Annotated in this window: 90 protein-coding genes and 1 pseudogene; 63 read left to right on the forward strand and 28 right to left on the reverse strand. The window is 67.6% G+C overall.

Annotation, left to right across the window (positions count from 1 at the left end; genetic code table 11):
* Positions 1-387: 387 nt before the first annotated feature.
* From AC1Q6V_RS26170 to AC1Q6V_RS26205, 8 genes are all read left to right on the forward strand, one after another.
* The gene (locus tag AC1Q6V_RS26170; protein ID WP_010810275.1) at positions 388-1,323 is read left to right on the forward strand and encodes a dioxygenase family protein; all 936 of its coding nucleotides are present in this window, start codon (positions 388-390) and stop codon (positions 1,321-1,323) included.
* 42 nt (positions 1,324-1,365) lie between these two features.
* Positions 1,366-2,115: an SDR family NAD(P)-dependent oxidoreductase gene (locus AC1Q6V_RS26175; protein ID WP_439671967.1), complete on the forward strand. Its 750-nt coding sequence runs from the start codon at positions 1,366-1,368 to the stop codon at positions 2,113-2,115.
* Between the two features lie 51 nt (positions 2,116-2,166).
* Positions 2,167-3,051 carry a beta-keto acid cleavage family enzyme gene (locus AC1Q6V_RS26180; RefSeq protein ID WP_454750943.1) on the forward strand — a complete coding sequence of 295 codons (885 nt, stop codon included), beginning with the start codon at positions 2,167-2,169 and terminating at the stop codon, positions 3,049-3,051.
* 41 nt (positions 3,052-3,092) lie between these two features.
* Positions 3,093-4,070, forward strand: coding sequence for a quinone oxidoreductase family protein (locus AC1Q6V_RS26185; protein WP_011617479.1), 978 nt, complete (start codon positions 3,093-3,095; stop codon positions 4,068-4,070).
* The gene (locus AC1Q6V_RS26190) at positions 4,067-4,408 is read left to right on the forward strand and encodes a cupin domain-containing protein (protein ID WP_010810271.1); all 342 of its coding nucleotides are present in this window, start codon (positions 4,067-4,069) and stop codon (positions 4,406-4,408) included. The genes AC1Q6V_RS26185 and AC1Q6V_RS26190 overlap by 4 nt, the downstream gene beginning before the upstream one ends.
* Positions 4,409-4,493: 85 nt before the next feature.
* Positions 4,494-5,597, forward strand: a complete 1,104-nt coding sequence (locus tag AC1Q6V_RS26195) for a porin (protein WP_454750942.1) — start codon at positions 4,494-4,496, stop codon at positions 5,595-5,597.
* A gap of 87 nt (positions 5,598-5,684) precedes the next feature.
* Positions 5,685-6,668 (forward strand): tripartite tricarboxylate transporter substrate binding protein, encoded by a 984-nt coding sequence (locus AC1Q6V_RS26200; protein ID WP_010810269.1) that lies wholly within the window; start codon positions 5,685-5,687, stop codon positions 6,666-6,668.
* 92 nt (positions 6,669-6,760) lie between these two features.
* Positions 6,761-7,795 carry a LacI family DNA-binding transcriptional regulator gene (locus AC1Q6V_RS26205; protein WP_010810268.1) on the forward strand — a complete coding sequence of 345 codons (1,035 nt, stop codon included), beginning with the start codon at positions 6,761-6,763 and terminating at the stop codon, positions 7,793-7,795.
* A 21-nt stretch (positions 7,796-7,816) separates the two neighbouring features.
* On the opposite strand, the gene AC1Q6V_RS26210 is transcribed toward AC1Q6V_RS26205, so the two are convergent.
* Together AC1Q6V_RS26210 and AC1Q6V_RS26215 are read right to left on the reverse strand one after the other, a co-directional pair.
* Complete coding sequence (locus AC1Q6V_RS26210; protein WP_454750941.1) at positions 7,817-8,128, reverse strand: hydroxyquinol 1,2-dioxygenase; 312 nt, start codon at positions 8,126-8,128, stop codon at positions 7,817-7,819.
* A 303-nt stretch (positions 8,129-8,431) separates the two neighbouring features.
* Positions 8,432-9,235, reverse strand: a complete 804-nt coding sequence (locus AC1Q6V_RS26215) for an SDR family NAD(P)-dependent oxidoreductase (RefSeq protein WP_010810266.1) — start codon at positions 9,233-9,235, stop codon at positions 8,432-8,434.
* A gap of 169 nt (positions 9,236-9,404) precedes the next feature.
* Here AC1Q6V_RS26215 and AC1Q6V_RS26220 point away from each other — a divergent pair, with 169 nt between their 5' ends.
* Positions 9,405-10,355 carry a GlxA family transcriptional regulator gene (locus AC1Q6V_RS26220; RefSeq protein ID WP_010810265.1) on the forward strand — a complete coding sequence of 317 codons (951 nt, stop codon included), beginning with the start codon at positions 9,405-9,407 and terminating at the stop codon, positions 10,353-10,355.
* 149 nt (positions 10,356-10,504) lie between these two features.
* On the forward strand, positions 10,505-10,969 hold the full coding sequence (locus AC1Q6V_RS26225) for a RidA family protein (protein WP_010810264.1): 465 nt from the start codon (positions 10,505-10,507) through the stop codon (positions 10,967-10,969).
* Between the two features lie 15 nt (positions 10,970-10,984).
* Here the strand turns inward: AC1Q6V_RS26225 and AC1Q6V_RS26230 are convergent, their stop codons facing one another.
* Positions 10,985-11,896: a LysR family transcriptional regulator gene (locus tag AC1Q6V_RS26230; RefSeq protein WP_010810263.1), complete on the reverse strand. Its 912-nt coding sequence runs from the start codon at positions 11,894-11,896 to the stop codon at positions 10,985-10,987.
* A gap of 290 nt (positions 11,897-12,186) precedes the next feature.
* Here AC1Q6V_RS26230 and AC1Q6V_RS26235 point away from each other — a divergent pair, with 290 nt between their 5' ends.
* The 3 genes from AC1Q6V_RS26235 (at position 12,187) to AC1Q6V_RS26245 (ending at position 15,089) form a co-directional block, all read left to right on the forward strand.
* The gene (locus AC1Q6V_RS26235) at positions 12,187-12,897 is read left to right on the forward strand and encodes an SDR family NAD(P)-dependent oxidoreductase (protein ID WP_010810262.1); all 711 of its coding nucleotides are present in this window, start codon (positions 12,187-12,189) and stop codon (positions 12,895-12,897) included.
* 147 nt (positions 12,898-13,044) lie between these two features.
* The gene (locus AC1Q6V_RS26240) at positions 13,045-13,788 is read left to right on the forward strand and encodes a response regulator (protein ID WP_011617473.1); all 744 of its coding nucleotides are present in this window, start codon (positions 13,045-13,047) and stop codon (positions 13,786-13,788) included.
* The gene (locus tag AC1Q6V_RS26245) at positions 13,785-15,089 is read left to right on the forward strand and encodes a sensor histidine kinase (RefSeq protein WP_011617472.1); all 1,305 of its coding nucleotides are present in this window, start codon (positions 13,785-13,787) and stop codon (positions 15,087-15,089) included. Before AC1Q6V_RS26240 ends, AC1Q6V_RS26245 begins: the two co-directional genes overlap by 4 nt.
* Positions 15,090-15,105: 16 nt before the next feature.
* Here AC1Q6V_RS26245 and AC1Q6V_RS26250 read toward each other — a convergent pair whose 3' ends face one another.
* Positions 15,106-16,584 carry an efflux transporter outer membrane subunit gene (locus AC1Q6V_RS26250; protein ID WP_454750940.1) on the reverse strand — a complete coding sequence of 493 codons (1,479 nt, stop codon included), beginning with the start codon at positions 16,582-16,584 and terminating at the stop codon, positions 15,106-15,108.
* A gap of 122 nt (positions 16,585-16,706) precedes the next feature.
* Here AC1Q6V_RS26250 and AC1Q6V_RS26255 point away from each other — a divergent pair, with 122 nt between their 5' ends.
* From AC1Q6V_RS26255 to AC1Q6V_RS26270, 4 genes are all read left to right on the forward strand, one after another.
* A complete protein-coding gene (locus AC1Q6V_RS26255; protein WP_454750939.1) occupies positions 16,707-17,195 on the forward strand; it encodes a winged helix-turn-helix transcriptional regulator in 489 nt (162 codons plus the stop codon).
* Positions 17,196-17,279: 84 nt separating this feature from the next.
* Entirely contained in the window at positions 17,280-18,386 is a 1,107-nt protein-coding gene (locus tag AC1Q6V_RS26260) for an HlyD family secretion protein (RefSeq protein ID WP_010810257.1), read from the forward strand.
* Positions 18,386-19,984 carry a DHA2 family efflux MFS transporter permease subunit gene (locus tag AC1Q6V_RS26265; RefSeq protein WP_010810256.1) on the forward strand — a complete coding sequence of 533 codons (1,599 nt, stop codon included), beginning with the start codon at positions 18,386-18,388 and terminating at the stop codon, positions 19,982-19,984. Before AC1Q6V_RS26260 ends, AC1Q6V_RS26265 begins: the two co-directional genes overlap by 1 nt.
* A gap of 363 nt (positions 19,985-20,347) precedes the next feature.
* Positions 20,348-21,400 (forward strand): alpha/beta fold hydrolase, encoded by a 1,053-nt coding sequence (locus tag AC1Q6V_RS26270; RefSeq protein ID WP_454750938.1) that lies wholly within the window; start codon positions 20,348-20,350, stop codon positions 21,398-21,400.
* Between the two features lie 209 nt (positions 21,401-21,609).
* Here AC1Q6V_RS26270 and AC1Q6V_RS26275 read toward each other — a convergent pair whose 3' ends face one another.
* The 3 genes from AC1Q6V_RS26275 to AC1Q6V_RS26285 form a co-directional block, all read right to left on the reverse strand.
* Positions 21,610-22,929 carry an epoxide hydrolase family protein gene (locus tag AC1Q6V_RS26275; RefSeq protein WP_454750937.1) on the reverse strand — a complete coding sequence of 440 codons (1,320 nt, stop codon included), beginning with the start codon at positions 22,927-22,929 and terminating at the stop codon, positions 21,610-21,612.
* A gap of 33 nt (positions 22,930-22,962) precedes the next feature.
* Positions 22,963-23,784 carry an alpha/beta fold hydrolase gene (locus AC1Q6V_RS26280; protein ID WP_011617467.1) on the reverse strand — a complete coding sequence of 274 codons (822 nt, stop codon included), beginning with the start codon at positions 23,782-23,784 and terminating at the stop codon, positions 22,963-22,965.
* Between the two features lie 71 nt (positions 23,785-23,855).
* Positions 23,856-24,245, reverse strand: a complete 390-nt coding sequence (locus AC1Q6V_RS26285; protein ID WP_011617466.1) for an MAPEG family protein — start codon at positions 24,243-24,245, stop codon at positions 23,856-23,858.
* A gap of 123 nt (positions 24,246-24,368) precedes the next feature.
* On the opposite strand from AC1Q6V_RS26285, the gene AC1Q6V_RS26290 reads away from it, so the two are divergent.
* Positions 24,369-25,328: a GlxA family transcriptional regulator gene (locus AC1Q6V_RS26290; RefSeq protein WP_010810251.1), complete on the forward strand. Its 960-nt coding sequence runs from the start codon at positions 24,369-24,371 to the stop codon at positions 25,326-25,328.
* 96 nt (positions 25,329-25,424) lie between these two features.
* Complete coding sequence (locus AC1Q6V_RS26295) at positions 25,425-25,859, forward strand: MarR family winged helix-turn-helix transcriptional regulator (RefSeq protein WP_010810250.1); 435 nt, start codon at positions 25,425-25,427, stop codon at positions 25,857-25,859.
* Between the two features lie 32 nt (positions 25,860-25,891).
* Here AC1Q6V_RS26295 and AC1Q6V_RS26300 read toward each other — a convergent pair whose 3' ends face one another.
* Positions 25,892-26,668 (reverse strand): enoyl-CoA hydratase, encoded by a 777-nt coding sequence (locus AC1Q6V_RS26300; RefSeq protein WP_010810249.1) that lies wholly within the window; start codon positions 26,666-26,668, stop codon positions 25,892-25,894.
* Between the two features lie 293 nt (positions 26,669-26,961).
* Here AC1Q6V_RS26300 and AC1Q6V_RS26305 point away from each other — a divergent pair, with 293 nt between their 5' ends.
* From AC1Q6V_RS26305 to AC1Q6V_RS26320, 4 genes are all read left to right on the forward strand, one after another.
* The gene (locus AC1Q6V_RS26305; protein ID WP_010810248.1) at positions 26,962-27,450 is read left to right on the forward strand and encodes a winged helix-turn-helix transcriptional regulator; all 489 of its coding nucleotides are present in this window, start codon (positions 26,962-26,964) and stop codon (positions 27,448-27,450) included.
* Between the two features lie 116 nt (positions 27,451-27,566).
* Positions 27,567-28,754, forward strand: coding sequence for a thiolase family protein (locus tag AC1Q6V_RS26310; protein ID WP_011615250.1), 1,188 nt, complete (start codon positions 27,567-27,569; stop codon positions 28,752-28,754).
* A gap of 65 nt (positions 28,755-28,819) precedes the next feature.
* Positions 28,820-29,293, forward strand: coding sequence for a MaoC family dehydratase (locus AC1Q6V_RS26315; protein ID WP_010810246.1), 474 nt, complete (start codon positions 28,820-28,822; stop codon positions 29,291-29,293).
* Positions 29,290-30,228 (forward strand): 2-dehydropantoate 2-reductase, encoded by a 939-nt coding sequence (locus AC1Q6V_RS26320; RefSeq protein WP_454750936.1) that lies wholly within the window; start codon positions 29,290-29,292, stop codon positions 30,226-30,228. The genes AC1Q6V_RS26315 and AC1Q6V_RS26320 overlap by 4 nt, the downstream gene beginning before the upstream one ends.
* Before the next feature lie 103 nt (positions 30,229-30,331).
* Here the strand turns inward: AC1Q6V_RS26320 and AC1Q6V_RS26325 are convergent, their stop codons facing one another.
* Positions 30,332-30,673 (reverse strand): putative quinol monooxygenase, encoded by a 342-nt coding sequence (locus AC1Q6V_RS26325; protein ID WP_454750935.1) that lies wholly within the window; start codon positions 30,671-30,673, stop codon positions 30,332-30,334.
* A gap of 73 nt (positions 30,674-30,746) precedes the next feature.
* Positions 30,747-31,496, reverse strand: coding sequence for an SDR family oxidoreductase (locus AC1Q6V_RS26330; protein ID WP_010810243.1), 750 nt, complete (start codon positions 31,494-31,496; stop codon positions 30,747-30,749).
* A gap of 113 nt (positions 31,497-31,609) precedes the next feature.
* Between AC1Q6V_RS26330 and AC1Q6V_RS26335 the strand changes: the two genes are divergently transcribed.
* On the forward strand, positions 31,610-32,527 hold the full coding sequence (locus AC1Q6V_RS26335) for a LysR family transcriptional regulator (RefSeq protein ID WP_010810242.1): 918 nt from the start codon (positions 31,610-31,612) through the stop codon (positions 32,525-32,527).
* Positions 32,528-32,595: 68 nt separating this feature from the next.
* Positions 32,596-33,975 carry an FAD-containing oxidoreductase gene (locus tag AC1Q6V_RS26340; RefSeq protein WP_454750934.1) on the forward strand — a complete coding sequence of 460 codons (1,380 nt, stop codon included), beginning with the start codon at positions 32,596-32,598 and terminating at the stop codon, positions 33,973-33,975.
* A gap of 29 nt (positions 33,976-34,004) precedes the next feature.
* Here the strand turns inward: AC1Q6V_RS26340 and AC1Q6V_RS26345 are convergent, their stop codons facing one another.
* Together AC1Q6V_RS26345 and AC1Q6V_RS26350 are read right to left on the reverse strand one after the other, a co-directional pair.
* Positions 34,005-34,601: a DJ-1/PfpI family protein gene (locus AC1Q6V_RS26345; protein ID WP_010810240.1), complete on the reverse strand. Its 597-nt coding sequence runs from the start codon at positions 34,599-34,601 to the stop codon at positions 34,005-34,007.
* Between the two features lie 83 nt (positions 34,602-34,684).
* Positions 34,685-35,809, reverse strand: coding sequence for an NAD(P)H-dependent flavin oxidoreductase (locus AC1Q6V_RS26350; RefSeq protein ID WP_454750933.1), 1,125 nt, complete (start codon positions 35,807-35,809; stop codon positions 34,685-34,687).
* A 264-nt stretch (positions 35,810-36,073) separates the two neighbouring features.
* Here AC1Q6V_RS26350 and AC1Q6V_RS26355 point away from each other — a divergent pair, with 264 nt between their 5' ends.
* Complete coding sequence (locus tag AC1Q6V_RS26355) at positions 36,074-36,973, forward strand: GntR family transcriptional regulator (protein WP_454750932.1); 900 nt, start codon at positions 36,074-36,076, stop codon at positions 36,971-36,973.
* Positions 36,974-37,081: 108 nt separating this feature from the next.
* Here AC1Q6V_RS26355 and AC1Q6V_RS26360 read toward each other — a convergent pair whose 3' ends face one another.
* Entirely contained in the window at positions 37,082-37,750 is a 669-nt protein-coding gene (locus tag AC1Q6V_RS26360; RefSeq protein ID WP_010810237.1) for a GntR family transcriptional regulator, read from the reverse strand.
* 335 nt (positions 37,751-38,085) lie between these two features.
* On the opposite strand from AC1Q6V_RS26360, the gene AC1Q6V_RS26365 reads away from it, so the two are divergent.
* Genes AC1Q6V_RS26365 through AC1Q6V_RS26380 form a run of 4 tightly spaced genes read left to right on the forward strand, consistent with a single transcriptional unit; the run spans position 38,086 to position 43,609 of the window.
* On the forward strand, positions 38,086-39,339 hold the full coding sequence (locus AC1Q6V_RS26365; RefSeq protein ID WP_010810236.1) for an MFS transporter: 1,254 nt from the start codon (positions 38,086-38,088) through the stop codon (positions 39,337-39,339).
* Positions 39,340-39,367: 28 nt separating this feature from the next.
* Complete coding sequence (locus AC1Q6V_RS26370) at positions 39,368-40,180, forward strand: putative hydro-lyase (RefSeq protein WP_010810235.1); 813 nt, start codon at positions 39,368-39,370, stop codon at positions 40,178-40,180.
* Between the two features lie 27 nt (positions 40,181-40,207).
* Positions 40,208-41,851 carry a 5-oxoprolinase subunit PxpB gene (pxpB, locus tag AC1Q6V_RS26375; protein ID WP_454750931.1) on the forward strand — a complete coding sequence of 548 codons (1,644 nt, stop codon included), beginning with the start codon at positions 40,208-40,210 and terminating at the stop codon, positions 41,849-41,851.
* A gap of 27 nt (positions 41,852-41,878) precedes the next feature.
* Positions 41,879-43,609 (forward strand): acetyl/propionyl/methylcrotonyl-CoA carboxylase subunit alpha, encoded by a 1,731-nt coding sequence (locus tag AC1Q6V_RS26380; RefSeq protein WP_011617458.1) that lies wholly within the window; start codon positions 41,879-41,881, stop codon positions 43,607-43,609.
* Positions 43,610-43,648: 39 nt separating this feature from the next.
* Here the strand turns inward: AC1Q6V_RS26380 and AC1Q6V_RS26385 are convergent, their stop codons facing one another.
* Positions 43,649-44,452 carry a BPL-N domain-containing protein gene (locus tag AC1Q6V_RS26385; RefSeq protein WP_454750930.1) on the reverse strand — a complete coding sequence of 268 codons (804 nt, stop codon included), beginning with the start codon at positions 44,450-44,452 and terminating at the stop codon, positions 43,649-43,651.
* A gap of 172 nt (positions 44,453-44,624) precedes the next feature.
* Positions 44,625-45,536, reverse strand: coding sequence for a LysR family transcriptional regulator (locus tag AC1Q6V_RS26390; RefSeq protein ID WP_010810231.1), 912 nt, complete (start codon positions 45,534-45,536; stop codon positions 44,625-44,627).
* A gap of 114 nt (positions 45,537-45,650) precedes the next feature.
* Between AC1Q6V_RS26390 and AC1Q6V_RS26395 the strand changes: the two genes are divergently transcribed.
* The 4 genes from AC1Q6V_RS26395 (at position 45,651) to AC1Q6V_RS26410 (ending at position 49,251) form a co-directional block, all read left to right on the forward strand.
* Positions 45,651-46,649 carry a Bug family tripartite tricarboxylate transporter substrate binding protein gene (locus tag AC1Q6V_RS26395; protein ID WP_010810230.1) on the forward strand — a complete coding sequence of 333 codons (999 nt, stop codon included), beginning with the start codon at positions 45,651-45,653 and terminating at the stop codon, positions 46,647-46,649.
* 7 nt (positions 46,650-46,656) lie between these two features.
* Positions 46,657-47,832: a M20 aminoacylase family protein gene (locus AC1Q6V_RS26400; RefSeq protein ID WP_010810229.1), complete on the forward strand. Its 1,176-nt coding sequence runs from the start codon at positions 46,657-46,659 to the stop codon at positions 47,830-47,832.
* A gap of 141 nt (positions 47,833-47,973) precedes the next feature.
* On the forward strand, positions 47,974-48,159 hold the full coding sequence (locus AC1Q6V_RS26405; RefSeq protein ID WP_010810228.1) for a hypothetical protein: 186 nt from the start codon (positions 47,974-47,976) through the stop codon (positions 48,157-48,159).
* A 216-nt stretch (positions 48,160-48,375) separates the two neighbouring features.
* Positions 48,376-49,251 carry an EamA family transporter gene (locus tag AC1Q6V_RS26410; protein ID WP_454750929.1) on the forward strand — a complete coding sequence of 292 codons (876 nt, stop codon included), beginning with the start codon at positions 48,376-48,378 and terminating at the stop codon, positions 49,249-49,251.
* A 24-nt stretch (positions 49,252-49,275) separates the two neighbouring features.
* On the opposite strand, the gene AC1Q6V_RS26415 is transcribed toward AC1Q6V_RS26410, so the two are convergent.
* From AC1Q6V_RS26415 to AC1Q6V_RS26425, 3 genes are all read right to left on the reverse strand, one after another.
* Positions 49,276-49,968: a GntR family transcriptional regulator gene (locus AC1Q6V_RS26415; RefSeq protein ID WP_010810226.1), complete on the reverse strand. Its 693-nt coding sequence runs from the start codon at positions 49,966-49,968 to the stop codon at positions 49,276-49,278.
* 117 nt (positions 49,969-50,085) lie between these two features.
* Entirely contained in the window at positions 50,086-51,699 is a 1,614-nt protein-coding gene (locus AC1Q6V_RS26420) for an OpgD/OpgG family glucan biosynthesis protein (protein WP_439669191.1), read from the reverse strand.
* Positions 51,700-51,832: 133 nt separating this feature from the next.
* Positions 51,833-52,585 carry a TerC family protein gene (locus AC1Q6V_RS26425; protein ID WP_439669190.1) on the reverse strand — a complete coding sequence of 251 codons (753 nt, stop codon included), beginning with the start codon at positions 52,583-52,585 and terminating at the stop codon, positions 51,833-51,835.
* Between the two features lie 207 nt (positions 52,586-52,792).
* On the opposite strand from AC1Q6V_RS26425, the gene AC1Q6V_RS26430 reads away from it, so the two are divergent.
* The 11 genes from AC1Q6V_RS26430 (at position 52,793) to AC1Q6V_RS26480 (ending at position 68,047) form a co-directional block, all read left to right on the forward strand.
* Entirely contained in the window at positions 52,793-53,770 is a 978-nt protein-coding gene (locus tag AC1Q6V_RS26430; protein WP_011617428.1) for a 2-dehydropantoate 2-reductase, read from the forward strand.
* 276 nt (positions 53,771-54,046) lie between these two features.
* Entirely contained in the window at positions 54,047-54,766 is a 720-nt protein-coding gene (locus AC1Q6V_RS26435) for a GntR family transcriptional regulator (RefSeq protein WP_010810222.1), read from the forward strand.
* A 357-nt stretch (positions 54,767-55,123) separates the two neighbouring features.
* Positions 55,124-56,356, forward strand: a complete 1,233-nt coding sequence (gene frc, locus AC1Q6V_RS26440; protein ID WP_010810221.1) for a formyl-CoA transferase — start codon at positions 55,124-55,126, stop codon at positions 56,354-56,356.
* A gap of 138 nt (positions 56,357-56,494) precedes the next feature.
* On the forward strand, positions 56,495-57,277 hold the full coding sequence (locus AC1Q6V_RS26445) for a fumarylacetoacetate hydrolase family protein (RefSeq protein ID WP_010810220.1): 783 nt from the start codon (positions 56,495-56,497) through the stop codon (positions 57,275-57,277).
* A 37-nt stretch (positions 57,278-57,314) separates the two neighbouring features.
* Positions 57,315-58,877, forward strand: coding sequence for a Re/Si-specific NAD(P)(+) transhydrogenase subunit alpha (locus tag AC1Q6V_RS26450; RefSeq protein WP_037023416.1), 1,563 nt, complete (start codon positions 57,315-57,317; stop codon positions 58,875-58,877).
* Between the two features lie 16 nt (positions 58,878-58,893).
* A complete protein-coding gene (gene pntB, locus AC1Q6V_RS26455) occupies positions 58,894-60,291 on the forward strand; it encodes a Re/Si-specific NAD(P)(+) transhydrogenase subunit beta (RefSeq protein WP_010810218.1) in 1,398 nt (465 codons plus the stop codon).
* Between the two features lie 344 nt (positions 60,292-60,635).
* Positions 60,636-61,979 carry an oxalate/formate MFS antiporter gene (gene oxlT, locus AC1Q6V_RS26460; protein WP_454750927.1) on the forward strand — a complete coding sequence of 448 codons (1,344 nt, stop codon included), beginning with the start codon at positions 60,636-60,638 and terminating at the stop codon, positions 61,977-61,979.
* Between the two features lie 585 nt (positions 61,980-62,564).
* On the forward strand, positions 62,565-64,304 hold the full coding sequence (gene oxc, locus AC1Q6V_RS26465) for an oxalyl-CoA decarboxylase (protein ID WP_010810216.1): 1,740 nt from the start codon (positions 62,565-62,567) through the stop codon (positions 64,302-64,304).
* Positions 64,305-64,346: 42 nt separating this feature from the next.
* Positions 64,347-65,597 (forward strand): formyl-CoA transferase, encoded by a 1,251-nt coding sequence (gene frc / locus AC1Q6V_RS26470; protein ID WP_010810215.1) that lies wholly within the window; start codon positions 64,347-64,349, stop codon positions 65,595-65,597.
* 155 nt (positions 65,598-65,752) lie between these two features.
* Positions 65,753-66,190, forward strand: a complete 438-nt coding sequence (locus AC1Q6V_RS26475; RefSeq protein WP_011617422.1) for a PAS domain-containing protein — start codon at positions 65,753-65,755, stop codon at positions 66,188-66,190.
* A gap of 279 nt (positions 66,191-66,469) precedes the next feature.
* Complete coding sequence (locus tag AC1Q6V_RS26480) at positions 66,470-68,047, forward strand: AMP-binding protein (RefSeq protein ID WP_492344503.1); 1,578 nt, start codon at positions 66,470-66,472, stop codon at positions 68,045-68,047.
* Between the two features lie 6 nt (positions 68,048-68,053).
* On the opposite strand, the gene AC1Q6V_RS26485 is transcribed toward AC1Q6V_RS26480, so the two are convergent.
* Positions 68,054-68,659, reverse strand: a complete 606-nt coding sequence (locus AC1Q6V_RS26485; protein ID WP_010810212.1) for a TetR/AcrR family transcriptional regulator — start codon at positions 68,657-68,659, stop codon at positions 68,054-68,056.
* 253 nt (positions 68,660-68,912) lie between these two features.
* Between AC1Q6V_RS26485 and AC1Q6V_RS26490 the strand changes: the two are divergent.
* Together AC1Q6V_RS26490 and AC1Q6V_RS26495 are read left to right on the forward strand one after the other, a co-directional pair.
* Positions 68,913-69,190: pseudogene (locus tag AC1Q6V_RS26490) on the forward strand (type II toxin-antitoxin system RelE/ParE family toxin).
* Positions 69,191-69,201: 11 nt separating this feature from the next.
* Positions 69,202-69,519: a HigA family addiction module antitoxin gene (locus AC1Q6V_RS26495; protein WP_454750925.1), complete on the forward strand. Its 318-nt coding sequence runs from the start codon at positions 69,202-69,204 to the stop codon at positions 69,517-69,519.
* A gap of 65 nt (positions 69,520-69,584) precedes the next feature.
* Here the strand turns inward: AC1Q6V_RS26495 and AC1Q6V_RS26500 are convergent, their stop codons facing one another.
* Complete coding sequence (locus AC1Q6V_RS26500; RefSeq protein WP_010810209.1) at positions 69,585-69,890, reverse strand: HAD family hydrolase; 306 nt, start codon at positions 69,888-69,890, stop codon at positions 69,585-69,587.
* Positions 69,891-69,994: 104 nt separating this feature from the next.
* Positions 69,995-70,936 (reverse strand): LysR family transcriptional regulator, encoded by a 942-nt coding sequence (locus AC1Q6V_RS26505; protein ID WP_010810208.1) that lies wholly within the window; start codon positions 70,934-70,936, stop codon positions 69,995-69,997.
* A gap of 318 nt (positions 70,937-71,254) precedes the next feature.
* Between AC1Q6V_RS26505 and AC1Q6V_RS26510 the strand changes: the two genes are divergently transcribed.
* The 6 genes from AC1Q6V_RS26510 to AC1Q6V_RS26535 all read left to right on the forward strand — a co-directional run bounded on the left by AC1Q6V_RS26510 (position 71,255) and on the right by AC1Q6V_RS26535 (position 80,445).
* Positions 71,255-72,178 carry a LysR family transcriptional regulator gene (locus AC1Q6V_RS26510; RefSeq protein WP_010810207.1) on the forward strand — a complete coding sequence of 308 codons (924 nt, stop codon included), beginning with the start codon at positions 71,255-71,257 and terminating at the stop codon, positions 72,176-72,178.
* A gap of 147 nt (positions 72,179-72,325) precedes the next feature.
* A complete protein-coding gene (locus AC1Q6V_RS26515) occupies positions 72,326-72,544 on the forward strand; it encodes a hypothetical protein (protein WP_010810206.1) in 219 nt (72 codons plus the stop codon).
* Positions 72,545-73,223: 679 nt separating this feature from the next.
* Positions 73,224-74,543 carry an oxalate/formate MFS antiporter gene (gene oxlT / locus AC1Q6V_RS26520; protein ID WP_010810205.1) on the forward strand — a complete coding sequence of 440 codons (1,320 nt, stop codon included), beginning with the start codon at positions 73,224-73,226 and terminating at the stop codon, positions 74,541-74,543.
* A gap of 180 nt (positions 74,544-74,723) precedes the next feature.
* A complete protein-coding gene (locus AC1Q6V_RS26525; protein WP_011617418.1) occupies positions 74,724-76,433 on the forward strand; it encodes an NADH-ubiquinone oxidoreductase-F iron-sulfur binding region domain-containing protein in 1,710 nt (569 codons plus the stop codon).
* 9 nt (positions 76,434-76,442) lie between these two features.
* Positions 76,443-79,259 carry a formate dehydrogenase subunit alpha gene (gene fdhF, locus AC1Q6V_RS26530; RefSeq protein ID WP_454750924.1) on the forward strand — a complete coding sequence of 939 codons (2,817 nt, stop codon included), beginning with the start codon at positions 76,443-76,445 and terminating at the stop codon, positions 79,257-79,259.
* Between the two features lie 169 nt (positions 79,260-79,428).
* A complete protein-coding gene (locus tag AC1Q6V_RS26535) occupies positions 79,429-80,445 on the forward strand; it encodes a zinc-binding alcohol dehydrogenase family protein (RefSeq protein ID WP_010810202.1) in 1,017 nt (338 codons plus the stop codon).
* Positions 80,446-80,522: 77 nt separating this feature from the next.
* Here the strand turns inward: AC1Q6V_RS26535 and AC1Q6V_RS26540 are convergent, their stop codons facing one another.
* Together AC1Q6V_RS26540 and AC1Q6V_RS26545 are read right to left on the reverse strand one after the other, a co-directional pair.
* Positions 80,523-80,816, reverse strand: coding sequence for a GYD domain-containing protein (locus AC1Q6V_RS26540; RefSeq protein WP_010810201.1), 294 nt, complete (start codon positions 80,814-80,816; stop codon positions 80,523-80,525).
* Between the two features lie 274 nt (positions 80,817-81,090).
* The gene (locus AC1Q6V_RS26545) at positions 81,091-81,612 is read right to left on the reverse strand and encodes a MarR family winged helix-turn-helix transcriptional regulator (protein ID WP_041688483.1); all 522 of its coding nucleotides are present in this window, start codon (positions 81,610-81,612) and stop codon (positions 81,091-81,093) included.
* Between the two features lie 139 nt (positions 81,613-81,751).
* Between AC1Q6V_RS26545 and badH the strand changes: the two genes are divergently transcribed.
* From badH to aliA, 4 genes are read left to right on the forward strand one after another with little or no spacing between them, the layout of a single operon-like run.
* The gene (gene badH / locus AC1Q6V_RS26550; protein WP_439671939.1) at positions 81,752-82,519 is read left to right on the forward strand and encodes a 2-hydroxycyclohexanecarboxyl-CoA dehydrogenase; all 768 of its coding nucleotides are present in this window, start codon (positions 81,752-81,754) and stop codon (positions 82,517-82,519) included.
* Between the two features lie 30 nt (positions 82,520-82,549).
* On the forward strand, positions 82,550-83,332 hold the full coding sequence (gene badI / locus AC1Q6V_RS26555; protein ID WP_010810198.1) for a 2-ketocyclohexanecarboxyl-CoA hydrolase: 783 nt from the start codon (positions 82,550-82,552) through the stop codon (positions 83,330-83,332).
* Between the two features lie 30 nt (positions 83,333-83,362).
* Positions 83,363-84,514 carry a cyclohexanecarboxyl-CoA dehydrogenase gene (aliB, locus tag AC1Q6V_RS26560; protein ID WP_454750923.1) on the forward strand — a complete coding sequence of 384 codons (1,152 nt, stop codon included), beginning with the start codon at positions 83,363-83,365 and terminating at the stop codon, positions 84,512-84,514.
* 45 nt (positions 84,515-84,559) lie between these two features.
* Entirely contained in the window at positions 84,560-86,203 is a 1,644-nt protein-coding gene (gene aliA, locus AC1Q6V_RS26565; RefSeq protein WP_011617413.1) for a cyclohexanecarboxylate-CoA ligase, read from the forward strand.
* A 48-nt stretch (positions 86,204-86,251) separates the two neighbouring features.
* On the opposite strand, the gene AC1Q6V_RS26570 is transcribed toward aliA, so the two are convergent.
* Genes AC1Q6V_RS26570 through AC1Q6V_RS26585 form a run of 4 tightly spaced genes read right to left on the reverse strand, consistent with a single transcriptional unit; the run spans position 86,252 to position 89,514 of the window.
* Positions 86,252-87,676: a diaminobutyrate--2-oxoglutarate transaminase gene (locus AC1Q6V_RS26570; protein WP_454750922.1), complete on the reverse strand. Its 1,425-nt coding sequence runs from the start codon at positions 87,674-87,676 to the stop codon at positions 86,252-86,254.
* Positions 87,673-88,506, reverse strand: a complete 834-nt coding sequence (locus AC1Q6V_RS26575) for a 4'-phosphopantetheinyl transferase family protein (protein ID WP_454750921.1) — start codon at positions 88,504-88,506, stop codon at positions 87,673-87,675. Before AC1Q6V_RS26575 ends, AC1Q6V_RS26570 begins: the two co-directional genes overlap by 4 nt.
* Positions 88,493-89,311 carry a thioesterase II family protein gene (locus tag AC1Q6V_RS26580; protein ID WP_454750920.1) on the reverse strand — a complete coding sequence of 273 codons (819 nt, stop codon included), beginning with the start codon at positions 89,309-89,311 and terminating at the stop codon, positions 88,493-88,495. Before AC1Q6V_RS26580 ends, AC1Q6V_RS26575 begins: the two co-directional genes overlap by 14 nt.
* Positions 89,308-89,514 carry an MbtH family protein gene (locus AC1Q6V_RS26585; RefSeq protein ID WP_010810192.1) on the reverse strand — a complete coding sequence of 69 codons (207 nt, stop codon included), beginning with the start codon at positions 89,512-89,514 and terminating at the stop codon, positions 89,308-89,310. Before AC1Q6V_RS26585 ends, AC1Q6V_RS26580 begins: the two co-directional genes overlap by 4 nt.
* A gap of 381 nt (positions 89,515-89,895) precedes the next feature.
* On the opposite strand from AC1Q6V_RS26585, the gene AC1Q6V_RS26590 reads away from it, so the two are divergent.
* From AC1Q6V_RS26590 to AC1Q6V_RS26605, 4 genes are all read left to right on the forward strand, one after another.
* The gene (locus AC1Q6V_RS26590) at positions 89,896-90,843 is read left to right on the forward strand and encodes a TauD/TfdA family dioxygenase (protein WP_454750944.1); all 948 of its coding nucleotides are present in this window, start codon (positions 89,896-89,898) and stop codon (positions 90,841-90,843) included.
* Positions 90,844-90,958: 115 nt separating this feature from the next.
* Positions 90,959-100,243 (forward strand): non-ribosomal peptide synthetase, encoded by a 9,285-nt coding sequence (locus tag AC1Q6V_RS26595; RefSeq protein ID WP_454750919.1) that lies wholly within the window; start codon positions 90,959-90,961, stop codon positions 100,241-100,243.
* Positions 100,236-103,331 carry a non-ribosomal peptide synthetase gene (locus AC1Q6V_RS26600; protein ID WP_454750918.1) on the forward strand — a complete coding sequence of 1,032 codons (3,096 nt, stop codon included), beginning with the start codon at positions 100,236-100,238 and terminating at the stop codon, positions 103,329-103,331. Before AC1Q6V_RS26595 ends, AC1Q6V_RS26600 begins: the two co-directional genes overlap by 8 nt.
* A gap of 37 nt (positions 103,332-103,368) precedes the next feature.
* Complete coding sequence (locus AC1Q6V_RS26605; protein ID WP_454750917.1) at positions 103,369-109,401, forward strand: non-ribosomal peptide synthetase; 6,033 nt, start codon at positions 103,369-103,371, stop codon at positions 109,399-109,401.
* A gap of 12 nt (positions 109,402-109,413) precedes the next feature.
* On the opposite strand, the gene fhuF is transcribed toward AC1Q6V_RS26605, so the two are convergent.
* Positions 109,414-110,169, reverse strand: a complete 756-nt coding sequence (gene fhuF, locus AC1Q6V_RS26610) for a siderophore-iron reductase FhuF (protein WP_454750916.1) — start codon at positions 110,167-110,169, stop codon at positions 109,414-109,416.
* Positions 110,170-110,419: 250 nt separating this feature from the next.
* Between fhuF and AC1Q6V_RS26615 the strand changes: the two genes are divergently transcribed.
* Positions 110,420-113,647, forward strand: coding sequence for a non-ribosomal peptide synthetase (locus AC1Q6V_RS26615; protein ID WP_454750915.1), 3,228 nt, complete (start codon positions 110,420-110,422; stop codon positions 113,645-113,647).
* Entirely contained in the window at positions 113,644-115,326 is a 1,683-nt protein-coding gene (locus AC1Q6V_RS26620; RefSeq protein ID WP_011617403.1) for a cyclic peptide export ABC transporter, read from the forward strand. The genes AC1Q6V_RS26615 and AC1Q6V_RS26620 overlap by 4 nt, the downstream gene beginning before the upstream one ends.
* The last annotated feature ends 17 nt before the right edge of the window (positions 115,327-115,343 follow it).

Raw genomic sequence — 115,343 nt, forward strand, 5'->3', positions numbered from 1 at the left:
GGTATTGCGCGGCAGGGACTGGCTTTGTTGAGGTTCGCCGCCGGGCCACGGAATGCATTTAAGGCGATCGATGTATCTGGCCCGTAGCGCGTGAGGGGTGTCTCTGTCGAAACACGTATCGTTGCAGCTGCGTGATACAGACGGGTACAAATTCATGCGCGAACGGGCTGGGGAGCCGCATCGGCAGGGGACTCGGACAGGCTTATGCGCCACATTCTGCGCCTCTGCATGCACCTAGGGTTTCTCCCGAAAATCCTCCGTACGCCCTTGTTTTGATTGTGATTCTGGTTGAACGGCAGCCGTTGCTAGTCGTGGCGGTGACCAACTTCGACCTTGACCATCCGTCGAAACCGTCGATAATGCAAACGTTTGCAAAGGAGGCAAAACATGGAAACTTCCAGCGAGCGGCAGGCGCCACAAGGCGAGCGTCTGGCGCTGATCGAGGACGAACACTCGGTGACAGGCGTGGTCCAGGCGGCCATGGCCAATACCGCCAATCCCCGCCTGCGCTTCATCATGGATTCCCTGGTGCGGCACCTTCACGGGTTCCTGTCCGAGGTGCGGCTGTCCGACGAGGAATTCGAGCTTGCCCTGGGGTATATCGCCAGCCTGGGCCATGCGACCAATGCCAAACACAACGAGGTTGTGCTGGCTGCCGACGTGCTGGGGCTGTCGACGCTGGTGACCGTCATGAATAACAGCACCAGGGACGGGCGCACGCCCGGCGCGCTGCTGGGCCCGTTCTATCGCGCCAACGCGCCGCGCTATGACTGCGGTGACTGCGTGGTGCAGGACGACGCGCCTGGCTTGCCGCTGCTGGTCAGCGGCACCGTGCGGGCGACCGATGGCACGCCGCTGCCAGGCGCCCTGGTCGAGATCTGGCAGGCGTCGCCGGTGGGACTGTATGACAACCAGGATCCGGCCCAGCCCGACCGCAACCTGCGCGGCTGCTTCCATACCGATGAAAGCGGCGGCTACCACTTTCGCACGGTACGGCCTGCCGGCTATCCCGTGCCGACCCACGGCCCGGTAGGCACGCTACTGGCCGAGCAGCAGCGCCATCCGTACCGGCCGGCGCATATCCATTTCATCGTCGCGGCGCCGGGTTACCGGACGCTCGTCACCCAGGTGTTTGCCGACGCGCCGGACAAGCTGGAATCCGATGTCACGTTCGGCGTGCATCGGCAGCTGGTTGGCGATCTCCGGCTGCACCACCAAGGCCCCAGCCCGTGGGGCGATGTGCCGGCGCCGTTCTACACACTGGCGTTCGATTTCACGCTCGAGCCCGGCGAGCAGACCTTCCCGAAGCCGCCGATCGACTGATCGCCGGATCGGCTTCCCCTGACCCATTCCCACATTGAAACCATGAGTGCTACTTTTCTTTCCGGCAAGGTGGCCGTGATCCTCGGCGGCACCGGCGCGATCGGCTTTGCCGCCGGTGAAACGCTGGCGCGCCTTGGCGCAAGCGTCGTGCTGACCGGGCGCGACGCCGACGAGGCGGCCAGTGCCGCGGCGGCCTTGCCGGCCGGCAACCATCTTGCCGCTGTGGCCGAGGTTGCCGACAGCGCCTCGCTGCGCGCGCTGGCCGACGAGGTCAGCCATCACTACGGCCGCGTCGATATCCTGGTGAACACCGCAGGCTTTACGCGGGCGATCCCGCACGCCGACCTGGACGCCCTGGACGATGCGCTGATCGATGAACTGTTTGCCATCAACTGGCGCGGGCAGTTTGCTGCGATCCGTGCGTTCGCGCCGCACCTGCGCGCCAATGGCGACGGGCTGGTGGTCAATGTCGGGTCCATCGCCGGCCGTACGGGGCAGGGCAGCAACGTTGCGTACTGCGCTGCCAAGGCCGGGCTCGATGTCATGGCGATGTCGCTCGGGCGCGCGCTGGCGCCGCATATCCGCGTGCTGAACGTATCACCGGGCGTGGTCGATACCGCCTTCGTGCCGGGACGCGACAGCGGCTTCAACGAGCGCGCCGCCAAGTCGACGCCGCTCAAGCGCGTCGGCCAGGCACAGGACGTGGCCGATGCCATCGCGGCCTGCGCGACGTCGCTGCGCTTTGCCACCGGCACCACCATCGTCGTGGACGGCGGCCGCCAGCTTGGATAGGCCGGGCCCCGCTTGTTTACCCAACCGAATTTCCATCACTGACCTTCGCTCATGCACGCACGCAAGACCATCATCACCTGCGCGGTGACCGGTAATATCGTCACCCCGGAGCAGCACCCCGGCTTGCCGGTCACGCCGGCCCAGATTGCCGACGCCGCGCTGGAAGCCGCCGAGGCCGGCGCAGCCGCCGCCCACATCCACGTGCGCGACCCCGAAACGGGGCGCCCGTCGATGTCGCTCGACTACTACGCCGATGTCATCGACCGCATCCGCAAACGCAACCGCTCGCTGATCATCAACCTCACCACCGGGCCCGGTGGCCGCTTCGTGCCGAGCGAGGACGAGCCGCGCGTGGCCGCGCCGGGCACCACGCTGCTGCATCCCGCCAAGCGCGTCGAACACATCGCGGCGCTGCGCCCGGACGTCTGCTCGCTCGACCTGAACACCATGAACTCCGGCGGCGACGTGGTCATCAACACGCCCACCAACGTGCGCAAGATGGCCGGCGTGATCCGCGCGGCCGGTGTCATGCCCGAGCTGGAGATCTTCGATTCCGGCGACCTCAATATGGCGCTCGACTTCATCCGTGGAGGCGTGCTGGACGGCCCCGGCCTGTGGACCCTGGTGCTGGGCGTGAAGTACGGCTTTGCGGCCACCCCGGAAACCATTTTCTACGCGCGCAACATGCTGCCCGCCGGCGCCCACTGGTCGGCCTTCGGCATCGGCCGCGCGGAGTTCCCGATCGTGGCCCAGGCATGGCTTGCAGGCGGACACGTGCGTGTCGGCATGGAAGACAACATCTATCTGGAGAAGGGCGTGCTGGCGCCAAGCAACGCGGCGCTGGTCGCCAAGGCGCGCGACATCGTCAGGTCGCTCGGCGGCGAGATTGCGTCGTCGGCCGAGGCCCGGCGCACGCTTGGCCTGCGCGAGGCCTGATCCCGGCCATACCGAACCAAACATTTCAGGAAGGAAGCACCATGAACACCATTCGAGTCAGCGAGAAAGCCGCCAATATCGACGCCCTGCAGCTGGAGCTGCTCGGCGTGCCGCGCCCGGAAGCGGCGCAGGGTCAGGTCATCATCGAAGTGGCCAGTGCCGGGGTCAATCCGAGCGACGTGAAGGCAACGCTCGGCCTGATGCCGCATGCGGTCTGGCCGCGCACGCCAGGCCGCGACTACGCAGGCCTGGTGGTCGACGGACCCTCCGAGCTGCTGGGCCAGCCGGTCTGGGGCAGCGGCGGCGAGCTCGGCATCCGCCGCGACGGCACGCATGGCAAGTATCTGCGCATCCAGGCCAGCGCCGTGCGCGCCAAACCGGCGTCGGTGTCGCTGCTGGAAGCCGGCGCCGTGGGGGTGCCGTTCATTACCGCCTATGAAGGGCTGCGCCGCGCGGGCATGCCGCAGGCTGGCAGCACCGTGCTGGTGTGTGGCGGCAATGGCAAGGTGGGGCAGGCTACGATCCAGATCGCCACCGCGCTCGGCGCGCGTGTTTTTGCGGTGGAGCGCACCGCGGAAGCCTATCGCGGCCATGCCAGCGGCGACGTGCGCATGATCGATGCCAGCAGCGAATCCATTGCCGCGGTGGTGCGCGAAGAGACCGACGGACACGGTGCGGACATCGTCTACAACACGGTGGGAAGCCCCTACTTCGAACAGGCCAACCAGGCCATGGCGATCGGCGCGGCGCAGATCTTCATCTCGACCATCGAGAAGCCGGTGCCGTTCGATATCTTCGCCTTCTATCGTGGCCAGCACACCTATGTGGGCGTCGACACCCTTGCGCTGGACAGCAACGCCTGCGCGGGCATCCTTGACCAGCTCGCACCGATGTTCGCCTCGGGTGCGCTGCGGCCGTTCCCGGTCTTCTCCGACTACACCTATTCGCTCTCCGACGCCAAGGAGGCCTACCGGGCGGTCCTGCAAGGCGCGACCGAACGCGTGGTGCTGAAGCCGTGAACACGACCCGGTTCGCGCAGGCGCCGGCCTACTTTCCGGCCAATCATGAAGGCATGCACTGCCTGCGCCTGCAAGGGCATGAAGCGGGACCGTCCGAAGCCTTGTGGATGGGGGTCTCGGTGCTGTTGCCGGGCGGCCATACGTCGATGGATGCCGCGCCCGTGGAAAAGCACTACGTCGTGCTGGAAGGCGAAGTCTGCATCGCCACGCCCGACGAGCGCGTGACGCTGGCCCAGTTCGATTCCGTGCGCGTGGCGCCGGGTGAGGCGCGGCAGGTGTTCAACCCGGGCAATCGGCCGGCGATGCTGTTGCTGGCGATGCCGTATCCCAAGAGCTGATGTTTTTGGGCCGGATTGCAAACGATTGCAAAAGAGCGGGGCAGACGGCCCGCCCACAACAACCACGACAAACCAGGGGAGACAAATGAAGTCCATCAGAAAGCCCAGCCATCTGCTCATGCTGGCCATGGCCGCAGCCTGTGGCGGCGAGGCCAGCGCGCAGTCGGCCGTGACGCTGTACGGGCGCATCAATACGGCACTGGAGTATTCCTATGCCAACACCGCGACCGACGGCACCCGCCTTGGCGGCGTGGGGCGCCTGACCAACAACCGCTCAGTCTTCGGCATGCGCGGCGAAGAAGGCCTGGGCGGCAGCCTGAAAGCCATCTGGCAGATCGAAAGCAATTTCTCGCTCGATACCGGCCAAGGCCAGGTGGCCGGGCGCAATACGCGGGTGGGGCTGCAGGGCGATGCCGGCACGCTGTTCCTGGGGCATTGGCAGACCCCATACACCGAATCGACAGCGGCCTACGACCCGTACTATCCGACCACCGCCGGCTATATGGCGCTGATCGGCAACGGCTCCACGTCCAGCTCCGACAACGTCCAGGACACCAGCTCGTTCGACCGCCGGCAGAAGAACATCATCGTCTACAAGTCGCCGTCGTTCGCCGGCTTCAGCGGCGCCGCGGCGTGGGGCGTGAATGAGGAGAAGACCACCGTACCGCGCAATCCCGGGTTGTATTCGTTCTCGGCGGCCTACGACAACGGCCCGCTCAACGTGGTGCTGGCCTATGAAGTCCACCAGCACTACCAGACCGCCGGCCGCAACGATGATGCGATGAAGGCGGGCGTCTCGTACAAGTTCCCCACCACCACCGTGGCGCTGCTCTATGAACGGCTCCACTACCGCACCGCGACCGGCGACCTGACCCGCAACGGGTACTACGCGTCGCTGGTGCAGAAGCTCGGGCCGGGCAGCGTGCGCGTCGGTTTTGGCCTTGCCAGCAATGGCGCGGGCAATGCGACCGAGACCGTGGGCTTCTTCCGCAGTGGCGCGGAAACGGGTGCCACGCAGGTCACGGTCGGCTACGACTATCCGCTGTCCAAGCGCACCGCGCTGTATGCGTACTACAGCCGCATCAACAACAAGCGCAATGCGATCTACGACTTTGCCATCAATGAACTGGGCGTGAGCGCGGGTTCAGACCCGCAGACGGTCGCGCTCGGCATGCGGCACTTCTTCTGAAGCAGGGCGGCACGCCCGGCATGGGCATGCCGCATTCATCGGCGACGCGCGGTGTTCGCGCTCGCTTCTGGAGTGAGGAGACACAGAATGATTCGATCCATCCAAGGCACCGTGCTGGCGCTGGCGTCATCGCTCATGCTGGCGGCCGCACCCGCCGCCCACGCGCAACCGCAATATCCCAGCAAGCCGATCCGGCTGGTGGTGCCGTTCTCGGCCGGCAGCGCCACCGACATCCTGGCGCGCATCATCGGCAGCAAGATGGGCGAGGGCGGCACTTACCAGGTGATCGTGGACAACCGCCCCGGCGCCGGCGGCACCCTGGGTGCCACCGGCGTGGCCAAGGCGGCGCCGGATGGCTACACGCTGATCCTGGTTTCGGTCGGGCACGCCATCAACGCCACGCTGTATCCCAAGCTCTCGTATGACACGGTGAAGGACTTCGCGCCGGTCTCGCTGGTGGCCACGGTCCCCAATGTGCTGGTGGTCAATGCCGCCAGCAAGTACAAGTCGGTGCGGGACGTCGTCAACGCCGCCAAGGCGACGCCGGGCGGGCTGAATTTCGACTCGGCGGGTTCGGGCAGCTCCACCCACCTGAGCGGCGAGATGTTCAAGATGCAGGCCGGCATTGACATCGTCCATATCCCGTACAAGGGCACGGGCGAAGCGCTGACCGACGTCATGGCTGGCCGGGGCGACATGATGTTTGCGCCCAGCGTATCGGCCATGCCGTTCGTCAGGCAGGGCAAGCTGCGGGCGCTGGCGGTCACCACGGCCAGGCGCGCCAGCGCGCTGCCGGAGATTCCCACGGTGGCGGAGTCCGGCTTCCCCGGCTACGCGTTCGACTCCTGGTTCGGCGTGCTGGCGCCCGCCGGCACCCCGAAGGAAATCGTCGATGCGCTCAATGCCGAGATCGGCAAGGCCTTGGCCGCGCCGGATGTGCGCGAGCGCCTGGCCGCCCAGGGCGCGGAGCCAAAGCGCTCGTCGCCGCAGGAGTTCGCTGCCTATATCCAGGCGGAGATCGGCAAGCTGGCGCCGGTGGTCAGGCAATCCGGCGTGAAAGCGGGGCAGTAGCGGCACCCGGCAGGCGTGCGGCGACGGCGCGGGGCTGGCTTAGAATGGTGGTTTCCAACCCTCCCCGGGCTGCCGCCCCGCCAACTGCCGTCATGCCTGAGCGCAAGCGCCTCACCCTGAAAGACCTGGCTGCCGAGATCGACGTGCATTACTCGACCATCTCGCGAGTGATGAACCCGGCCACGCGGCACCTGGTGGCTGAGGACGTGGCGGCCCGCATCCTGGAGGTTGCCGAGGCGCGCGGCTTTCGCCCCAACCGCATCGCGGCGGGGCTGCGCACCCAGCGTTCCGGACTGGTGGGCGTGGTGCTGCCCGATATTTCCAACCCGGTGTTTCCGCCCATCCTGGCCGGGATCGAATCCGTGCTGGCGCAGCAGGGCTACGTGCCGATCGTGGTCAATGCCGGTACCGACAAGAGCCGGCAGCGCTTTGTCATCGACCAGATGATCGGCCGGCAAGTCGAAGGACTGGTGCTTGCCACCGCGGAACGGGACGATCCGATCCTCGCCTACTGCCTTAAGCAGCATATCCCCGTGGTCACGGTCAACCGGGGCGATGACACGGGCCGGGTGTCCTGCGTGGTGAGCGACAACCTGCTGGCCATGCGGCAGACGGTCGACCACCTGGTCGGCCTGGGCCACCGCCGCATCGGGCATATTGCCGGGCCAGCCACGCTGTCGACCGGCTTCCTGCGTCGCGAGGGCTTTCTTCAGGCGGTCAAGCGCCACCGCCTGCGCCGCGGGGAATGGCAAGTCATGGAGGCCGCCAGCTATTCGCGCGAGGCCGGCCGGCTCGCATGCGAGCAGCTCTTCGCGGCATTTCCGCAGGTGACCGCTATCGCCGCCGGCAATGACCTGGTGGCGATGGGCTGCTACGACTACCTGCGCGAGCACGGCATGCGTTGCCCCGAGGATGTCTCGGTGGTGGGCCACAACGACATGCCTTTCGCCGACGCCCTGACGCCGCCGCTGACCACCGTGCGCATTGCCGTCCACGAAATGGGCGAGGAGGCTGCCCGCCTCCTGCTCAGGAAGATCGACAAGCCAGCCTCCGATGCCGTCACCGTGCAACTGACGCCGCAGCTGATCGTGCGGGGTTCCACGGCTGCGCCGCGCGCAGCGGAATAGCCGAGGGTCAATGCCCTGCTATCAGGCGTGGGCGCCGTCCTGGTAGGGATCGAAGCTGCGCGCCGGATCAGCGGACGGACCCGTGCGGTCCCACCCGGCCAGGATGCGTCCACCCTTGTCGTACGGATCGACATTGCGCGCGCCCTCGGTGTACGGGTCGCGTGCGTCCTGCACGGCGCGGGCGCCGTCGGTGAATGCGTTGCGTGCGTCCTGCACGGAACGTGCGCCTTCGCTGAACGGATCGCGCGCACCGGGACCGGCGGCCTGGGCGCCGGCGGCGGCAGCTGCCAGGGCGAGGGCGAGAACAATGCGCTTGGTGAGATCGGTAATCATGGTCGGTTTCCTTGAGATCTGGGTTGAACTGCGCGGCCGGGGGATCGTCTTGTCGACGCATGCCGTCGGTCCACGAGATGCATTAAAGGAAACCGGTGTATCTGCGCTATAGCGTGGAGACCCTGTTTCTGTCAGGGCACGTATCGTCCCCTGTGCTTGATACATAGCGGTACAAAAGGACCATGGGAGGCGCCTGCTGGCGTAGGTGGCAGGGAGGAGGCGCGCGGCGGCCGGAGCGCTTGCCGGATACCGCGCGCCCCGGGGAAGGTGGTGTAAAGGCCGCGCGCGTCCGCGAGCCGTCAGTTACCGGGCAACGCCGTACCGGGTAGCGGGCTGGTCACGCGAAAGATTGGGGCCGAGCGCGGCGCGTGCCGCCTCGAACGTGTTCCAGTCGGCCACGTCGGGCAACGACGGCACGGTAATCACCTCGCCCTGGTCCAGCCCTGCCAGGGCCGCGTCGACCAGGTCGTCGCCGCTCATGACTATCGATTGCGGCAGGTTCTCGACCGGCTGGCCGGCGGTGTCCCAGAACTCGGTGCGGGTGGCCCCCGGCAGGACCGCCTGGATGCGCACGCCCTTGCCCGCAAGCTCATGTTGCAGCGACTGGGTAAAGGCCAGCACAAACGCCTTGGTGGCGCCGTAGACACCGTTCAGGACCTCGGGCGCGACCGCCACGATCGAGGCGATATTGATGATGGTGCCCTCGCCGCGCGCAACGAACGCCGGGGCGGCGGCGTAGGTGAGCCGGGTCAGCGCCGTGACGTTGAGCTCGATCATTGCCTGCATGGTGTCGACATCCGATTGCAGCAGCGGTGCAGCGCCGCCGAAGCCGGCGTTGTTGACCAGCGTGGTGATGCTTGCATCCGTGCGCAGGATCTCTTCGATGCGTCGTACATCGGCTGCCTGGCCAAGGTCCGCGGTCACGATCTCGACCGAGCGGCCGGTATCGTCGGTAATCCGGCGGGCCAGTGCTTCCAGCCGCGCGCGGTTACGCGCCACCAGGATCAGGTCGTGGCCCCTGCGCGCCAGGCGCTCCGCATAGATGGCGCCGATGCCGGAAGAAGCACCGGTGATGAGGGCGGTGCCGGAATGGTTGTGCGTGGTCATGTCAAAGCTCCAGATTCAGTGAGGGGGGATGTTGGTGGCGGTCGGCGCTGGATCGGCCGGCTGCGTGAAGCCAAGATTAGGCGCACAATGGCGTTGGCACCAATGTCATAGATGCCACCTTTTCTGCCATCCGGGAAGGACACCTTCCTGCTGCCCTCGGGAGATCGACATGCATCACGTGGCCCTTGCCCTCTATCCCGGCTTCCAGGCGCTGAACCTCGCGGTCTCGACGGTGCTGGAGTTCGCCAACCGCTCGCTCGGAGAGCCGCTGTACAAGGTCCACCTGCTGTCCGAGCATGGCGGCCCCGTGTTGAGTTCCGGTGGCTTTTCCGTCGGCACCGAGCCGTTCGGCAAGCGTCGCTTCGACACCGTGCTGGTGGTGGGAGACAACGACGTGCTGCCCACGCCGCCCGCCCTGGTGAAGTTCCTGCAGCGTGCGGCGCGGACTTCGCGGCGCATCGGCGCCACCTGCACCGGTGCCTTCAACCTGGCCGAGGCCGGGGTGCTGGACGGCCGCCGCGCCACCACGCACTGGTACTACGCGGAGCAGTTGCGGCGGCGCTTTCCGAACGTCGGCGTGGAAGAGGACCGCATCTTCATCATCGATGGCCCGGTCTGGACCTCGGCCGGGATGTCGGCCTGCATCGACCTGGCGCTGGCGCTGGTGGAGAAGGACGCGGGCGCCGCGGTTGCGCGCGATGTGGCGAAGTTGCTGGTCGTGTATCACCGGCGCGCCGGCGGCCAGTCACAGTTCTCGGCACTGCTGGACCTGGAACCGCGCTCGGACCGCATTCGTGCCGCGCTGGATTTCGCGCGGCAGAACCTGCAACAGGAACTTTCGGTGGAACAACTGGCGGATGCGGCGCACCTGAGCCCGCGGCAGTTCGCGCGCGCATTTCGTGACGAGACCGGGCAGACCCCCGCCAAGGCCGTGGAGCACCTGCGCGTGGAGGCGGCCAGGCTGATGATGGAAGGCGGCCGCCATGCCATCGATGTGGTGGCGCGGGATACCGGCTTCGGCGACCGCGAGCGCATGCGGCGTGCGTTCCTGCGGGCGTTCGGCCAACCGCCGCAGGCGATCCGGCGCATGGCGCGCGGCGACGAACTGCAGACTGCGTAGGGGCGGCCGTGCCGGTACAGGGGCATGCAAGGAAGTCGGGTATCCGACTTGTTACCCCAGGTACCAATTCCTGTTCCGCGCCATGCCTTTATCCCAGGCTGGCGCGCACATAGAGTTGGTCGCGTGACCCTCACCTGATTGGAGCCAGCATGTCTGTGCAAGAACGTCTCGCAGCGCGCGGCCTGGTGCTGCCGCAGCCACCGCAGCCCCTGGGCAGCTATACCGCGGTCAGCCAGGCCGGCGACCTCCTGTTCATTTCCGGGCAGTTGCCCTTGCAGGATGGCAAGGTGGTCTGGCAAGGCCAGGTCGGCAAGGACCTGGATGTCGGGCAGGGCAAGCGTGCCGCCGAGCTGGCGGCGCTCAACGTGCTGGCGCAGATCCATGCCTACCTGGGTGGCTTCGAGCGCCTGGACCACATCGTCCGCGTCGACGGGCACATTTCCAGCGCGCCCGGCTGGTTCGGGCAGCCGGCGGTGCTCGACGGTGCCTCGGACCTGTTTGGCGAGGTGCTGGCAGAGAAGGCCGGCCACGCGCGCACCATTTCCTCGCACTTCCAGCAGCCGGCGAATGCGGCCGTGATCCTCGTGGTCATTGCCCAGATCCGGCCTGAATAAGCGCGGCGTGAGCCGCTACGCCGAGAACTTCTCGACCAGGAAGTCGACGAACGCCCGTACCCGGCGCGAGACGTGGCGCGCGGACGGGTACAGCAGCACAAAGGGGCGCGTACTGCCGCCGTAGTCCTTCAGCACCTCCACCAGCGTGCCGTCGCGCAGGTCCTGTTCCACGACGAAGCGGTAGGTCTGGAACAGGCCCGCGCCGGCGCGCACCAGCGTGGCCCCGCCCAGGATGTCTTCTGACGCCGCATACGAGCCGGCGGTCACGATATCCGTGTCCTCGCCGTTGACCCGGAACGTCCATGGGATCCGCCGGCCGCTGCTCGGGCGCTCGAACTGGATGCACTCATGCCTGAGCAGGTCCTCCAATGACTGCGGTGTGCCGGCACGCCGCAGATAGCCAGGCGTTGCCACCACCACCAGCTCCGCGTCTTCCAGCTTGCGCGCGATCAGGTTCGAGTCATCCGGCGCACGCCCGCGCACCGACAGGTCATAGGTGTCATCGGCGAAATCCACGTTGCGGTTGCTGATGTGCACGTCGATCTCGACTTCGGGGTAGCGCTCGCGGAATGCCGGCAGCACCGGCAGCACGCGATAGTGCGCGTAAGGGGTCGGCAGGCTGATCCGCAAGCGCCCCGCGGGGGCAGCCTGCTGGCCGCTGATCTGCCGCTCCGCGTCCACCAGCTGCGCCAGTGCGCCGCGGCTCTGCTCGAAATACACCCGGCCTTCGTCGGTCAGGCGGATCTGCCGCGTGGTCCGCACGAACAGCCGCACCCCCAGGCGCTCTTCCAGCCTTTGCACAGTGCGGCTGACTGCGGGCGGTGTCACGCCCGCGGCCACTGCCGCCGCGGTAAAGCTGCCCAGCTCCGCGGCCAGGCAGAACAGCTCGATGCTGCCAAGCTGAAGGTCATCGAATTGCCGTTTCATGTCTTTGGCTTGCGACCGCAGGCCGCACCGGATCAAGCGATGTATCCATCATATGTGCGCCACTGGCAGAAGTCGATGTCCGGGCCGTGGCCTGCGCCGAAGTGACTACGAGGCTGCGCACGCCAGGCGCGCCGGAGGATTCGTCCCGCTCCATTTGTGCTTGTGGCGCAAGACTGTTTGTGCCGCCAGGGTCTTCGAATACGGAAGCGAATTGCCTAGATTGGAACCCATCGGAGCCGCCGGCCCGATCGGCAAACAAGCCGATTCAATCTACATCGAGGTTCAAGAAAATGAGTGCAGCACAGAAAGTCGTAGTCGTCACGGGCGCATCGCAAGGCATTGGCGCCGAACTGGTCAAGGCGTTCCGGGAGCGCGGCCATCGCGTTGTCGCCACGGCGCGCACCATCAAGCCGTCGGACGACCAGGACATCCTGGCAGTCGCCGGCGATATCGCCGATCCGTCCACGGCGCGCCGCGTCGTCGCCGAGGCCGTGGCAAGGTTCGGCCGCATCGACACCCTGGTCAACAACGCCGGCATCTTCGTCGCCAAGCCGTTCACCAGCTATACCGACGAGGACTACGCGGCCGTCACCGGCATCAACCTGACGGGCTTCTTCCATATCACGCAGCTGGCCATCGCCGAAATGGAGAAGCACCGCAGCGGCCACGTGGTCAGCATCACAACCAGCCTGGTCGACCATGCGATCAGCGGGGTGCCGTCGGTGCTGGCCTCGCTGACCAAGGGTGGCCTGAACGCCGCGACCAAGTCGCTTGCCATCGAGTACGCCAGGACCGGCATCCGCGCCAACGCGGTCGCGCCCGGCATCATCAAGTCGCCGATGCATGCGCCGGAAACCCATGAGGCGCTGGGCGCCCTGCACCCGGTGGGGCATATGGGCGAGATGCGCGATATTGTCGATGCGGTCCTGTATCTCGACAACGCGCCGTTCGTCACGGGCGAGATCCTGCATGTAGACGGCGGCCAGAGCGCAGGGCATTGAGCGGACACCCCCGCGGCGCGCGCCGGCGCACCGCGGGTGTTACCCGACGGCGCGATGGGGGAATACCCGTCGCGCCGTATTGCGTTAATCTTTCGGTGCCCGGCGCCGCGCCTGGCGGTTTTCAATCAATCTGCCAAGGTGACGCCGATGGAAGCACACACCGACCACATCCTGATCGTGGATGACGACCGCGAAATCCGTGAACTGGTCTCAACCTACCTCACCAAGAACGGCTTGCGCGTTACCGTGGTGCCTGACGGGCGGCACATGCGGTCGTTCCTGGACGTCAACAGCGTCGACCTGATCGTGCTGGATGTGATGATGCCGGGCGACGATGGCCTGGTGCTGTGCCGTGAACTGCGGGCGGGCAAGCACAAGGCCACCCCGGTGCTGATGCTGACCGCGCGCAGCGACGAGACCGACCGCATCATCGGCCTGGAAATGGGCGCCGACGACTATCTTGCCAAGCCTTTCGCCGCACGCGAGCTGCTGGCCCGCATCAAGGCGGTGCTGCGGCGGACCCGGATGCTTCCGCCCAACCTGCAGATCACCGAGGCCGGGCAGCTGCTTGCATTTGGCGACTGGCAGCTCGACACCACCGCGCGCCACCTGATTGACCAGGATGGCGTCATCGTCGCGCTGAGCGGCGCGGAATACCGGCTGCTGCGCGTCTTTGTCGACCATCCGCAGCGCGTGCTCAACCGCGACCAGCTGCTCAGCCTCACGCAGGGCCGCGAAGCGGAAATGTTCGAGCGCTCGATCGACCTGCTGGTCAGCCGCTTGCGCCAGCACCTCAGGGACGACGCGCGCGAGCCCCGCTACATCAAGACCGTGCGCAGCGAGGGCTATGTCTTCTCGACGCCCGTGGAGATCCGGGAGGCACGCCAGTGAATCTCCGTGCCTTGCCCTGGCCCCGTACGATGGGCGCGCGGCTGTTCCTGATCCTGCTGGCCGGCCTCATCGTCGCTCATGGCCTGTCGTTCGGCGTACTGTTTGCCGAGCGCTACATCACCGCGCGCAAGGTCATGCTCGGCACCCTGGAGACCGACGTCTCCACCTCGATCGCCATCCTCGACCGCCTGCCCGCGGCGGAGCGCCCGCAGTGGCTGCGCCACGTGAATCGCGGCGCCTACCAATACATCCTGGGGCCGGGGCTGCCAGGCGTGCCGGAGATGTCCGCGCAGGCCACGGAAGTTGCCGACCGGATCATGGAAGCGAGCGGCGGCCGCTTCCCGGTCAGGGTCGAGTCCATCCCCGGCCAGGGCAAGCGCATGCAGGCCCACCTGACCCTCAGCGATGGCAGCCCGCTGACCATCGACGTGCATCCGAAGCCGACGCCGGTCGCGCAATGGCTGCCTTATGTGCTGCTTATCCAGTTGCTGCTGCTGATCCTGTGCTGCTGGCTTGGCGTGCGCCTGGCGATCCGCCCGCTGGTGGCGCTGGCCAATGCCGCCGACGCGCTCGACCCGAATGCCAGGACCCAGCCGCTGGGCGAGACCGGGCCCACCGAACTGGTGCGCGCCGCGCGCGCATTCAATGCCATGCGCGAACGCATTGCCCGCTTTGTCGAGGAGCGCGTGCAGATTCTGGCCGCGATTTCCCACGACCTGCAGACGCCGATCACGCGGATGAAGCTGCGCGCAGAAATGACGGAAGACTCTGAGGAAAAGCGCAAGCTGGTGCAAGACCTCACCGAGATCGAAACGCTGGTGAAGGAGGGGCTGGCCTACGCGCGCGCCATGCATGGCGATGGCGAGACGCCGTCGCGGATCGACATCGGCTCGTTCGTCGAGAGCCTGGTCTACGACTACCAGGACACCGGCAAGGCCGTCACCATCCTGCAGCGTGCCGGCGGCACCCTCGACACGCGCCCGCACGCCTTGCGCCGCATCCTGACCAACCTGACCGACAACGCTCTCAAGTTCGGCGGGGCGGCGGAGCTGAGCGTGCACCGCGAGGACGGCGGCGCGGTGACCATCAGCGTGCTCGACCGCGGGCCCGGCATCCCGGCTGAGCAGCTGGAGTCCGTGCTGCAGCCGTTTGTCCGGCTTGAGGCATCGCGCAACCGGGAGACCGGCGGCACCGGCCTGGGCCTGGCGATTGCGCACCAGCTTGCGCTGGCCATCGGCGGCTCACTGACGCTGCGCAATCGCGAGGGCGGTGGCCTGGAGGCGCGGCTCAGGGTGGGCTGAGCCGCCGCCCGCTACGTTACCAGCCACCCCCCAGCGCACGGAACGTTGCCACCGCCGCGCGGGCATTGTCGGCGCCCACACGTGCCTGCTGGTCGCGCGCGGCCAGCAGCAGGCGGTCTTCCTCCAGCACTTCGAACAGGCTGACCGCGCCGCCCTTGTAGGCGTCCTCGGCGGCGCCGCGCGAGCGCGCGTGGGCAGCCACTTCCACGGTCAGCTCCTTGCCCTGCAACTCCAGCTGGGTCAGCGTGATGATCGCGTTTTCCACGTCCTCGGTGGCGCGCAGCATGGCCTTGCGGTAGGTGGCCAGGGCTTCGGCGTTGGCGCCTTTGGCCTGCGCCACTTCGGCATCGACCCGGCCGAAGTCGAACAGCCGCCAGCGCAGTCCCGCGATCGCGGCGGGCTGGAAGGCGGACCCGGTGAACAGCTTGCCGGCGGAGAGGCTCTCGAAGCCGAGCAGCGCTGACAGCGACAGCTTCGGGTAGTACTCGGCAGTGGCCACGCCGATGCGGGCACTGGATGCCGCCAGCCGGCGCTCCGCGGCAATCACGTCCGGGCGGCGTTGCAGCAGGTTGGCCGGACCTTGCGCCACGGCGATCTGCGGCACGGCGGTGCGCTCGGTCGGCGTCAGGAGTTCAGCGGCATAGGTGCCCGGATGCGCGCCCATCAATACATCGAGCCGGTTCAGCTGTGTCTCCAGTTCGATCTGCAGCGGCGGGATGGTCACGCGGGTCTGTGCCAGCTGTGCTTCCGCCTGCGCGCGTTCCCGCTCGGCGCCGATGCCATCGGCCAGCCGCAGCTGCACCAGCTCGAGCAGCTTTGCATTGGTCCGCACCTGCTGTTGCGCGATGGCGATGCGCTGCTGCGCGCCGCGCACGCGGAAGTAGGCATCGGCCGCTTCGGCGGCTACCAGCACGCGCACGCCCATGTGCTCGGCTTCCGCGGCCTGGGCCTCCGCGCTGGCGGCCTCGGCGCCGCGCCGCAGGCCGCCGGCCACGTCGATCTCCCAGCTTGCTCCCACACCAGCGCTGTACACCGTCTTGTTGCGCTCAAAGCCCGGCGCGTTCTTGCCGAGGCTGCCCAAAGGCCCTTCCAGCGACTGGCGCTGCCTGGCCACGCTGCCGGACAACGATGCCTGCGGCAGCAGTTCGGCGCCGGCGTGGCTGGCCGCGGCGCGGGCCTGGTCGACCCGCGCAATCGCCGCCGCCAGGTCGAGGTTCTGCTCCAGCGCGCGCTGGATCACGCGCGTCAGCGCGGGATCGTCAAAGCCCAGCCACCAGCTGTCCAGTGACGGCGCGGGCTGCGTGGCCTCGCGGGCGTCCAGCGCCGCTGCGTGCGGGTAGGCCACGGGCATGTCCGAGGCCGGCATGTGGTAATCGGGGCCGGCCGCGCAGGCCACCAGGGCGGCCGCGGCGCTGACCGCAAGCAGGGTGGGCAGGAGGCGGGCGATACCGGCGCGGGTGCGCCGGAGCGGGGGACGGAATGGACTTTGGGGCATGACGGACACCTTTCAACAGCGACGAATAAAGCACAAGCCAAAAACTAACTTGCATGATGATAGTTACTACTCTAGACTAACTTTCAAATTGATAGCAACCCCAATTTCGGAGGAAGCCACTCATGCGGAGAAAGCCGCTTGCTGACACGCCTTGCCCCATCGCTCGCACGCTGGCCTGCGTTGCCGACAGCTGGAGCGTCCTGATCCTGCGCGAAGCCTTCTATGGCGTGACGCGCTTTGATGAGTTCCAGCAGAACCTGCGCATCGCCCCCAACATGCTGACCCGCCGCCTGAACTCGCTGGTCGAGGACGGCTTGCTGGAGCGCCGCCCGTACTGCGACCGCCCGCCCCGTTCCGAGTACATCCTGACCGAGCGCGGCCATGACTTCCGCCCGGTCCTGCTGGCCATGCTGGCCTGGGCCAACAAGCATCTCGCGCCCGAGGGCCAAAGCGTGCAGCTCGTCAACCGACTCACTGGCGAGCGTGTCGAGCCGGTACTGGTCGATGCCGCCAGCGGCCGCCCCGTCACCGACCCCGATTTCCACATCGTCCCCGGGCCGGCGGCTACCGACGGCCTGCGGCGCCGGCTGGACCGCTCGGCCGAAGCCTGACCCGAACTATCCCGAACCCTACCGAACCCTCCACCCATGCCGCCTCGCAGGCGGGATAAGTCCTGAAAGCAGAAAGGAAGTGCCATGAGCAGTAATACGCTGACTGAACGGGCGGGTACCGAACCCGTTCCCGCTTCGAAATCCAAGGCCAGCCCCAGGCGGCTGCTGGCGACCGGCGCGCTGGTTGTGGCCGGATTGGCCGCAATCGGATACGGCTACCACTGGTGGACATCGGCTCGCCACCTGCAGCGTACCGACGACGCCTACGTCGGCGGCGATGTCACGGTGATCGGCGCCAAGGTCGGGGGCTACATCGCGGAAGTCGCGGTGACGGACAACCAGACGGTCCACGCGGGCGATGTGCTGGTGCGTATCGACGACCGCGACTACCGCGCCGCACTGGCCAAGGCCGAAGGCGCCGTGGCGGCGCAACAGGCACTGCTGGCAAACCTGGATGCCACCGCGCGCCTGCAGGAGGCGGTCATCGCCCAGGCCAAGGCCGGCATCGCGGCCACCAATGCCGACACCGTACGGGCGCGCGACGACCAGGTGCGCTACGCCAGCCTGGTGGCGAAGGCGGCTGTCTCCATCCAGAGCTCGCAGAAGGCTGACTCGGACTACAAGCAGGCCCAGGCCAATGGCGAGAAGGCGCGTGCGGCGCTGCTGGCCGCGCAGCGCCAGCTGGACGTGATCGGCACGCAGAAGCAGCAGGCGCAGGCGTCGCTGGCGCAGGCGACCGCCGAGCGCGACATCGCGAAGCTGAACCTTGGCTATACGGAACTGCGCGCGCCCGTGGACGGCACCGTGGGCAACCGGCGCGCCCGCGTCGGCGCCTTTGCCGGTGCCGGCAGCCAGTTGCTGTCCATCGTGCCGGCCAGCGGGCTGTGGGTGGACGCCAACTTCAAGGAAGGGCAACTGGCGCACATGCGCCCCGGCATGCCGGTCGAAATTGAAGCCGATGTGCTGCCGGGGCGGGTCTTCCATGGCCACGTCGCCAGCCTGGCGCCGGCCACCGGTGCGCAGTTCAGCGTGTTGCCGCCGGAGAATGCCACCGGCAACTTCACCAAGATCGTCCAGCGCGTGCCGGTGCGGATCCGCCTGGACGAGCAGGATGCCCGGCTTGGGGTCCTGCGCCCGGGGCTGTCGGTGATCGCCCAGGTCAACACGCAGCCAGGCAAGCAGGTGCAGTGATGACCACGGCTACCCTGACCACCCCTGCGTCCGCCGTGGCGATGCCGGACGAGATGTCCACTGCCGCCAAGGTGTTCGCCTTCAGCACGATGTGCGTGGGCATGTTCATCGCCTTGCTCGATATCCAGATCGTCTCCGCCTCGTTGCGCGATATCGGCGGCGCGCTCTCGGCCGGCGCCGATGAAACCGTGTGGGTGCAGACCAGCTACCTGATCGCCGAGATCATCGTCATTCCCTTGTCCGGCTGGCTGTCGCGCGTGATGTCGACGCGCTGGCTGTTCGCCGCCTCCGCGGCGGGCTTCACGGTGGCCAGCCTGCTGTGCGGGGTGGCGTGGGACATCAACAGCATGATCGTGTTCCGGGCGCTGCAAGGTTTCCTGGGCGGTTCGATGATCCCGATGGTGTTCACCACGGCCTTTGCCTTCTTCGTCGGCCCCCAGCGTGTCATCGCCGCCGCCACGGTCGGCGGGCTGGCCTCGCTGGCGCCGACGCTGGGGCCCACCATCGGCGGCTGGATCACCGATCACTATTCCTGGCACTGGCTGTTCTTCATCAACCTGGTGCCGGGTATCTTCGTCACCATCGCCGTGCCGCTGCTGGTCAAGATCGACCGGCCCGACTGGTCGCTGGTGCGCGGTGCCGATTACCTGGGCATGGTGCTGATGGCGCTGTTCCTGGGTTGCCTCGAATACACGCTGGAGGAAGGGCCGCGCTGGGACTGGTTCGGCGACGACGTGATCCTGGCCACCGCCTGGATCTCCGGCCTGTCGGGCGTGGGCTTCATCTGGCGCACGCTGACCTATGCCAACCCCGTGGTGGACCTGCGCGCGCTCAAGGACCGGAACTTCGCGCTCGGCTGCTTCTTCTCCTTTGTCACCGGCATCGGCATCTTTGCCACCATCTACCTGACGCCGCTGTTCCTGGGGCGCGTGCGCGGCTTCAGCGCGCTCGATATCGGGCTGGCGGTGTTTTCCACGGGCGTGTTCCAGATGGCATCGATCCCGCTCTATGCCTTCCTGGCCAACCGGGTCGACCTGCGCTGGTTGATGATGATCGGCCTGGGGCTGTTCGCGGTGTCGATGTGGTACTTCGCGCCCATCACGCACGACTGGGGCGCGGCGCAACTGCTGCTGCCGCAGGCGCTGCGCGGCATGGCCCAGCAGTTCGCGGTGGCGCCCACGGTGACACTGACCCTGGGCAGCCTGCCGCCGGAGCGGCTCAAGCTTGCGTCCGGGCTGTTCAACCTGATGCGCAACCTGGGCGGGGCCATCGGCATCGCCGCCTGCGCGACCGCGCTCAACAACCGCGGCAACCTGCACTTCCTGCGCGAGGCAGAGCACCTGAACATCCGTAATGAAGCCATGGGCAACCTGTTGCAAGGGATCAGCGACCAGTTCGTCGCGGTCGGGCACGATGCCCTCGATGCGCAGACCGCCGCCCTCAGGCAATTGTGGGGACTGGCCTGGCGCGAGGCGCAGACCCAGACCTTTGGCGACATCTTCCTGCTGATCCTGGTCTGCTTCGCGATCGCCACCGCCATGGTGCCGCTGATGCGCAAGGTTGCAGCGCCGAAGGGTCCGTCGGCAGACGCGCATTGATTGTGGAACGACCATGAAAGTCAGTCTGTGCAATCGGCTCCTGCCTGTCGCGCTGATCGTGGCGAGCGCCACGGTGGCATATGCGGGGGAGCGCCCGCGCGAAAACGGTGTGGCGTGCGCTCGTGCAGCTAATGCCTATTGCAATCTTCCAGATCAGGGCAACAGGCCAATGCCGCAAGGCGTGCCGCAGGGAGAGTCCGCTTGACTGACGTGCCAGTCCTTCAGCCGGGCTGCTTTGTATCCAAGTATGTCGCCATCGCGGATACATACACAGCGATACAAATCCCCTGAAATCCGACACATTCCGCTTGCCATGGCCTCCTAGACTCGTGCTCACATTGATCACGCAAACGGGAGAAGCAAATGTCGAAGACAGTCGATCTACCTCGTCGAGGCTTTCTGGGTGCAGCGGCAGTGACGCTGGCCACCGCGCCGTTCGGGCTGCCGCAGGCCGCCCGCGCGCAAACCGGTGTGTCGAAGGCGCCGGCGCTGCCCTTGACCACGCCGGGCACCCATGCCAGCTTCGCGCCGGTCAGGCAAGTCAACGCCGGCGTGCTCAATATCGGCTACGCCGAGGCCGGCCCTGCCACAGGGCCGGTCGCGCTGCTGCTGCACGGCTGGCCCTACGACATCCACAGCTTTGTCGACGTGGCGCCGCTGCTGGCGGCCCGCGGCTATCGCGTGATCATTCCCCACCTGCGTGGTTTTGGCTCGACGTCCTTCCTGTCTGCCGACACCATGCGCAACGGCCAGCCCGTAGCGATAGCCGCCGACATGATCGCGCTGATGGACGCGCTGAATATCCGCAATGCTGTAGTGGCCGGCTTTGACTGGGGCGCGCGCACCGCCGACATCATGGCGGCGATCTGGCCGGACCGCTGCAGGGGGCTGGTCGCGGTCAGCGGCTACCTGATCGGCAGCCAGGCAGCCGGCAAGCAGCCGCTACCGCCCGAGGCCGAGCTCCAGTGGTGGTACCAGTTCTATTTCTCCACCGACCGGGGCCGCGCCGGCTACCAGAAGTACACCCACCAGTTCGCCAGGCTGATCTGGAAACTGGCATCGCCGCAATGGCAGTTCGATGATCCGACCTTCAACCGCAGCGCCGCCGCCTTCGACAATCCCGACCACGTCGAAATCACCATTCACAACTACCGCTGGCGGCAGGGGTTGGCCAGCGGGGAAGCCAGGTTCGACGATCTCGAGAAGCGGCTCGCCACGGCCCCCACCATCGGCGTGCCCACCATCACCATCGAGGGCGATGCCAACGGCGCGCCGCACCCCGAGCCCAGCGCCTATGCCAGCAAGTTCACGGGCCGCTACGAGCACCGGGAACTGACAGGCGGGATCGGCCACAACCCGCCGCAGGAAGCGCCCACGGCGTTTGCGCAGGCGGTGCTCGATGTAGACAGGCGCTGACGCATGAGGGGCGCAATGCGCAGATTGCTGATACTGGCTGCCATGACGCTGTCAGCGCTGGCATCGGAGCTGGGCGGCGCTGGCCATCGGTGCGCATGGTCGGGCATGCCCCGGACCATGCGCCCGGATAAGCGGGCACGAAACAAGGGCGGCTCGGGCGCTGAAGGCATTGCCATGCTTCAGCGCCCGCCGCCGCCCGCCTGCCGCGCTCAGCGCAGCGACCTGAACGCTGCGCGCAACTCTTGAGCGAACAGCTGCGGCTCTTCCCATGCCGCGAAGTGTCCCCCCTTGTCGACCTTGTTGAAGTAGGTCAGCCGGGGGTAGGCGCGCTCGGCCCAGCTGCGCGGGGCTTGATAGAGCTCGCCGGGAAATACCGTCACGCCTACAGGCACCTTGATCTGTGCGGTCATCTGCTCGGCGGCGTTGAAGTTGTTGGTGTTGTTTTCCCAATATAGCTGTGCTGACGACGTGGCGCTGTTGGTGAGCCAGTAGAGCGTGATGTCGTCGAGCATCTCGTCCCTGGTCAGCGAGCGCTCGGGGTTGCCACCGCTGAAGGTCCAGGCGGCAAACTTGTCATAGATCCATGCCGCCTGCCCTGCGGGGGAATCCGCCAGGCCATAGCCCACGGTCTGCGGGCGGGTCACCATCATCGCGGCATAGCCGCCGCCCAGCGTATACAACTTGTTCATCGACTCGAAGGCTGACTTTTCAGCGGCGGACAGGCCGGCCGGCGCTGCTTCGCCGTTCTTCAGCGCCCGGGCGACGTCCGCTGGCACGGTGGCGGGCATATTGACGTGAATGCCGAGCAAGCCCTGTGGTGCCTGGCGGCCCTGCGCATGCGCCACGACCGAGCCCCAGTCGCCGCCCTGTGACACATAACGTGTGTAGCCCAGCCGCTTCATCAACACATCCCACGCACCTGCAATGCGGTCGGGACCCCAGCCGGTCCCGACGGGTTTGCCGGAGAAGCCGTAGCCGGGCATCGACGGAATCACCACATCGAAGGCGTCCTCGGCACGGCCGCCGTAGGCGGTGGGATCGGTGAGCGGGCCAATCACCTTCAGCAGTTCAAAGACCGAGCCCGGCCAGCCGTGGGTGATGACGAGCGGCAGCGCATTGGGATGGCGCGATCGCACATGCAGGAAGTGGATGTCGAGCCCGTCGATCCTGGTGACGAACTGGGGGTAGGCGTTCAGCTTTTGCTCTGCCTTGAACCAGTCGTAGTCGTTGCCCCAATAGCGCACCAGTTCCTGGATCTTCGCCAGCTGCACGCCCTGCGATTGATCGGATACCGTCTCGCGGTCTGGCCAGCGCGTGGCGGCGATGCGCTGGCGCAGGTCGGCCAGTGCCGCTTGCGGGAAGCTGGCGTGGAAGGGGCGAATGGATGCGTCCTCGGTCGCCGCGCGTTGCGGGATTGCGCCGCCTTCGGCGGCCGGCGATGCCTGGGCGTGGCTTGGCAAGGCCAATTGAGCCAGGCATAAAGCGATCGTGGCGATGGCAGGTGCCGTGCGTGTTGCGTGGAGTTTCATGTCGATACCAGGTAGAGGGAAAGTGGAATCCGGTCAGCGGCGTGTCGTTGGCGGGTGCACGTCGGGTTTCGGTTGATACACCGCGGCGGCGTAGATGGCATCCGCAACCTGCTTCGGCCTTGACAGCTGCGGTACGTGGCTCGTCGGCAGTGTCACGATGCGGGCGGAGATCTTCTGTGCCATCGCTTTCTGCAAGGCGGGCTGGATCATGTGATCCTGCTCGCTGAGGATGTACCAGGACGGCCTGGTCCGCCATGCGGCAACCGTGACCTTGTCCTCGAAGCTCTTGCCGCTGACGGGTCCCTGTGTCGCCGCCATGATCCGGGTCTGGGCCGCTGGCACGTCCTGGGCGAAGTGTTTGGACATCCCCTCGGGCGTCAGCGTCAGGAAACCGTCCTTGTCAGCGACAATGAAGCTGGATCCCTCGGGCTTTGGGTAATCCTTGGCCAGGTCCGCCACCGACTGGTTTTCCGAAGGTGCAAACGCCGCGACATAGACCAGGGCCTTGACGCGCTCATGCTGTCCGATTTCAGAGATCACCACACCGCCCCAGGAATGCCCCACCAGCACGACCGGTCCGGCCTGCTTGTCGAGCGCGCGGCGCGTGGCGGCCACGTCGTCGGCCAGGGAAGACAGCGGGTTCTGGACCGATACAACATGAAGCCCCTTGGACTGGAGCAGGGCAATGACCTTGTCCCAGGCCGATCCGTCGGCAAAGGCGCCGTGCACAAACACCACCGTGGTAGCGCGGGTGTCAGCAGCCGGTGCGGCGGCGGCTGTGCTCGCAGCGGCTGCAAGGCTGCTGACGGTGGCAACAAGCGCCGCAGTCCTGATGAACGTATTCAATGTCTTCATGCGATTCCCCTTAAGGGTCAGGTACTAATGGGATTGGAGAGTGGCCGCTCTGCCGGCATCGGCAGCCCGGGTCAGACGGTGAGGGCGGCCACGCAAAGGGCTGTCCCGAAGGCATACGTTCCCAGGGCACCAACGGCGCGGGCCGGATTGGGCCTGGACATGGAGGGCCAGGCAAGCAGTGCAACCACCAGGAGCACGCGACAGGCAGTTGCACCTGCCATGCACCAGACCGCCCAGCCAGGCGGATGCTGAGTTCCGAGGTACAGGAAGAGCACCGCAAGGAACGGCGCGTACTCGGTGGTGTTGCCATGAGCGCGGATCAGCCGTGCCAGCAGTTGATCGGGCTCGGATGGGTAGCCGCTCAGCACGCCGATCCTGGACCGCTGCACCGAGGTGGCGAGTCCGAGCGAGAACAGAAGCAGACCGAGGACAGTGGTGCAGGCCAGCGCAATGATGTTCATTCGATACCTCGTGGATGGTCGATAGCGCGCATTGGGAGAAGCCCATCGGGAGTTGATTGACAGTTTCAGGATAGGGTCCTAGCCTTTGTCCTGAATGACGAACTTCCCTCGTTTCAGGACAACATGAACCAAATCGGCCTCGTGCTCTTCCCCGGCTTTCAGATGCTCGATTTGGCGGCGGTGTCGGTCTTCGAGATGGCTAACCTCGAAGTGCGGGTCCCGGCCTACGAAATCCATGTCGTCTCGGAACGCGGCGGGGCCGTGAAGAGTTCGATGGGCACGGCGATCCAGACCACCGCGATGGATCCGCTGGCTTTTGACACGCTGATGGTTGGGGGCGCTACCTCGGTGCCGGCGCCATCGCCCAGGCTGCTGCGCCTGCTAGGCCATGCACTCGAGCCGACCAGGCGCATGGCCAGCATCTGCACAGGGGCGTTCATCCTCGCCGAGGCCGGCATCCTGGACGGCCGGCGGGCTACTACGCATTGGCACCATGCCAGTACGCTGCGGCAGCGCTTTCCTGCGGTGCGCGTCGAAGACGACCGCATCTTTGTCCGGGACGGAACGGTGTGGACATCGGCCGGCATGACGGCATGCATCGACCTTGCGCTGGCACTGGTAGAGCAAGACCTGGGGACCGACGTGTCGCGCGCAGTCGCGAAGAAGCTCGTGGTTCATCACCGCCGTGCCGGGGGGCAGTCCCAGTTCTCGATGCTGTCGGAACTGGAATCGAGGTCAGAGCGCATACAAGCGGCATTGACCTACGCCAGGAATCATCTGCACCAGGATCTGTCGGTGGAGCTGCTCGCCAGCGCCGCCAACATGAGCCCGCGGCATTTCAGCCGCGAGTTCCGGCAGAGCACGGGCCAGTCCCCGGCACGTGCCGTCGAGCGCTTGCGCGCCGACACGGCCCGCCTGCTCGTGGAAGCCGGCACGCTGACGATCGAGCGCATCGCCAGCAAGACCGGCTTCTCCGACCCGGAGCGCATGCGCCGGGCGTTCTTGCGGATTTTCGGCGAGCCGCCGCAATCCCTCAAGCGTGCCGCCCGTGCGCGGCGCAGCGAAGAGCCGGCCGCCGTGTGACGGACGGCCAGGCGCTGTGCGTCACGCTATTCGGGACACCGGCGCATGATAATATTCGCATGCGAACGAAATCTCACCCTTTATGACGCACCAGACATGGAACATCGCCTCGTCTACCTGTTGAACGTGGGTCAGCGGCGCCTGCAGCGGTGGTCACAAGCGCGCACTGCCGCGGGTGGCGTGACATCAGCCCAGGCCGGACTGCTTTTCTTCCTGGGCAGCAACGATGGCGCGCTGACGAGCGAGGCTGCCGCGGCGCTGGACCTGGGCGCGCCCGGGATGAGCGGCCTGGCCGACCGGACCGAAAGGGCCGGCCTGATCGAGCGCCGGCCGGACGAGAACGATGGCCGTGCCTCGCGCCTGTGGCTGACGGAGGCAGGGCGCCTGGCGCGCCAGCGTTCCAAGGCGAGCATGAAGGCATTGAATACCAGGCTCACCGAAGGTTTCACCGCCGCCGAGATCGACGTGGTGGCGCGCTGGCTGACCAGCCTCCAGACAAAGTTTCCGGCCGCGGACGAGGGCGAGGTGTAGCCTCGCAGCGGCCGGAGAGCGAGGCAGTCGACTCACTGCGCGGCAACCCTGGTGAAGTCTGGTTTGCGCTTTTCGGCGAAGGCCGAGAATGCTTCCCGGGCTTCCGCACTGGCCAGCCGCTCCTCGAACCTGGCGCTTTCGCTGTTCATCTGCGAAACCAGTTTTTCCGCATTGCGCATGAGCTGTTTCATTGCGCTCAGGGAGCCGGCCGGCCTGGCGGCAATCTTCTCGGCCATCCGGCGCGCATCCGTGCGCAGCTGGTCATTGGCGCAAACCTTGTTCGCGATGCCCCATGCCAAGGCCGTTTGCGCGTCAAGCGGCTCGCCCAGCGCGAACATCTCGAAAGCCCTGACGTGCCCGATCCGCAGCGGCAGCAGGTAACTCGAAGCCGCTTCGGGAACCAAGGCGAGATTGACGAAAGGCGTGATCAGTTGCGCGTCCTGGCCGAGCACCACGTAATCACAATGCAGCAGCATGGTGGTCCCGACGCCGACGGCCTTGCCATTGACCGCGGCGACAATCGGTACGGTCGAATTGGCAAGGGCGCGCAGGAAGCGATGCACGTGACGTTCGCTGGGGCCATTTCCCGACGCGATCGCCGCGAATTCGCCGAGATCATTGCCGGCCGTAAAGCTGTCCCCGTCCCCCTGCAGCAGCAATACCCGGATAGCCCGGTCCTGCTGTGCCTGCTCGATGGTGTCGGCAAGTGCGCCGTACATCTCGTTCGTCAAGGCGTTCATCTTGTCCGGCCGCGCAAGCGTCATGGTCAGCACGCCGCCGGTGAGGTCAATGCGGATTTCGGGGGTCATTGGTCGGTCTCCAGGTGAGAGTTGCACGCTGCCGTGCAGGCATCGCGATTAAGTTCGCATGCGAAGTATATAGATAGTTCGTGTGCGAAGTAAATGGTTGAGGCCGGGCAGTGTGCAGAATCGGCGTCTGGGCGGCGGTGCCCTCCACATAGACGGTGTGGGCAGGGGCGTGCTTCCGGTGCCTCGCGGGCGCGGAATACAGCACAAGCGAAAAACGAACTTGCATGATGATAGTGACTACCCTAGACTGACTTTCAAATCGATAGCAAGCAGGTCTCTCGAGGAAGCCAATCATGCAGAAGAAGCCACTTGGCGAAACGCCGTGTCCGATCGCTCGCACCGCGGCCCGCGTCGCCGACAGCTGGAGCGTATTGATCCTGCGCGAAGCCTTTTACGGCGTGACCCGGTTCGACGAGTTCCAGCAAAACCTGGATATCGCGCCCAATATGCTCACGCGTCGCCTGAACTCGCTTGTCGAAGAAGGCATGCTTGAGCGTCGCCAGTACTGCGACCGCCCGCCCCGCTCCGAGTACATCCTGACCGAGCGCGGGCGCGATTTCCGCCAGGTGCTGCTGGCGATGCTGGCCTGGGGCAACAAGCATCTCGCGCCTGAAGGCGAAAGCGTGCAGTTGACGAACCGGCGCACCGGCGTGCGCGTGGAACCTGTGCTGGTCGACGCCGCCAACGGGCGCCCGGTCACCGATGCCGACTATCACCTTGCACCCGGCCCCGCCGCCAGCGACCGCGTGCGCCAGCGGCTGTCGCGCTCGACAGACGCCTGAGCCGGATTTCCCGCGCAGCCAATTCTTGTTGCAACCTTCAAGACCCGGCTACCGGGCGCATACCGCATGGAGTGCGTGCGGCCGATTGAAACTGATTGTTTGGTAGGGAGAATGCGATGCATGCAAGAGATGTCGTGCTGTGCCAGCCGGTGCGCACCGCCATTGGCGCCTACAACGGCTCACTGAAGGCCGTTCCGGCGGTTGATCTCGGCGCCGCAGCGATACGGGCAACCGTGGCACGGGCGGGAATCGATCCAGGCGAGGTCGGCAGCGTGGTGTTCGGAAATGTGATCCAGGCCGGCAACCGCATGAACCCGGCCCGGCAGGCTGCCATTGGGGCAGGGCTGCCGGTTTCGGTTCCGGCGATGACCGTCAACCGCGTTTGCGGCTCGGGGGCCCAGGCCATCGCCACGGCAGCGGACGAGGTACGGCTCGGCTATGTAGATATCGCCATCGCCGGCGGCATGGAAAACATGGATCGCGCGCCATACCTGATGCCGTCCGGCCGCTGGGGTCAACGCATGGGCGATTCCGTCCTGTACGACAGCATGCTGCACGACGGCCTGTTTGACGCCTTCTCCGGTGAGCACTCCGGATGGCATACCGAGGACCTTGTCGCCCGCTACGCGCTGACCCGCGAGGCCCAGGACCGCTGGGCCGAGCGTTCGCAGCGGAATTTCGCGCTGGCGCAGGCGAACGGGCGATTCACCGGCCAGATTGCCGGGGTGGCGACCAAAGGGAAGGGCGGTACGGCCATGTTCGAAGTGGACGAAGCCAACCGCCCTGATACCAGCCTCGATACGCTCGGCCGGCTCAAGCCGGCGTTTCGCCCGGACGGCACAATTACCGCCGGCAATGCGCCCGGGCTCAACAGCGGCGCAGCGGCCATGATCATTGCCGAACGTGCGCTGGCTGAAGCCAGGGGGCTGCAGCCGTTGGGACGATTGGCCGCTTACGGTGTCGGGGCCGTGGAGCCCGGCATGTTCGGGCTGGGCCCGGTCCCGGCGGTGCGGCAGGCGCTGCAACGCGCCGGCTGGGAGCTGGGCGACATTGAACGCATCGAGATCAATGAAGCATTTGCCGCGGTGCCGCTGGCTGTCGCGGTGGAGCTCGGATTGCCGCACGACATCATCAACGTCGACGGTGGCGCCATTGCCCACGGCCATCCGATCGGTGCGACCGGCGCGGTGCTGACGACGCGGCTGCTGCATGCCATGCGCGCCGACGGCATACGGCGCGGCATCGTCACGCTGTGCATCGGCGGCGGACAAGGGATTGCGCTGGCGCTCGAGACGCTGGCCTGATCCGTCTGTTCTCGTAGCGGGCATGCATTGATGCAAAGTTCAGCACAAACCATCTGGAGGAGAAAATGAACATTCAATACATCGAGGATCTCGCGGCGGGCCAACGATACGGTTCGGGGCGGCTGACCGTCGCGCCTGAACGGATCAAGGCCTTTGCTGCCGAGTTCGACCCGCAGCCCTTCCATCTCGATGAAGCCGCCGCCCGCGACACACTATTTCGTGGACTGGCTGCGAGCGGTTGGCATACCGCTGCGCTGACGATGCGCCTGCTGGTCGACGGCGAATTCCGGCCCGCGGGCGGCATCGTCGGCGCGGGCTTCGAGGAGCTGCGCTGGCCAAGGCCGGTTCGCCCTGGCGATGAACTGCATATCGAGAGCGAGATACTTGAAGTGCGGATTTCGAAATCGCGCCCCGACCAGGGCGTGGTGAAGGTGCGTACCACAACCTTCAACCAGGCCGACGAGCCAGTGCAGGTTTTCACCGGCAACCTGATCGTCCAGTGCCGCCCCGCAGCCGCCGCGCAGGCAGAGGCGTCATGAAGATTCTTGTACTCGGTGCCGGGGGCATGGGCGGCTACTATGGCGCGCGCCTGATCGAGGCAGGCGCGGATGTCACCTTCATGTTGCGGCCCGGCCGCGCGCGGGCGCTGGAACGGGTTGGCCTGGCCGTGCGTAGCGAACTTGGCGACTTCCATCGCCCGGTAAAGATGGTCCTGGCCGGTCAGGTCGGCGCGCAGTTCGACGTGGTACTGCTGGCATGCAAGGCCTACGACCTTGCCGACGCGATCCGGGCCATCAGCCCGGCCGTTGGCCGGGACACTGCGGTATTGCCTCTGCTCAACGGCCTTGACGCCTATGACCGGCTCGACCAGTGCTTTGGTAGGCAACGCGTGCTGGGTGGAGTCGCATACATAGCGACAACGCTGGCGGCGGATGGAACCGTCGTGCACGCCGGCCGCATGGACCGGCTGGTAGTCGGCCCGCGCGCCGCGCAGGGGTCGGCATTGGCCGCGGATTTCCATGCGCTGGTGTCCAGGGCGGCCGGTACGCGTGAGCTATCGGGCGCCATCGGGCAGGAGCTGTGGAACAAGTGGGCCATGATTGCCGCCGGCGCAGTGATGACATGCCTGATGCGCGGGACCGTGGCGGACATCATGAAGACCCAGGATGGCCGTCGCCTGATGCTTGACGCGATTGCGGAGTGCCGCACGGTGGCGCAACTGTACGGCCATGCCATCCCTGAACCCGTTGTCGCTGCCATGCAGGCCCGACTGCTGGACGAAGCATCGACCTGGGCTGCCTCGATGATGCGGGATATAGCGCGGGGCGCCCCACGCATAGAAGCCGACGCCATCGTCGGCGATCTCATCAAGCGCGCAGCCGGGTACGGGCATGAGCTTCCGTTGACCCGTGCGGCATATTGCCACCTGCAGGTCTATGAGCGCCAGCGCGCTGCGCACCAGACGGCTGGTTGAGCAGCCTTCGCCCATTCATGGAAATCACCAATCACGACATGACTATGCCGTCAGACTGTGCTGCGCGCGACCGAGGATGTCGAAAATGCCTTCTCGGCGCTGATCAAGCGTGAAGATCCGGCCGGCACGCTGGCACAAGGCGAGACATCGCCGGCGTTAGAAACTCCGGCGTACGTGGTGCCTTCAGCAGATCGGCCAGCACCGCCTCGTATTCGCGCCGGTAGGACGCTTTCAGGTGGTGGTCCCTGAAATGCTGCTCGCTGCAGGCCCAGTTCTCATAGAGAACCAGGGTGTCAGGATCTTCGAGCGAGCGGTGCAGATACGTGTTGATAAACTCCGGCTCCTTCGACATCTGCTCGAGGACATCAAGCAGTCTCGACTCTAGCTCAGCGCGCCGCTCGGGCTTGCCCGGCAGATGGACGATAAAGGCAATGGATTGGTTCATGAAGCTGCTCCAGGCAGGATGGGCCACCTCATGCGCAGACCGCGCCCACGCCGCGGCCCGCAGAGGCATTGACTTACAGTTGGCTCATGCCGCCGTCGGCGATGATTTCCGTACCGACGATGAAGGCCGATTCGGGCGCCGACAGATGCAGCACCGTCGACGCAATCTCCGCCGGCAGGCCGAAGCGGCCCAGCGGAATCTGGCTCTGGATCTGCGCGGCAGTGGCCGACAGGGTGTCGGCTTCCAGGCCCAGCTTGCCGTACAGCGGCGTCGTCACCGGCCCGGGGCTGACCACATTTACCCGGATGCCCGAGCTGACCAGCTCACCCGACAGGGTCCTGGCCAGCGAGATCAGTGCTGCCTTGCTGGCGGCATACACGGAAGACATCGGCATGCCGATGCGCGCATTGATCGAGCCGTTCAGCACGATCGACGTGCCCGGGTTCAGCAGCGGCAGCAGCGCCTGGATCTGGAAGTACGCGCCCTTCACGTTGGCGTTGAAGGTGGCGTCCCACAGTGCCTCGTCCACATCGGCAACGGCGGCAAACTTGGCAATGCCGGCGTTGATGAAGACGGCGTCCAGGCGGATGCCTGCGTCGGTCAGCTGGCGAGCCAGGTCACGCGCGGCCTGCACGGTGCCGGTTTCGTTGCGGATGGCGATGGCCTCGTTGCCGAGCGTGGCGCGGGCGCCCTCCAGTGCCGCTGCGTCGCGGCCCGTGATGACCACGCGGGCGCCTTCCTGGGCGAATGCCTGGGCAGCCGCCAGGCCGATGCCGCTGTTGCCGCCAGTGATCAGAACGGTCTTGCCTTCGAAGCGATTCATGATGTCCTCCAATCGGGAAAGGTGAATTTGAACAATTGCGTGACTGGAGTATGGGCGCTGGCCTCCGGTTTGCCATACGATCAATCCGACGAACACGTTCGAAGGAGTTGCACATGTTGTCGGAAGACGAATTGGCCCTGCTGGAGGCCATCCGGGAGGCCGGCAGCCTGTCGCGCGCGGCGGCCAGGCTGGGCAAGGCGCCGTCCACGGTGTCGCACGCCGCGCGGCAGCTGGAGCAGCGCTTTGATGCACTCTTGTTCGACCGCCGCGGCTACCGCCTGCAGCTGACGCGCGCCGGCGAATTGCTCACCGAAGAAGCCGCCCGGCTTGCGCAGGATGTCGCGCGCGTCACACAGCGCGTGCGGCAGGTCGCCAACGGCTGGGAAGACCGGTTGTGGATCGTGACCGACGAGCTGATGGAATTCGAGACGCTGATGCCCGTCATGCATGCGTTCGACGCGCAGGAATCCGGCGTGGCGCTGCGCGTCACACACGAAGTGCTGGCCGGCACCTGGGAAGCGCTGCGGGATGGCCGCGCCGATCTGGTCATCGGTGCCACCAACGAGCCGCCCGCCATCCCCAACCTGGGGTGGTTCGAGCTGGGCGTGATCGAATGGGTGTTTGCGGTCTCGCCCCGGCATCCGCTGGCGGCCGCGCGCGAACCATTGACACGTGAGGAGATCGCCCGCCATCGTGCCGTGGTGGTGGCAGATTCATCACGCCTCACGGGCGGCCGCGCTTACGGCATGGTGGGCGGTCAGCGCTTGCTGGCCGTGCCGAGCGTGCGAGCCAAGACCCTGGCGCAGCGCGATGGCCTGGGGATCGGCTGGCTGCCCAGGCACCGGGTCGGCTCGCTGCTGCAGCGCGGCGAACTGATAGAGAAGCGCACCGCCGACCCGCGCGAGCCCAACCTGCTCTACGTGGGCTGGCGCGGCGATCACGAAGGCCGCGCGCTGCAATGGTGGCTGGAGCAGTTGCGACGGCCTCGGCTGGCCAGGCTGCTGGTGCGGGGCGTCGACGCCTACGCGTAGCTGGCAGGGCAGCGTCGCACCATCTAAAGTACCTTGTGGCTTTGCGGTACCAGGCAAGGAGAATCGTGATGGCTCAAGGATTCGACGCGATCATCATCGGCACCGGACAAGCCGGCCCCGCACTCGCTGCGCGGCTGGCCGGCGCGGGCATGAAATCGGCCGTCATCGAGCGCGCGCGTTTTGGCGGCACCTGCGTGAACACCGGCTGCATTCCCACCAAAACCCTCATCGCAAGCGCGTACGCAGCGCAACTGGCGCGGCGGGCTGCCGAGTACGGTGTCACCATCGGCGGGCCGGTCGCGGTCGACATGAAGCAGGTGAAGGCACGCAAGGACGAGATCTCCGGCCGTTCCAGCAACGGTGTGGAACAGTGGATGCGCGGGCAGGAGAACGTCACGGTGTATCAAGGTCATGCCCGCTTTGAAAGCGCGCATAGCGTGCGGGTCAACGGCGAACTGCTGGAAGCTGACCGGATTTTCGTGAACGTCGGCGGCCGGGCCCTGGTTCCGCCCATGCCCGGGCTGGACCAGGTGCCGTACCTGACCAACTCGAGCATGATGGAGGTGGATTTCCTGCCGGAGCACCTGGTCATCGTTGGCGGCAGCTACATTGGCCTTGAGTTTGGCCAGATGTACCGGCGTTTTGGGGCCAGGGTGACCGTTGTCGAAAAAGGCCCGCGCCTGATCCAGCGCGAAGACGAGGATGTGTCGCAGGCGGTGCTGGAGATCCTGGAGCGCGAGGGGATCGAAATCCGGCTCAATGCCAACTGCCTGAGCGCGCGCAGGGAAGGCGACCACATTGCGGTCGGGCTGGATTGTTCGGACGGGGCGCGCGACGTCCACGGCTCGCACCTGCTGCTGGCGGTCGGGCGCGTGCCCAACACGGAGGACCTGGGGCTGGACCAGGCGGGGGTGGAGACCGACGCCCGCGGCTATATCCAGGTAGACGAACAGTTGCGCACCAATGTCCCCGGCATCTGGGCGCTTGGCGACTGCAATGGCCGCGGAGCGTTCACGCATACGTCGTACAACGACTATGAGATCGTCGCTGCCAACCTTCTCGACAACGATCCCCGCAAGGTGACGGACCGCATCGCAGCCTATGCCATGTTCATCGACCCTCCGCTCGGCCGCGCCGGCATGACGGAAGCAGAAGCCCGGCAATCCGGACGCAGGCTGCTGGTCGGCTCTCGCCCCATGAGCCGCGTCGGGCGAGCCGTGGAGAAGGGCGAGAGCCAGGGCTTCATGAAGGTCGTGGTCGACGCCGATACCCGCATGATCCTGGGCGCCGCGATCCTCGGCGTGACCGGCGACGAGGTGATTCACTCACTGCTCGACATCATGTATGCCAGGGCACCCTATACCACCATCAGCCGCGCGATGCACATCCATCCGACGGTGTCGGAGCTGGTGCCGACGCTGCTGCAGGAATTGCGGCTACAGGCTTAGCTGGTGCGCCGGCTCGACCGGGGCGCACATCAGAGGAACGGCGCAATGTTCGCCATCGCGCGCGTCACGTAGGCCACCTTCTCGCCCACTGGCGCCACATAGTCAATCGCGTTGCGTGCAGCCTCGACGCCTTCCAGACGGGCGATGAACCAGGCGGCCAGGTACTGCGACGCCAGGCATCCGCCGGCGGTTGCAACGTTTCCCTTGGCGACAAACGGCTGATCGAGCACAGCCACGCCGGCCTCCACTACCCATGGCTTGGAGATCAGGTCCGTACAGGCCGGAACGTCGTTCACCAAGCCCAGTTTGGCTAGTATGAGCGTGCCCGAGCATTGCGCGCCCAACAACTGGCGCGTCGGGTCGAAGCGGAGTTGCGACATCAGCGCGGTATCGGCGACGACTTCCCGGGTTCGTATCCCACTACCCACCAGCACAGCGTCCGCGTTGCATGCGTCCTCCAACGATGCTTGCGCCTCCATCACCACACCGTTCAGCGAACGCACCTTGGCCGCCGGACTGGCGATCGAAACCCGCCAGCCGGGCCGCTTGACCCGGTTGAGGATGGAGAGCGCGATCAGCGAGTCGATTTCGTTAAAGCCTTCGAAGGTCAGGATGGCGATATGCATGGGGCCTCGTGGGAGTGGCGACGTTGGGTTGCGCCATCGTAGAGCCGGCAGTCAGTACATTCAAATAATTGTTATAGATACGCTCAGGCTGCGTCCTGCGGGTCCGCAAACGTCGCCATGCGCAGGATCGCTTGCCTCAGCTCCGACCTGAGTTGCGCCACCAGCTCCGCGGCCGGCAGGGACCTGGCCAGCGGCGCTGCCTGCCCGGCCCACTGCGCCGCGTACTCAGCGCTCCCCGCGGCCTTGGCAGCGGCGTGAAGCGCCTTTCCCGCGTCATAGGCGATCGGGTAGTCCGGCACCGGAGGTGCGTCGGCGGCGGCGCCGAGTGCCGTGAGCCGGTTGGTGAAGCCCCTGGCCGCGCGGCCCGATATGGCGCGGGTGAGCGTGGTCGCGCGCGGCTGGGGCGCGGTCAGCGCCGCGCGATAGGCGGCATCGGCAGATGACTCCGGGCAGGCGACGAATGCGGTGCCAAGCTGGGCGGCTTCTGCCCCGAGAGCCAGTACCGCGGCAATGCCTGCCCCGTCCATGATGCCGCCCGAGGCAATCACCGGAAGTTTCGTGCCCAGCACCAGAAGACGCACCAGAGCCAGCGTGCCGAGGCCTTCGTCGTAGCCATCGGTGTCGAAGGCGCCGCGGTGTCCGCCAGCTTCAATGCCTTGCGCGACGATGGCGTCCACGCCGGCGGCCTCTATCTGGCGGGCCTCATGCAGGGACGTTGCACTGGCCAGCAGCACAATGCCGGCCGCGCGTAGCGCGTCAATTTTCTGCTGGGCGGGAAGGCCAAAATGGAAGCTCACAACCGCTGGCTTTTCTTCCAGCAGCATCTGGAACATGGCGTCGTCGGCCACGAAACTCCTGTAGATCTCGCGCAAGCTGGCGGGTGTGGTCGCGCCGTGCTCGGCAAACTGGGCGGCAAGGTAGCTGAGCCAGGCCTGCTCGCGCACCTCATCGGCCTTGGCGGGGGCGTGGCAGAACAGGTTGACGTTGAATGGCTTGCCGGTCAGCGCTCGTGTCTCGCGGATTGTCTTTCGCGCCGCTTCGGCATCCATTGCCCCGACGCCGAGCGAGCCCAGCCCGCCGGCCTCTGACACGGCTGCAGCCATGGCCGCTGTGCTGACACCGGCCATGGGCGCCTGGATGATGGGCGTGGAAATGCCCAGGATCGAACAAAGGTTGCGGCGCTGGCTGGAAGGCCTGGAAGTGTCCATGAGAGTCTCTTTCGCTTTGATGTGCATAATTCCGCTCGGGAAATTTTCGAAGGCGAGGCTGTGTCGGAGGGTATCGAGAATGCCATGAAATCTCGCGGCGTGAGAAGTTGCTGCGGCTTCGCAATGCATTGTTCATCGCGCGACGCATCCGGACCTGTCGGTGCCGGGCAAGGTGGCTTACCGCGCGCGCCCCGCATTGCGTGCCTGGAATACCCGGCAACTATCGACTAGCTTGAAAGCCTTGGGCCGCTTTGATGGGGCATCATGATGAAGAGGATCACAGGGCGCCTGGCCACCATTGTCTCCGTGGGTGTAGCAGCGGGCCTTACTGCCGCAAGCGGCGCGTGGGCCTCTGACATCGTCTGCAAGCCAATTGCGCGCGAATCCCCCGTACGCTGCAACAATCCGGATGGCTCCGGGGTGAGATGCAGCCTTGCGACGGACGAGGCCGGTCCGCAGGCGCGCCCGCGGCATCCGATCTGCGATTCCCCCAGGCTGTCAGAGCGCTACGAGCGCATTTACGCCGAGCAGCAGAGGATGCTGCGCAAGGGCAGGATCCTGGACTCGGACATCGCGGCGTGGCGCGGCCGGCGCGATGCCTGCGGCTCGGTACGCTGCCTGGAAAGCATGTTCGCGAAATTCTGGCGGGAGCGGGATTCGATGCGAATCGCACCGGGCCGGTCCGACTCCGCGAATCAAGCAGCAACGGCGGTGTCGCCACCCGCCAGCCAGGAGGCGGCACCGCCGCCTGCGGTGTCTTCCGCGCAGGGCTCGCAGACCTCAACGCAGATCCCTGCGCCGACGCAGCGTGTGCAAGAAGAGCCGCCGCCGGCAGAGCCGCTTGCCGCGGCGGCTGGACCGGAACCCGTCGAACCAACACGGCCGACGGCTCCGGCTGTTGAAACGCTGCCTGTCTGGCAAGCCACAGCGCCTCCCGTTGCCGAGAACAAGAACAGCCGCCCGGACAAGTCCCATCCGGCAGCCCTTGCCGTGGAGAGCCTGCTTTCAGGACTGGTCGTGATGGGTGCGGGTTTCCTGTGGACGCGCCGCGCCGCGCGCGCACAGGATCGGACGCGTTTCGCCATCCCGGCGGCGGCGGTGGTCGTCTATGGCTTGCTGCTTGTGAATGCGCTGCTGCTGCCGTTTACGCTTGCCGTGAAGTGAGGACACTGGCGCCTTACCGACGACAATGCATGGCTCCGCATCTTGAGCAGGCGGGGGCCATTGCGGCTCGGCGTGCAGCAGCTATGCATGGATGCGCCGCACCGGCATTCAACGCCCCTTGAAAATCGGGTGCCGGGCGCAAACCGACAGCACGATGCGCTCGGACTGCACCAGGTAGTCGTTGAGGGCTGCGGCACACTCTGCGAGCTTGCCCGCCTCGAACAACTGCAGGATGTGCTGGTTCAGCTCGACATATGGGCCATGCAGGAATTCGGGATCCTGCAGCATGCCGAAAGCCAGGCGCAGCTCGGCCAGCAGGTGGGCGAACATCACGTTCAGCCGCTCGCTGTCGGCCAGTTCCACGATCGCCATATGGAACTCCATATTGGCGGTACCCGCGCCTTGCCAGTCGCCGCTGTCGCGGCAGCGCAGTCCCATTTCCACCGCTTCGCGCAGGTGCTTCCTGGCTGGATGGCTGGGGTAGGCCTGGGCGATGGCCTGGCACTCGATCATGCGGCGCACGCGGTAGATGTCGATGATGGCCGCAATGCTGGGAATTGCCACGGATACCCCGCGGTTGGGTTCGTGCTTGAGCAGGCCTTCCTTGGTCAGCACGCGAAAGGTCTCGCGCAAGGTGTTGCGCGAGATCTGCAGGCTCTCGCTAAGCGCGGCTTCCGACAAGCGCTGCCCGGGCGCGAATTCGCCATGCACGATGCGCTGGCGAATCTGCTCCGTGACCCGCTCGGCCAGGTTTCTTACGTCAGTACTGGATGTCATGTTGGCTTGCGTCAGGGGCGACAGGTTCCGGCATGCCCCGTGCGGCGATGTTATCTCACTTTGTTGAACAATAGGCACAAGATTGGTGCGAAGTCTGCCCTGCAGACGTGACTTAGGTGTATACGAGAATCGAACCTCAGCCAATATTGTTCAACAATAAGTCACGGTGGTTGAGTCATACGTGCAGATAGATGAACATGGCATGTGTTTTGCTAAACAACGGCTGGGGTGCGGGGCCGCTGTCTTAGTGGTCTTGCTCGCTACCGGAACTTCGTCGTGAAGACATCGCGACGAGCCTTGTCCACGCTTTGTCCTTATCCATAGTGAGCGCAACCATGTGGCTTAAAGAAACAAATCAGGCGGAGCGCAAGACGCTCTTTGCCGCCTTCGTCGGCTATGGGGTCGATGCCTTCGACTACATGATCTACACCTTCATGATCCCCACCTTCATCCTGGTGTGGGGCATGACCAAGGCCGAGGCTGGCTACATCGCGACGGGCGCGCTCATCAGCTCGGCCATCGGCGGCTGGCTGGCCGGCATCCTGGCCGACAAATATGGTCGCGTGCGGATCCTGCAGCTGACCGTGCTCTGGTTCAGTTTCTTCACGTTCCTGAGCGGCTTCACCCAGTCCCCCGAGCAACTGTTCCTGACCCGCATGCTGCAAGGCCTGGGCTTTGGCGGCGAATGGTCAGTCGGTTCCCTGCTGATCGCCGAGATGATCCGGGCCCGCCACCGTGGCAAGGCGGTCGGACTGGTGCAAAGCAGCTGGGCCATCGGCTGGGGCCTGTCGGCGATTGCATTCTGGGCGGTCTATGCCGTGTTCGAGCAGCAATACGCATGGCGCGTGCTGTTCTGGGCCGGCGTGCTGCCGGCGGTCTTTATCCTGTATATCCGCCGCAATATCTCCGAGCCCGAGGTGTATCAGGAAACCAGGGCCAAGCTGGCCCGCACCGGGCAAAGCAATAACTTCATGCTGATCTTCAAGCCCGGCGTGCTGCGCGTGACGGTGCTGGCAAGCCTGCTGGCGACCGGCATGCAAGGTGCCTACTATTCGGTGACGACCTGGCTGCCCACCTACCTCAAGATGGAACGCAATCTCTCCGTGCTCAACACCAGCGGCTACCTGATGGTGCTGATCGCCGGGTCCTTCGCCGGCTACCTGACCAGCGCCTGGCTGTCCGACCGCCTGGGGCGCCGGCGTTGCTTCATGCTGTTTGCGGTGAGCGCGGCCTTCCTCGTGATCTGCTATACGCAGTTGCCGATCACCGACGCCGCGATGCTGGTGCTGGGTTTCCCCCTGGGTTTCTTCCTGTCCGGGATCTTCTCGGGGATGGGGGCCTACCTGACGGAGCTGTATCCGAGCCATATCCGCGGCTCCGGCCAGGGCTTCTGCTACAACTTTGGCCGTGCGGTCGGTTCCATATTCCCGGCCATGATCGGGCATATGAGCGCATCGATGTCGCTGGGGGTTGCCATCGGCTATCTCGCCGCCGGCGCCTATGGGCTGGTCGTTATCGCCTGCCTGCTGTTGCCGGAAACGCAAGGGCGCGAATTGCTCGCCGAAGCCGGGGCCGAGGCCGCGCATTGATCTGATCCAAGACACTGGAGCAACACGCATGCAAGATTCCGCACTGGAACGCACCCGCATCGCCGCCGTGAACGCCGCGCGCGCAGCGCGCGCAAGCTACCGTGCCGGCACGGTACAGCCTACCGCCGGCATTGCACCGGGGATGACGCAAGCCAACATGATCGCGTTGCCGCGCGACTGGGCCTGGGACTTCCTGCTGTACGCGCAACGCAACCCCAAGGCCTGTCCCGTGCTCGACGTGATCGAAGCGGGTGCACAGCAGACCGTGCTGGCGCAAGGGGCGGATATCCGCACCGACATCCCGCTGTATCGCGTGTGGCGCGACGGCAAGCTGGCGGAGGAGGTGGCGGATGCCACGCCCCTGTGGACTGAGCACCCGGACCTGGTCACCTTCCTGATCGGCTGCAGCTTTACCTTCGAGACGCCGCTGCAAGAGGCAGGCATCGAGGTGCGGCATATCGCCGACGGTTCCAACGTGCCGATGTACCGCACCAACCGCCAGTGTCGCCCGGCTGGCCGCCTGCATGGCGAGATGGTCGTGTCCATGCGGCCCATCCCTGCGCATCGGGTTGCCGATGCGGTTTCCATCAGCGGACGCTTCCCGTCGGTGCACGGCTCGCCCGTCCATGTCGGCGATCCGGCCGCGCTGGGCATTGCCGACCTCGCCAGGCCTGACTTTGGTGACGCCGTGCGTATCGAGCCGGGCGAGATCCCGGTGTTCTGGGCTTGCGGCGTCACGCCCCAGGCGGCCGTGATGGCGTCAGGCGTGCCGTTCGCCGTGACGCATGCGCCGGGCCACATGTTCATTACCGACGTGCCAGACAGCACGTATCACGTCTAGGACCTCCGGGTCATTGCGGAGCTCGTTTTGCGTTTTCTGCCCGTCACTTCGAATGCACTGCTGGTGGAACTGGCCGACCTGGACCAGACCCTGGCCCTGCTGGCCTCGCTGCAGCGCGATCCCGTGCACGGCGTGGCGGAGCTGGTGCCCGCCGCGCGCACCATCCTCGTTCACTTCCGCCCATCGGCCATCAGCGCCGCCGCGCTGGTATCGGCCATCGCCGCGCGCGACCTGTCGCAGCGCGTCGAGCGCAGCAACATCCTGGTCGAGATTCCGGTGCGCTATGACGGCGAGGACCTGGCCGAGGTGGCCCAGCTGCTTGGCATCACGCCCAGGGAAGTGGTGCGCCGCCACACCGGCAGCGAATACACCGTTGCCTTTACCGGCTTTGCGCCAGGCTTTGCCTATCTCAGCGGCGGCCATCCCAGCTTCGACGTGCCGCGCCGCAGTACGCCGCGCACGCGTATTCCCGCCGGCGCCGTGGGCCTGGCTGGCACCTTCAGCGGCGTGTACCCGCAGGCCAGCCCGGGCGGCTGGCAGATCATCGGGGTTACCCCCGTGGCCATGTGGGACCTGAATCGCGAACAGCCTGCGCTGCTGCAGCCCGGCTATCGCGTGCGCTTCATCGACATCGCCACGCTCGATGGCGTGCTCGATGCGGGCAGCGCCATCGCCGCCGGCGCCCCGGCGCGCCAGCCGTTGCCGACGGACAAGGCGGCTGCTGCCGCGGCGCTGAAGGTGAAGGCCACCGGGCTGCAGACCGTGTTCCAGGACCTGGGCCGGCACGGCCAGGCGGGGCAGGGCGTCTCGGCCTCGGGTGCGATGGACCAGGCCGCCCTCAAGATGGCCAACCGCCTGGTCGGCAACCGCAGCGACGGCGCGGCGCTCGAGACCGTGGGCGGCGGCCTGCAACTGCAGAGCGTGGGTGAAACCGTGCTGGCTGTCACTGGCGCCGATGCGGCGCTGACGGTGCGCACTGCCGATGGTCGCCAATGGAGCGTCCCGAACCACCAGGCCGTGGCGCTGGCCGATGGCGACACGCTGAGCATCGGTCAGCCTCTTGCCGGCGCCCGCAGCTATGTGGCAGCACGCGGCGGGTTTGCCGTCACGCCGGTCCTGGGCAGTTGTGCGACTGACTCGCTGGCCAAGGTCGGTCCCGCGCCACTGGCCGTGGGCGATGTGCTGGACCTGCTGCCCGCACCGGCCGGCGCCGTCGTGGGCACCCCCGGGTTGCCTGCCGCCGATCTGCCCACGGTGGAGCAGGACGTCGTGCTGGACGTGGTGCTCGGTCCCCGCACCGACTGGTTCACTGCGGAGTCCGTGGCGCGCCTTGCTGCGCAGCGCTGGCAAGTCACCCCGCAATCCAACCGCGTGGGCCTGCGCCTGGCCGGCGAGGTGCCGCTGGAGCGCGCCATCACCGGCGAGCTGCCCAGCGAGGGCACCGCCCTGGGTGCGTTGCAGGTGCCGCCAAGCGGCCAACCCGTGCTGTTCCTGGCCGACCACCCGCTGACCGGCGGCTACCCCGTGATCGGGGCCGTGGCGCCTTACCACCTGGACCGCGCCGGACAGATTCCGGTTGGCGCCTGGCTGCGCTTCAACCCGCTCGGCGCCTTCGAAGAACTTCAACCGTCAGAGCTGCAACTGTCGGCGCAGCGACCGTCTGCCGCCTGAGCGCACAAGCCCCAACCGAGATTTGCGATGAAGAAAGTCCTGATTGCCAACCGTGGCGAGATTGCCGTCCGCATCATCCGCGCCTGTGCCGACTACGGAGTCGGGTCGGTGGCCGTGTATGCCAATGCTGATATCGACGCGCTGCACGCGCGGCTGGCCGACGAGGCCTACGGCCTGGATGGCGACCGTCCGGCCGACACCTACCTGAACATTCCCAAGCTGCTCGATATCGCCCGGCGCAGCGGGGCAGATGCCGTGCATCCAGGCTACGGCTTCCTGTCGGAAAGTGAAGCCTTTGCCAAGGCCGTGATCGATGCCGGCCTGGTCTGGATTGGCCCGTCTCCCGCCACGATTGCGCGGCTGGGCGACAAGGTGGAAGCGCGCAAGATCGCCTTGCAGGTTGGCGCCCCGCTGGTCGCCGGCACGCCCGACCCGGTCGTGGATGCCAGTGAGGTACTGGCCTTTGCCGAGCAGTACGGCCTGCCGATCATCATCAAGGCAGCCTTCGGCGGCGGCGGCCGCGGCATGAAGATCGCATGGCGCATGGATGAGGTGGAAGAGTTGTACGCCTCCGCCGTGCGCGAGGCTGTCACTGCCTTTGGCCGCGGCGAATGCTTCGTTGAGCAGTTCCTCGACAAGCCCCGCCATATCGAAGCGCAGGTACTGGCCGACCAGCATGGCAATGTCGTGGTGCTGGGCACGCGCGACTGCTCGCTGCAGCGCCGCAACCAGAAGCTGGTCGAAGAAGCCCCCGCGCCGTTCCTGACCGACGCGCAGCGCGCGCGTATCCACGCCGCCGCCCGCGACATCTGCGCGGCGGCCAGCTACACCAGTGCCGGCACCGTGGAATTCCTGCTCAGCGCCAGCGGCGCGATCTCCTTCCTGGAGGTCAACACCCGCCTGCAGGTGGAGCACCCCGTGACCGAGCAGACCACCGGCGTGGACCTGGTGGTCGAGCAATTGCGCGTGGCGGATGGCTTGCCGCTCTCCATTACCGAAACCCCGGCGCCGCTGGGCCATTCAATCGAGTTCCGCATCAACGCCGAGGACGTGGGCCGCGGCTTCCTGCCCACGCCCGGGCCGGTGCAGACCTTCGAAGCTCCGTCGGGCCCCGGGGTGCGCGTGGACTCGGGTGTGCAGTCGGGCTCGGTGGTCCCCGGCACATTCGACTCGCTGATGGCCAAGCTCATCGTGACCGGTGCCACGCGCGAACAGGCGCTGGCGCGCGCACGCCGTGCGCTGCGCGAGTTCCGTATCGAGGGTGTGGCGTCGGTGCTGCCGTTCCACCGTGCGGTGATCGACCACGCAGATTTCCTCGGCGCGGATGGCTTCAGGGTCCACACGCGCTGGATCGAGTCCGACTTCGCCGAACCGCTGGCAGCGGCCACCCGTGCCGAGCCCCGGCACGATGCCAGCCTGTTGCGCACCGCCATCGAGATCGACGGCCGCCGCATGGTGCTGGGGCTGCCGGCGCAGCTGCTGCGCGGCCTCGCCGACGCGCCCGGGCAAGGCAGCGCCGCGGCGCCGGCCCAGGCCGCCGCTACCGACCCGGCCGACCTGCCATCCCCGATCGCCGGCACCGTGCAGACCTGGAAGGTCGCAGTTGGCGACGAGGTCAAGGAAGGCGATCTGATCGCCGTGATGGAAGCCATGAAGATGGAGATGCAAGTCCATGCTCATCGCGGCGGCCGCGTAACGTGGCAGGCGGCCGCAGGCACGTTCCTGACGGCGGGGACGCGGCTGGTCAACATTGTGTGAATTCACCAAGAATGCCGGCCAAAGGGTAGGGCGCGCCGCTCAGTTCAGCACCAGCCCCGCGTGCGCCAGCAACCGGCGAAACACCGCCAGGCGTGTATCGCCGGTCTCCGCCAGCCGGTCGCAGACATGGAGGTGTTCACGCATATCGCTGTGTCCGCGCAGCGCATCCTTGCACTCCCGCTCGGAGATCTCAAGGTGGACGCCGGCGAGCACCGCGCGGCCCTTGCCAACCCGTGAACTGACGATGGCCGGCGGCGTGCCATCGATATCCGCATAGACGGCCAGGACCTGCGTGTCAGCGCCGGGAGCGTCGCCGAAGTCAAAGCGGCAGCCGCCATGGTAGTGGGTGTATAGCGACATCGGGACATCGGTCAGGCTGTCCGTGGTGCGCAGTCTCACCGCGGCCGTGGTACGCGGCGTGCCGTCATACAGCATGCCGTCAGTCAGTTCTGGCAGCGAGCCCACTGCCACGGCGTCGACAAAGCACAGCTCGCGCGGGCCGCAGATTGCGCCCCTGGTGCCGGCGTGAAACGCCAGTTCCCGACATGCGTAGTAAGCGCCCGCGCAAATCCCGAGGTAGACGCCGCCCTGCTCGACGAAACGCCGGATGCGCGCGTTCGGGGCACCGTTCAGCATTGCACAGTAGGGAAGGTCGGCGCCTCCCGGCATGACAAACAGCTCCGCCCCATCGAACAGCGTGGCGTCGTGCCGGATGTCGTCTGCCATCACCGCACGGTTCTCGTAGGTGCTGGCGTGGAGTTGGTGCCCGATGGTCCGCATCAGGCATGCGGTCCAGTCGGAAGCGCCGGCGTCGACATAGGTCAGGATCTGGGGCCTTGGCATACCGGCATCCGCTTTTGAATAAGGAACGGGAACTCACGGGACGGCTCCGGTACCGGTCTCGGAGTGGAGGTTGGGTGATCCAAGGAACTCTTATTGTGCATCGACAAGGCACATCATTGCCCTGAATGGATTCAAGCATAACGCTGCCGATCGGGAACAGCTCGCCTGGCGGCTAGTCACGCAAATGCTCGTCCGTGAATTTCCGGAATATTTCCATGCTGGGCGCCTCGGTCCGCCCCGCCAGGGTGAAAAAGGCATAGCGGGGGCCATCATCGACCGCTGGGGTCGTGACCAGTTCGCATAGTTTTCCTGCGGCAATCTCCGCACGCACTGCGGCGACGATGCTGAACAGTATCGCGTCGGAATCCAGCACAGCTTCGACCAGGCTCCGGACATTCTCGCACCTGAGGCTAAGGCAATGCTCCGGATCCGCGCGTGGACCGAAGCGCTTCACCAGGTTGCGCGCGACTTCCGTGCTGAGCGGGGCGGAAGCCAGCGGATAACGCATGACATCGTCAAACGATACGGCGTCTCCGCCGGCAGCCTGTTGCACAAGCGGATGTCCTGTGCGGCAGATAAAGCGGCCCTGCAACGCGTTCAGCAGTTCGTGGCGAAGGTCCGTTGCTGGCGCCACGCTGCTCACCTCCACGATGACTGCATCAAGCGATCGCTGACGCAGCTGGATCATCAGCGCATCGGAAGTACCAAGCGACACGCTGACCTGTATGCCGGGATGGTGCCTGGCCATGTATCGGAGAAACGGCGTCGCCAGCACTGCGCCCGGCCCCGCGCCCAGCCCGACGCGGATGGCACCCAGGTGGTGGTGGTGGAACAGTTCGACGCTGCGGTGCAGTTCCGCTTCCTCGAACACGATGCGCCGGGCCCGGTTTGCAGTCAGCTCCCCCAATGGGGTCAGCACATTGCGCTTGCCGTGCCGGTCGATCAGGCGGCCTCCCAGTTCGTCCTCCAACGTCTGGATGCTCCGGCTCAGCGCGGACTGGGTCAGGTGCAGGCGTTGTGCCGCCTGGCTGAAGGACGCCATATCCGCCACCATCAGCAGATGCTTGAGATGTTTGAGATGCATTGCGCACTTATAGATGAGATTTTTGAATAAATTTTAGACCGATAATGCATTGGACGCATGCCGGACGGCGCTTTACGATCCGATTCCACAAGAACACGCATTGAGGAGACCGCCATGACCCGATTCAAGAACATTGGCCGCCGTTGGCTCGGCGGCCTGGTTGCAGCACTGCTTTTTGCAGGGCTGGCGCCGGCACACGGCTTTCCTGACCGGCCGGTAACGCTGATGGTGCCGTTCCCGGCGGGCGGCCTCTCCGACGTTGTTGCCCGGAACCTGAACGGGTCCCTGGCCCGGCAGTTCGGGCAGCCAGTCATCGTCGAGAACCTCGGGGGAGCTGGTGGCGCGATTGCCGCGCAGAAGGTCCTTCATGCACCGGCCGACGGCCACCTGCTATTGCAGGCAGGGCCCGGCGAGCTCATCACTACGCCGCTGGCCAATGCCGCAATCAAATTCAGGAGCGAAGATTTCAGGCTGGTGCATATGGTCGGCACTGTCGATCTTGCCATCCTGGTGCGCAGGGATCTGCCGGTAAAGGATGTCGACGAACTCGCCGCCTATGCCGCGCAGGCAGCCAAGGCCGGCAAACCACTGACATACGCCAGCGTCGGCATCGGCTCGCTCTATCACCTCCTGGGGGCGCACATGTCCCAAACCATCGGAGCGCCGATGACTCACGTGCCTTACAAGGGCGGCGCGCCCGTGATCCAGGACCTCGTTGGCGGAATTGTCGATATCTTCATCTCGCCATTTGGCAAGCCTGACATCGAACGCATGCGCACCGGCCAGGTCCGGATGCTGGCCGTACTGTCGCCTACGCGAGTGGAGGCAGTGAAGTCGGTTCCCAGCGTCAATGAGAGCAAGGCGCTGCGAGGCTTCAACTATTCAACCTGGGCTGGCATCTTCGTGAAGAAGGACACTGCCGAGCCTGTCGTGCAGGCGGTGCACAACGCGATTGTGCATACGCTGGCCGACCCCTCGGTGCGCGCAAGCCTGGATGCCGCGAACCTGCCTGCGTCCAAGCCGGTGTCGCTTGCCGAAAGTCAGAAGGCCTATCAGCAGAGCATCGAACAATACCGCGGCATTGCCCGTGCCATCGGCTTGCAGCCGCAATAAGGACGACATGCATCCCATCCTGGCCGCGCTGCGGGACAGCGCCGAAGAGTTCGTAGCAGTTCGCCGTGACCTGCACCGGCATCCGGAGCTCGGCTTCGAGGAACACCGCACCAGCGACATGGTGGCCAGCCTGCTCGCCGAATGGGGCTATGAGGTCGAGCGCGGGCTGGGGACAACGGGGGTCGTCGGCCGGCTGCGACGCGGTACGGGCAACCGCAGCCTTGGCATTCGCGCCGACATGGATGCCCTGCCGATGGAGGAGGCCACAGGGCTCCCCTATGCCAGCTGCCATCCCGGCGTGATGCACGCCTGCGGGCATGACGGGCATACCACCATGCTGCTTTGCGCAGCAAAGTACCTCGCCCGGCGCGGCGACTTCAGCGGAACCCTGAACCTTATCTTCCAGCCGGCAGAGGAGGGGTTGGGCGGTGCAAAGAAGATGATGGAGGACGGACTGTTCAGGAAGTACCCTTGCGATGCCGTCTTCGCCATGCACAACGTACCGGGCACCGCATCGGGCCGTCTGCTGTTGCGCGAGGGCGCGGCGCAGGCTTCGGCCGACAACGTCACCATCACGCTGGAAGGCGTCGGCGGCCATGCGGCGATCCCGCACCACGCGGCCGACCCTGTCGTGGCCGGCGCCTCCATCGTGATGGCCTTGCAGACTATCGTGGCGCGCAATGTCGATCCGCTGCAAGCGGCGGTCATTACCGTGGGCGCGTTCCAGGCCGGTACCGTCTCCAATATCATTCCCTCGCACGCCGTGCTCAGGCTGAGTGTCCGCGCACTGGACCGCGATGTGCGAGAGCGGATCGAGCAGCGTGTCAGGGACCTGGTATCCGCGCAGGCGCAGAGTTATGGCGTCACGGCGCAGGTCGATTATCAGCGCGGGTATCCAGTCCTGGTGAATACGCCGGCCGAAACGGCGTTCGCAAGCCAGGTCGCCCTGGACTTGCTGGGCGCGAGCCACGTCAACTGCCAGGCGTCGCCCATTGCCGCCAGTGAGGACTTTGCCTTCATGCTGGATGCCGTGCCTGGCTGCTACCTGTGGCTTGGAAACGGCGAAGGCGGAAAGGCCGGAGGCTGCTCGGTCCACAATCCCGGCTACGACTTCAATGATGGGAACATTGCTGTCGGTGCGGCGTATTGGGCCCTGCTGTGCGAACGTTTCCTCGTGGACTAAACGCTGCCGACCCTGGTAGCACTTGCGACAACTCATGGTTGCGCTCCCGCATACGTACTTTCACCTAATGCTGCAGCGCGACAATCCTTCTGCTACAATCAGGGAAAACCCCATAAGGGTAATCCCGAAAGGAAGGACGCCATGAACACCCAATCCGATATCAAGCTGACTGACCAACTCGAACGCGAACTGATCGACCGTGAACTCGGTACGCAAAGCCTGGGCTTCGCCCACGACGTGAAGCGCGCCATCGCCTTCGTCCAGAGCGCGATCGAGCGCCTGCAGACCCAGGCCCGCAAGGCCCACGTGGTCTACGCCAACGGCTAAAGAGTTGTTTGCAGCAGAGTAGTTGTGGCCCGTTGCGGGCTGCGTTGTAGAACCGGCCATACGTGCGCCCGCCCGGGCAGACGCGGCCGGTTTTGTTTTGCCCGCGGTTGTTGCGTGCTTTGTGAATAACTTTCGCAAGGCTTGCCAGACCTTTTCGTTTGGCCGGGACGTGGCAGGGGGCTATCGTGGATGCCTTCGCAATACGCCTTCCCGACCATGCCCCCGCTTGTCCTGCTGTGCCTGCTGATCACCTATGTGGTCTGGGGCACGACCTACCTGGCAATCCGCTTCACGCTGGAGAGCTTTCCGCCGCTGTTCATGATGGGCACGCGCTTCCTGTGCGCGGGCCTGCTGCTGGCCGCCTGGCTGGCGTGGCGGGGCACGCCGATGCCGTCGTGGCGGCTGTTGCGCAACTGCGCGGTGCCGGCGCTGTTCCTGCTGGTGGGCGGCATGGGTTTGACCGCGATTGCCGAGCAGACGATTTCTTCCGGTGCCACCACGGTGATGATCGGGTCGATGCCGATCTTCGCGCTGATGTGGAGTGCCTGCTTCGGCAACCGGCCGAAATGGTATGAGTACGTGGCGATCGCGATCGGCAGCCTGGGAATCCTGGTGCTGACCGCGGGGGCGGAATTCCGCGTCAGCACCGGGGGCGTGGTGGCGCTGATGCTGGCAGTGGCGAGCTGGTCATTCGGCTCGCAGCTGGCGCGCCGGATGGAGCTGCCCCAAGGCGCCGCGGCATTTGCCGCGGAGATGCTGATCGGCGGCGTGGTGCTGATGGTGCTGTCGGCGCTGCGGCAGGAGCCGTGGCCGGCATCGGTCAGCGCGCAGGCCGGCTGGGCCTGGGTCTACCTGGTGGTGGCGGGGTCGCTGGTGGCGTTCTCTGCCTACATGTACCTGGTGTCCACTGTCAGCCAGACGTTGTCGGCCAGCTATGTCTATGTAAACCCGCCGGTGGCGCTGGCGATGGGCGCATGGCTGGGCGGCGAGCAGATCGCGCCGCAGACGCTGGGTGCCGTGATGCTGATCCTGGTGGCGCTGGCCGTGCTTAGCCTGGGCACGCTGCGCACGGCGCGGGCCCAGGCGGCCTGATACGGCCGACTGCTGCCGGGCAGATCAACTACCCGACTGTTCCTGGATCCAGAGCGACAGCCGCACCTTGTAGGCCTGCTGGATATGCCGGCGCGCGATCTGTTCGGCCAGTGCCGGGTCGCGCTTTTCCAGCGCCTCGACCAGCGAGATGTGTTCTTCGTAGGAGCTGCGCGCGCGCCCTGGTACCGCCAGCGTGGTGCGTCCCAGCAGTGCCATCGACTCATGCAGCGAGCGCAGCGTCTTCAGCAGGTAGCGGTTGTGGGCGCAGCGGTGCAGGGTTTCGTGGAACAGCCGGTTGTTCAGCGCGAGCCGGTCGGGGTCGTCGGCGATGGCCAGGTCGCGCTCGACGATATCGCGCAGCAGCGAGATCTCCACGTCGGTGGCATGGCGCGCGGCCAGCGCGGCGGCGGTGCCTTCCAGCACTTCGCGCATGACGTACAGCTCGCTGACCATGCTGGCGTCGAGCTGGGTGACCATCATGCCGCGGTTGGGCTCGTTGACGACCAGCCCTTCGGACTCCAGCCGCGACAGCGCTTCACGCACCGGCGTGCGCGACAGGCCTAGGGATTCGGCCAGTTCCACCTCGCGCAGCCGCGTGCCGGGGGGCAGCTGGCCGGCCTGGATGGCGGCGCGCAGTTGCTGGTAGGCGCGCTCCGAGCGCGGGAGCGATGCGGCCTGGCCACTCTCGGCGGCGCCGGCAAACTCTTGAGAAATCATGTGAGGCTGGCTGATGCAGTTGGACTGTCGTAGCCAGTCATCATACCCGCTCGTGCGCGCCTGACATCACGGCGACGCAATATGGTGTAAAGGGCCAGGCGCGCGGCCGTGGGCACCTCAGCCCGCCGGCGACTGGAACGGATGGTATTGATAGAGCCAGGTCTCCGACAGCGGCTTGCCGTTGAGCCTCAGGAACAGGCGGATATCGACCGGCTGGTTGCCGTCGGCGGTCAGGTCAAATTGTGCACGCCAGTGGCCCGGCACATTGTTGGGCACGGCTTCTGTGAAGACGTAGGAGAAGCTGCCGCGAGATGCGGTCAGTACGGCTTCAGGTTTGACGCCGAAGGGCAGTTTCTCCAGCGGCGCGCCCTTGAACTCGACCATGAACTTGCGCACGCCCTTGGGCCGCGGCTGGCCCGGCTGACCGCCATTGCCCAGGCGCGTGGCCACGCAGCGCGCCAGCGGCGAGGGGAAGGGCTCGTCGGCCTGCCAGTGCAGCCGGTAGCGCAGGCGGTAGGTGCTGCCGGCCCTGGCCGGCGCCTTGGGCACCCACATGGCGACAATGTTGTCGTGGATCTCGTCATCGGTGCGCAGCTCAACCAGCTGCACCGAACCGGCGCCCCAGCCGTCGCGCGGCTCGACCCACAGGCTCGGGCGGCGCTCATAGTTGACGCCGTCCTGGTAGTGGTCGAACAGGCGGTCGCGCTGCAGCAGCCCGAAGCCCTTGGGGTTATCGTCGGAAAACGCCGAGGCCGTGGTCTGCGGCGGGTTGTTCAGCGGGCGCCAGATATGCTCGCCGGCGCCGTTCCACAGCGCCAGGCCGTCGGAGTCATGCACCTCCGGGCGCCAGTCGACGGCGGTGCCTTTGATGCCCTCAGAGAACCAGAACATCGAGGTCAGCGGCGCCAGCCCCAGCCGGCCCACATCCTTGCGCAGGAACAGCGCGCACTCCACATCCATGATCACGGCCTTGCCGCGCTGCATGACGAAGCGGTAGGCGCCGGCGATGCTGGGGCCATCCAGCAGCGCATAGACCGTGACGGTATCGCCGTTGCCCTCGGGCGTCTCGAACCAGAAATGGGTGAAGGCCGGGAATTCCTCGGACTTGCCGGCTTCGGCCACGTCGATGGCGATGCCGCGCGCGGACAGCCCGTACTGGTACAGGTCGCCGATGGCGCGGAAATACGACGCGCCGAGGAAGGCAACCCAGTCGTTCTTGCGCCAGTCGCGTGTCTTCTGGTCGCCGAGGCGGCTTTCCTGGAAGCGGAAGCCGGCAAAGCCGCTGCCCGGCGGCAGCTTGTGCGCGGGGCTGTCGGCCGGCATGTCGAAGTAGGCGTCGTCGTAGACGATCTCGCGGGCCTTGCCGGGGCCGCCCTTGGCGCGTTCGATCACGTGCATGCGCACCGGCGTGCGGAAGTACGTGCCGAGGTGGAAGAAGGTGACCGGGAACTGGCCTGGGCCACTGGCAAAGAGCGCGTCGTCGGTGCGGAAGCGGATCTTGCCGTGGGCGTCGTAGTCGATGCGGGACAGCACGTCCGCGGGCGGTGATGGCGGCGGCGCGTAGGGCTTGCCGGCCAGTGCGCGGGCGCGTTCGATCAGGGCGTCGAAACCGAATGGCTGGGCGTCGCCGAGTTTGATCCGGCTGGCTGCCAGCACCGACGGGGTAATGCCCAGTGCGGCGAGCGCGGCGGAGGCAGTGGCGGAGACCAGCAGGGTTCGGCGGTTCATCATGTGGCGAAAGCGTCCTTTTATTGTCCGGGGGTTGTGCAGAACTGTAAGAGACGCCGCCGTCCGCGAAAAGTTCGGACACCCTCTGTTACAGGCGGCCGCCCGCAGCCCGGCTGCAAGCGGCCGCCGCCGCACATCAGGCCTGCCCGCTGGCCCGGCGCCGCTGGCGCCGTTGCCGCGCCAGCATGTTCAGCCCCTCGACCGCGGCCGAGAACGCCATCGCCGTATAGATATAGCCCTTGGGCACATGGGTGCCGAGGCCCTCCGCGATCAGCGTCATGCCGATCATCATCAGGAAGGCCAGCGCCAGCATCACGATGGTCGGGTTGCGGTTGATGAAGTTGGCCAGCGGCGTGGCCGCGAACAGCATCGCCATCACCGCGGCGATCACCGCCACGAACATGATCTGCACATGCTCGGTCATGCCGACCGCGGTGATGATGCTGTCGATCGAGAACACCAGGTCGAGCACCAGGATCTGGCCGATGGCCGCGGCAAAGCTCTGCACCGCCTTGGCTGTGCCGCCTTCCTCGCCTTCTTCGGCGGCGGTGACGTGGTGGTGGATTTCGCGCGTGGCCTTCCAGACCAGGAAGGCGCCGCCCGCGATCAGGATGATGTCGCGCCACGACAGCCCCTGGTCCAGGATGGTGAACACCGGCTCGGTGAGCTTGACGATGAAGGCGATGGTGGCCAGCAGGCCCAGGCGCATCACCAGCGCCAGGCTGATGCCGACCTTGCGCGCCTTCTCGCGCATGGCTTCAGGCAGCTTGTTGGTCAGGATCGAGATGAAGATCAGGTTGTCGATCCCCAGCACGATTTCCATGGCCACCAGGGTGGCCAGTGCCGCCCACGCGGCGGGGTCCTGCAGCAATGCCAACGACGCTTCCATGGGGGGGCTCCGGGTGTCAGGTTGCAACTCGGCGCCGGACGGTGGTCCGCCCGGGGCACATGCAGGCGTTATGTTAGCGCAGCGCCGCTTGCCCGCGCCGTGTGATCCGGAAAGATAAAGGTGGTTCTACGCGGTTGCCATGCGCCTCGATGGAATATAGTATGTGATATATCAAAAGATCCAAATCGAGCCATCAAGGAGACAGCAATGAAAGTGTGTATCTACGGCGCAGGCGCGATCGGCGGCTATGTCGGGGCGCAGCTGGCGCGCGCGGGGGCGGAGGTCAGCTTCGTCGCGCGCGGCCCCCATCTCGCGGCAATGCAGGAACATGGTGTCAGGCTGCTGATCGACGGCGAGGAGCGCGTGGCCAAGGTGCGCTGCACCAGCGATCCGCGCGAGCTCGGACACCAGGACTATGTGTTCATCACCCTCAAGGCGCATTCCGTGCCGGGCGTGGTGGACCAGATGCAGCCGCTGCTGGGGCCGGAAACCGCGGTTGTCACCGGCGTCAACGGCATTCCGTACTGGTATTTCTACAAGCATGGCGGCGACTTGGCCGGCAGCACGCTGGAAAGCGTCGATCCCGGCGGGCGCCAATGGAAGGGCCTGGGGCCGGAGCGGGCGATCGGCTGCGTGGTCTATCCCGCGGCTGAGATCGTTGCGCCGGGCGTGATCAAGCACGTCTACGGCAAGAAGTTTCCGCTGGGCGAGCCGGATGGCAGCCGCTCGGCGCGCGTGACCCGGCTCAGCGAAATGATGATGGCCGCCGACCTGGACGCCCCGGTGCGCGACAATATCCGCGACGAGATCTGGCTCAAGCTGTGGGGCAACCTGTGCTTCAACCCGATCAGCGCGCTCACGCATGCCACGCTCGACGTCATCACCGCCGACCCGGCCACGCGGGCGCTGTCGCGCCAGATGATGGTTGAGGCGCAGGGCATCGCCGAGCGCTTCGGGGTGAAATTCCGCGTCGACGTGGAGCGGCGCATCGACGGCGCCGGTGCCGTGGGCGCGCACAAGACCTCGATGCTGCAGGACCTGGAGGCCGGGCGGGCCATGGAAATCGACCCGCTGCTGACCGTGGTGCAGGAAATGGGACGTCTGGTCGCGCAGCCCACGCCGATGTGCGATGCCGTGCTGGGTCTGATCAAGCAGCGCGACACGATGGCCAAGCTGGCCGCCTGAGCGCGGCTGGGAACAGGGGATACCGCCGGGTCAGGTATCCCCTGGCGCACGCCAGGCGCGCCAAGGTAGCGTTAGCCGGGCTTGCGAAGCGAGAAAGGCAGGCGATAGTGATATACCATATACGACAGACCGCGCACCGCTACTGTGCCGATGCATGACAACAACGCATTGTTTGATGCGTTTTCGTAATGGGTCCGGCGTTTTTGCTAAGCTGTGCGGCAATGCGGGGGGCAGCCATTCCGGCCACCCTGCCGCTGGTCTCACACGAGCTCATTCATGTCTGCGCAAAGCCAATCCATCGTCCAGCCCAACGGGCTGGCCTTGTCCGTGCAACCGATCAATGCCGGCGCGAGCCTGCGCGACCAGGCCTACGCCATGTTGCGCCAGGCCATCGCCGACGCTGACATCTACCAGTCGCGCGACGAGATCCGCCTCGATGAGCGGGTACTGAGCGAGGCCATGGGTGTCAGCCGCACGCCCATCCGCGAAGCCATGACGCTGCTGGAGCAGGAGGGCTTCCTGCGCACCGTGCCCCGGCGCGGCATCTACATCATGCGCAAGACCAAGCGCGAGATCGTGGAGATGATCCAGATGTGGGCCGCGCTGGAAAGCATGGCCGCGCGGCTGGCCACCGAGAACGCCACCGATGCCGAGATCGCGCAGCTGCGCAGCATGTTCGACAGCTTCCGCGATTCCACTCCGGCCGAGCATATCGAGGAGTATTCCGACGCCAATATCGCCTTCCACCAGGCGATCGTGCAGCTGTCCAAGTCGCAGATCATCATGGACACGATCCGCAATATCTTCATCCACGTGCGCGCGATCCGGAAGATGACGATCTCGCAGAGCGACCGGGCGGCACGTTCGATCGTGGACCACCTGCGCATCATCGAGGCGCTGGAGAAACGCGATACCGAGCTGGCCGAGCGGCTGGTGCGGCAGCATTCGCTGGATCTGGCTGACTACGTGGAACGGCACTGCGACTTCCTCGACTGAAGGCGGGCGGGGTAGGGCGGCAAAACGGCGGACCTTGGTCCGCCGTTTTGCTTTTGTACGTTCCCGGGTGACGCGCGAGCTTTTCGCGCTATGGTATGTGATATATCAATGCGGAAAAGATGCTGGCTGACTGATTCGGGATTTCACTGGGTTTCCCACTTCGGGCAAGCAAAGCAGGCCGATTGCTGCATTGCATCCTCGAAATTTGTGTTGCATCGGGCAAACTCCTCTTGCTCTCTTCTGATATATCACATACCGTATGTCATCAAGAGGGCCGGAACGGACGCGAGCGAGTACGCGCCGAGCACCAGAACAGACCATATACAAGTGAAACCATCGTCCGAGGAGACATCCGAAATGGAAACCAAGGCACTGCAAGGCGTTCGCATCCTGGACATGACCCACGTCCAGGCGGGCCCCTCGGCCACGCAGCTGATGGCGTGGCTGGGCGCGGACGTGATCAAGGTGGAAATGCCCGGCCGCGGGGACATCACCCGCAGCCAGCTGCGCGACGTGCCCAATGCCGACAGCCTGTACTTCACCATGCTCAACAGCAACAAGCGCAGCCTGACGCTGAACATGAAGACGCCCGAAGGCAAGGCGCTGCTCGAAGACCTGGTCCAGCGCAGCGACGTGCTGATCGAGAACTTCGGGCCGGGCGTGCTCGAGCGCGCGGGCTTTGACTGGGACCACCTGCAGGACCTGAACCCGCGGCTGGTCTATGCCTCGATCAAGGGCTTCGGCCCGGGGCCGTACGCGGACTGCAAGGCGTATGAGAACGTGGCCCAGTGCATGGGCGGTTCGGCCTCCACCACGGGCGATGCCGAGGGCGTGCCCACTGTCACCGGCGCGCAGATCGGTGATTCGGGCACGGGCGTGCATTGCGTGGTCGGCATCCTGGCCGCGCTGCTGCAGCGCGAGCACACCGGCCGCGGCCAGCGCGTGGAAGTGGCGATGCAGGACGCGGTGCTGAACCTGTGCCGCGTCAAGCTGCGCGACCAGCAGCGCCTGGCCAACGGCCCGCTGCGCGAGTACCCGAACGAAGAGTTCGGCGACCACGTGCCGCGCGCCGGCAATGCCTCGGGCGGCGGCCAGCCGGGCGCGGCGCTGCGCTGCGCGCCGGGCGGCCCCAACGACTATGTCTACGTCATCATCCAGCCGCAAGGCTGGGAGCCGCTGATGCGCCTGTGCGGGCGCGAGGACCTGATCACCAATCCGGACTACGCCACGCCAGAAGCACGCCTCAAGCACCTGGCCGACTGCTTCGCCGTGATCGAGAAATGGACCGGTGGCCGCAGCAAGTTCGACGTGATGGCGGCGCTCAACGAGGTCGATGTTCCGTGCGGCCCGATCCTGTCGATGAAGGACCTGATCGAGGACGAGTCGCTGTACCAGCGCGGCTACCTGAAGGAGCTGGAGCACCCGCAGCGCGGCAGCTACGTGCAGCTGGGCTGCCCGATCACGCTCTCGGCATCGCCGGTGGAGATCGAGCGTTCGCCGCTGCTGGGCGAGCATACCGAAGAGATTCTCGAGTGGCTGGGGCGCTCGCCCGCGCAGATCGCCGCGATGAAGCTGGCCGGCGCGGTATGACGCAAGCCTGACGTCATTCCCGCCTGTGCGGGAATGACGAATCCGGGCGCGAGCCGCCCACGATCCCATTTCTTGCAAGATCCTGCAACCGACATCGGAGCAGGCAGGGCCCCGCTTTGCCTGCGCAAGGAGCATGCTGTGCAAACCTGGATACGCTTTCGCCGCGCTGACGGCAGCATCGGCCATGGCCGCATCGACGAAGCCGATGGCAACCGTGTCGTCGAATATGACGGCGACGGTTTCAACGACCCCGCCCCCACCGGCGCCGTGCATGAGCGCGCGTCGCTGACGCTGCTCGCGCCCTGTGCGCCGGGCAAGGTGGTGGCGCTGTGGAACAACTTCCACGCACTCGCGCGCAAGCTGGAAAAGCCCGTGCCCACGCACCCGCTGTTCCTGCTCAAGCCGGCCTCGTCGCTGGCCGGGCCGGGCGATGCGGTGCAGCGCCCCAAGAGCTACGACGGCAAGATCGTCTATGAGGGCGAGCTGGGCATCGTGATCGGCAGCAAGGCGCGCAATGTGTCGGTGGCCGAGGCCGGCGCGCATATCTTCGGTTATACCGTCGTCAACGACGTGACCGCGGCCGAGCTGATCACGGCCGACCCCAACTTCCCGCAGTGGACGCGCGCCAAGGGCTTCGACACCTTCGGCTGCATCGGCCCGGCCATTGTCTGCGGCTTCAACTGGAAGGCCGCCAGCGTCATCACGCGGCTCGATGGCGTGGAGCGGCAGAACTACCCGCTGTCGGACATGATCTTCTCGCCCGAGGAACAGGTCAGCCGGATCTCGCAGGACCTGACGCTGATGCCCGGCGACGTGATTGCGTGCGGCACCTCGATCGGCGTGGGATCGATGAAGGACGGTGCGGTGGTCGAGGTGGCGATCGCGGGCATCGGCTCGCTGGTCAACCACGTGCGCGGCTGAGCCGGCGCCCGATTCCTTCCAAAAAACGGTGAATGCCATGCCAATGACGATCGGTGTGCCACGCGAAGTCCACCCGGGCGAGCGGCGCGTTGCCGCCACGCCCGACTCGGTCAGGGAACTGCTCAAGCTCGGCTACCAGGTGGTGGTGGAGAGCGGCGCCGGCCAGGAAGCGTCGTTCTCCGACGCTGACTACAGCGCCGCCGGTGCGGCCATTGTCGACGCGGCCAGCCTGTGGGCCTCGGTCGACGTGGTGATCAAGGTGCGCCCGCCGCAGGTCCATCCCAGCCTGGGCGTGGAAGAGGCGGCGCTGCTGAAGAAGCATGCCACGCTGATCGGCTTTGTCTGGCCGGCGCAGCAGATGGCGATGCTGGAGCGGCTGACGCAGCGCGGCGCAACCGTGCTGGCAATGGACTGCGTGCCGCGCATCTCGCGCGCGCAGAAGCTCGATGCGCTCAGCTCGATGGCCAATATGGCGGGCTACCGCGCGGTGATCGAAGCCGCGCATGCGTTCGGGCGGCCCTTTGCCGGACAGATCACGGCCGCGGGCAAGATCCCGCCGGCGCGCGTGCTGGTGATCGGCGCGGGTGTGGCGGGGCTGGCGGCCATCGGCGCGGCGCGCAGCCTGGGTGCGGTGGTGCGCGCCTTCGATACGCGGCCGGTGGTGCGCCAGCAGATCGAAAGCCTGGGCGCCGAGTTCCTGACCGTCGAGATCGAAGAGGACGGCAGCGGCAGCGGCGGCTATGCCAAGGAGATGAGCCCGGCCTTTATCGAAGCCGAGATGCGTCTCTTTGCCGAACAGGCGCGCGAGGTCGACATCATCATCACCACCGCGCTGATCCCGGGCAGGCCCGCTCCCAAGCTGCTCGAGGCCGGCACGGTGGGCCTGATGCGCGCCGGCAGCGTGGTGGTCGACCTGGCTGCTGAGCAGGGCGGCAACTGCGTGCTGACCGTTCCGGGCGAGGCGGTGCGGCAGCACGGCGTCACCATCATCGGCTACACCGACCTGCCCAGCCGCATGGCGGCGCAGGCCAGCCAGCTCTATGGCACCAATATCCGCCACCTGCTGACGGAGCTGACGCCGGGCAAGGACGGCCAGCTCGTGGTCGACATGGACGACGAGATGATCCGCGGTGCCACGGTGCTGCACCAGGGCACGGTGACCTGGCCACCGCCGCCGCTGACGGTGGCGATCCCGCAGCAGCAGGCGCCGGCCGCGCCGCCGCCGGTGCAGGCCGAGGCCGAGCCGCCGCGCAGCCGCACCGGCGCGACGCTGATCGCGCTGGCCATCGCGGCGGCGGCGCTGCTGGGCCTGGGCGCGGTCGCGCCGCCGGCCTTCATGGCGCATTTCACGGTGTTCGTGCTGGCGATCTTTGTCGGCTACCAGGTGGTGTGGAACGTCACCGCCGCGCTGCATACGCCACTGATGAGCGTGACCAATGCCATCAGCGGGATCATCGTGGTGGGCGCGCTGGTGCAGCTGGGCAAGCCGTCGCTGCTGACGGCGGTGATTGCCGGCAGCGCGGTGCTGCTGGCCACCATCAATATCGCCGGCGGCTTCCTGGTGACGCAGCGCATGCTCAAGATGTTCCAGCGGGACTAGAGACGGGGAGACAGGGATGCCATCCGGAATCAGCAATATCGCTTACCTGGGCGCCAGCGCGCTCTTCATCCTCAGCCTGAGCGGGCTGAGCCACCCCGGCACCGCGCGCCGCGGCAACCTGCTGGGCATCGCCGGCATGGTGATCGCGGTGCTGACCACCGTGCTGGCGGGCAGCCCGGACGGCATCGCCATCATCATCGGCGCGATGCTGGTGGGCGGCATCGCCGGTGCCATGCTGGCCAGGCGCGTGGAAATGACGCAGATGCCGCAGTTGGTGGCGGTGCTGCACAGCTTCGTCGGCCTGGCTGCGGTGCTGGTGGGTTATGCCAACTACCTGGATAGCCATGCGCTGACCGGCGCGGAGAAGGCCATCCATGAAGTGGAAACCTACCTTGGCATCCTGATCGGCGCGGTCACGTTCACGGGCTCGATCATCGCCTTCCTGAAGCTGCAGGGCACCATGGGCGGCAAGCCGATGCTGCTGCCCGGGCGGCATGCCTTGAATGCCATCGCGCTGCTGGTTTGCGTGTGGCTGGGCTATGCCTTCCTGAGCGCGCCCGACGCGCAGCAGGGGCTGGTGCCGCTGGCGGCGATGACGGTGATTGCGCTGCTGGTCGGCGCGCACCTGGTGCTGGCCATCGGCGGCGCCGACATGCCGGTGGTGGTGTCGATGCTCAACAGCTACTCCGGCTGGGCCGCGGCGGCCACCGGCTTCATGCTGGGCAACGACCTGCTGATCATCACCGGGGCGCTGGTGGGATCGAGCGGCGCCATCCTCAGCTACATCATGTGCAAGGCGATGAACCGCAAGTTCCTGTCGGTGATCCTGGGCGGCTTCGGCGCGGTGCAGGCACAGGGCGCGGCGACCGAGCAGGGCGAGGTGCTGCCGGTGTCCAGCGAGGAAGTCGGCAACCTGCTCAAGGACGCCAGCGACGTGATCATCGTGCCGGGCTACGGCATGGCGGTGGCGCAGGCGCAGGGCACCATCAGCGAGATCGCGCGGCGGCTGCGGGCGCAGGGCGTCACCGTGCGCTTCGGCATCCACCCGGTCGCAGGCCGCCTGCCCGGGCACATGAACGTGCTGCTGGCCGAGGCGCGCGTGCCGTACGACATCGTGCTGGAGATGGAAGAGATCAACGACGACTTCGAGAAGGCCGACGTGGTGCTGGTGGTGGGCGCCAACGACATCGTCAACCCCGGTGCGCTGGAAGACCCGGGCAGCCCCATTGCCGGCATGCCGGTGCTGGAAGTCTGGAAGGCCCGCACCGTGGTGGTGTCCAAGCGCAGCATGGCGGCGGGCTATGCGGGCGTGGACAACCCGTTGTTCTACAAGGACAACACGCGGATGTGGTTCGGCGACGCCAAGGGCAGTGTCGATGCCCTGCTGAGGCAGCTGGAGGAAGCGCCGGCCTGAGTTGGTCGAGTCGAGGTCTCCAAGCTGAGCAGTTCAGGCGGCCGCGAAGCCACCGCCGCCCCGCGTTTGTCGGGGCGGCGGTGGCTTTTGTTGTCTGGATGGGCCCATAGACAACCTGTTATGGAAGCCCGGCGGGGGATTCATGCCAGCTCCGCGATATATAAACGATCGCAAATAGAAACGATAAAAAACTTTAAGACTAGTCAAATTAAGCTTCAGGTAGCATCAATCCACGACTTCATGTGCCGCAATGCCAGGCGCCGGTCTAGTTGTGAGAAGGGCAACCCACAAAGCCCTGTTGTGCCAGTCGAGGCACAAACAAGCAGTACCAGGAGACAAGACAGATGGCGCAATTTGAAGTATCGGCCACGGCCGGTCACGGCAACGTGAACGGCCGCGGCCTGCAGAACCGTTGGATCCAGCTTGCAATTGGCGTGGTGTGCATGGGGCTGGTGGCGAATCTGCAGTACGGCTGGACCCTCTTCGTGTCACCGATGGACGCCAAGCATCACTGGGGCGCGTCCGCCATCCAGGTGGCATTCTCCATTTTCATCGTGACGGAAACCTGGCTGGTGCCGCTGGAGGGCTGGCTGGTGGACAAGTTTGGCCCGCGCCCGGTAGTGGCGGGCGGGGCGATCTGCGCGGGCCTGGCATGGGTGATGAATGCCTATGCGACCACGCTGCCGGAACTGTATGCGGCCGCGGTGATTGCCGGCATCGGCGCGGGCGGTGTCTATGGGACCTGCGTCGGCAACGCGCTGAAGTGGTTCCCGGACAAGCGCGGCCTCGCGGCCGGACTGACGGCGGCGGGTTTCGGCGCGGGCGCGGCCATTACGGTGATCCCCATCGCCAACATGATCCAGAGCTCGGGCTATGAAAAGGCCTTCCTGACCTTCGGCATCCTGCAGGGCGTGTGCATCTTCGTGCTGGCACTGCTGCTGGTGAAGCCCAGGCCGCCCAAGGGCGCGGTGGCGGCCAAGGCGGTACTGACCAACCCGGTCGAGTTCTCGCCGGGGCAGATGGTGAAGACGCCGGTGTTCTGGCTGATCTACGTGAGCTTTGTCGCGGTGGCGGCGGGGGGGATCATGGCGACGGCGCAGCTCGGGCCCATCGCCAAGGACTATGGCTTCGCCTCGATGCCGGTGACGATGCTGGGCATGACGCTGCCGCTGCTGACCATGACCTTGTCGATCGACAACCTGTGCAATGGCTTTACGCGGCCCTTGTGCGGTTTCCTGTCGGACAAGTTCGGGCGCGAGAACACCATGTTCGTGATCTTCGTCGGCGAGGGGCTGGCGCTGCTCGGGCTGATGCAGATGGGGCACAACCCGTACTGGTTCATGTTCTTCGCGGCGCTGACCTTCCTGTTCTGGGGCGAGATCTTCTCGATTTTCCCGGCCTTGTGCGCCGATACCTTCGGCAGCAAATTCGCCGCGGCCAATGCCGGCACCCTGTACACGGCGAAGGGCACGGCGGCGATGGTGGTGCCGCTGGCATCGATCCTGTCGGCGCATGGCGGCTGGGGAGCCGTGTTCTCGGTGGCGGCGGTGGTGACGATTGCGGCAGGGATCTCGGCCAAGGTGTTGCTGGCGCCCATGCGCAAGCGCTTTATCACCGGGCATGCCGAGGCAGTGCGCGTGTCCGACACCGCGTTCCTGGCTGGCATTTCGCCGCGTCAGGGGGAGTAATCCCGGGCTGAAGGGTAGAGGGGGAGCCTGGCGTAGGCTGCCGGGCTTCCGGAGCGGGGGCAGGACATTCCCATTAGTGGGCGCGCTGGTGTTCGCGGAGGACGCCAGTGCGCGGCAATGTGTTCCAGAGAGCCATAAAGCCGCTGGAATTTTTGGTATGTAGTATATCTTCATGCATGATCCCGGCGAGATTTCCAGGCTTCGACATGGCCCGGAAATCTGTGCCGATTGCGCATGAATCGCGTGCTTTCAGAAATTACGCTGATTTAGCCGTAGTTGCCTGCAAAATTGCTGCGCCGCATCGACGAAACTTGAAGGGCTAGGGGAAATTCTTCTTGCTTCGTTCTGATATATCACATACCGTATGTCATCAAGATCGAGTGAAACGATCGGGCGCCGCAAGGCATACGGGTAGCAACAGCGAAGGGCGAGAAGGCGAGAGTGCCCCGCCCCGTAAAGAGTTCAACGAGGAGACCAAGACATGTCCGAAGTCGTCGAAGCCAAGCGGGTCGGGAGCACCACGCGGAAGACACCCTGAATTAGAAGAATTCCAACCCCAGTCAATTTGTATAGAAGGAATCAACCATGGCAGAAGTCGGAAACGAACTGCAGCGTCACGCCACGGAAGAACATCAGGCACAAACCGATGGTTTTCATCTGGTCATCGACGCGCTGAAGCTGAACGGCATCGAGAACATCTACGGTCTGCCCGGCATTCCGGTCACCGATCTGGCCCGTCTGGCACAGGCCAACGGCATGCGCGTCATCAGCTTCCGTCACGAGCAGAACGCAGGCAACGCAGCAGCGATTGCCGGCTTTCTCACCCAAAAGCCGGGCGTTTGCCTGACCGTTTCTGCGCCGGGCTTCCTGAACGGGCTGACGGCGCTGGCGCATGCGACCACCAACTGCTTCCCGATGATCCTGATCAGCGGCTCGAGCGAGCGCGAGATCGTCGATTTGCAGCAGGGTGACTACGAAGAGATGGACCAGCTGGCCATCGCCCGTCCGCACGCCAAGGCTGCCTTCCGCGTGCTGCACGCTGAAGACATTGGTGTCGGGATTGCGCGTGCCATTCGTGCCGCCGTGTCGGGCCGTCCGGGCGGTGTGTACCTGGACCTGCCGGCCAAGCTGCTGGGCCAGTCGATGGAAGCCGAGAAGGGCCGCAAGTCGCTGATCAAGGTGGTGGATCCGGCCCCGCGCCAACTGCCTGCACCGGACTCGATCGACCGTGCCGTCGCGCTGCTGAAGAGCGCCAAGCGCCCGCTGATCCTGCTGGGCAAGGGTGCCGCGTACGCACGCGCCGAAGCGGATATCCGCACGCTGGTCGAGAAGACGGGCATTCCGTACCTGCCGATGTCGATGGCCAAGGGCCTGCTGCCCGATACGCATCCGCAATCGGCCTCGGCCGCACGCTCGTATGTGCTGGCTGAAGCTGACGTGGTGTTGCTGGTCGGCGCCCGCCTGAACTGGCTGCTGTCGCATGGCAAGGGCAAGACCTGGGGCAAGCCGAAGCAATTCATCCAGATCGACATCGCGGCGACCGAGATGGACAGCAACGTCGCCATCGCCGCGCCGGTAGTGGGTGACATTGGTTCGTGCGTGTCGGCGATCCTCGACAAGGTCGGCAATGACTTTGCCAAGCCGGGCGCCGAGTGGCTGAACGCGGTGGCCGACCGCAGGGACACGAACCTGGCGAAGATGGCCGAGACCCTGGCCAGGTCCAAGGATGTCTCGCCGATGAACTTCCACGGCGCGCTGAACGTGCTGAAGGATGTGGTCAAGGCCAACCCGGGCATCTCGTTCGTCAACGAAGGCGCCAACACGCTGGACTACGCCCGTGCCGTGATCGACATGTACGAGCCGCGCAAGCGCCTGGACGTAGGCACCTGGGGCGTGATGGGCGTGGGCATGGGCTACGCGGTCGCCGCGGCGGTCGAGACCAGCAAGCCGGTGCTGGCGCTGTGCGGTGACAGTGCGTTCGGTTTCTCGGGCATGGAAGTCGAGACGATCTGCCGTTACAACCTGCCGGTCTGCATCGTCATTTTCAACAACAACGGCGTCTACAAGGGCATCGACGTGAATCCGACCGGCGGCAAGGATCCGGCGGTCACGACGTTCGTCCCGGGCGCGCGCTACGACAAGATGATGGAAGCGTTCGGTGGCGTCGGCCGCAACGTCACCACGCCGGCGGAACTCGAGGCTGCGGTGAACGAAGCCCTGCGCTCGGGCAAGCCCACGCTGGTCAACGCTGTCATCGATCCGGCTGCTGGCACGGAAAGCGGTCGTCTGACCAATCTGAATCCGCAAAGCTCGGCCAAGAAGTAATTCACCCGAATTTCACCCCTCTGATCCAATAGGAGAACGAAAGTGAACCTCCCACTCAACGGCATCAAGATCATCGACTTCACGCACGTCCAGGCCGGTCCCGCCTGCACGCAGCTTCTCGCGTGGTTCGGTGCGGACGTGATCAAGGTCGAGCGCCCCGGTTCCGGCGACGTGACGCGCACCCAGCTGCGCGACATCCCGGATGTCGATGCCCTGTACTTCACCATGCTCAACAGCAACAAGCGCAGCCTGACGCTGGATACCAAGAAGCCGGAAGGCAAGAAGATCCTGGAGCAGCTGATCCGCGAGTCGGACGTGCTGGTCGAGAACTTCGGCCCGGGCGCGCTGGACCGCATGGGGTTCTCGTGGGAACGCATCAACGAACTGAACCCGAAGATGATCGTGGCTTCGGTCAAGGGCTTCAGCGACGGCCACCACTATGAAGACCTGAAGGTCTACGAGAACGTGGCCCAGTGCGCCGGCGGCGCGGCCTCGACCACCGGCTTCTGGGATGGCCCGCCGACGGTGTCCGCCGCGGCGCTGGGCGATTCCAACACCGGCATGCACCTGGCCATCGGCATCCTCACCGCGCTGATCGGCCGCGACAAGACCGGCAAGGGCCAGAAGGTGGCTGTGTCGATGCAGGATGCGGTGCTGAACCTGTGCCGGGTCAAGCTGCGCGACCAGCAGCGCCTGGACCGCCTGGGCTACCTGGAGGAGTACCCGCAGTATCCGCACGGCAGCTTCAGCGACGTGGTGCCGCGCGGCGGCAACGCGGGCGGCGGCGGCCAGCCGGGCTGGGTGCTGAAGTGCAAGGGGTGGGAAACCGACCCCAACGCCTATATCTACTTCACCATCCAGGGCCATGCCTGGGAGCCGATCTGCAAGGCGCTGGGCAAGCCGGAATGGATTTCCGATCCCAACTACGCCACCGCCAAGGCTCGCCAGCCGCATATCTTCGATATCTTCAACACCATCGAGGAATGGCTGGCCGACAAGACCAAGTACGAGGCCGTGGACATCCTGCGCAAGTTCGACATCCCGTGCTCGCCGGTGCTGTCGATGAAGGAAATCGCCGCCGATCCGTCGCTGCGCGCCAGCGGCAGCATCACCGAGGTGCCGCACAAGGAGCGCGGTACCTACCTGACGGTGGGCAGCCCGATCAAGTTCTCCGACCTCAAGCCGGAGATCACCGGGTCGCCACTGCTGGGCGAGCATAGCGAAGAGGTGCTGGCCGGCCTGGGCTACGGCGCGGACGACATCAAGCGCCTGCGCGAGTCCCAGGTGATCTGACGCTGCCCGCCGGCACTTGTGGCCGGAGTGTACGCCGGGGTCTCGCGCATAGCGGGCCCCGGCGTTTTTGCTTGCAGCGTGGCCATGTGGCACGCTACCTTGATGGCCATGACAGGCTGGCGCCGACCGGCCCTGGGAATAACGAGGGAATCCCCATGACAGACCAGATCGATTACGCGCAACTGGTGTCCGCCATCGGCGACGCCATCATCATCTCCGACGCCAAGGGCGCCATCACGCTATGGAATCCCGCCGCCGAGCGCATGTTCGGCTTTACCCAGGCCGAGGCCATGGGCAAGTCGCTCGACCTGATCATCCCTGAGCGCCTGCGCGGGCGGCACTGGGAGGGCTACGGCAAGACCATGGCGACCGGCATCACGCGCTACGGCCACGACCTGCTCAAGGTGCCCGCGGTCGACAAGGACGGCAAGGCCATGTCGATCGCCTTCACCGTGGCGCTGCTCAAGGATGATGCGGGCGCCATCACCGGCATCGTCGCCGTGATCCGCGACGAGACCGTGCGCTTCCAGGAGGAGCGGGCGCTGAAGAAGCGGCTGGTGGAGCTGGAAAACCAGGTCAAGGAACAGGCCTGAGGCGCGTGCCATTTCCGTGATCCCGGACCAGCCGCGCAGCGCGTCGGCCCGGTGGCCAGGCCTGGTCCTGGCCGTTTCCTGTTTGCGCGGCGGCCCCGGCCGGGGCCGCCGCGCAGGTCTCGATTGTCCCCCGAGTTTTCCCGAATAGGTGGCCGGCATGCACTTCCAGCGCCGCTTTGGCGTAGCCGATCGTGGTCTTTTCGGTACCAAAAGCGTTGACTGAGTACCGAATGCCTCCTACATTGGGAGCCCTGACAAAGACAGATCCGAGGAGACAACATGAGCCGTCAAGCTTCGGCCGCTGCGGTAGTCCATGGCGGCGCTACGGTGGGCCAGCTCTATGCGGCCGCGCTGCGTGCCAGGCCCGGCGTGCCCGCCATCGTCGGCGACGACACCACGCTGAGCTATGAGGCGCTCGCGCGGCAGTGCGCGCGCGTCGCGCGGCTGTTTGCCGCCCGCGGCCTGGCGCGCCAGGATGCCGTGGCCTTCCTGGTGGGCAACCGCGCCGAAGCGGTCGCCGCCATCATCGCCGCGCAGCTGGCCGGGCTGAAGAATGTGTCGCTGCATCCGATGGCATCGGAAGCGGATCACGCCTTCGTGCTGCAGGATGCCGGGGTGCGGGCGCTGGTGGTGGACAACGCCCGCTTCACCGAGCGCGCGCGCGTGCTGGCAGCTGGCGCCGGCCTGCAGGTCCTGCCGCTGGACGATGGCGAGTTCGGGCCTGGCCTGGCCAATGCGGCGGCTGCGTTCGATGACACGCCCGTGGTTCCCGGCGACGACCCCACGGAAATCAGCCGGCTGGCCTATACCGGCGGCACCACTGGCCGTTCCAAGGGCATCCTGCATACGCACCGGACCACGGTGACGGTGCTGCAGTACATGCTGGCCAGCTACGAATGGCCGGCGCAGATCCGCTATCTGGTGACCACGCCGATCTCGCATGCGTCCGGCAGCCTGTTCCTGCCGACGCTGCTGCGCGGCGGCACCATCTACCTGTGCGACAAGTTCAGTCCCGCCGATTTCCTGCGACGCGTGGCCGAACAACGGATCAACCTGACCTTTTTGGTGCCCACGCAGATCTATGGCCTGCTCGATTGCGACGGGCTGGACGCGGCCGACCTGTCCAGCCTGGAGCTGGTGCTCTACGGCGCGGCGCCGATCGCGCCGGTGCGTCTCGCTGACGCGCTGCGCCGCATCGGCCCGGTGTTCGGACAGGTCTATGGCCAGGCTGAAGTGCCGATGTGCATCAGCTACCTGAGCCAGCGCGACCACGATCCGGACAACCCCGAGCGCCTGCGCTCGTGCGGCAAGGTGATCCCGGGCAACCAGGTCAAGCTGCTGGACCCCGACCTGCGTGAAGTCGCGCCGGGCGAGGTGGGCGAGCTGTGCGTGCGCGGTCCGCTGGTGATGGAAGGCTACCTGAACCGGCCCGAGGAAGACGCCAAGGTCTTTGCCGGCGACTGGCTGCATACCGGCGACATGGCCCGTTGCGACAGCGAGGGCTTCCTGTACATCGTCGACCGCGCCAAGGACATGATCATCAGCGGCGGCTTCAACGTGTACCCGAGCGAGGTGGAGCATTGCCTGGCGCTGCACCCGGCCATCGCCATGTCCGCGGTGATCGGCATCCCCGACCCCAAGTGGGGCGAGGCGGTCACCGCCGTGGTCGTGGCACGGCCCGGTGCCGCGCTTACCGAGGCCGACGTGATCGGCCACGTGACGCAGCACAAGGGCGTGGTCAATGCGCCCAAGCAGGTGGTGTTCGTGGATGAGCTGCCGCTGACCGCGCTGGGCAAGATCGACCGCAAGGCCATCCGCGGCCGCTACTGGGGCGGCCAGGAGAGGCAGGTGGCCTGAGCGCGGTTACCTTCCGGCGTGCGGCTGGGACGAGCGCGCGCCGGTGTCCGCGCGGCACAGCAGGCCGTTCAGGATGATCTCGTAGAACTCGCTGAAGGCATCGCCGATCTTCAGGCCGGTTTCCTTCAGGAACTGCTGGTTGCGCAGCCGGTGCGCGGCGCCCAGGATCGCTTCGGAAACCAGCCGCGGATTGTGCGGCGCCATCAGCCCTTGCCGCATGCCTGCCTCGAGCAGGCTCTCAAGCCCGCGCACGCGCGCCAGCTGGTAGTCGTCGAATGCCGCCCGGCCGCTGTCGATCGCATCCAGGTCCGCCAGCGCGGCCTTGCTCAGTCCCGATGTGTTGAGCGCGGCATGCAGGTAGGCGGACACTGCCCGCGCCGCATCGCTTTCGCGGCGCGCCGCGGCAAAGCCCCTTTCCAGGTTGTCAGCGAGCACGTCGCGGCAGATGCCGACGAACAGCGCCTCCTTGGTCGGCGCGATCTCGTACAGGCGCCGCCGTGAGCAGCGCATGCGTCGGGCAATCTCGCCGATGGTCAGCGACGACACGCCTTCGGTGCTCAGCAGCCGGGTCAGTTCGTGGGCAAATTCTTCGTCGGTGCGTCGAGTCGGCATGAAACGGGTGGCAAGCCGGGCAAGTGGCGGGCGCGTGAGTGTTGATGCCGAATCTTACGACGACTGCGCCCGGGCCGGCATGGCAATGGATCCATGCCGGCCGGCACATCGCCAGCTCCCCCAGGCGCGGAATGAGTAATGGCTCAAAAGCAGCCGCCGACTGGTTTCCCAGTGCGCTTCAGGTGATAGAGTCCGTCCCCGGCAACGCAAGCAAGCTTCTAACGCTTATACATTCTTTGCTACCTGGAAATCGATGATCAAGAGTTTCGCCCATGCGGGCCTCAAACGTTTCTTCGAGACTGGCTCCAAGGCGGGAATCCAGCCGCATCACGCGCAGAGATTGCGCAATCAGCTCGGTGCGCTGGATCACGCCACGAGACCCCGGGACATGGGGGTGCCAGGTTGGAAGCTGCATCAACTGGGCGGCGACATGTCCGGCCCTGGTCTGTCAGCGTCAATGGCAACTGGCGGCTGACATTCATGTTCGACGGCATCGACGTCATCGTCGTCGATTACCAGGACTACCACTGAAGGACTTCATCATGACGCGCATGCACAACCCGCCGCACCCCGGCGCGGTGCTGGCCGATTGGCTCACTGGCATGGACGATATGACCATTACGGCGTTCGCCGCGCACATCAGCGTGACGCGCGCAACGCTCTCGCGCATCCTGAATGGTCATGCATCGATCACGCCGGATATTGCCATTCGCCTGGAAGAAGCCCTGGGCGCGAGCCGCGAGATGTGGGGCGGCATGCAGATGGCATACGACCTCTGGGTCGCGGCGCAAAGGCCGCGCAAGCGCATCAAACGGCTGCCCCGCCCCGCAGGTAAGGCAGCGGAGGCCGACCTCGCCTGAGGGACATGCGGGCCAGGCAAAAAGGCGAGGCCGCTCGCGCGCCTCGCCGTGAACCGAGCGGCCCTTCAGTTGAGATGACCGACCGCGCGCAGGTATTCGTTCTTCTTCTCGAAGATCAGCGCGCTCAGAAAGGCGGCGTCATAGGCGGCCAGCAGGTGCGCGTGGTGTTCTTCGATATAGCGGGCCACGCGCGCCTTCTCGCATTCGATGCCGCACAGCCATTCATACATCTCGGCGTCCCAGCGGAAGCGCAGGCCCAGCTCGATAAACGCGGCGTTGTAGGCGGCGAGCTGGGTGTCGCGCGGAATGGGTTGGTTATCGGTGCCGACCGTGATGGCAGCCTGGCTGCTTTCCTGCTGGACCTGGTTCATGCTCGTCTCCTCAGATGCGCTGTAGCGGTTGGGTTGAGACAAGCATAGGGACCGCGGATGATTTACGATAATTAAAGTTTCATAGCGAAACCATAATCAATTGTTTATGCATTCTGACTGATCAAACCTTCCACCCCGGTAATCCGCTCGATCAGTCCCGCGCCTTCCTCCATCAGGAACTGCTTGAACGCCAGCGCCACCGGTGGCAGCCGCTTGTTCTTGCGGTGCACCACATACCAGTTGAGCATCACCGGGAAGCCCTCGATGTCCAGCACCGCGAGCTTGCCGGCCTGCAATTCCAGGCCGACCGTGTGCGCCGACAGGAAGGCGATGCCCATATTGGCGATCACGGCCTGCTTGATGGTCTCGGTGCTCTTGATCTCCATCGCGATGCGCATGTTCGACAGACGCCCGGCAAAGCCCTCCTGCATTGAATTCCAGGTATCCGAGCCTTTCTCGCGTGAAACGAAGGCTTCATCAGCCAGCTCGGCCAGCGGGATATTGCGCTGTCCGACCAGCGGGTGGGTGGGCGCAGCCACGATGACATAGGGATGGGGGGCGAAGGCCTCGTTGATGGTGTCCATGCCTTCGGGCGGACGCACCATCACCGCCAGGTCGGTCAGGTTGCCGGCCAGCTGGTGCAGCAATTCCTCGCGGTTATGCACGGCAAGGTTCAGCGTCACGCCTTCATGGCGGTTCATGAACTCGGCCAGCAGGCGCGGAAAGAAATAGTCGCCGGCGCTGATCACCGCCACGTTGAGCCGGCCGCCGGAGATGCCCTTGAGCTGGGACATGGCGTCTTCGGCCTCGCGGAACTGCTGGATGATGCTGCGACTGTAATGCAGCATCTCGTGGCCCGCCGGGGTCAGGTAGATCTTCTTGCCCAACTGCTCGAACAGGGGCAGCCCCACGTGGTGCTCCAGCTGGCGCACCTGGGTCGATACCGCGGGCTGCGTCAGGTGCAGTTCCTCGGCAGCCCGTGAAAAGCTCATATGGCGGGCAACGGTCTCAAAGACCTTCAACTGCCGCAGTGTGGCGTTCCTCATCCTCGTCCCGTGCAATATATAAACGATTGGCTATATAAACGATAAAAAACTTTATGCAGTGCTGATCTTAGATTCAAGTAGCATCAATCGTCGGATTTGCCTGCCCCGCCCCGAATCCGGCTCTCCGGCTTGCGCCAGGAGCCCGCCAATGGCCACAAGCATGGCCGATAACAACGATGGCTGCCTACAGCCACGACAAAAAATACACAAGGAGACTACCGTGACCGGACTGAATGCAACGGTGCGTGCAACGCGGCACCCCGCCATGCCTGAAGAGGCCCGTCGCAGCCACGCCGATGCGGGGCAGGGGGGCAGGTCGTGAATATCTCGCTCCCCCAACTGAAGGCCTTCGCCGCAGTGGCGCGGCACAAGAGCTTTACGCGTGCCTCGGTTGAACTGGGCCTGACGCAATCCGCGGTCAGCCGCAGCGTGCGTGAACTGGAAGATGAGATCGACCAGCGCCTGTTCGACCGTACCACGCGCCAGGTGGAACTGACCGATGCCGGCCAGCACCTGTCGCAGCGCATCTGCCACCTGATCGAAGAGGTCGAGCAGACCCTGCGCGACAGCCAGAGCGCCAGCCGTCCGTGCCAGGGCCTGGTGCAGATCGCTTCGGATCCGGTGCTCAGCTCGATGTCGGTGCCGACCTGGCTGGCCGGCTGCCGGCAAGCGTGGCCGGCGATTGCCATCCACCTGAAGGACCGCTCGCAGGAGTCGGTGCTGCAAAGCGTGCGCAGCGGCGAGGTGGACTTCGGCATTGCCACCGATCCGAAGCCAACCGACGACCTCTATTGTGAACCGCTGTGCGTCGATGCCTACCACGCCGTCCTGCCCGCCCAGCACCCGCTGGCGATGCGCGACGCGGTAGGGTGGGGCGACCTGAGCGATGCCCGCGTGCTGGCCCTGGACCAGCAGTGCGGCATGCAGCCCGCGGTGGAGAAGGCGCTCAGCAGCTATCACGTGCGCGCGGGCTCGCTGCAGTTGCTCGGCCACTTTGCAGCGGTGTTCGGCATGGTGGCGCTGGGCCTTGGCATCGGCGTGGTGCCGTCGCGTGCCCAGGTGGGCGGCATGAATCCGGCGGCGGTGATGCGGCCGCTGCGTCCGCAGGTGACTTCCACGGTGATGCTGGTTCGGCGCAAGAGCCGCTCGCTCAAGCCCAATGCCGCGGCAATCTGGGATGCCTTGCGTGGCCAGGAATATCAGGAGTCGCCGGTGGTGCATCGAAAAACCACCATGGTGTGAGGCAATCGGCTCATCAGGGGGCATGGGGCGGGCATTCGTTGTATTAGTGCAAAACTTCTATTGATATATTACATACAGGATATTTACACATAGTGCGGTGCAGCATATAATGAAAACTCCTGATCACAACGCTATTGGAGTTTTCAAATGGAAGTCGCTCTTCTCTTCGCTCTTGGCCTGGGCCTGATTGCTGCCGGTGCCGGCGTGACCACGCTGCTGGCCACGCGCCTGCCGATGGACGTGCTGGTGACCGCGCAGGAGCACGGTCGCTTTGCCGGCCTGGGCTCGAACCAGGAAGGCGATGGCGTGGGCCGTGCCAGCCCGTCGCGCATCGTGCCCGCTGCCGGTGAACTGGCCTACGCGTAATGCGCGCCGGCGCCATGCGCCATCGCGCTGAACCGCGCAACCAGCAAGGGTTGTAGCGGCCGGCACCCCTTGTGGCAGTACCTCGGTTGATACCTGATCTGCGGCATTCGCCGCGAGCCAGGGCAGGGTTCTGCACGAACCTGCGGCCGCCACCATCTTCCTCCCCGATCGCTGCCAGCGATCGCCCTGCACGACCCCTCTTCCTGCGCCCCGGTTCCAGGCCGGCAGGCTCCCTGCTGTGTCTTTAACGCCGCTTCCGGCGTCGTTCCCAAGCCATACGCGCGTCACCAGACATTAATGTATGCATCTAGGGACTTTCCCCAATTCATCGTTTTCCCGGTTTTTCCGGGGCGCGATCCCCGGCATTCTTGCGGATGCCATCAGTCGGCCGATTAATGTGCCGATGCATGGCAACTCCTTGATTTCCAACGACTCCGGATGCTGTCGGACCGGCCATTGATGCAGTGTGCGCACCAGTCGCACTGCAGCAACGGCCACCCAGGCGTCACTCACCGCGGTCCCATGCTGCAGAGCCGCGACGAATACGCTTGACTTACCTGATATATCACATACCGTATAGCACTAGAACGGCTCAGCTGTTCTTTGACTGAGAGTCACGCAGAGGCGTCTACAGGCGCCCATCTTCCACCTTGGCGGCACGCCGCTATAAGGAGACATCATGGAATTGCAGCAGAGGGAGTCCACGTCGCGCTTTGCGTCGCCGTGGGTGCAACTGGTATTCGGCGTGATCTGCATGGCGATGATCGCCAACATGCAATACGGCTGGACGCTGTTCGTCAACCCGATCGACGACAAGTACCACTGGGGCCGCACCGCGATCCAGGTGGCCTTCACCATCTTCGTCGTGACGGAAACCTGGCTGGTCCCGATTGAAGGCTATCTGGTCGACAAGTACGGCCCGCGTCCGGTAGTGGTGGGCGGCGGCCTGCTGTGCGCCATTGCCTGGGCCCTGAACTCGGTGGCGTCCTCGCTGCCCATGCTTTACTTCGCGGCGGCGATCGGCGGCCTGGGCGCGGGCGCTGTGTATGGCACCTGCGTGGGCAATGCGCTGAAATGGTTTCCCAATCGCCGGGGCCTGGCAGCGGGGATTACCGCAGCCGGTTTCGGCGCGGGCTCGGCGCTGACCGTGGTGCCCATTGCCAACATGATCAAGACTTCGGGCTATGAGGCTGCGTTCCTGTGGTTCGGTCTTGGCCAGGGCCTGATCGTGTTCATCCTGGGCATGGCCCTGTACCCGCCGTCGGCCAAGATCCTGAGCGAGGTCAAGTCCACGCTGAAGGCTGCCGCAACCTACAACGCTTCGCCGCGCGAGGTGCTGAAGTCGCCGATCTTCTGGGTCATGTACGCGATGTTCGTGATGATGGCCGCCGGCGGCCTGATGGCCACCGCCCAGCTCGGCCCGATCGCCAAGGACTTCGGCCTGCACGACGCCCCGATCTCGATCCTCGGCCTGACCTTGCCGGCGCTGACCTTCGCACTGACCATCGACCGCGTGCTCAATGGCCTGACGCGCCCGTTCTTCGGCTGGATCTCCGATCATATCGGCCGTGAACGCACCATGTTCTTTGCCTTCGGGGTCGAGGCCATCGGCATCCTGCTGCTGTCCAAGTACGGCCACCATCCGGTTGCCTTCGTGGTGCTGACAGGCGTGGTGTTCTTTGCCTGGGGTGAGATCTACAGCCTGTTCCCTGCCACCTGCGGCGACACCTTCGGGCCGAAGTTTGCCGCCACCAACGCGGGCCTGCTGTACACCGCCAAGGGCACGGCCGCGCTGCTGGTGCCGTTCTCCAGCGTGATCACCACTGCCACCGGCAGCTGGCATGCGGTCTTCATGGTGGCCTCCGGCATGGCGGCATTGACCGCGGTGATGGCGCTGTTCGTGCTCAAGCCGATGCGCGAGGCCCATGCCCGCAAGTATGTGCATGCCAATGCCTCGGCACCGATGGGCTACCGTACCGTGCCGGAAGACCTGACCTGATGAAGAAAGCAGTACGGCGCCTCCGGCGCCGGCAGGATCCGGACGTGGCGGCTGCGATGCGTGCACAGGCGCCGCGCCCGGTAGCACAATACGAAAAATAGAAAGAGCGACAGGGAGGCGGCCCGCCGGGCGCCTTCCTGATCGCACATCGGATACCCACAAACAGAATCCAGGCACGCCATGAACCAGGTTGTCATTCCTCTCGAGGCGACGGGGCTCGGCCGGCAGCGCAAGCGCCGCCAGCCCAAGGGCCGGCAGGTAGACGCGGCCGCGCTGGCCGAAGTGCGCGTGGCGCTGGGCGACATGCCCCGCCGGCGCGACTTGCTGATCGAACACCTGCACTGCATCAACGACCGCTACGGCCAGCTGGCGATGCCGCACCTGGTGGCGCTGGCCAGCGAACTGCGGCTGTCGATGACCGAGGTCTATGAAGTCGCCACCTTCTACCACCACTTCGACGTGGTACGCGAGGACGCCGACGGCCAGATCGCACCGCCGCCGGCGTTGACCGTGCGCGTATGCGAAGGCATTGCCTGCGAGCTGGCGGGCGCACAGGCGCTGATCGACAAGCTGCCCGCGCTGCTCGGCACTGAAGTGCGCGTGGTGGCCGCGCCCTGCATCGGCCGCTGCGAGAAGGCGCCCGCGGCGCTGGTCGGGCAGAATCCGGTCGACACCGCCACGGCCGAGGCCATCGACGCCGCCGTGCAGGCAAAGGCCGTGCGCCATGCGCCCGAGCCCTATATCGGCTACGACGCTTACCGGAAGGACGGCGGCTATGCCTTGCTGAAGTCCCTCGCCAGCGGCGACCTGGATCCGGCCGCCGTGCTGTGCACGATGGAGGACTCCGGCCTGCGCGGCCTGGGCGGCGCAGGCTTCCCGACCGGGCGCAAATGGCGCATCGTGCAGAACGAGCCCGCGCCCCGGCTGATGGCCATCAACATCGACGAGGGCGAGCCCGGCACCTTCAAGGACCGCGTCTACCTGGAACGCGATCCGCACCGTTTCCTGGAAGGCATGCTGATCGCGGCGACGGTGGTCAACGTGTCAGCGATCTATATCTACCTGCGCGACGAATACGCCGGCTGCCGCGAGCTGCTGGCGGAAGAACTGCAGCGGCTGCAGCAAGACCCGCCAATCCCCGGCCTGCCGACGATCGAACTGCGCCGCGGCGCGGGCGCCTATATCTGCGGCGAAGAGTCGGCCATGATCGAGTCGATCGAAGGCAAGCGCGGCATGCCGCGGCTGCGCCCGCCCTATGTGGCGCAGGTGGGCCTGTTCGGACGGCCCACGCTGGAACACAACTTCGAGACCCTGTACTGGGTGCGCGACATCATCGAGAAGGGCGCCGAGTGGTTTGCCTCGCAGGGGCGCAACGGGCGCAAGGGCCTGCGCTCGTTCTCGGTCTCGGGCCGCGTGAAACGCCCCGGCGTGCACCTGGCACCGGCCGGCATTACCGTGCGCGAGCTGATCGATGAATACTGCGGCGGCATGCTCGACGGCCATGCGTTCTACGGCTACCTGCCGGGTGGGGCCTCGGGCGGCATCCTGCCGGCGTCGATGGGCAATATCCCGCTGGACTTCGACACGCTGCAGCCCTACGGCTGCTTTATCGGCTCGGCCGCGGTGGTGATCCTGTCCGACCAGGACAGCGCCACGCAGGCAGCGCGCAACCTGATGCACTTCTTCAAGCACGAGTCCTGCGGGCAATGCACACCGTGCCGCACCGGCACCGCCAAGACGCTCGACCTGATCCGCCAGCCGAAGTGGGACCTGCCGGCGCTGGATGACCTGTCCGCGGTGATGCGCGATGCATCGATCTGCGGGCTGGGGCAGGCCGCGCCCAATCCCGTCGACTGCGTCATCAAGTACTTCCCGCACGAACTGGCCTGAGAGACTGACATGAATGCACTGACCCGCGCCGAACGCGCGCTTGTCGAATCCGCCGAGCCAGCCGTCACCTTCACGCTCAATGGCCGCGAGGTGAGCGCCCAGCCCGGCGAAAGCCTGCTCAAGGTGGCCCAGCGCGAAGGCTTCGACGTGCCGCACCTGTGCTACAAGGACGGCCTGGAGCCCGCCGGCAACTGCCGCGCCTGCATGGTCGAGATCCAGGGCGAGCGCGTGCTGGCCCCGTCCTGCTGCCGCTATCCCGCCGAGGGCATGCAGGTGCAGACCGAATCCGAGCGCGCCCGCCGCGCTCAGCGCACGGTGCTGGAACTGCTGCAGTCGGACATGCCCGAGACCGACTACACCCGCCACAACGAGCTGGACCAGTGGGCCGCGAAGCTGGAGGTCGGCAAGCCGCGCTTTGCCCCGCGCGAACGCGTGGCGGCGGATTTGTCGCATCCGGCCATCGCCGTCAACCTGGATGCCTGCATCCAGTGCACGCGCTGCCTGCGTGCCTGCCGCGACGAGCAGGTCAACGACGTGATCGGCCTGGCCCTGCGCGGCGACGAAGCCCGCATCGTGTTCGACATGGACGACCCCATGGGCGTGTCGACCTGCGTGGCCTGCGGCGAATGCGTGCAGGCCTGCCCGACCGGTGCGCTGATGCCCGCGCGCGACGCCGCGCTGGCGGTGCCGGACAAGCAGGTGGACTCGGTCTGCCCGTACTGCGGCGTGGGCTGCCAGCTGACCTACAACATCAAGGACAACCGCATCCTGTTCGTGGAAGGGCGCGATGGCCCGGCCAACCACGAGCGGCTGTGCGTGAAGGGCCGCTACGGTTTTGACTACGTGCAGCATCCGCAGCGCCTGACGGTGCCGCTGGTGCGCCGCGAAGGCGTGCCCAAGCAGGGCGATTTCGTCATGGATCCGGACCACGTCATGGACGTGTTCCGCGAGGCCACCTGGGAAGAGGCGCTGGCGCTGGCTGGCGGCAAGCTCGCGCAGATCCGCGACACCCACGGCAAGCGCGCGCTGGCAGGGTTTGGCTCGGCCAAGGGCAGCAATGAAGAGGCCTACCTGTTCCAGAAGCTGGTGCGCACCGGGTTTGGCAGCAACAACGTCGACCACTGCACGCGGCTGTGCCATGCCTCGTCGGTGGCGGCGCTGCTGGAGGGGATCGGCTCGGGCGCGGTATCGAACCCGGTGATGGATGTCGACAAGGCCGAGGTGGTGATCGTGATCGGCGCCAACCCGACCGTGAACCACCCGGTCGCGGCCAGCTGGATCAAGAATGCGGTGAAGAACGGCACCAAGCTGATCGTGGCAGATCCGCGCCGCTCGGACCTGGCGCGCTTTGCCCATCGCTTCATGCAGTTCAAGCCCGATGCCGACGTGGCGCTGCTCAACGCGATGATGCATGTCATCGTCACCGAGGGCCTGGTGGACCAGGACTTCATCGACAGCCGCACCATCGGCTTTGACGAGCTGCAGCGCAATGTCGCGGCGTACAGCCCGGAACTGATGGCGCCGGTGTGCGGCATCGAGGCCGAAGTCATCCGCGAGGTGGCGCGGCTGTATGCCACGTCCAAGGCCTCGATGATCCTGTGGGGCATGGGCGTGTCGCAGCACGTGCACGGCACTGACAACGCGCGCTGCCTGATCGCGCTGGCGCTGATGACCGGCCAGATCGGCCGCCCCGGCACCGGCCTGCATCCGCTGCGCGGCCAGAACAACGTGCAGGGCGCGTCCGATGCCGGCCTGATCCCGATGATGTACCCGGACTACCGCCGCGTGGACGATCCCGTGGCGATCGCCAGCTTCGAGGCGCTGTGGGGCATGCCGCTGGACCGCGAGCCCGGCCTGACCGTGGTCGAGGTGATGCAGGCGATCGAGCGCGGCGAGGTGCGCGGCATGTACATCATGGGTGAGAACCCGGCGATGTCAGACCCCGACGCCGAGCATGCGCGCGAGGCGCTGGCCTCGCTCGACCACCTGGTGGTGCAGGACATCTTCCTGACCGAGACCGCCTACCTGGCCGACGTGGTGCTGCCGGCTTCGGCCTTCCCGGAGAAGACCGGCACCTTCACCAACACCGACCGCACCGTCCAGCTCGGCCGCCAGGCATTGAACCCGCCGGGGCAGGCGCGCCAGGACCTGTGGATCATCCAGCAGATGGCGGCGCAGCTGGGGCTGGACTGGCACTACGACGGCGTGGCCGAGGTCTTCGACGAGATGCGCCAGGCCATGCCCAGCATCGGCGGCGTGACCTGGGAGCGGCTGGAGCGCGAACACGCCGTGACTTATCCGTGCAAGGAAGAGGGCGACCCGGGCGAACCGGTGATCTTTATCGACAGCTTCCCGACCGCCAGCGGCCGGGGGCGCTTCGTGCCGGCCGACATCATCCCGGCAGCCGAGCGGCCCGATATCGACTACCCGATGGTGCTGATCACCGGCCGCCAGCTCGAGCACTGGCACACCGGCAGCATGACGCGGCGCGCCGGCGTGCTGGATGCGATTGAGCCCGATCCGGTGGCGCTGGTGCACCCGCTGGACCTGGACGCGCTGGGCGGCAAGCCGGGCGACGTGGTCACGCTGGCATCGCGCCGCGGCGAAGTCACGCTGTACGCGCGGGCCGACGCCGGCACGCCGCGCGGGGCGGTGTTCGTGCCGTTCTGCTATTACGAGGCGGCGATCAACAAGCTGACCAATGCGGCACTGGACCCCTTCGGCAAGATCCCGGAGTTCAAGTACTGCGCGGTGAAGATGGCACTGGGCGGCGCGCCGCCGGAGCAGTCGAGCTACGGCGGCGGGCAGATCCTGGCGGCGGTGTAGGGCCGACGGCAAGCCCTGGCGGGGCCGTCTGCGCGGGTAGCGCAGGCGGCCCTTTTTGTTGGGTGATTATCCGGAGTTTCGGGAAATTGATTGCTGTAGCTTCCGGCTAATCAAATCAATCGTGACAGGCTACGCTTCGGTTCATTCCCTACACAACCCGGAGCCCGCCATGAAAGCCATCGGCCTGACCCAGTACCTGCCCATCTCCGACCCGCGTTCGCTGCAAGACGTGGAGATCGACATGCCCAGCCCCGGCGGCCGCGACCTGCTGGTGAAGGTTGAGGCCGTCTCGGTCAACCCGGTCGACACCAAGGTGCGCGCGCCCAAGGCGCAGGTAGAGCCCGCGCCGCGCGTGCTGGGCTGGGACGCGGCCGGCACGGTGGCCGCCGTGGGGCCGGAGGTGACCCTGTTCAAGGTCGGCGACCCGGTCTACTACGCGGGCAGCATCACTCGGTCCGGCTCCAACGCCGAGTTCCACCTGGTCGATGAGCGCATCGTCGGCCACAAGCCTGCCTCGCTGGATTTCGCCAACGCGGCGGCGCTGCCGCTGACGGCGATCACCGCCTGGGAGGCTCTGTTCGACCGGCTGGGCATTTCGCCCAATGGGGATCACGCCGGGCGCCCGGTGCTGATCATCGGCGGCGCGGGCGGCGTGGGCTCGATCGGCATCCAGCTGGCCAAGGTGCTGGCCGGGCTGACCGTGATCGCCACCGCGTCGCGGCCCGAGTCGCAGGAATGGTGCCGCCGCCTTGGCGCCGACCATACGGTTGACCATCGTGGCGATCTGCCGGCGCAGCTGAAGGCGCTGGGATTTGCCGAGGTCGACTACATCCTCTGCTTCAACGACATCGACGGGCATTTCCCGGCGATGGCTGAAGTGGTCGCCCCGCAGGGCAAGATCTGCACGATCGTCGCAAATACGCGGCCGTTGCCGGTGGAATTGCTCAAGAACAAGAGCGCCACCTTCGTCTGGGAATTCATGTTCACGCGCGCCATGTACAGCACGCCCGACATGGTCGCGCAGCATCGTCTGCTTAACGAGGTCACGCGGCTGGTCGATGCCGGGCGCCTGCAGACCACGCTGGGCGAGAACCTGGGGCGCATCAATGCGGAGAACCTGCGGCGCGCGCACGCCATGCTGGAAGGCGGGCGCACTATCGGCAAGCTGGTGCTGGAAGGGTTCTGAGCCGGCGTGCCGCGCCCGGCAAACGACAACGCCCGCCGGGATGCCCCGGCGGGCGTTGTGCGTTCCCGGGGCAGGGGTCAGCCCATCTTGCCGAGGATGCTCTGCATCTCGTCGCTATTGAAGGCGCGTAGGGTTTGGGTGCGCACGTTGCCGGCTGCGCCGATGGTCAGCCCGAAGCTGGTCATGGTCTCGTCGTCGGGCGCTTCGACGGTGAGCACGATGTCGTATTCGCCCAGCGTCCAGTAGATGTCTTTCATCTGCACGCCCAGGCGTGCCCCCATCTCGCGCACGGCGGCCGCGCGCTTGGTGGTGTCCTTGACGGTGCGGATGCCCTGGTCGGTGAAGCTGGCTAGCACGATGTAGCGGGTCATGGCGGGACCTCCGGTTATGGTTGGATCGGTCGCCGTCCCGGCGGCGTGCATGGGGCAAGCGGCCGGGGCAGTGGTTCAGGGCTTCGGGGCGTGGCGAGGCGCGAATGGCATGGCGCCTCACCGTTGATGCTCGCGATGTCTGAGCAACTTCATGCCAACGCATATTGCGCGCCAGTCGGCGCGGCAGGCCAGGATGCGGATCGCGGACGCGCGCTCGGCTGTTCCAGCCGGCCGGTGTGTGCCGGTGTGTTTCAGTTGCGATACTGCGTGCGACTCAGTCCCCTGGGCTGCCACCGTCTGCGCTGTCGGGCGTGTCGAGCGCACGCATGTTGTCCAGCAACTTGAGCAGGTAATGCAGCGTGTGCGTCAGGTCATTGGTAGAAAACCCCGTCAGCGCCTGCTCGTAATAGGCCCGGATCTTCGGCTGCGCCTGGTGCAGCCAGACCTCCCGGCCCGGTTCGCTCATCCGTATCAGCCGTGAGCGGCGGTCGCGGCCGTCCGGGGCCAGCGTGACGTGGCCGTCGCGTTCCATCCGGCTGACCAGTCCTGACAGGTTTTGCCGGCTCACCATCAGGTAGCGGGCCAGGTCGCCCACGCTCATGCCATCGGCGGCTTCCGGACGCGACAACGCGCCGAGCACGGCCCACTGCTGGGTCGTCAGGCCCTCTGCCTCGACGGCTCGTGATCCCGTTTTATGCAACATATTTGCGCATTGGTATAGCCGGAAGAAAAGCCGGTTGGCCAGTTCCATGCGCGCGTTTGTGGGGAGTTCTACTTCTACGTCCGGGTTAACCATAGTCTTTTTCACAGTGTTGGCGTCTTGCGCAGGCAATGGCTGCCTCCTATTATAGGTAAATATATTTACCTAATTGGCGGTGCGATGTGACGGCGTCATGGCCGGCACGATAGCACCGGAATCCTGAAAGGAGAACGCTGTGCAAGGACTTGAAGGCAAGACGGTCATCGTGACCGGTGGTGGCGGTGGTATCGGCGGTGCAACGTGTTTGCGCTTTGCGCGCGCCGGGGCGGCGGTGGGCGTACTCGACCTTAACCCGGAAGCGGCCGAGCGCGTCGCCGGCCAGATCCGCGAGGCTGGCGGGCGGGCGCTGGCGATCCGCTGCGACATCACCGAGCGCGCCAGCGTGGATGCCGCGGTGGCGGCAGTGGAGCAGGGCCTGGGCCCGGTGGACGTGCTGGTCAACAACGCCGGCTGGGATGTGTTCAAGCCGTTCATCAAGACCGAGCCCGCGCAATGGGATCGGCTGATCGCCATCAACCTGATCGGCGCGCTGCACATGCACCACGCGGTGCTGCCGGGCATGGTCGAGCGCAAGCGCGGCCGCATCATCAATATCGCTTCCGACGCCGCGCGCGTGGGTTCGTCCGGCGAAGCGGTCTATGCCGCGTGCAAGGGCGGGCTGGTGTCGTTCTCCAAGACCATTGCGCGCGAGCATGCGCGCCACGGCATCACCGTCAACGTGGTGTGCCCAGGGCCGACCGAGACCGCGCTGTTCGAAGACTACAAGCAGGGTGCGGGCAACCCCGAGAAGCTGGTGGAAGCCTTTACCCGCTCGATCCCGCTGGGCCGCATCGGCCAGCCCGACGACCTGCCCGGCGCGGTGCTGTTCTTTGCCAGCGACGACGCCGGCTTTATCACCGGCCAGGTGCTGAGCGTGTCGGGCGGCCTGACCATGAACGGCTGAGCAAGCAAACACCAGAAAACGGAGACCACCATGCAATACGAAGACATCCTGTACGAAGTGCGCAACGGCGCCGCCTGGATCCTCATCAACCGCCCGGAAAAGATGAACGCCTTCCGCGGCCGCACCTGCGACGAACTGATCCACGCCATCAACCGCGCCGGCTATGACCGCGAGATCGGCGCCATCGTGCTGGCCGGTGCCGGCGAAAAGGCCTTCTGCACCGGCGGCGACCAGTCCGCGCACGAGGGCCAGTACGACGGCCGCGGCACCATCGGCCTGCCGATGGAAGAACTGCACAACGCCATCCGCGACGTGCCCAAGCCGGTGATCGCGCGCGTGCAGGGCTATGCCGTGGGCGGCGGCAACGTGCTGTGCACGATCTGCGATTTCACCATCGCGTCGGACAAGGCCGTATTCGGGCAGGTCGGGCCCAAGGTCGGTTCGGTCGACCCGGGCTACGGCACCGCCTTCCTGGCGCGCGTGGTGGGCGAGAAGAAGGCGCGCGAGATCTGGTACCTGTGCCGCCGCTATCCGGCCGCGGAAGCGCTGGCGATGGGGCTGGTCAATGCGGTGGTGCCGCACGAGCAGCTCGATGCCGAGGTACAGAAGTGGTGCGACGAGATCATGGAGAAGAGTCCCACCGCGATCGCCATTGCCAAGCGCTCCTTCAATCTCGATACCGCGCACCAGAGCGGCATCGCCGGCATGGGCATGTACGCGCTCAAGCTCTATTACGACACCGAGGAATCGCGCGAAGGCGTGCGCGCTTTCCAGGAAAAGCGCAAGCCCGAGTTCCGCAAGTACGCGAAGTAAGCCGTGCCGTCCGAACCAGCGGAGACCACCATGAATCCCTATCTTGACGAAGACCTGACGGCGCTGGCCGAGCACGCGCGCCGCTTTGCCGATGCGCGCGTGGCGCCCGGCTACCTGGAGCGCGACCGCACCCGCGTGCTGGACCGCGCGCTGATGCGCGAAATGGGCGAGATGGGCTTTATCGCGCCCGAACTGCCGGAGCAGTATGGCGGGCAGGGCATGGGCTCATTGGCCGCCGGCGTGATCCATGAAGCCGTGGCGCGTGCCGACCTGAGCCTGTCGTACATCAACTTGCTCGCGTCGCTCAATGGCCAGATCCTGGCGCACCATGCACAGCCGGAAATCGCCGGACCGTGGCTGCAGCGCCTGACGCGCGGCGAGGCGCTGCTGGCAATCGCGCTGACCGAGCCGCGCGGCGGCTCCGACGCGGCCAGCCTGCGCCTGCGCATGGAGCGCGATGGCGACGTCTACGTGGTCAACGGCGAGAAGACCTCGATCTCCGCCGCCGACCAGGCCGATGCCGCGGTGGTCTTTGCCCGCAGCGGCACCGTCGAGTCCGGCGCGCGCGGCGTGTCTGCGTTGCTGGTGCCGATGGACCTGCCGGGCATCACGCGCAACCGCTTCGACTGCCACGGCCAGCGCGCCATCGGGCGCGGCTCGATTTTCTTCGAGAACGTGCGCGTGCCGGCCAGCCACCTGCTCGGCAAGGAGGGGGAGGGGTTCGTGCAGGTGATGCAGGGCTTCGACTTCTCGCGCGCGCTGATCGGCCTGCAGGTGCTGGCGGTGGCGCAGGCCGCGCTGGACGAGACCTGGGCCTACGTGGCCGAGCGCCAGGCCTTCGGCAAGCCGCTGTCGGCCTTCCAGGGCGTGTCGCATCCGCTGGCCGATTTCGAGACCCAGGTGCAGGGCGCGCGCCTGCTGTGCCTGCAGACGCTGTGGCTCAAGGACCGTGGCCTGCCGCATACCGCCGAGGCGGCGATGTGCAAGTGGTGGGCGCCCAGGCTGGCGTACGACGTGGTGCACCAGTGCCTGCTGTCGTTCGGCCACGGTGGTTATGACCGCGGCGTGATGGAGCAGCGCCTGCGCGATGTGCTGGGCTTCCAGATCGGCGACGGCACGGCACAGATCATGAAGACCATCATTGCCCGCACGCGCGCGGGGCGCGAAGCCGTACCGGCCTGAAGCGGCGCCACGACCGCCGAGCCGTCCGATAAAGAGGAGACACCCATGGATTTCGACGCCGTACTGATCGCGCCGCGCCGTGCCGCCAGCATTGCCGCCAGGCATTGGCATGACCGCACCGTCAACGACTACCTGGCCGCCTGCGTGCGCGACCGGCCCGACGCCCCAGCGCTGACCGCGCTGAGCCTCGACAGCGGCAGCATGACACGCTTCACCTGGCGCGAACTGGCCCGGATGGCGGACCGGGTAGCGATGGGTCTCAGCCGCCTCGGCATCGGCGCGCAGGATGTGGTGTCATGCCAGCTCCCGAACGGCTGGCACCTGACTGTGCTGTATCTCGCCTGCTCGCGGCTGGGCGCGGTGCTCAACCCGCTGATGCCGATCTTCCGCGAGCGCGAGCTGTCGTTCATGCTGGCGCATGCGCAATGCAAGGTGGCGGTGGTGCCGCAGCTGTTCCGCGGCTTCGGCCATGCCCAGATGCTGCAGGGTTTGCGCGAGGCATTGCCGGCGCTGCGCCACATCGTTGTTGCCGGCGGTGATGGCGCGGACAGCTTTGAAGCACTGCTTAGCGGTCCCGCCTGGGAATATGAGCCCGATGCCGCCAACATCCTGCTGCGCAGCTGTCCCGGCCCGGACGACGTCACGCAGCTGATCTACACCTCCGGCACCACCGGCGAGCCCAAGGGCGTGATGCATAGCGCCAACACGCTGTTCTCCAACATCGTCGCCTACGCCGAACGGCTGCGCCTGACCAGCGACGATGTGGTGCTGATGGCGTCGCCGATGGCGCACCAGACCGGCTTCATGTATGGACTGCTGATGCCGGTGTTGCTGGGGGCGCATGCTGTGCTGCAAGACATCTGGGACCCGGCGCGCGCGGCCGCGCTGATCCGCGAGGAGGGCGTGACCTTCACCATGGGTTCGACGCCGTTCCTGACCGATCTGGCGCGTGTGGTGGCGGAGTCCGGCACGCCGGTTCCCAGCCTGCGCATCTTCCTGTGCGCCGGTGCGCCGATTCCCGGCGCGCTGGTCGAGCGCGCCCGCGAGGCGCTCGGCGCGAAGATCGTATCGGCCTGGGGCATGACGGAGAACGGTGCGGTTACCACCACGCTGCCGGATGACAGCGACGAGCGCGCCTCGACCACCGACGGCTGCCCGCTGCCAGGCGTCGAAATACGCATCGTGGACGGCACCGACGCCGACGTGCCGCCCGGCGAAACCGGCCGCCTGCTGGTGCGCGCCTGTTCCAACTTCGGTGGCTACCTGAAGCGCCCGCAGCTCAACGGCACCGATGCCGACGGCTGGTTCGACACCGGCGACCTCGCACGGCTGGATGCCAGCGGCTACCTGCGCATCGCCGGGCGCAGCAAGGACGTGATCATCCGCGGCGGCGAGAACATCCCCGTGCTGGAGGTCGAGACCCTGCTGTACCGCCATCCCGCGGTCTCCCAGGTGGCCATCGTCGCCTATCCCGACGAGCGCCTGGGCGAGCGCGCCTGCGCCTTCGTGGTACCGCGCGCCGGCCAGCCGTTCGACCAGGCGGCGATGGTGGACTGGCTCAAGGCGCAGAAAATGGCGCTGCAGTACATCCCCGAGAAGCTCGTGGTGCGGGACGCCTTGCCGGCCACGCCCGCCGGGAAGATCCAGAAATTCCGGCTGCGCGAGATGCTGCGCGGTGACGCGTCCTGAAGCTGGTTCCGCGGTGGCCCCGGCCACCGCGGAACGGCGCGCAAGCGCTCAGCGGCATTGCTTGTGCGCCGCGCTGACTGCGTCGCCAAACAACTCGGCCACCAGGTCGATCTCGGTCTCGCCGATGACCAGCGGTGGCAGGAAGCGCACCGTGGCGCCGTGGCGTCCGCCCAGTTCGACGATCAGCCCGCGCTGCAGGCATTCGCGTTGCACCGTGCGCGCGAAGGTGCCGTCGGCCGGGTAGGCGCCCACCGCATCGGCCTCGGCACGTTCGTCGATCAGTTCCACCCCGATCATCAGGCCGCGCCCGCGCACTTCGCCGATCGCGGGGCACGCGGTATGCAACTGCCGCAGCCGCGTGGCGAGGCGCTGGCCCATGGTCTCGGCATGGGCGACGATGCCTTGCGCAACCAGGGTGCGGATGGTGGCGGAGCCCGCCGCCATCGCCAGCTGGTTGCCGCGGAAGGTGCCGGCGTGCGCGCCCGGTTGCCACGCGTCGAGCGCGCTGTCGTAGATCACCACCGACATCGGCAAGCTGCCGCCGATCGCCTTGGACAGGACCAGCACGTCCGGCACGATGCCGGCATGCTCGAACGCGAACATGCGCCCGGTGCGGCCGAGCCCGGTCTGCACTTCGTCGAGCACCAGCGCGATGCCGTGCTCGCGCGTGATGCGGCGCAGTTCGCGCAGCCAGCGCGCGGGCGCGGGGATCACGCCGCCTTCGCCCTGTACCGCTTCCACCACCACCGCCGCCGGCGGCAGCACGCCGGACTCCGGGTCGGCCAGCATCTGCTCGATATAGCGCAGGCCCGCGTCGATGCCGGCGTCGCCGCGCAGGCCGAACGGGCAGCGGTAGTCATACGGGTAGGGCAGGAACTGCACGCTGCCGCCGAGCGCACCCAGCGGCGCCTTGGGGCCGAGGTTGCCCATCAGCGCCAGCGTGCCGTGCGTCATGCCGTGGTAGCCGCCGGCAAAGCTCAGCACCGTATGGCGTCCGGTGGCGGTCTTGGCCAGCTTGAGCGCTGCCTCGATGCCGTCGGCGCCGGTCGGGCCGCAGAACTGGATACGGGCGCGCGCTGCGAACTCGGGCGGCAGCAGGCCGAACAGGTCGTCGATAAAGCGGTCCTTGACCGGCGTGGCCAGGTCCAGCGTATGCAGCGGCAGGCCGCTGTCGAGCGTGTCGCGCAGCGCGCGCACTACTGCCGGGTGGTTGTGGCCGAGCGCCAGCGTGCCGGCGCCGGCCAGGCAGTCGATGAAGAGCTGGCCGCTGGTATCGCGCAAATACACGCCATAGCCCTGTTCCAGCGCCAGCGGGATGCGGCGCGGATAGGAGCGGGCGTTGGACTCGCGCGCGGACTGGCGCTGCAGGTAGGGGTTGTCGTCGAGCCGGATGGGCGCTTGCCGGACGAAGGCGCCAGCCGAGAACGGCGCGGGTTGGCCGTGGGCATGCGTGGCGAGCGAGGGAGGCGTCATGGTGTCGTTCCTAACGGGGGCGTTGAACAGGGACGTTGACTGCGGGGCCCGGCATCGAGACCGGGCAAGGTGGGTTGGCCCGCGCGCGGGGGCAGCTCGCGCGGCGGATACTGCCGGTGCACGACGCGCGCGGCGGCCATTGGCGTGGCCAGGCTCGCGACGTAGCGGGTGTCGTGATCGGGCTGGCCACATGCATCGTGGATATGCCAGACGCGCAGGTCGGCCCCGGCGCGCGCCAGCGGCGGCACGCAGGCAGCGCACGCCGGCAGCGCCACGCGCACCGATTGCGGCGCAGCCGACAGCCCTGTGCCGACGGCCTTGCTGCACGCTTCCTTGGCAGTCCACAGGCGCAGGAAGGCGAGCATGGCATCCTGCGGTTGGCGCTGCGCCAGCGCGCTCAGCCAGCGCATTTCGTCGGGGTTGCAGGCCACGGCCGCGCTGTCGTGCCAGGCTGTCCACGTCATGTCCGCACGCCAGGCTTCGATGTCGATCCCGACCGGCGCGCATGACAAGGCGATTGCGGCGCGTGCGTCGCTGTGGCTGACGTTGAACTGCAGGGCTGTGGTGCAATGGCCGCCAAGCGTGGGTTTGCCGAACGCGTTGGCGACCAGCGGCACGGCGTCGGGCGACACGCCCAGGTATAGGCCCAGCAGTGTCCGCAATGCCGAGCGGGCCGCGGTGAAGCGGGCGCGGTCGCCGGGTTGCCGGAACATGGCGGCGCGCGCGCGTTCGCTTGCCGACAGCGCCGACAGGTCTGCCGCAGCGTCGACTGCCACGTGCCAGACCTGGATCTCGCCGTGCGCTGGCGCGGCCATGTCAGGCGAGCGCATGGCCGTGGTCTCTGGTGGCGCGCATCGTGGAACCGAGCACGGCATCCGTGATGGTGTCCAGCACGTCCTGCGCCGCCTCGTGCAGGAAGAAATGCCCGCCCGCGAACAGCCGGTGGCTGCAGTCGTGCAGGGTCTCGTCGCGCCACGCGGCCAGCATCGCGGGCGGGGCGTGGACGTCGTCCCTGCCGCCGAGCACTGTGACCGGACAGCCCAGCCGCGGGCCCGGACGGTAGCGCCAGGCCTCGCACAACGCGATATCCGCGCGCAGCACGGGCAGGAAGAAGGCGAGCGCTTCCGGCGTTTCGCGGATCTCGGCCGGCATGCCGCCCATGGCGGCGATGACGTCGGCAAAGGCGCCGTCCGGCAGGCTGCTGAACGGCGGCCGAGCCGACGGCAGCGCGGGAGCGCCGCGCCCGGACACCACCAGCGCGGCGGGGGAGAGGCCATGCACGGCTTCAAGCGCGCGCGCGGTCTCGAACCCCAGCAGCGCACCCATGCTGTGGCCGAACAGCGCAAAGCGCGGCGCTTCGGCTCGGGCCGCGCGCGCGATCGACGCGGCCAGCGCGCTGGCCAGCGCATGGATCGATGCGCCATGCGTTTCGGCCGTGCGCGTGCCGCGTCCGGGCAGGCATACCGGCGCCAGCTCGATCGCGGCGGGCAGCGCGGCGCGCCAGCCGTGGTACGCGGTATGGCCGGCGCCGGCGTAGGGCAGGCAATAGAGGCGCACGCGATCGCCGGCAGCCGGGCCGCTGCGGCCCGGCATCAAGGCGTACCAGGGATCGCGCATCGGCTGCGCGGGGCTCATGCGCCGGCCAGCGCGCGCTGCAGGCTCAGCGGACGCATATCGGTCCAGACCGTCTCGATATGCGCCAGGCACTCGTCGCGGCTGCCCTGGAAGCCCACGCTGGCCCATCCTGCCGGTACGGGCTTGTAGTCGGGCCAGATCGAATACTGGCCTTCATCGTTGCGGACGACGTGGAAACGCGTGTCGGGATGATCCCAGCTCATGGCTGTGCTCCTTCAGGTGGTTTGAGTTGCCGTCGCAGTCGGCGCCGCGCCGGCAAGGAAAACGTTGAAGACAACAAAAACGTCGAAGGCTACATCGTAAATGATAATGATTTGTATTTCCATTCGTAAATATTTCCGGTAGACTCGCCTTCCATCCAATGTGCAGACATTGTTCGCGTGGCCGCGCCCCTCCCGCCTCAGGCCCCGCTGCAACGCCTTCCGGCGCCGTGCGGCAAGCGCGAACGAACCCAGCGAGGCAACAGGGATATGGATTTGGACACGACCGCTACCATCGCCGACCTCCATGCGGACCATCGCAGCGGCCCCGGCACGGCTGCCACCGCATCGACAGCAAAGGCGGGCGCGCCGCGCACCGCGCCGATGTTTGCGCACAGCGCGCTGCCACTGGTGGTCACGCCCGACGGCGACACCGACTGGCGCCGCCAGTTCGGCGCCATGGCCGCGATCGCCGCGGAACAGTTACCGCGCGTCGGCGGCGTGCTGTTCCGAGGCTTCCGCTTTGACGACGACTCGGATTTCCGCGCGTTCGCCAGCGCCTTCGGCCATCCGCTGCTGAGCTATGAGTTCGGCTCGACGCCGCGCTCGCAGGTGAAGGAGGGCGTCTATACCTCCACTGAATACCCGGCGCACCAGGTCATCCCGCTGCATAACGAGCAGTCGTACACGCTGCAATGGCCGATGAAGATCTGGTTCCATTGCGTGCAGCCGAGCGAGACGGGAGGCGAGACGCCCATCGCCGACAGCCGGCTGGTCTACCAGCGCCTGGACCCGGTCATCCGCGAGCGCTTTGCCGCGCGCCGCCTGATGTACGTGCGCAACTACGGCAACGGCCTCGACCTGAGCTGGCAACGCGCCTTCAACACCGATGACCGCGCGCAGGTGGAGCGCTTCTGCCGCGCCCAGCAGATCGATTTCGCATGGAAGGCCGACGGCGAGCTGCGCACGCGCCAGCTATGCCAGGCCGTCGCGCGGCATCCGGTGACCGGCGAGATGGTGTGGTTCAACCAGGCCCACCTGTTCCATGTCTCGGGGCTCGCGCCCCACGTGCGCGAGGCCCTGCTCGCCGTGGTCGGCAGCGTCGACGAACTGCCGCGCAATGTCGTCTACGGCGACGGCGCGCCGCTGGAGGACGACGCCCTTGCCACCATCCGCGCCACCCTCGACGACTGCACCGTGCGCTTCCCCTGGCAGCAGGGCGATGTGCTGATGCTCGACAACATGCTGGCCGCCCACGGGCGCGGCACCTTCAGCGGCCCGCGCCGCGTGATCGTCGCCATGGCCGAGCCCGCGCCGCCCGGCCTGGGCTGATCCCGCCGCCGTCCCGATGCCCACTGGCCGCCCTGCGGGCCAGGGCCTTGTCATCTCCAACGTTTTCGCCATGTCGTCTTCCGTAGCTTCCCTGCCGGCAGAAACCGGCGCCCTGATGCGAACTCTGCGCGCCGATGGCGTGCGCCTGCGCCTGCTGGACGGGCGCTGGCGCGTGGCCGATGACTGCGCCGCCAGCGCTGAGGCGCTGGACGCCGCGGCCGCGCTGCTCGCCACGCGCGCCGCCGAGGCCGATGCCTGGCTGGCCGCGCATCCCGGCTATTTCGACCGCTATCCCGCCGGCCCCGGGCAACTGGCGCTGCTGGCCTTCCATCGCCGCCATCCGCACAGCGCCGCGTACAACATGGTGTTCACGATCGAGCTGGCGCCGGGGCTGCGCTTCGACCTGCTGGAGCAGGCCGCGCGCCATGTGGTGGATTGCCACGAGGCGCTGCACAGCGCCTACCTGGACGAGGACGGCGAGATCGTGATGGCACGGCCGGCCGGCTTTGCAGCCGAGGTTTCGCTGACGCGCGTCGACGGCCTTGCCGAGGCCGATCTGATGGCCTGGTTCGAGCGCGAAGCGGACGAGCCGTTCGACCCCGACGCGGGCCAGGTCTGCCGCTTCCGCTTCCTGGTCTCGCGCCAGGCCGACGGCACCGAGCGCATGTGGATGTGTGCCGGCATGCACCATATCGCCGGCGACTATCTCGGCTTCGAGACGGTTTGCGACCAGATCCTTGCGACCTACGAAGCGCTGCGTGCCAAGGACCCGGCCAGTCCGCCGATGGCGTCGCAGGTGGGCCGCTACCGCGACTGGCTGGTGCGCCAGCGCCAGTTGCTGGCGGGGCCGCGTGGTGCATCGCTGCGCGCCTTCTGGGACAGCGTACTCGAGGACGCGCCCGCGGCGCCGGCCCTGGCCGGCGAGCGCGCTGTCGAGCCCCGCCTGCGCGGCGCCGAGATTGAATTCCACCTGACGGCGCAACAGACGCAGGGCCTGCGCGACCTGGCCGCGCGGCTCGAGGTCAGCGTCTTCGTGGTGATGCTGGCGCTGTTCAAGACCGTGCTGCACCGGGCCAGCGGCGAGGACGACTTCCTCGTCGGCACGCCCACGGCCGGACGCTCCGGCGCGCAACATGCCGACCTGATCGGCTATACGCTCAACGCCGTGCCGCTGCGCGCGGATTTCTCCGCCAACCCGGTCTTTGCCACGGTGGTGCGCGACTGCGCCCGCCAGATGCGCGGCGCCTTGCGCCACCAGCAATATCCGCTGGCGCGCATGGGCGGCGCGGATCGCAGCCTGGGGCCCTTGTTCCGGCATATGACGACCTTCGTGCCAGTGGGTCCGCGCAAGGTGCTGGGCCGCTACCTGGTGCGCGAATACCTGGCCACGCAGCGCGGCGCGGCCAACGACATGAACCTGCGCTGGCAGGACGAAGGCGAACGCCTGCGCGGCCAGTGGCGCTACGACGCTGACCGCTTTGCCCCGGAGGCCGTGCTGCGGCTGATCGCGGCGCTGCGGGTTGCGGTGGACGTGGTGCTCGACAACGCCGAAGTGCGTGTCGGTGATCTGTCCTTGTTCGATGCGGCGGTGCTTTCGCATGCGCAGGCCAGTGGTGCCGCAACGCAGGTCCACGCCACCGCGCTGGCGGCCTTCGAGGCCGGCGTGCGCGCGCATCCGGAGCGCCTCGCGGTAGACGCTGCCGATGCGCAGTTGTCCTACGGTGCGCTCGACGCCGGCGCTGACGCGCTTGCCTCGCGATTGCAGCAAGGTGGCGTGCGCCCCGGCGACGTGGTCGGCCTGCTGCTGCCGCGAGGCGCCGGCATGGCCGTGGCCATGCTCGCCTCGTGGAAAGCGGGCGCCGCGTTCCTGTGCCTCGACGCAGCCATGCCCGCCGCGCGGCTGGCACAACTGGCGGCAGATGCGGACCTGAAAGCGGTAGTGGGCGAGGGGGGCCAGCCGCAGTGGCTGGCGGACGTGTTGCCCGATGCCGGCTGGCATGCCGCATCCCTGCAAGTCGATGCCGCAACCCTCCCGGCGACATGGCCCGCTGCCGTGCCCGCCCAGCCGGCCTACCTGATCTACACCTCCGGCTCGACCGGCACGCCCAAGGCAGTGGTGGTGACGCAAGGCAACCTTGCGCACTACGCCGCTGGCGTGCTGCACGCGCTGGCCCTGCCGGCGGGATCGTCGATGGCGTCGCTGTCCTCCGTGACAGCGGACCTGGGCCACACCGCCTGGTTCGGCGCGCTACTGGGCGGCCACACGCTGCGCGTGCTGGACGATGGGCTGGGCGAAGACCCCGAGGCCCTCGCCAGCGCGCTGGCGGCGCGGCCGGTCGATTGCCTGAAGATCGTGCCCTCGCACCTGCGCGCACTGCTGGCCGTCGCCGATCCGGCGCGGCTGGTGCCGCGGCAATGCCTGGTGTTCGGCGGCGAGGCGCTGGATGCGGCGCTGGTGGCGCGCGTGCAGGCGCTGCATCCGGCCTGCCGCGTGGTCAACCACTACGGGCCCACCGAAACCACGGTTGGCTGCCTGACGCACGCGGTGCCATCGGGCGGAGCGCAGGGTGCGATTCCGGTCGGCCGCCCGCTGCCCGGCGTCAGCGCCTACGTGCTGGATCGGCACCTGAATCCCGTGCCGCGCGGCGCGGCAGGCGAGCTCTACGTCGGCGGGGCCGGCGTCGCGAGCGGCTACCTGCGCCGCCCGGCGCTGAGCGCCGAACGCTTCGTGCCGGATCCCTTCCAGCCCGGCGGCCGCCTGTACCGCACCGGCGACCGCGTGCGCATGACTGATGACGGCGCCATCGTCTTCCTCGGCCGTGCCGATGCCCAGGTCAAGATCCGTGGCTTCCGCGTCGAACCCGGCGAAGTCGAAGCCTGGCTGCGCCAGGCGCCGCACGTGCGTGATGCGGTGGTACTGGCGCAGCCCTCGCCCGCAGGCGAAGGGCTGCGGCTGGTCGCCTATCTCGTGCCCGCCGACGGATTCGACCTGGCCGCGTTGCGCACCGCCATGGCTGCCGCACTGCCGGCGCCGATGCTGCCGGCGGCCTTCGTGCAGTGCGACGCCTTCGCGCGGCTGCGCAACGGCAAGGTCGATCGCAAGGCCTTGCCGCCGGTGCCCGATGAGGTCGCCGCGCCCGTCCGCGCTACACCGCAGGATGACACCGAGGCTACGCTGGCGCGCCTGTGGGCGAGCGTGCTCGGGCGCGATGCCGTCAGCGCCGACGACAACTTCTTCGCCTTCGGCGGCGACTCCATCCTCGGGCTGCAACTGGTCGCGCAAGCGCGCCAGGCCGGTCTGGCGCTGACCCCCAAGCTGCTGTTCGCCCATCCCACGCCCTCGGCATTGGCCGCCGCACTGCGCGCGGGCGCCGCACCGGCCGACGCAACCGCTGCCATCGAGCAGACGCTGCGCACCCTCTGGCGCGAGATCCTGCAGCGCGACGAGATCGACCGCGACGCCGACTTCTTTGCGCTCGGCGGCGATTCCATCCTGGCGCTGCAGATCGTGGCCAAGGCCCGCGCGCAGCAGCTGATGCTGGCGCCCAGGGACCTGTTCGCGCACCCGACGCTGGCGCGCCTGTCGGCGCATCTCGCCGCGCGCGCACAACCTGCCGCCGCTCCCGCTGAGACGCCGGCCGTGGCACAGCCATTTGCGCTGAGCGGTCGCGACGCGGCAGCACTGGAGCGCCTGCGCGCCGCGCAGGGCGGCATCGAGGATGCCTATCCGCTGTCGCCGCTGCAGGAAGGGCTGCTGTTCCACCACCTGCGCGACGGCGGCAACGGCGCCTATGTCAACCAACTGGTGCTGGAAATCGACGGGCCGCTCGACCCGGCGCGGATGGCCGCCGCGTGGCAGGCGCTGCTCGACGCCCACCCGATCCTGCGCACCACCTTTATCGCGCCGGGCGAAGCCGGTTGCGGCGACCGCGCGCTGCAATGCGTGCATGCCCGCGCCACGCTGCCCGTGGCCGTCGAGGACTGGCGCGGCGAAGACGGCCCGGCGCTGGCCGAGCGTCTGGCAGCCTGGTGCCGCGCCGACCGCGCGCGTGGTTTCGACCCGGCTGCGCTGCCGCTGATGCGGCTGGCACTGCTGCGCACCGGCGAGCAGGGATGGTGGCTGGTCTGGAGCCGGCACCACCTGATCGTCGACGGCTGGGGCTCGGTGCAACTGCTCGACGAGGCGCTGGCCCGCTACGCCGATCCGGCCCACGCGCCGGCGCCGCGCCGGCCGTATCGCGACTATATCGCCTGGCTCGCCGCGCAACCCGCGACGGCGCGGCAGGCCTTCTGGCGCGAGGCCTTCGCCGGCCTGCCCGGTCCCACCGTGCTGCCGGGCATCGCGCCGGCGGCCGCGAACCACAGCGCGGTGCCGCTGTGCCGCGACCTGGTGCTGCCGGCCGGACTCGATTCCAGCCTGCGCGCGCTGGCCGCCGCGCATCGCGTCACCCTCAACACTGTGATGCAGGCGGCGTGGGGCATCGTACTGGCGCGCCATTGCGGCAGCGACGATATCGTCTTCGGCGTGACCTCGGCCGGCCGGCCCCCGGGCCTCGACGGCGCCGAGCGCATGCTGGGCGTGTTTATCAACACACTGCCGCTGCGTCTGCGTCCGCGCGGCCCGCTGGCGGTGACGGACTATCTGCAGGCTACCCAGCAAGCCGGCGTCGCCATGCGCGAGTTCGAACATGCCGCGCTGGCCGAGATCCAGGCGCAGGCCGGTACCGGTGGCGCGCTGTTCGACACGCTGATGGTGTTCCAGAACCTGCCCGACCTGAACGACCGGGCGCGCGAGGTGGCGTGCCTGCGCCTGCGCCAGCACGACAACATCGAGCAGACCCACTACGGCCTGACGCTGGAAGTGATGCCCGATCGTCGCTTCACCGTCCGCTTCACCTGCGATGCCGGCCGAGTTGAGGCGGGACGCCTCGCGCAATGGATGGACGCGTACGCGGCCGCGCTGGCATCGCTGGCCGAGGGCGCGGCGCATGTCGGTGCCGTCGATCTGCTTGACCCCGCCACGCGCACGCGGCTGCAGGCTTGGGGCGCCAGCGATAACACCAGCGTCTCGCAGGCAGCCCTGCACGACGACTACGTACAGCGCGTGGCGCGCCGCGTCGCCGCGCATCCGGAGCGCGTGCTGGCGCGCTGCGGCGATACCGCACTGACCTATGGCGACTGGTGGCAACGTGCCGGCCGGCTCGCCGGGGGCCTGCGTTCCGCGGGCGTGGCGCAGGATGACGTCGTCGCAGTGCTGCTGCCGCGCGGGCTCGACTGGCTGGTCGCGCTGGCCGGAATACTGCGCGCAGGCGCGGCCTGGGTGCCGCTTGACGTCAGCCATCCCCCGGCACGCTGGCAGCAGGTGCTGGCACAGGCGCGCCCCGCGCAGGTGCTGACCGATGCTGCAGGCGCCGCCGCGCTCGCCGAGGCAGGGATCGCAGGCGCCCGGACGCTGGCAGCCGTAGAGGCCTCCGCCGCGGGAACGACGGCACTGCCCACATCCTCGCACCCCGCCCAGCTCGCCTACGTGCTGTTCACCTCCGGCTCGACCGGCGTACCCAAGGGCGCGATGGTCACGCGCGCCGGCATGCTCAACAACATGCTGGCCAAGGTGGTGCCGCTCGGGCTGGGCGAGGGCGACGTGATCGCCCAGACCGCGCCGCCGTGCTTCGACATCTCGGTATGGCAGGCGCTCGCCGCGCCGCTGTTCGGCGCCCGCGTGGAGGTCGTCGCCGACGACGTGGTGCGCGATCCGTCCGCGCTGACGGCGCTGCTCGCGCAGCGCGGCGTCACGCTGTTCGAACCGGTGCCGTCGCTGCTGCAAGCTGTGCTGGACTGCCAGGCCGCGGAGGGCCGCGACGCGCCGCTGCCGGCGCTGCGCTGGGTGCTGCCCACCGGCGAGGCGCTGCCGCCCGCGACCGCGCGCGCGTGGTTCGGGCGCTATCCGGCGGTGCCGCTGATGAATGCCTACGGGCCCGCGGAATGCTCGGACGACGTGGCCTTCCACCCCTTGTCTGCCGATAGCCTGGGGCAGGGCAGCGACACCGTGCCGATCGGCCGTCCCACCGCCAATGCCGTGCTGCAGGTGCTCGATGCCGACGGCAACCTGGCCGCACCCGGCGTGATCGGCGAGGTCGCGGTGGCCGGCGCTGGCGTGGGCCGGGGCTACCTGGCCGACCCGCGCCGCACCGCGGCCGCCTTCGTGCCCGATCCGACCGGCGCCCCGGGCAGCCGCCGCTACCTGACCGGCGACCTCGGCCGCTGGCAGGCCGGCGGCGTGCTGGAATACGTGGGCCGCAAGGACTTCCAGGTCAAGCTGCGCGGCTACCGCATCGAGCTGGGCGAGATCGAGGCCGTGCTGGCCGCGCATCCCGCCGTGCGCCAGGCGCTGGTGACGGTGTACCAGGCCGCCGGCAGCGAATGGCTGACGGCCTACTGGCAGCCAGGAGCCGGCCAGGCCGTGCTGGAAGCCGAGCTAGCCGCCAGCGTCGCGGCGCGGCTGCCGGCCTACATGGTGCCGGCCGCGTGGGTGCGCATGCCGGCCTGGCCGCTCAACGCCAACGGCAAGATCGACCGCAAGGCGCTGCCCGCGCCGCAGGTGGCAGCCGCCGGCGAGGAGGGCGATCCCCCGGCCAACCCGGTCGAGCAAGCCGTGGCGGAAATCTGGGAGGCCCTGCTGCCCGGTGTGCGCGTTGGCCGCGACAGCCATTTCTTCCGCCTCGGCGGCCATTCGCTGATCGCCACCCGCGTGGTCGCGCGCTTGCGTGCCGCCGGCCACGCACAGGCCGCGCTGCGCGATGTGTTCGAAGCCCCGGTGCTGCGCGACTTTGCCGCGCGCCTGGCCACGGCGGCGCCCGCGGCGGCGATCCCGGCGCTGGTGCCCGTGCCTCGCGTTGCACGCATGCCGGTATCACTGGCGCAGCAACGGCTGTGGCTGGTCGAGCGCCTGCAGGGCAATGCCGGTGCCGCCTACAACATGGCCGGCGCGCTGCGCCTGCGCGGGCCGCTGGATGTCGCTGCGCTGCGCCAGGCCCTGGCCGCCGTGGCCGCTCGCCACGAGGTCCTGCGCACCGCCTATCCCGACGACGACGGCGAACCGTTCGCCAGCATCGGTGCTGCCGCAGGCATCGACCTGCCGGTGGCCGACCTCCAGGCACTCGCGCCCGAGACCCGCGACGCGGCGCTGCGCGAAGCCATGCGTGAACACGCGTCACGGCCCTTCGCGCTCGACCAGGCGCCGCTGTGGCGCGCCACGCTGCTGCGCTGCGCCCCGCAGGAACACGTGCTGCTGGTCGCGATGCACCACCTGGTGTCCGACGGCTGGTCGGTCGGGCTGCTGGTCGACGAGATCACCCATGGCTACCGCCGCGCACTGGCGCCGGACCAGGTCACACCGCTGCCGCCGCTGGCCCTGCAATACGCCGACTACGCCGCCTGGCAACGCGACTGGCTGCGCGGCGCCGCGCTCGACCAGCTGACCGCCTACTGGCGCGGCGCGCTCGCCGGCGCGCCGGCGGCGCTGGCCTTGCCGGCCGACCGCGCGCGCCCACCGGTGGCGCGCATGGAAGGCGATGCCGTGCCGCTGCATATCGGTGCCGCGCGCATGGCACAAGTGCATGCGCTGGCCCGCGCCGAGCAGGTCACGCCCTTCGTCGTGCTGTTGGCCAGCTTCCAGTGCTGGCTGCACCGTGTCACCGGCATGGACGACCTGGTGCTCGGCACCGATGTTGCCGGCCGCCACGAGGCGGCGCTGGAGCCCCTGATCGGCTTCTTCGTCAACGTGCTGCCGCTGCGCTCCCGGCGCGTCGCCGGCGCCAGCTTCCGCGACACGCTGGCCGCCTGCCGGCGCGGCGTGCTGGCCGCGTTCGAGCATGACGGCCTGCCGTTCGACCGCATCGTCGAAGCCGCCGGCGTACCGCGCGACCGCAGCCGCAACCCGCTGGTGCAGGCGCTGTTCGTGCTGCAGAACACGCCGGCCGGGCAGCTCGCCATGCCCGGCGTGCAGGCCGACATGCTGCCGCCAGTGGAGCGCAATTCCAAGTTCGACATGGCGCTGTTCCTCGAGCCGGAGGGCGGGCAGGGAGCCGCAGCGCTGCGCGGCGACTGGGTGTTCGCCACAGCGTTGTTCGAGCGGACCACGGTGGCGCGCTTTGCCAGCGAGTGGCTGGCCACGCTGGACGCGCTGCTGCGCGCGCCGGACCAGCCCGTCGACCACGTCACCGAACTTGTCCCGGGCGCCGCGCGCCCGACCCAACCGAAACCCGAGGAGTCCCGAAACATGGAAACCAGCCAGCGCATGGCGGCCAAGCTCGACCAGCTCAAATCGCTGGCGCGGCCGCGCCCGGCCACCCTCGCTCCCGCCACTCCGGTTCCGTCCGCCGCCGACCCGGCCAGCCAGGTGCGGCTGCGCCCGCTGCGGGCCGGTGAGGTCTTTCCCATCGTGATCGAGCCGGCGGCGCCCGGCCTGGATCCCGTCGCCTGGGCCGCCCGGGCGCGCGGGCTGATCGCCGACACCCTGCATAAACACGCGGGCATCGTCTTCCGCGGCTTCGACCTCCCCACGCCGCAGGCCTTCGAGGCCTTTGCCGAAGCGATGCATCCCGGCCTGTACGGCAGCTACGGCGACCTGCCCAAGAAGGAGGGCGGCCGCAACACCTACCGCTCCACGCCGTACCCCGAACGCCAGATGATCCTGTACCACAACGAAAGTGCGCACCTGGAGCGCTGGCCGCGCAAGCAGTGGTTCTATTGCGAGCTGCCTTCCGCCATCGGCGGCGCCACCCCCATCGTCGACTGCCGCGAACTGCTGCGCCGCCTGCCGCCCGCGCTGGCCGCCGAGTTCGCCAGCCGGCAGCTCATGTATGTGCGCACCTTCACGCCACGGCTGGACGTGGACTGGCGCGACTTCTACAAGACCGAGGACCGCGCTGAAGTGGAAGCGCGCTGCCGCGCCGCCGGCATCGACTGCCGCTGGCTGGACGGCGACATCTTGCAGACCCGCACGGTGTGCCCGGCCATCGTCAGCCACCCGGTCACCGGCGAGCGCAGCTTCTTCAACCAGGTGCAGCTGCACCACGTGTCGTGCCTGGAGGAAGACGTGCGTGAAGACCTGCTCGAGATGGTGGGGCTGGAACGCATGCCGCGCCATGTGATGTTCGGCGACGGCACGCCGATTCCCGACGAGGCGATGAAGCTGATAGGCGAACTGTACGAGGCCTGCGCCGTGCGCTTCGACTGGCAGCGCGGCGACGTGGTGATGCTCGACAACATGCTGGCCGCGCACGCCCGCGACCCCTATGAAGGCCCGCGCAAGATCGTCGTCGCGATGGGCGATATGTTTGACCGCACCCAGCCCGACGGCAATGCCGCCGCGGTGCCGCAGGAGAACGCCGATGCCTGAGCTGCAGTCCGCCTGGACCCCGACACCCGAACAACAGGCCGCATGGCAGCAATGGCGCGACACGCCGGGGCCGCGTGCGCATGTGGCGCGGATCGCTCTGCACGGGCAGTCCGACCCTGCCGCGGTGGATGCCGCGCTGGGGGCGCTGCGTGTGCGACACGAATCGCTGCGTACCGCATATATTGACAATGGCAACGAGCTGGTGGCCTGCGTGCCGCAGGCGGGCACCAACGGTGCCGCCACGGCCATCGCCGTGCCCGGCGATGCGCCGTCGCTGCCTGCGCTCGACCCGGCCACCGGCGACGTACTGCGCGCCTGCATCAGCCCTCTGCCCGCGGGCGGCGCCACCCTGTGGCTGCTGGTTAGTCCGCTGGCGGCTGACCGCGGCACCGTGCTGAAGCTTGCCGAAAACATGCGCGATGCATTGGATGCGCCGGCACGGATCGATGGCGATGAGGAATTGCCGCTGCAATACGCGCAATACGCCGACTGGCAGCAAGGCGCGCGCCTGGGCGAAGACGGCACTGGCAGCGCCGGCCGCGCGTACTGGCAGGCGCAGGCCGCCGGCCTGCCGGCCCCGCTGCGCATCCCCGATGCGCTGGCAGGAAGCGCCGCCGCGCAAGGTAGCGACACCTGGCGCCACACGCTGCATGGCGCGCACCGGCAGGCGCTGGCCGCATCGGCACGACAGTTCGGCACCACGCCCGAGCGCGTGGTGCAGGCGGCCTGGTGGACCGTGCTGGCGCGCCTGTGCGCGCACCCGGTGTTCAGCGGTGCCTGGCTGCATGATTGCCGCCGCGACTACGACGTGATGGCCGATGCCGCCGGCGTATTCGTCAAGGCGCTGCCGGTCAGCGTGGCTTGGGACGCGCAGCGCAGCGTGGCCGAGCACTGGCGCGCCTGGCTGCCCGCGCTCGACAGCCACGCCGCGTGGCAGGAAGCCTGGCAGCCCGGGGATGCCGCGCCCCGTATCGGGTTTGCGGTAGCACCGCTGCCGCCCGCCGGCGTGGCGATGGCCAGCCCGGCATGGGCCGGCTTCGACCTGGTGTGCGAGGCACTCGATGACGGGCAGGGCATGGCGGCGCTCGCGCTGCATGCGCGCGCAGGCGTCCTGCATCCGCGCGTTGCGCAGTGGGTGCTGGCGCATCTGGCGGCACTGATAGGCACTTTGCCTGCGGCGCTCGACACGCCGCTGGAATCGCTGTCATGGCCTGCCGACGATACCTTGCGCGTGCCGCAGTGCTGGACGGGCGAAACGCCCGTGGATGCGGGGCAGACCCTGCTCGCACGCATCGCGCAGCATGCCCGGCAGACACCGGATGCACCCGCGCTCGATGCCGCGGACCTGGTGCTCGACTACGCCGGCCTGCAGCGCACCGTGCAAGGCGCCGCGCAACGGCTGCGCGCGCTTGGCGTCGGCCCTGGCACGCGCGTGGCGCTGGCGCTGCCGCGCAGCGGCGCGCTGGTGGCGAGCCTGCTGGCGGTATGGGCCGCGGGCGGGGCCTATGTGCCGCTCGACCCGGCGTGGCCGCAGGCGCGCCGCCGCAGCGTGCTGGCGCAGTCGGCGCCGGTGCTGACCATCGCGCAGCAGGCTGCCCACGATAACGCCACGGTGATCCGTGCCGATGCGCTGCTGGCCAAGACCGCACAGGTTGATGGCGAATTTGCCAGCGCACAGGAAGACGCCGCCTACGTGCTCTTCACCTCCGGCTCCACCGGCGAGCCCAAGGGCGTGGTGGTCGGCCACCGGCAGATCAGCCATTACACCGCGGCGGTGTGCGAGGCGCTGTCGCTGGCGTCGTGCCGGCGGCTCGGCCTGACGTCGTCGGTCGCGGCCGACCTTGGCAACACCACGCTGTTCGCAGCACTGTGGCAGGGCGCGTGCCTGGCGGTGGCCAGCGATGACGACATGGCGCATCCCGCCGCCTTCGCTCGTTACCTGCGTGGACGCGAGGTCGACGCCATCAAGATCGTGCCGTCGCATCTGGCGGCGCTGCTGGAAACGGATGCACCGGCCGTGCCCGCCACCGTGATCCTGGGCGGCGAGCCCTTGCCCGCCAGCCTGGTGCAGGGGCTGCGCCGCCACGCGCCGGACTGCCGGATCTTTAACCACTACGGCCCGACCGAAACCACCATCGGCGTCATGGTCCACGCGGTCGGCGCGGAGGATCCGGCGTGGCCCGCCGCCACGGCGCCGCTCAGCCGGGCCCTGGGCGCGACGCGCGTGCGGCTGCTGGACGATGCCCTGCGCCCGGTCCCGGCCGGCGTGGCCGGGCAGCTCTACGTCGGCGGTCCGCAACTGGCGCATGGCTACCTCGGCCGCCCGGACCTGGACGCCGCCGCGTTTGTCGACGACCCGTTCGCGGCAGGGCAGCGCCTCTACCGCACCGGCGACCTGGCGCGCGCCACCCCCGCCGGCCTGCAACTGCTGGGCCGCGCCGACCAGCAGGTCAAGATCCGCGGCATCCGCGTCGAGCCGGCGGAAGTCGAGGCCGCGTTGCTGGCCCAACCGGCGGTGGCGCAGGCTGCGGTCTGTGCCGCGCCCGGCCCCGGCGCCGCAGCCGTGCTGTGCGCGTTCATCGTGCCGGCATCGGCCGGCTCCGCCGACACGGATGCGCTGCGGCGCGCGCTTGCCGCCATGCTGCCCGACGCCATGGTCCCGTCGCGCTTGATCGCGCTGCCTGCGCTGCCGCGGCTGCCGAACGGCAAGACCGACCGCACGGCGCTGCGCACGCTGGCCGCATCGCCGGACGACATTGCCGCAGCGGCGCCGCAAGCTGCCACGGCATCCGCGGATGCCGTGGAGACCCTGGTCTGCGCGCTGATGGCCGAACTGCTGGAGCAGGAGCGGGTCGACCCGCACGCCGACTTCTTCGCGCTCGGCGGCCATTCGCTGCTGGTGATCAAGCTGGTGGCGCGGCTGCGCCGGCGCCTGCAGGTGGAGATCGCGCCGGGCGTGGTGTTCGACCGCCCGACTGCCCACGCGCTGGCCGCGGCCGTGCGTGAACACGGCGAGACGGCGGGCGAACTCGACGCGCGCGCGCTCACCGCGCTGAATGCGGCGCCGCAGGCTGCCGTGGCCGCCTGAGCGCTCCCCGATATCCATTGACCGTGATACCGCTCCCATGTCAGATGCACTGAATACCGCGCACGCGCAGGTCGCCGCGCGCTTTGCCCGGCTGGCGCCAGCGCAGCGCACGGCGTTCCTGGCCGCGCTGCACGACAAAGGCGTAACCTTCTCCACGCTGCCGATCGTGCCCGCGCCGCGCAGCGAAGCGCTGCCGCTGTCGTACGCGCAGCAACGCCTGTGGTTCCTGCAGCAGCTCGATCCGGCCGGCACCGCCTATCACATGCCGGGCGCATACCGGCTCGAAGGGGCGCTCGACGCCGCAGCACTGCGCCGTGCGTTCGATCGCATCGGTGCGCGCCATGAGGTGCTGCGCACCAGCTATCCAACCGACGCTGCCGGCGTGGCGCGCCAGCAGGTGCACGACAGCCTGCCGCCGCCATTCGTCGAGATGGAAGCCGATCCCGCCGGCCTGGACACCACCATCGACGGCATTGCCCACGCGCCGTTCGATCTCGCCGTAGGACCGCTGTGGCGCGTCGCGCTGATCCGCGAGAGCGTCCAGTCCCATGTGCTGGTAGTGGTGCTGCACCACATCGTCGCCGATGGCGCCTCGATCGTGCGCCTGGTCGCCGAGCTGGCCGCCTGCTACGCGGCCGAAGCCGCCGGCACGCCGGCCGAACTGCCGCAGCTGCCGGTGCAGTACGCCGACTTTGCCGCGTGGCAGCGCAACTGGATGGACGCCGGCGAAGCCGAGCGCCAGCTCGGCTACTGGCGTGAACGCCTGGGCGATGCGCCCGGCGCCGCACTCGATCTGCCAGCCGACCGGCCACGCCGCGCGGCGCGTACCGGCGCGGGCGCCGAGCACACCTTCGTCATTCCGGCCGACGTGGCCGCGGCGCTGCGCACGCTTGCCGGCGCGCATCAGGCCACGCTCAACATGGCGCTGCTGGCCGCCTATGCGGTCTTGCTGAACCGCTACACCGGACAGGCCGATATCTGCATCGGCGTGCCGGTGGCCAACCGGCAACGCAGCGAGACCGAGGCGCTGGTCGGCTGCTTCGTCAACATGCAGGTGATGCGCGCCGAGGTGGCGCCAGACGAGCCGTTTGCCGAGCTGCTGCCGCGGTTGGCGCGGCAGGCAGCGGCGGACCAGGAGCACCAGGCGCTGCCGTTCGACCTGCTGGTGGAAGCGCTTCAGCCCGGCCGCAGCCTGGCGCAGCCGGCGCTGTTCAACGTCACCTTCGACCATCGCGCCGCTGGCGCTGCGGCGGTGCCGCAGCTGAAGGGGCTGCGCGTTACGTCGCTGGAACTGCCGGTGACGACCGCGCGTTTCGAACTCAGCCTGGCCACCACCGAGCTGCCCGATGGCAGCCTTTTCGGCCGGATCGCCTATGCCGCCGATCTGTTCGATGCCGCCACCGTGGCGCGCATGGCGGGGCACTATGGGCGCCTGCTGCAGGCGTTCGCTACCGATCCCGCCACGACGTCCGCCGCAGCGGTGCTGCTGGGGGATGCCGAACGCGACGCGCTGGCCCGCTGGAGCGAACCCGGCTGCGCGGCACCGCCGTTCGTGCCGGTGCATGTGCAGGTGGCGGGCCAGGCCCGCCGCGTGCCCGAGGCCCCGGCCGTGCTGTTCGGCGATGCCACGCTCAGCTACGGCGAGTTGAACCGCCAGGCCAACCGGCTCGCGCACCGGCTGGTCGCGCAGGGTATTGGCGCCGAGAGCCGTGTCGGCGTGGCGCTGGGCCGTTCGCCGCGCATGATCGTGGCGCTGCTGGCGGTGCTGAAGGCTGGCGGCTGCTTCGTGCCCTTCGATACAACCTATCCGGCGCGGCGCCTGCTGGACATGCAGGAGGACGCCGCCCCGCAACTGCTGCTGACCGAGCGCGCGCTGCGCGAGTCCTTCCCGGTGGCAGAAGGCCTGCCGGTGCTGCTGGTCGATGACGACGCCGACGTATCCTGGCCCGAACACGATGCCGAAATTGCCGTGCACCCGGCGCAGCTTGCCTACGTCATCTACACCTCGGGCTCGACCGGCAAGCCCAAGGGCGTCGCGGTGGCGCACGGCCCGCTGGCAATGCACGTGGTCACCACCGCCGAGTGCTACGACATCACGGCCACCAGCCGCGAGCTGCATTTCCTGTCGTTCAGCTTCGACGGCGCGCATGAGCGCTGGATGGTGCCGCTGGCCAGCGGCGCCAGCATCGTGCTGCGTGACGACACGCTGTGGAGCGTGGAGCAGACCTACGCCGCGCTGCGCCGCCATGCGGTCACGCACGCGGGCTTTCCGCCGCGCTACCTGCACCAGCTCGCGGCCTGGGCCGAGTCGCAGGGCGATCCGCCGCCGCTGTGGCTGTATTCCTTCGGTGGCGAAGCCATGCCCCGGGCGGGCGTGGCCCGCCTGACGCAGGCGCTGCGGCCGCAGCACATCATCAACGGCTATGGCCCGACCGAGACGGTGGTGACGCCGCTGGTGTGGAAGGCAAGGGCCGCTGACGCGGAAGCCCAGGTCACCGGCGCCTATGCGCCGATCGGCCGGCCGGTGGGGGCGCGCAGCGCGTACGTGCTGGACAGCCGGCTGGAGCCGGTGCCGGTGGGCGTGCCGGGCGAACTCTATCTCGGCGGCGAAGGGCTGGCGCGCGGCTACCTGGGCCGCGCCGGCATGACGGCAGACCGCTTTATTCCCGATCCGTTTGGCGCGCCCGGTGGACGGCTCTACCGCACCGGCGACCTGGTGCGCTGGCAGCCCGACGGCTGCATCGAATACCTCGGCCGGCAGGACCACCAGGTGAAGATCCGCGGCTTCCGCATCGAACTGGGCGAGATCGAGGCGCGCCTGTTGGCGCAGCCCGGCGTTCGGCAAGTGGTGGTGCTGCCGCACGAGACGTCCGCCGGCACGCGGCTTGTCGGCTACGTCGTGGCGCAGCAGGGCGCGGTATCGTGCGAGGCCCTGCGCGCGGCGCTCGCGGCGGCTTTGCCCGACTACATGGTGCCGGCCGCGATCCTGCAGCTCGACAGCCTCCCGGTCACGCCCAACGGCAAACTGGACCGGCGCGCGCTGCCGGAACCGCAGTGGCAGGCCGAGACCGCCTACGCCGCGCCGGTGTCCGCGGCGGAGCGGATGCTGGCGGCCGTGTGGGCAGACGTGCTCGGCATCGCGCAGGTGGGCCTGCATGACAACTTCTTCTCGCTCGGCGGCGATTCCATCCTGAGCCTGCAGATCGTCGCGCGCGCCCGTTTGCAGGGCTGGCGGCTGACGCCGCGCCAGGTATTCGAGCACCAGACGGTGGCCGCGCTGGCGCGGGTGGCGGAGCGCGTGGGTGGCACAGCGCAGGATGCGGCCAACGATGACGATGACGCTGGCGCGGCGCCGCTGACGCCGGTGCAGGCGGCCTTTCTCGGGCAGCCGCTGGCCGAGGCCAGCCGCAACCGCTTCAACCAGTCGGTGCTGCTGCGCCCGCAGTCGGCCATCGACGCACCGGCATTGCAGGCCGCGCTGCAGGACGTCACCGGCCACCATGCCGCGTTGCGCTACCGCTTCACTCGCACGGACCAAGGCTGGCGTCAGCAGGCCGTCGCCGAGGCCGGGGCCGCGGTCGCACTGACGACCATCGACGTGCCGGACGCCACGGCAATCACCGCTGCCTGCGATGCGGAGCAGGACCGGCTGGACATCGCCCGCAGCCCGCTGCTGCGCGCGCTGCACCTGCGCGTCGCCGATGGCAGCGAGCGGCTGTTCCTGGTCTGCCATCACCTGGTGGTGGATGGCGTGTCATGGCGCATCGTGCTGGAAGACCTGCAGGCCGCCTACGCCGCCCGGCTGGCGGGACAGGTGCCAGCGCTGGCGCCGGTGGGCGCCAGCTATGCCGCATGGAGCCGCACGCTGGCAGGGCCGGCGCGCGACATGTTCGCGCCCGAGGCCGAATACTGGCGCGCCGTCACGCGCGACCAGATGTCATTGCCATGCGATGGTCCGGGCGGTGAACCGGCGCGCCCCCGCACGGCAAGCTTTGCTTTGGACGCGGCCACGACTGACGCCTTGCTGCGGCGTGCCCATGCCGCCTACCGCACCGGCGTCAACGACCTGTTGCTGACGGGCTTCGCGCGCGCGCTGTGCGCCTTTGCTGGCCGCGACGACATCCGCATCCACGTGGAAGGCCACGGCCGCGAAGCCGAGGCGGCCGGCAGCGCGCTCGATCTCAGCCGCACGGTGGGCTGGTTCACCAGCGTCTGGCCGGTCCGGCTGGCGAGCGTTGCGGACGTTGGCGACACCATCGCCGGCGTCAAGGAAGCGCTGCGCGCGGTGCCGCGCCAAGGGCTGGGGTACGGCGTGCTCAGCGCTCTCGCGCCTGCGGCGCTGCCGCCGTGCGCGCCGCAGGTGTTGTTCAACTACCTCGGCCAGTTCGACGGCAGCCTTGGCGAAGGCAGCTGGCAGGCCGCCGCGGAGGATACCGGTCGTGGCGTCTCCGACGACATCCCCTTGCCGGCGCCGCTGGCGTTCGACGGCCGGATCCAGGGCGGCCGCCTGCAGTTCCGCTGCACCTACAGCGGCGCGCAGTTCCGCGAGGCCACCATCGAAGCGCTGATGGCGCGCATCGCGCAGTCGCTGCGCGAGGTGGTCGGGCATTGCGTGGCGCAGGCCGTGACGCGGCTGACGCCCTCCGATGTGCCGGCCAGCGCGCTGTCGCAGCTGCAACTGGATGCGCTCGCGCTGCGTGCCGACGAGATCGAGGACATCTGGCGGCCCACGCCGATGCAGCGCGGCATGATCCGGCACGGCGCGCGGCATCCCGGCTCGCCGGCCTATACCGTGCAGGTGCAGGCCACCATGGACGGGCTCGACGTGGAACGCATGGTCGCGGCGTGGCAGGACGCGGTGCGGCGGCATCCGGTGCTGCGGGCCCGGGTGGCGTGGCTGCAAGCGGGCGCGGGCATGGAGGCCGAGCCGCTGCTGGTGGTGCCCACGCAGGCCACGCTGCCGGTCAGGCACCACGACTGGCGCGAGCGCAGCCATCGCCCGGCCGCAGCCGTCGACGATGCCCAATGGCAGGCGCTGTGCGAGGCCGAGTTCCGCGAGGGCTTCGACCTGGGCCAGGCGCCGCTGATGCGGCTGACGCTGGTGCGCATCGGCGACCACAGCTGGCGCTTCCTCTGGACCTGGCATCACCTGCTGCTGGACGGCTGGAGCATGTCGCGCCTGCTGGGCGAGGTGCTGCGCGGCTACGACGGCGAGCAGCCGGCCCAGCCCGCGGTGTCGCTGCGCCGCTACGTGGCGTGGCAGCAGGCGCAGTTGGGCGCCGATCCTGAACAACGCTGGCGCGAGCGCCTGGCGCCGCTGGCACGCCAACCGGTGCGCATCACGTGCGAGGTCGCGCCGGCACGGCGCGGGCAGCAGATCCGGGCGGTGGAGCACGTGGTGCAGGCCGATGCGCTGCGCACGCTGGCCGCTTTCGCCAGCCGCCAGCACGTCACCGTCAACACGCTGGTGCAGGCAGCATGGATGCTGGCGCTGCGCCAGGCCACCGGTGCGCGCACGGTGGGGATGGCCGTGGTGGGCTCGGGCCGTTCGGCGGAGCTGCCCGGCATCGAAGACATCATGGGCTTGCTCGCGAGTACCTTGCCGCTGGTGCAGGCGCTGCCCGACTCGCTGCGCGTGGCCGACTGGCTGCCGGCGCTGCAGGCCGACAACCTGGCGCTGCGCGAGATCGAGCATGCGCCGCCGGCGTGGCTGCAGAGCTGGGCGGCCGGCAGCGACGATGCCGCGCGCACGCCGTTCGACACCATGCTGATCTACGAGAACTACCCGGTCGACAGCACGCTGCGGGAAACCCAGCGCGGCGTGCTGCGCTTCAGCGATGTCGATAACCGCGGACAGATGAGCTATCCGGTAACGGCCATCGTGATTCCGCGTGAAACGCTGACGCTGCGCGTGGAGTACGACACGGCGGCGCTCGACGACAGCGCGGCGAAGGAACTGACCCGGCAGTGCGTGGCGATCCTGCTGGCGCTGCCGGCGCTGGCCGGCGCCACGCTGGGCGAAGTGCCGGTGCGCGTGGAGCACGGCAGCGCCAGCGCGCTGGCGGCCTAGGTGCCGACGGCTTTACCGCAGCAGGCGGCGCGGGCAGTCGCCGCACAGCGTGAAGGCCGGCAAGCGGTAGCGCAGGCAACACAGCCGGCGCAGCCACAGCGTGGTGGTGGTGCCGTCCTGCGTCACGCGGTGCGCGCGCATCGGCGCATGCAGCGGGTTGTCGCGGCCGTCGGGGCGGGTGCGGGTGTCTATCAGCCAGGCCGCGTCGGCAGCCAGCGTGGCGTCCGTGGCCGGCATATCCGGCTGCAGCAGGGCGGGCGCGTGGCGCAATACCTCGGCGACGACAGCGCCGGCATTGGCCCACAGCAGGCGCGGCGACGCGCCGCTGGCCGCTGCCAGCGCTTCGATCAGCGGTGACAGCAGGTCGTCCAGCAGGGCGCCGTAACGCTGCTGCGGCGGCGCGCCGGCAAACCTCTGGCCAGCGTGTGGCAGCAGCAACGTCACGGCGCGGCCGTGCCGATCGGGCCGGATGGCCGTGTCGCGCAAGGGCAGCACGTGGTGCGCCAGCGCCGCGGCGGCCACCGTGCCAGGCAGCAGCGCGGAGAAGCAATGCCGCGCCCAGACCGAGCCGGCCACGCGCGCATCGTCGCCACCGTAGTGGACGGCCATGGCGTGAAGCGCCTGCCGTAGTGGGGCGCGGCCCGCCGGCGCGGACATGAGCGCGGCGGGCATGACGTCATCGGACGTCGTGGGGCCGATGCGTACGGCCTCGGCGTAGTGACGCAGCGGCTCGGGAAACAGTGCAAGCAGGATCGGTAACGGAAACAAGAGGCAGCCCCGTACGGCGTTGCGGATATGCAGTCAACGCCTTTTCTTTGTTGAAAATGAGAATGATTATCAGGTATATTCGCAATTCGCTTTGTAAAGACAATCTCGCACCTGGGCGCCCCCTTGCCAGTCAGTCGCAGCATGGCCGCGGCTGCGGGGCGGTCCTGGCCTTGCCGTTCGCGCGGCAAGGCCATGCGCGCGGTGGCAGCCAGGCCAGCAATGGCTGCCTCGCGGCTCCCGAGGAGACCCAATGACGCAGCCTATGCCCGACCTGACGATCCGTGCGCGCGCCTCGCAAGACCCCGCGCCGCTGTCGTTCGCGCAGCAGCGCCTGTGGTTCCTGCAGCGCTACGCGCCGGACAGCACCGCGTACAACCTGGTGCGCGCCTGGCGCCTGCAGGGCCCGCTGTCGGCTCCGGCGCTGGAGCAGGCGCTGGCGCAGGTGACGGCGCGCCATGCGGTACTGCGTACCCGTTTCTCGACCGGTGACGGCGAGCCCCGGCAGATCGTCGACAACGCGCCGCCGGCCGTGCAATGGATCGACCTGCCCGCAGGCGAGCTCGATGCGCAGCTGCGCCGCGAGTCGGCGCGCGTATTCGACCTGCACGCCGCCGCGCCTTTCCACGTCACCGTCGCCCGGCTGGAGGATGACGCCCACGTGCTGGTGCTGGCCATGCACCACATCGTCTCGGACGGCTGGTCCAACCCGATCCTGGCGCGCGACCTCGCGCGGGCCTATGCCGCGGCCGTCAATGGCAGCGAGCCGGGCTGGACGCCGCTGCCGGTGCAGTACGCCGACTACGCTGCCTGGCAGCGCGAGCGTCTCGATGGCCCTGCGCTCGATGCCGCGGTGGCACGCTGCGCGGACCGCCTGGGCATTGGCATTCCCGCGCTGGAACTGCCGCTCGATGCCCCGCGCCCGGCGCGGCCGGCAGGCAAGGGCGGGCGCGTCCGCTGGACGCTGTCGGACGACGTGGTGGCAGCGCTGCGCAGCTACTGCGCTGGTGGCACGGGTCGGGGTGGCCGGCTCACGCCGTTCGCCGTGTTGCTGGCCGCATGGCAGGCGCTGCTGGCGCGCCACAGCGGCCAGTCCGACTTTGCCGTGGGCGTGCCCAACGCAGCCCGCACGCATGAAGAGCTGGACGAACTGGTCGGCTGCTTCATCAATACCCAGGTCTATCGCGCCCGGCTGACGCCCGGCCTGAGCGGCCACGCGCTGTGTCAGCAGGTCCGCGACGATGCGCGCGCCGCGCTGGACCACGCCGACCTGCCGTTCGAACTGCTGGTCGACAGGCTGGCGCCGTCGCGCGACCCCAGCCGCACGCCGGTGTTCCAGGCGATGTTCAACCTGCAGATGGGCGAGCCCGCCGCCTTCACGCTGCCCGGCCTGCAGGCGAGCGCACTGCCGGTGCCCGACGACAGCGCCAAGTTCGACGTCACGCTCGACCTGCACGCCAGCGCCACGCGCGTGTCGGCCACGCTGGAATACGACGCCACGCTGTTCACCGCGGCCACGGCCCAGCGGATGGCGCGGCACTATGAACACCTGCTCGGCGCGATGCTGGCCGCGCCCGAGACGCCGCTCGAAGCACTGCCGCTGATGGATGAAGGCGAGCAGGCCCGGACGCTGGCCGACGGCAACGACACCGGCCTTGCACTCGACCCGGCCGACGACGTGGTCGCACGGATCGCGCGCGCCGCCGCGGCCACGCCCGATGCCATTGCGGTGACGGACGGCGCCTCGAGCCTGACCTATGCCGGGCTGGAAGCGACCGCCAACCGCATCGCGAACTGGCTGGCCGCGCAGGAACTCGGCGCCGAGGCGCTGGTCGGCGTGTGCCTGCCGCGCACGCCCGCGCTGGTGGCAGTGCTGCTCGGCATCCTGAAGGCGGGCGCCGCCTACCTGCCGGTCGACGCTCACCATCCGGCCGCGCGCAATGCCCACATCCTCGGCCATGCCCGTGCGCGCCTGATCCTGGCGAGCGCCGCTACACGCGCCGCGCTCGGCGACAGCGGCGCGGTGGTGCTGGTCGACGGCGACACGCCGCCCTGGAGCACGGCCCCCGATACGCCGCCGGCTGCGCCATGCCATCCGGCACAACTGGCCTACACGCTCTACACCTCCGGCTCGACCGGCACGCCCAAGGGCGTGCAGATTTCGCGCGGCGCGTTTGCCAATTTCTTGCGGGCGATGACGCCGGTGGTGCCGATGGACGGCAGCGACCGGCTGCTGGCGGTGACCACGCTCGGCTTCGATATCGCGGGGCTGGAGCTGTTCCTGCCGCTGGCCAGCGGCGCCCGCGTGGTGATCGCCACGCGCGACGATGCGCGCGACCCGGCGCGGCTGGCGGCGCTGATGTCCGCGCACGGCATCACCGTGATGCAGGCCACGCCCGCGACCTGGCAGATGCTGGTGACGCAAGCCTCGCCGGCATGGGAGGGGCTGCGCGTGCTGTGCGGCGGCGAGGCGCTGGGGCGCGAGCTGGCCACGGCACTGCTGGCCAGGGGCGCGCAGGTCTGCAACGTCTATGGCCCCACCGAGACCACGGTCTGGTCCGCGGTGCATGCGCTGGCGGCCGAGGGCGCTCCCGCGTGGGCGGTCGCGCCGGTCGGCCGGCCCATCGCCAACAACCAGCTCTACGTGCTGGACGCGCGGCTCGAACCGGTGCCCCCGGGCGTGGCCGGCGAGCTCTACATCGGCGGCGCCGGGCTGGCGCGCGGCTATGCCGAGGATCCGGCCCGCACCGCCGCGGCCTTCGTGCCCAACCCGTTCGCGCCCGGCACGCCGGGCGCCATGGCGGGCGACCGGCTGTACCGGACCGGCGACCTGGCGCGCAAGCGTGCCGACGGCATTGTCGAGTTCCTCGGCCGGCGCGACCACCAGGTCAAGGTGCGCGGCTTCCGCGTCGAACCGGGCGAGGTCGAGGCGGCGCTGAGCGCGTGCCCGCAGGTGAGCCAGGCAGTCTGTGTGGCCCGGCAGGGTCCCGACGGGATGGCGCGGCTGTGCGCGTACTACGTGGCCGCCACGGCTGGCGATGACTCGGACGACGCCATCCTCGCGCGCCTGCGCGAGCAGTTGCCCGGCTACATGGTGCCGTCCAGCCTGACGCGGCTCGATGCGCTGCCGCTCAACGCCAACGGCAAGGTCGACCGCCAGGCGCTGCCCGAGCCGGCCGCGCCGCGCGCGGCGGCGGCACCATCGACGCCGACCGAGCATGAACTGGCGGCGCTATGGTGCGCGGTGCTGGACGTGGCCCAGGCCGGAGCCGACGACGATTTCTTCCTGCTGGGTGGCCATTCGCTGCTGCTGGTGCGGCTGCAGACCCGCATCCGCGAGCAGATGGCCTGCGAACTGGCGCTGCCGGCGCTGTTCGCTGCGCCCGTGCTGCGCGACATGGCCGCGGCGATCGACCAGGCCGGCCGGCGCGATGCCGACGCCGACCTGGCCTTCATGAACGATCTGCTGGAGGCCCTGTGAATCTGTTCCTCTCATTGCGCCGCCGCTTCGGCGGCCTCCTGCTGTTGGCGCTGGCCGCGGGCACCTGCAGCGCGCTCGCCGGCATCGCGCTGATTGCCGAGATCAACCGCATGATCGCCGCGCCGGCGGCGCTGGAAGCGGGGCGCATCGGCGTGCTGCTGGGCCTGCTGGCGGTGCTGTTCGGCTGCGGCTTCGGCTCGCAGGCGCTGCTGACCGCGCTGGGCCACCGCGTGGTGTACGACATGCGGCTGCGCATGCTCAAGCGCGTGCTCGATACCGACGTGGAGCGCCTGGAAGCGATCGGCGGCCCGACCGTCTATGCCACGCTGACCAAGGACATCGCCTCGATCGGCATGGCCTTCAACCGCGTGCCGTTCGTGTTCTACAACGGCGTGCTGGTGCTGGGCGGGCTGCTGTACCTGGGCTGGCTGTCGTGGCAGCTGTTCGTGCTCGGTGCCGCGGTGCTGGGCGCAGGCGTGCTGCTGGCGCAGCGCTGGGTGCTGCGCATGCGCACCCTGATGAAGGCGGTGCGCGATACCGACGACCGGCTCTACGCCGGCTACCAGGGCGCGATTGATGGCCGCTACGAACTGGCGCTCAATGCCTGGCGCAAGCAGAGCTTCTACCAGCGCGACTTCGAGCCCGCCGCGGAGTTTGCGCGCGCACATGAGGTGCGCGCCGACCGCTACTGGGTGCTGAGCCTGTCGTTCACCGCGACGCTGATCCTGGGGGTGGCGTGCGCGATCTTTATCGCCGGCGATGCGCTGGGTATTGGGCGCGAGCGCATCACCGCCTTCGTGCTGGTGCTGATGTTCCTGCGCATGCCGCTGAACGACCTGGTCGGCACGCTGCCGATCCTGATGACCGGCAACGTCGCGCTGCGCAAGATCGAGACGCTGCGGCTGGCGCCGTACACGGAGGATTTCGCGCTGCATTCGACCAATACCGCCGCTGCACCGCCCGCGCCGGGCACGCCGCTGATCACGCTGCAGGACGTGCGCTACGACTATCCCGGCCAGGGCGACGAGCGCGGCTTCCGCCTCGGCCCCGTGTCGCTGACGCTGTCCGCCGGCGAGACGGTCTTTATCGTCGGCGGCAACGGCAGCGGCAAGTCCACGCTGATGAAGCTGCTGGCGGGCCTGTACCAGCCGAGCGCCGGCAGCATAGCGCTCGGCGACCGGCCGGTGGGCACCGCCGAGCTGCCCTGGTATCGCAGCCATTTCGCCACGGTGTTCTCCAACGCCCATCTGTTCGCGCGGCTGGTCGGCCCGGACGGGCGCTTCGACGCCGCGGTGGCCAATGCTTTCCTGAAGCGGCTGCACATGGACCACAAGGTCGCCATCCGCGATGACCTGCTGTCGACCACGCAGCTGTCGCAGGGGCAACGCAAGCGGCTGGCGCTGCTGGCGGCTTATGTCGAGGCGCGCCCGGTGCTGCTGCTCGACGAATGGGCAGCCGACCAGGATCCCGTGTTCCGCGCCTATTTCTATGAATCGCTGCTGCCGGAGCTCAAGCGCAGCGGCAAGACCATTGTCGCGGTCAGCCATGACGACCGCTATTTCCACGTGGCCGACCGCGTGATCGGCGCCGACAGCGGCGTGATCCGCGCCGACAGCGCCACCGACAGCGCCGCCGCCCCCGCCGCGGCCGGCCAGACCGACCATCAGGCCGCCGCATGACGCGCGCCAACACAGAC

Source organism: Cupriavidus sp. GW823-FHT07B10 (assembly GCF_058794355.1).

Bases quoted from the DNA above. Each gene is read 5' to 3' on its own strand.
- AC1Q6V_RS26170 (WP_010810275.1), top strand. From the start codon at position 388: ATGGAAACTTCCAGCGAGCGGCAGGCGCCACAAGGCGAGCGTCTGGCG.
- AC1Q6V_RS26175 (WP_439671967.1), top strand. From the start codon at position 1,366: ATGAGTGCTACTTTTCTTTCCGGCAAGGTGGCCGTGATCCTCGGCGGC.
- AC1Q6V_RS26180 (WP_454750943.1), top strand. From the start codon at position 2,167: ATGCACGCACGCAAGACCATCATCACCTGCGCGGTGACCGGTAATATC.
- AC1Q6V_RS26185 (WP_011617479.1), top strand. From the start codon at position 3,093: ATGAACACCATTCGAGTCAGCGAGAAAGCCGCCAATATCGACGCCCTG.
- AC1Q6V_RS26195 (WP_454750942.1), top strand. From the start codon at position 4,494: ATGAAGTCCATCAGAAAGCCCAGCCATCTGCTCATGCTGGCCATGGCC.
- AC1Q6V_RS26200 (WP_010810269.1), top strand. From the start codon at position 5,685: ATGATTCGATCCATCCAAGGCACCGTGCTGGCGCTGGCGTCATCGCTC.
- AC1Q6V_RS26205 (WP_010810268.1), top strand. From the start codon at position 6,761: ATGCCTGAGCGCAAGCGCCTCACCCTGAAAGACCTGGCTGCCGAGATC.
- AC1Q6V_RS26210 (WP_454750941.1), bottom strand. From the start codon at position 8,128: ATGATTACCGATCTCACCAAGCGCATTGTTCTCGCCCTCGCCCTGGCA.
- AC1Q6V_RS26215 (WP_010810266.1), bottom strand. From the start codon at position 9,235: ATGACCACGCACAACCATTCCGGCACCGCCCTCATCACCGGTGCTTCT.
- AC1Q6V_RS26220 (WP_010810265.1), top strand. From the start codon at position 9,405: ATGCATCACGTGGCCCTTGCCCTCTATCCCGGCTTCCAGGCGCTGAAC.
- AC1Q6V_RS26225 (WP_010810264.1), top strand. From the start codon at position 10,505: ATGTCTGTGCAAGAACGTCTCGCAGCGCGCGGCCTGGTGCTGCCGCAG.
- AC1Q6V_RS26230 (WP_010810263.1), bottom strand. From the start codon at position 11,896: ATGAAACGGCAATTCGATGACCTTCAGCTTGGCAGCATCGAGCTGTTC.
- AC1Q6V_RS26235 (WP_010810262.1), top strand. From the start codon at position 12,187: ATGAGTGCAGCACAGAAAGTCGTAGTCGTCACGGGCGCATCGCAAGGC.
- AC1Q6V_RS26240 (WP_011617473.1), top strand. From the start codon at position 13,045: ATGGAAGCACACACCGACCACATCCTGATCGTGGATGACGACCGCGAA.
- AC1Q6V_RS26250 (WP_454750940.1), bottom strand. From the start codon at position 16,584: ATGCCCCAAAGTCCATTCCGTCCCCCGCTCCGGCGCACCCGCGCCGGT.
- AC1Q6V_RS26255 (WP_454750939.1), top strand. From the start codon at position 16,707: ATGCGGAGAAAGCCGCTTGCTGACACGCCTTGCCCCATCGCTCGCACG.
- AC1Q6V_RS26260 (WP_010810257.1), top strand. From the start codon at position 17,280: ATGAGCAGTAATACGCTGACTGAACGGGCGGGTACCGAACCCGTTCCC.
- AC1Q6V_RS26265 (WP_010810256.1), top strand. From the start codon at position 18,386: ATGACCACGGCTACCCTGACCACCCCTGCGTCCGCCGTGGCGATGCCG.
- AC1Q6V_RS26270 (WP_454750938.1), top strand. From the start codon at position 20,348: ATGTCGAAGACAGTCGATCTACCTCGTCGAGGCTTTCTGGGTGCAGCG.
- AC1Q6V_RS26275 (WP_454750937.1), bottom strand. From the start codon at position 22,929: ATGAAACTCCACGCAACACGCACGGCACCTGCCATCGCCACGATCGCT.
- AC1Q6V_RS26280 (WP_011617467.1), bottom strand. From the start codon at position 23,784: ATGAAGACATTGAATACGTTCATCAGGACTGCGGCGCTTGTTGCCACC.
- AC1Q6V_RS26285 (WP_011617466.1), bottom strand. From the start codon at position 24,245: ATGAACATCATTGCGCTGGCCTGCACCACTGTCCTCGGTCTGCTTCTG.
- AC1Q6V_RS26290 (WP_010810251.1), top strand. From the start codon at position 24,369: ATGAACCAAATCGGCCTCGTGCTCTTCCCCGGCTTTCAGATGCTCGAT.
- AC1Q6V_RS26295 (WP_010810250.1), top strand. From the start codon at position 25,425: ATGGAACATCGCCTCGTCTACCTGTTGAACGTGGGTCAGCGGCGCCTG.
- AC1Q6V_RS26300 (WP_010810249.1), bottom strand. From the start codon at position 26,668: ATGACCCCCGAAATCCGCATTGACCTCACCGGCGGCGTGCTGACCATG.
- AC1Q6V_RS26305 (WP_010810248.1), top strand. From the start codon at position 26,962: ATGCAGAAGAAGCCACTTGGCGAAACGCCGTGTCCGATCGCTCGCACC.
- AC1Q6V_RS26310 (WP_011615250.1), top strand. From the start codon at position 27,567: ATGCATGCAAGAGATGTCGTGCTGTGCCAGCCGGTGCGCACCGCCATT.
- AC1Q6V_RS26315 (WP_010810246.1), top strand. From the start codon at position 28,820: ATGAACATTCAATACATCGAGGATCTCGCGGCGGGCCAACGATACGGT.
- AC1Q6V_RS26320 (WP_454750936.1), top strand. From the start codon at position 29,290: ATGAAGATTCTTGTACTCGGTGCCGGGGGCATGGGCGGCTACTATGGC.
- AC1Q6V_RS26325 (WP_454750935.1), bottom strand. From the start codon at position 30,673: ATGAACCAATCCATTGCCTTTATCGTCCATCTGCCGGGCAAGCCCGAG.
- AC1Q6V_RS26330 (WP_010810243.1), bottom strand. From the start codon at position 31,496: ATGAATCGCTTCGAAGGCAAGACCGTTCTGATCACTGGCGGCAACAGC.
- AC1Q6V_RS26335 (WP_010810242.1), top strand. From the start codon at position 31,610: ATGTTGTCGGAAGACGAATTGGCCCTGCTGGAGGCCATCCGGGAGGCC.
- AC1Q6V_RS26340 (WP_454750934.1), top strand. From the start codon at position 32,596: ATGGCTCAAGGATTCGACGCGATCATCATCGGCACCGGACAAGCCGGC.
- AC1Q6V_RS26345 (WP_010810240.1), bottom strand. From the start codon at position 34,601: ATGCATATCGCCATCCTGACCTTCGAAGGCTTTAACGAAATCGACTCG.
- AC1Q6V_RS26350 (WP_454750933.1), bottom strand. From the start codon at position 35,809: ATGGACACTTCCAGGCCTTCCAGCCAGCGCCGCAACCTTTGTTCGATC.
- AC1Q6V_RS26355 (WP_454750932.1), top strand. From the start codon at position 36,074: ATGATGAAGAGGATCACAGGGCGCCTGGCCACCATTGTCTCCGTGGGT.
- AC1Q6V_RS26360 (WP_010810237.1), bottom strand. From the start codon at position 37,750: ATGACATCCAGTACTGACGTAAGAAACCTGGCCGAGCGGGTCACGGAG.
- AC1Q6V_RS26365 (WP_010810236.1), top strand. From the start codon at position 38,086: ATGTGGCTTAAAGAAACAAATCAGGCGGAGCGCAAGACGCTCTTTGCC.
- AC1Q6V_RS26370 (WP_010810235.1), top strand. From the start codon at position 39,368: ATGCAAGATTCCGCACTGGAACGCACCCGCATCGCCGCCGTGAACGCC.
- AC1Q6V_RS26380 (WP_011617458.1), top strand. From the start codon at position 41,879: ATGAAGAAAGTCCTGATTGCCAACCGTGGCGAGATTGCCGTCCGCATC.
- AC1Q6V_RS26385 (WP_454750930.1), bottom strand. From the start codon at position 44,452: ATGCCAAGGCCCCAGATCCTGACCTATGTCGACGCCGGCGCTTCCGAC.
- AC1Q6V_RS26390 (WP_010810231.1), bottom strand. From the start codon at position 45,536: ATGCATCTCAAACATCTCAAGCATCTGCTGATGGTGGCGGATATGGCG.
- AC1Q6V_RS26395 (WP_010810230.1), top strand. From the start codon at position 45,651: ATGACCCGATTCAAGAACATTGGCCGCCGTTGGCTCGGCGGCCTGGTT.
- AC1Q6V_RS26400 (WP_010810229.1), top strand. From the start codon at position 46,657: ATGCATCCCATCCTGGCCGCGCTGCGGGACAGCGCCGAAGAGTTCGTA.
- AC1Q6V_RS26405 (WP_010810228.1), top strand. From the start codon at position 47,974: ATGAACACCCAATCCGATATCAAGCTGACTGACCAACTCGAACGCGAA.
- AC1Q6V_RS26410 (WP_454750929.1), top strand. From the start codon at position 48,376: ATGCCCCCGCTTGTCCTGCTGTGCCTGCTGATCACCTATGTGGTCTGG.
- AC1Q6V_RS26415 (WP_010810226.1), bottom strand. From the start codon at position 49,968: ATGATTTCTCAAGAGTTTGCCGGCGCCGCCGAGAGTGGCCAGGCCGCA.
- AC1Q6V_RS26420 (WP_439669191.1), bottom strand. From the start codon at position 51,699: ATGATGAACCGCCGAACCCTGCTGGTCTCCGCCACTGCCTCCGCCGCG.
- AC1Q6V_RS26425 (WP_439669190.1), bottom strand. From the start codon at position 52,585: ATGGAAGCGTCGTTGGCATTGCTGCAGGACCCCGCCGCGTGGGCGGCA.
- AC1Q6V_RS26430 (WP_011617428.1), top strand. From the start codon at position 52,793: ATGAAAGTGTGTATCTACGGCGCAGGCGCGATCGGCGGCTATGTCGGG.
- AC1Q6V_RS26435 (WP_010810222.1), top strand. From the start codon at position 54,047: ATGTCTGCGCAAAGCCAATCCATCGTCCAGCCCAACGGGCTGGCCTTG.
- frc (WP_010810221.1), top strand. From the start codon at position 55,124: ATGGAAACCAAGGCACTGCAAGGCGTTCGCATCCTGGACATGACCCAC.
- AC1Q6V_RS26450 (WP_037023416.1), top strand. From the start codon at position 57,315: ATGCCAATGACGATCGGTGTGCCACGCGAAGTCCACCCGGGCGAGCGG.
- pntB (WP_010810218.1), top strand. From the start codon at position 58,894: ATGCCATCCGGAATCAGCAATATCGCTTACCTGGGCGCCAGCGCGCTC.
- oxlT (WP_454750927.1), top strand. From the start codon at position 60,636: ATGGCGCAATTTGAAGTATCGGCCACGGCCGGTCACGGCAACGTGAAC.
- oxc (WP_010810216.1), top strand. From the start codon at position 62,565: ATGGCAGAAGTCGGAAACGAACTGCAGCGTCACGCCACGGAAGAACAT.
- AC1Q6V_RS26475 (WP_011617422.1), top strand. From the start codon at position 65,753: ATGACAGACCAGATCGATTACGCGCAACTGGTGTCCGCCATCGGCGAC.
- AC1Q6V_RS26480 (WP_492344503.1), top strand. From the start codon at position 66,470: ATGAGCCGTCAAGCTTCGGCCGCTGCGGTAGTCCATGGCGGCGCTACG.
- AC1Q6V_RS26485 (WP_010810212.1), bottom strand. From the start codon at position 68,659: ATGCCGACTCGACGCACCGACGAAGAATTTGCCCACGAACTGACCCGG.
- AC1Q6V_RS26495 (WP_454750925.1), top strand. From the start codon at position 69,202: ATGACGCGCATGCACAACCCGCCGCACCCCGGCGCGGTGCTGGCCGAT.
- AC1Q6V_RS26500 (WP_010810209.1), bottom strand. From the start codon at position 69,890: ATGAACCAGGTCCAGCAGGAAAGCAGCCAGGCTGCCATCACGGTCGGC.
- AC1Q6V_RS26505 (WP_010810208.1), bottom strand. From the start codon at position 70,936: ATGAGGAACGCCACACTGCGGCAGTTGAAGGTCTTTGAGACCGTTGCC.
- AC1Q6V_RS26515 (WP_010810206.1), top strand. From the start codon at position 72,326: ATGGAAGTCGCTCTTCTCTTCGCTCTTGGCCTGGGCCTGATTGCTGCC.
- oxlT (WP_010810205.1), top strand. From the start codon at position 73,224: ATGGAATTGCAGCAGAGGGAGTCCACGTCGCGCTTTGCGTCGCCGTGG.
- AC1Q6V_RS26525 (WP_011617418.1), top strand. From the start codon at position 74,724: ATGAACCAGGTTGTCATTCCTCTCGAGGCGACGGGGCTCGGCCGGCAG.
- fdhF (WP_454750924.1), top strand. From the start codon at position 76,443: ATGAATGCACTGACCCGCGCCGAACGCGCGCTTGTCGAATCCGCCGAG.
- AC1Q6V_RS26535 (WP_010810202.1), top strand. From the start codon at position 79,429: ATGAAAGCCATCGGCCTGACCCAGTACCTGCCCATCTCCGACCCGCGT.
- AC1Q6V_RS26540 (WP_010810201.1), bottom strand. From the start codon at position 80,816: ATGACCCGCTACATCGTGCTAGCCAGCTTCACCGACCAGGGCATCCGC.
- AC1Q6V_RS26545 (WP_041688483.1), bottom strand. From the start codon at position 81,612: ATGGTTAACCCGGACGTAGAAGTAGAACTCCCCACAAACGCGCGCATG.
- badI (WP_010810198.1), top strand. From the start codon at position 82,550: ATGCAATACGAAGACATCCTGTACGAAGTGCGCAACGGCGCCGCCTGG.
- aliB (WP_454750923.1), top strand. From the start codon at position 83,363: ATGAATCCCTATCTTGACGAAGACCTGACGGCGCTGGCCGAGCACGCG.
- aliA (WP_011617413.1), top strand. From the start codon at position 84,560: ATGGATTTCGACGCCGTACTGATCGCGCCGCGCCGTGCCGCCAGCATT.
- AC1Q6V_RS26570 (WP_454750922.1), bottom strand. From the start codon at position 87,676: ATGACGCCTCCCTCGCTCGCCACGCATGCCCACGGCCAACCCGCGCCG.
- AC1Q6V_RS26575 (WP_454750921.1), bottom strand. From the start codon at position 88,506: ATGCGCTCGCCTGACATGGCCGCGCCAGCGCACGGCGAGATCCAGGTC.
- AC1Q6V_RS26580 (WP_454750920.1), bottom strand. From the start codon at position 89,311: ATGAGCCCCGCGCAGCCGATGCGCGATCCCTGGTACGCCTTGATGCCG.
- AC1Q6V_RS26585 (WP_010810192.1), bottom strand. From the start codon at position 89,514: ATGAGCTGGGATCATCCCGACACGCGTTTCCACGTCGTCCGCAACGAT.
- AC1Q6V_RS26590 (WP_454750944.1), top strand. From the start codon at position 89,896: ATGTTTGCGCACAGCGCGCTGCCACTGGTGGTCACGCCCGACGGCGAC.
- AC1Q6V_RS26595 (WP_454750919.1), top strand. From the start codon at position 90,959: ATGCGAACTCTGCGCGCCGATGGCGTGCGCCTGCGCCTGCTGGACGGG.
- AC1Q6V_RS26600 (WP_454750918.1), top strand. From the start codon at position 100,236: ATGCCTGAGCTGCAGTCCGCCTGGACCCCGACACCCGAACAACAGGCC.
- AC1Q6V_RS26605 (WP_454750917.1), top strand. From the start codon at position 103,369: ATGTCAGATGCACTGAATACCGCGCACGCGCAGGTCGCCGCGCGCTTT.
- AC1Q6V_RS26615 (WP_454750915.1), top strand. From the start codon at position 110,420: ATGACGCAGCCTATGCCCGACCTGACGATCCGTGCGCGCGCCTCGCAA.